90 protein-coding genes and 1 pseudogene (2 of these 91 running past the window's edge) are annotated in these 115,343 nt (G+C 67.8%); 20 read left to right on the forward strand and 71 right to left on the reverse strand.

From position 1 onward, the window contains the following. Positions 1 to 599, reverse strand: the 5' portion of a protein-coding gene (glmS, locus tag ACFTWF_RS09630; RefSeq protein WP_378461003.1) for a glutamine--fructose-6-phosphate transaminase (isomerizing). The gene continues 1,264 nt to the left of window position 1, outside the view; 599 of the gene's 1,863 nt are visible here — the first part of the coding sequence; it begins with the start codon at positions 597 to 599; its stop codon lies beyond the left edge, outside the window. Positions 600 to 696: 97 nt separating this feature from the next. Between glmS and ACFTWF_RS09635 the strand changes: the two genes are divergently transcribed. Next, positions 697 to 1,533, forward strand: coding sequence for a dienelactone hydrolase family protein (locus ACFTWF_RS09635; protein ID WP_378461004.1), 837 nt, complete (start codon positions 697 to 699; stop codon positions 1,531 to 1,533). A gap of 9 nt (positions 1,534 to 1,542) precedes the next feature. Here the strand turns inward: ACFTWF_RS09635 and ACFTWF_RS09640 are convergent, their stop codons facing one another. From ACFTWF_RS09640 to ddaH, 9 genes and pseudogenes are all read right to left on the reverse strand, one after another. Further along, the gene (locus tag ACFTWF_RS09640; protein ID WP_378461005.1) at positions 1,543 to 1,734 is read right to left on the reverse strand and encodes a hypothetical protein; all 192 of its coding nucleotides are present in this window, start codon (positions 1,732 to 1,734) and stop codon (positions 1,543 to 1,545) included. Between the two features lie 38 nt (positions 1,735 to 1,772). Further along, a complete protein-coding gene (locus ACFTWF_RS09645; RefSeq protein ID WP_378461006.1) occupies positions 1,773 to 3,944 on the reverse strand; it encodes a hypothetical protein in 2,172 nt (723 codons plus the stop codon). Next, positions 3,941 to 4,249, reverse strand: a complete 309-nt coding sequence (locus ACFTWF_RS09650; protein WP_378461007.1) for a hypothetical protein — start codon at positions 4,247 to 4,249, stop codon at positions 3,941 to 3,943. The genes ACFTWF_RS09645 and ACFTWF_RS09650 overlap by 4 nt, the downstream gene beginning before the upstream one ends. A 44-nt stretch (positions 4,250 to 4,293) precedes the next feature. After that, positions 4,294 to 5,170, reverse strand: a pseudogene (locus ACFTWF_RS09655) (IS5 family transposase). 109 nt (positions 5,171 to 5,279) lie between these two features. After that, complete coding sequence (gene glmM / locus ACFTWF_RS09660) at positions 5,280 to 6,617, reverse strand: phosphoglucosamine mutase (RefSeq protein ID WP_378461008.1); 1,338 nt, start codon at positions 6,615 to 6,617, stop codon at positions 5,280 to 5,282. A gap of 136 nt (positions 6,618 to 6,753) precedes the next feature. Next, positions 6,754 to 7,290, reverse strand: coding sequence for a 30S ribosomal protein S9 (gene rpsI / locus ACFTWF_RS09665; protein WP_005239729.1), 537 nt, complete (start codon positions 7,288 to 7,290; stop codon positions 6,754 to 6,756). Next, entirely contained in the window at positions 7,287 to 7,730 is a 444-nt protein-coding gene (rplM, locus tag ACFTWF_RS09670) for a 50S ribosomal protein L13 (protein WP_005239728.1), read from the reverse strand. The genes rpsI and rplM overlap by 4 nt, the downstream gene beginning before the upstream one ends. Before the next feature lie 169 nt (positions 7,731 to 7,899). Further along, positions 7,900 to 9,126: an ornithine--oxo-acid transaminase gene (gene rocD / locus ACFTWF_RS09675; RefSeq protein ID WP_378461009.1), complete on the reverse strand. Its 1,227-nt coding sequence runs from the start codon at positions 9,124 to 9,126 to the stop codon at positions 7,900 to 7,902. Positions 9,127 to 9,132: 6 nt separating this feature from the next. Continuing rightward, a complete protein-coding gene (ddaH, locus tag ACFTWF_RS09680) occupies positions 9,133 to 10,068 on the reverse strand; it encodes a dimethylargininase (RefSeq protein ID WP_378461172.1) in 936 nt (311 codons plus the stop codon). Positions 10,069 to 10,149: 81 nt separating this feature from the next. Between ddaH and ACFTWF_RS09685 the strand changes: the two genes are divergently transcribed. After that, positions 10,150 to 10,602, forward strand: coding sequence for an Lrp/AsnC family transcriptional regulator (locus ACFTWF_RS09685; RefSeq protein ID WP_378461010.1), 453 nt, complete (start codon positions 10,150 to 10,152; stop codon positions 10,600 to 10,602). A 94-nt stretch (positions 10,603 to 10,696) separates the two neighbouring features. On the opposite strand, the gene ACFTWF_RS09690 is transcribed toward ACFTWF_RS09685, so the two are convergent. The 4 genes from ACFTWF_RS09690 to eccCa form a co-directional block, all read right to left on the reverse strand. Next, positions 10,697 to 10,984 (reverse strand): WXG100 family type VII secretion target, encoded by a 288-nt coding sequence (locus ACFTWF_RS09690; protein ID WP_378461011.1) that lies wholly within the window; start codon positions 10,982 to 10,984, stop codon positions 10,697 to 10,699. A gap of 43 nt (positions 10,985 to 11,027) precedes the next feature. Then, a complete protein-coding gene (locus ACFTWF_RS09695) occupies positions 11,028 to 11,345 on the reverse strand; it encodes a WXG100 family type VII secretion target (protein WP_185728890.1) in 318 nt (105 codons plus the stop codon). 131 nt (positions 11,346 to 11,476) lie between these two features. Next, on the reverse strand, positions 11,477 to 12,886 hold the full coding sequence (locus ACFTWF_RS09700; protein WP_378461012.1) for a type VII secretion-associated protein: 1,410 nt from the start codon (positions 12,884 to 12,886) through the stop codon (positions 11,477 to 11,479). Beyond that, on the reverse strand, positions 12,883 to 16,884 hold the full coding sequence (gene eccCa, locus ACFTWF_RS09705) for a type VII secretion protein EccCa (protein ID WP_378461013.1): 4,002 nt from the start codon (positions 16,882 to 16,884) through the stop codon (positions 12,883 to 12,885). Before eccCa ends, ACFTWF_RS09700 begins: the two co-directional genes overlap by 4 nt. Before the next feature lie 278 nt (positions 16,885 to 17,162). On the opposite strand from eccCa, the gene eccD reads away from it, so the two are divergent. Next, positions 17,163 to 18,635: a type VII secretion integral membrane protein EccD gene (eccD, locus tag ACFTWF_RS09710; RefSeq protein WP_378461014.1), complete on the forward strand. Its 1,473-nt coding sequence runs from the start codon at positions 17,163 to 17,165 to the stop codon at positions 18,633 to 18,635. After that, positions 18,632 to 20,023 (forward strand): type VII secretion-associated serine protease mycosin, encoded by a 1,392-nt coding sequence (mycP, locus tag ACFTWF_RS09715; RefSeq protein ID WP_378461015.1) that lies wholly within the window; start codon positions 18,632 to 18,634, stop codon positions 20,021 to 20,023. The genes eccD and mycP overlap by 4 nt, the downstream gene beginning before the upstream one ends. Positions 20,024 to 20,033: 10 nt before the next feature. Here the strand turns inward: mycP and eccB are convergent, their stop codons facing one another. Further along, positions 20,034 to 21,512 (reverse strand): type VII secretion protein EccB, encoded by a 1,479-nt coding sequence (eccB, locus tag ACFTWF_RS09720; protein WP_378461016.1) that lies wholly within the window; start codon positions 21,510 to 21,512, stop codon positions 20,034 to 20,036. A 110-nt stretch (positions 21,513 to 21,622) separates the two neighbouring features. On the opposite strand from eccB, the gene eccE reads away from it, so the two are divergent. Further along, entirely contained in the window at positions 21,623 to 23,284 is a 1,662-nt protein-coding gene (eccE, locus tag ACFTWF_RS09725; RefSeq protein WP_378461017.1) for a type VII secretion protein EccE, read from the forward strand. Here the strand turns inward: eccE and ACFTWF_RS09730 are convergent. From ACFTWF_RS09730 to infA, 9 genes are all read right to left on the reverse strand, one after another. Further along, positions 23,281 to 23,847 (reverse strand): NADPH-dependent FMN reductase, encoded by a 567-nt coding sequence (locus tag ACFTWF_RS09730; RefSeq protein ID WP_378461018.1) that lies wholly within the window; start codon positions 23,845 to 23,847, stop codon positions 23,281 to 23,283. The genes eccE and ACFTWF_RS09730 overlap by 4 nt on opposite strands. A 48-nt stretch (positions 23,848 to 23,895) precedes the next feature. After that, positions 23,896 to 24,789 (reverse strand): tRNA pseudouridine(38-40) synthase TruA, encoded by an 894-nt coding sequence (truA, locus tag ACFTWF_RS09735; protein WP_378461019.1) that lies wholly within the window; start codon positions 24,787 to 24,789, stop codon positions 23,896 to 23,898. A gap of 5 nt (positions 24,790 to 24,794) precedes the next feature. Further along, complete coding sequence (rplQ, locus tag ACFTWF_RS09740) at positions 24,795 to 25,364, reverse strand: 50S ribosomal protein L17 (protein ID WP_185728881.1); 570 nt, start codon at positions 25,362 to 25,364, stop codon at positions 24,795 to 24,797. Positions 25,365 to 25,391: 27 nt separating this feature from the next. Continuing rightward, the gene (locus ACFTWF_RS09745) at positions 25,392 to 26,453 is read right to left on the reverse strand and encodes a DNA-directed RNA polymerase subunit alpha (RefSeq protein ID WP_005239684.1); all 1,062 of its coding nucleotides are present in this window, start codon (positions 26,451 to 26,453) and stop codon (positions 25,392 to 25,394) included. A 116-nt stretch (positions 26,454 to 26,569) separates the two neighbouring features. Next, the gene (rpsD, locus tag ACFTWF_RS09750) at positions 26,570 to 27,175 is read right to left on the reverse strand and encodes a 30S ribosomal protein S4 (protein ID WP_005253863.1); all 606 of its coding nucleotides are present in this window, start codon (positions 27,173 to 27,175) and stop codon (positions 26,570 to 26,572) included. A 22-nt stretch (positions 27,176 to 27,197) separates the two neighbouring features. Further along, the gene (gene rpsK / locus ACFTWF_RS09755; protein ID WP_005239680.1) at positions 27,198 to 27,611 is read right to left on the reverse strand and encodes a 30S ribosomal protein S11; all 414 of its coding nucleotides are present in this window, start codon (positions 27,609 to 27,611) and stop codon (positions 27,198 to 27,200) included. Next, positions 27,611 to 27,985, reverse strand: a complete 375-nt coding sequence (gene rpsM / locus ACFTWF_RS09760; RefSeq protein WP_005239677.1) for a 30S ribosomal protein S13 — start codon at positions 27,983 to 27,985, stop codon at positions 27,611 to 27,613. Before rpsM ends, rpsK begins: the two co-directional genes overlap by 1 nt. 219 nt (positions 27,986 to 28,204) lie before the next feature. Then, positions 28,205 to 28,318 carry a 50S ribosomal protein L36 gene (rpmJ, locus tag ACFTWF_RS09765; RefSeq protein ID WP_003938068.1) on the reverse strand — a complete coding sequence of 38 codons (114 nt, stop codon included), beginning with the start codon at positions 28,316 to 28,318 and terminating at the stop codon, positions 28,205 to 28,207. Between the two features lie 86 nt (positions 28,319 to 28,404). Next, positions 28,405 to 28,626 carry a translation initiation factor IF-1 gene (infA, locus tag ACFTWF_RS09770; RefSeq protein ID WP_003418601.1) on the reverse strand — a complete coding sequence of 74 codons (222 nt, stop codon included), beginning with the start codon at positions 28,624 to 28,626 and terminating at the stop codon, positions 28,405 to 28,407. Between the two features lie 266 nt (positions 28,627 to 28,892). On the opposite strand from infA, the gene dtd reads away from it, so the two are divergent. Next, complete coding sequence (dtd, locus tag ACFTWF_RS09775) at positions 28,893 to 29,330, forward strand: D-aminoacyl-tRNA deacylase (RefSeq protein ID WP_378461020.1); 438 nt, start codon at positions 28,893 to 28,895, stop codon at positions 29,328 to 29,330. An 8-nt stretch (positions 29,331 to 29,338) separates the two neighbouring features. On the opposite strand, the gene map is transcribed toward dtd, so the two are convergent. The 24 genes from map to rpsJ form a co-directional block, all read right to left on the reverse strand. Further along, positions 29,339 to 30,136, reverse strand: coding sequence for a type I methionyl aminopeptidase (map, locus tag ACFTWF_RS09780; RefSeq protein WP_378461021.1), 798 nt, complete (start codon positions 30,134 to 30,136; stop codon positions 29,339 to 29,341). After that, on the reverse strand, positions 30,136 to 30,681 hold the full coding sequence (locus ACFTWF_RS09785) for an adenylate kinase (protein ID WP_185728878.1): 546 nt from the start codon (positions 30,679 to 30,681) through the stop codon (positions 30,136 to 30,138). Before ACFTWF_RS09785 ends, map begins: the two co-directional genes overlap by 1 nt. Then, complete coding sequence (gene secY / locus ACFTWF_RS09790) at positions 30,678 to 31,991, reverse strand: preprotein translocase subunit SecY (RefSeq protein ID WP_378461022.1); 1,314 nt, start codon at positions 31,989 to 31,991, stop codon at positions 30,678 to 30,680. The genes ACFTWF_RS09785 and secY overlap by 4 nt, the downstream gene beginning before the upstream one ends. Positions 31,992 to 32,182: 191 nt before the next feature. Further along, on the reverse strand, positions 32,183 to 32,623 hold the full coding sequence (rplO, locus tag ACFTWF_RS09795; RefSeq protein ID WP_015889922.1) for a 50S ribosomal protein L15: 441 nt from the start codon (positions 32,621 to 32,623) through the stop codon (positions 32,183 to 32,185). A 2-nt stretch (positions 32,624 to 32,625) separates the two neighbouring features. Further along, positions 32,626 to 32,805, reverse strand: coding sequence for a 50S ribosomal protein L30 (rpmD, locus tag ACFTWF_RS09800; RefSeq protein WP_005253859.1), 180 nt, complete (start codon positions 32,803 to 32,805; stop codon positions 32,626 to 32,628). Then, on the reverse strand, positions 32,805 to 33,461 hold the full coding sequence (gene rpsE / locus ACFTWF_RS09805; RefSeq protein WP_005253858.1) for a 30S ribosomal protein S5: 657 nt from the start codon (positions 33,459 to 33,461) through the stop codon (positions 32,805 to 32,807). Before rpsE ends, rpmD begins: the two co-directional genes overlap by 1 nt. A gap of 37 nt (positions 33,462 to 33,498) precedes the next feature. Beyond that, complete coding sequence (gene rplR / locus ACFTWF_RS09810) at positions 33,499 to 33,906, reverse strand: 50S ribosomal protein L18 (protein ID WP_015889921.1); 408 nt, start codon at positions 33,904 to 33,906, stop codon at positions 33,499 to 33,501. 1 nt (position 33,907) lies between these two features. Then, positions 33,908 to 34,447 carry a 50S ribosomal protein L6 gene (gene rplF, locus ACFTWF_RS09815; RefSeq protein ID WP_185728875.1) on the reverse strand — a complete coding sequence of 180 codons (540 nt, stop codon included), beginning with the start codon at positions 34,445 to 34,447 and terminating at the stop codon, positions 33,908 to 33,910. A 14-nt stretch (positions 34,448 to 34,461) separates the two neighbouring features. After that, positions 34,462 to 34,860: a 30S ribosomal protein S8 gene (gene rpsH / locus ACFTWF_RS09820; RefSeq protein ID WP_005239657.1), complete on the reverse strand. Its 399-nt coding sequence runs from the start codon at positions 34,858 to 34,860 to the stop codon at positions 34,462 to 34,464. A gap of 150 nt (positions 34,861 to 35,010) precedes the next feature. After that, positions 35,011 to 35,196, reverse strand: coding sequence for a type Z 30S ribosomal protein S14 (locus tag ACFTWF_RS09825; RefSeq protein ID WP_005239644.1), 186 nt, complete (start codon positions 35,194 to 35,196; stop codon positions 35,011 to 35,013). A 4-nt stretch (positions 35,197 to 35,200) separates the two neighbouring features. After that, positions 35,201 to 35,767 (reverse strand): 50S ribosomal protein L5, encoded by a 567-nt coding sequence (gene rplE / locus ACFTWF_RS09830; RefSeq protein WP_005239642.1) that lies wholly within the window; start codon positions 35,765 to 35,767, stop codon positions 35,201 to 35,203. A 1-nt stretch (position 35,768) separates the two neighbouring features. Then, positions 35,769 to 36,086 (reverse strand): 50S ribosomal protein L24, encoded by a 318-nt coding sequence (rplX, locus tag ACFTWF_RS09835; protein ID WP_005239640.1) that lies wholly within the window; start codon positions 36,084 to 36,086, stop codon positions 35,769 to 35,771. Further along, positions 36,086 to 36,454, reverse strand: coding sequence for a 50S ribosomal protein L14 (gene rplN / locus ACFTWF_RS09840; RefSeq protein WP_005239639.1), 369 nt, complete (start codon positions 36,452 to 36,454; stop codon positions 36,086 to 36,088). The genes rplX and rplN overlap by 1 nt, the downstream gene beginning before the upstream one ends. 169 nt (positions 36,455 to 36,623) lie before the next feature. Further along, positions 36,624 to 36,905, reverse strand: coding sequence for a 30S ribosomal protein S17 (gene rpsQ, locus ACFTWF_RS09845; RefSeq protein ID WP_005239638.1), 282 nt, complete (start codon positions 36,903 to 36,905; stop codon positions 36,624 to 36,626). Beyond that, on the reverse strand, positions 36,902 to 37,138 hold the full coding sequence (rpmC, locus tag ACFTWF_RS09850; protein WP_005239637.1) for a 50S ribosomal protein L29: 237 nt from the start codon (positions 37,136 to 37,138) through the stop codon (positions 36,902 to 36,904). Before rpmC ends, rpsQ begins: the two co-directional genes overlap by 4 nt. Beyond that, positions 37,138 to 37,554: a 50S ribosomal protein L16 gene (gene rplP, locus ACFTWF_RS09855; protein WP_005239636.1), complete on the reverse strand. Its 417-nt coding sequence runs from the start codon at positions 37,552 to 37,554 to the stop codon at positions 37,138 to 37,140. The genes rpmC and rplP overlap by 1 nt, the downstream gene beginning before the upstream one ends. Before the next feature lie 3 nt (positions 37,555 to 37,557). After that, positions 37,558 to 38,364 carry a 30S ribosomal protein S3 gene (gene rpsC / locus ACFTWF_RS09860; RefSeq protein ID WP_005239635.1) on the reverse strand — a complete coding sequence of 269 codons (807 nt, stop codon included), beginning with the start codon at positions 38,362 to 38,364 and terminating at the stop codon, positions 37,558 to 37,560. Further along, positions 38,364 to 38,768 carry a 50S ribosomal protein L22 gene (gene rplV / locus ACFTWF_RS09865; protein ID WP_005239634.1) on the reverse strand — a complete coding sequence of 135 codons (405 nt, stop codon included), beginning with the start codon at positions 38,766 to 38,768 and terminating at the stop codon, positions 38,364 to 38,366. The genes rpsC and rplV overlap by 1 nt, the downstream gene beginning before the upstream one ends. Beyond that, a complete protein-coding gene (rpsS, locus tag ACFTWF_RS09870) occupies positions 38,765 to 39,046 on the reverse strand; it encodes a 30S ribosomal protein S19 (protein ID WP_003940820.1) in 282 nt (93 codons plus the stop codon). The genes rplV and rpsS overlap by 4 nt, the downstream gene beginning before the upstream one ends. Before the next feature lie 13 nt (positions 39,047 to 39,059). After that, complete coding sequence (gene rplB / locus ACFTWF_RS09875; RefSeq protein ID WP_378461023.1) at positions 39,060 to 39,896, reverse strand: 50S ribosomal protein L2; 837 nt, start codon at positions 39,894 to 39,896, stop codon at positions 39,060 to 39,062. A gap of 39 nt (positions 39,897 to 39,935) precedes the next feature. Continuing rightward, a complete protein-coding gene (gene rplW / locus ACFTWF_RS09880) occupies positions 39,936 to 40,241 on the reverse strand; it encodes a 50S ribosomal protein L23 (protein ID WP_005239632.1) in 306 nt (101 codons plus the stop codon). Further along, positions 40,238 to 40,927, reverse strand: a complete 690-nt coding sequence (gene rplD, locus ACFTWF_RS09885; RefSeq protein WP_185728874.1) for a 50S ribosomal protein L4 — start codon at positions 40,925 to 40,927, stop codon at positions 40,238 to 40,240. The genes rplW and rplD overlap by 4 nt, the downstream gene beginning before the upstream one ends. Beyond that, the gene (rplC, locus tag ACFTWF_RS09890) at positions 40,924 to 41,580 is read right to left on the reverse strand and encodes a 50S ribosomal protein L3 (RefSeq protein WP_009479366.1); all 657 of its coding nucleotides are present in this window, start codon (positions 41,578 to 41,580) and stop codon (positions 40,924 to 40,926) included. Before rplC ends, rplD begins: the two co-directional genes overlap by 4 nt. A gap of 20 nt (positions 41,581 to 41,600) precedes the next feature. Then, positions 41,601 to 41,906 (reverse strand): 30S ribosomal protein S10, encoded by a 306-nt coding sequence (rpsJ, locus tag ACFTWF_RS09895; protein ID WP_003938093.1) that lies wholly within the window; start codon positions 41,904 to 41,906, stop codon positions 41,601 to 41,603. A gap of 469 nt (positions 41,907 to 42,375) precedes the next feature. Between rpsJ and ACFTWF_RS09900 the strand changes: the two genes are divergently transcribed. From ACFTWF_RS09900 to ACFTWF_RS09915, 4 genes are all read left to right on the forward strand, one after another. After that, on the forward strand, positions 42,376 to 42,855 hold the full coding sequence (locus ACFTWF_RS09900; protein WP_378461024.1) for a hotdog fold domain-containing protein: 480 nt from the start codon (positions 42,376 to 42,378) through the stop codon (positions 42,853 to 42,855). A 286-nt stretch (positions 42,856 to 43,141) separates the two neighbouring features. Beyond that, positions 43,142 to 44,110, forward strand: coding sequence for an ATP-binding cassette domain-containing protein (locus ACFTWF_RS09905; RefSeq protein WP_378461025.1), 969 nt, complete (start codon positions 43,142 to 43,144; stop codon positions 44,108 to 44,110). Then, positions 44,107 to 44,922 carry an ABC transporter permease gene (locus ACFTWF_RS09910; RefSeq protein WP_378461026.1) on the forward strand — a complete coding sequence of 272 codons (816 nt, stop codon included), beginning with the start codon at positions 44,107 to 44,109 and terminating at the stop codon, positions 44,920 to 44,922. The genes ACFTWF_RS09905 and ACFTWF_RS09910 overlap by 4 nt, the downstream gene beginning before the upstream one ends. Next, positions 44,919 to 45,767: an ABC transporter permease gene (locus ACFTWF_RS09915; RefSeq protein ID WP_378461027.1), complete on the forward strand. Its 849-nt coding sequence runs from the start codon at positions 44,919 to 44,921 to the stop codon at positions 45,765 to 45,767. The genes ACFTWF_RS09910 and ACFTWF_RS09915 overlap by 4 nt, the downstream gene beginning before the upstream one ends. 11 nt (positions 45,768 to 45,778) lie before the next feature. Here ACFTWF_RS09915 and ACFTWF_RS09920 read toward each other — a convergent pair whose 3' ends face one another. The 10 genes from ACFTWF_RS09920 to ACFTWF_RS09965 form a co-directional block, all read right to left on the reverse strand. After that, positions 45,779 to 46,960, reverse strand: coding sequence for an MlaD family protein (locus ACFTWF_RS09920; RefSeq protein ID WP_378461028.1), 1,182 nt, complete (start codon positions 46,958 to 46,960; stop codon positions 45,779 to 45,781). Then, positions 46,957 to 48,006, reverse strand: coding sequence for an MCE family protein (locus ACFTWF_RS09925; protein ID WP_378461029.1), 1,050 nt, complete (start codon positions 48,004 to 48,006; stop codon positions 46,957 to 46,959). The genes ACFTWF_RS09920 and ACFTWF_RS09925 overlap by 4 nt, the downstream gene beginning before the upstream one ends. Continuing rightward, a complete protein-coding gene (locus tag ACFTWF_RS09930) occupies positions 48,003 to 49,094 on the reverse strand; it encodes an MCE family protein (protein ID WP_378461030.1) in 1,092 nt (363 codons plus the stop codon). Before ACFTWF_RS09930 ends, ACFTWF_RS09925 begins: the two co-directional genes overlap by 4 nt. Continuing rightward, positions 49,091 to 50,131 carry an MCE family protein gene (locus tag ACFTWF_RS09935; RefSeq protein ID WP_378461031.1) on the reverse strand — a complete coding sequence of 347 codons (1,041 nt, stop codon included), beginning with the start codon at positions 50,129 to 50,131 and terminating at the stop codon, positions 49,091 to 49,093. Before ACFTWF_RS09935 ends, ACFTWF_RS09930 begins: the two co-directional genes overlap by 4 nt. Further along, positions 50,128 to 51,144, reverse strand: a complete 1,017-nt coding sequence (locus ACFTWF_RS09940; protein WP_378461032.1) for an MCE family protein — start codon at positions 51,142 to 51,144, stop codon at positions 50,128 to 50,130. Before ACFTWF_RS09940 ends, ACFTWF_RS09935 begins: the two co-directional genes overlap by 4 nt. After that, positions 51,141 to 52,196 (reverse strand): MCE family protein, encoded by a 1,056-nt coding sequence (locus ACFTWF_RS09945; protein WP_378461033.1) that lies wholly within the window; start codon positions 52,194 to 52,196, stop codon positions 51,141 to 51,143. The genes ACFTWF_RS09940 and ACFTWF_RS09945 overlap by 4 nt, the downstream gene beginning before the upstream one ends. Next, positions 52,196 to 53,056, reverse strand: a complete 861-nt coding sequence (locus ACFTWF_RS09950; RefSeq protein ID WP_378461034.1) for an MlaE family ABC transporter permease — start codon at positions 53,054 to 53,056, stop codon at positions 52,196 to 52,198. Before ACFTWF_RS09950 ends, ACFTWF_RS09945 begins: the two co-directional genes overlap by 1 nt. After that, entirely contained in the window at positions 53,056 to 53,865 is an 810-nt protein-coding gene (locus ACFTWF_RS09955) for an MlaE family ABC transporter permease (protein WP_378461035.1), read from the reverse strand. The genes ACFTWF_RS09950 and ACFTWF_RS09955 overlap by 1 nt, the downstream gene beginning before the upstream one ends. A 65-nt stretch (positions 53,866 to 53,930) precedes the next feature. Continuing rightward, positions 53,931 to 55,523 (reverse strand): fatty-acid--CoA ligase FadD5, encoded by a 1,593-nt coding sequence (gene fadD5, locus ACFTWF_RS09960; protein WP_378461036.1) that lies wholly within the window; start codon positions 55,521 to 55,523, stop codon positions 53,931 to 53,933. Positions 55,524 to 55,650: 127 nt separating this feature from the next. Continuing rightward, positions 55,651 to 56,499 carry an enoyl-CoA hydratase gene (locus ACFTWF_RS09965; RefSeq protein WP_378461037.1) on the reverse strand — a complete coding sequence of 283 codons (849 nt, stop codon included), beginning with the start codon at positions 56,497 to 56,499 and terminating at the stop codon, positions 55,651 to 55,653. Between the two features lie 272 nt (positions 56,500 to 56,771). On the opposite strand from ACFTWF_RS09965, the gene ACFTWF_RS09970 reads away from it, so the two are divergent. Further along, the gene (locus ACFTWF_RS09970; protein ID WP_378461038.1) at positions 56,772 to 58,010 is read left to right on the forward strand and encodes a TetR/AcrR family transcriptional regulator; all 1,239 of its coding nucleotides are present in this window, start codon (positions 56,772 to 56,774) and stop codon (positions 58,008 to 58,010) included. Between the two features lie 63 nt (positions 58,011 to 58,073). Here ACFTWF_RS09970 and ACFTWF_RS09975 read toward each other — a convergent pair whose 3' ends face one another. Next, positions 58,074 to 59,003 carry an oxygenase MpaB family protein gene (locus ACFTWF_RS09975; RefSeq protein WP_378461039.1) on the reverse strand — a complete coding sequence of 310 codons (930 nt, stop codon included), beginning with the start codon at positions 59,001 to 59,003 and terminating at the stop codon, positions 58,074 to 58,076. 22 nt (positions 59,004 to 59,025) lie between these two features. Next, entirely contained in the window at positions 59,026 to 60,558 is a 1,533-nt protein-coding gene (locus tag ACFTWF_RS09980) for an aldehyde dehydrogenase family protein (RefSeq protein ID WP_378461040.1), read from the reverse strand. Positions 60,559 to 60,716: 158 nt separating this feature from the next. Here ACFTWF_RS09980 and ACFTWF_RS09985 point away from each other — a divergent pair, with 158 nt between their 5' ends. Both ACFTWF_RS09985 and ACFTWF_RS09990 read left to right on the forward strand, forming a co-directional pair. Further along, positions 60,717 to 61,859, forward strand: a complete 1,143-nt coding sequence (locus tag ACFTWF_RS09985) for an acyl-CoA dehydrogenase family protein (RefSeq protein ID WP_378461041.1) — start codon at positions 60,717 to 60,719, stop codon at positions 61,857 to 61,859. Between the two features lie 46 nt (positions 61,860 to 61,905). Beyond that, on the forward strand, positions 61,906 to 62,601 hold the full coding sequence (locus ACFTWF_RS09990; RefSeq protein ID WP_378461042.1) for a GntR family transcriptional regulator: 696 nt from the start codon (positions 61,906 to 61,908) through the stop codon (positions 62,599 to 62,601). A 27-nt stretch (positions 62,602 to 62,628) separates the two neighbouring features. On the opposite strand, the gene ACFTWF_RS09995 is transcribed toward ACFTWF_RS09990, so the two are convergent. After that, positions 62,629 to 63,564, reverse strand: coding sequence for an esterase/lipase family protein (locus ACFTWF_RS09995; protein ID WP_378461043.1), 936 nt, complete (start codon positions 63,562 to 63,564; stop codon positions 62,629 to 62,631). 230 nt (positions 63,565 to 63,794) lie between these two features. Between ACFTWF_RS09995 and ACFTWF_RS10000 the strand changes: the two genes are divergently transcribed. From ACFTWF_RS10000 to ACFTWF_RS10015, 4 genes are read left to right on the forward strand one after another with little or no spacing between them, the layout of a single operon-like run. After that, positions 63,795 to 64,232 carry a chorismate mutase family protein gene (locus ACFTWF_RS10000; RefSeq protein ID WP_378461044.1) on the forward strand — a complete coding sequence of 146 codons (438 nt, stop codon included), beginning with the start codon at positions 63,795 to 63,797 and terminating at the stop codon, positions 64,230 to 64,232. Next, a complete protein-coding gene (gene pabB / locus ACFTWF_RS10005) occupies positions 64,232 to 66,304 on the forward strand; it encodes an aminodeoxychorismate synthase component I (RefSeq protein ID WP_185728853.1) in 2,073 nt (690 codons plus the stop codon). The genes ACFTWF_RS10000 and pabB overlap by 1 nt, the downstream gene beginning before the upstream one ends. Beyond that, positions 66,301 to 67,233 carry a prephenate dehydrogenase dimerization domain-containing protein gene (locus ACFTWF_RS10010; RefSeq protein ID WP_378461045.1) on the forward strand — a complete coding sequence of 311 codons (933 nt, stop codon included), beginning with the start codon at positions 66,301 to 66,303 and terminating at the stop codon, positions 67,231 to 67,233. Before pabB ends, ACFTWF_RS10010 begins: the two co-directional genes overlap by 4 nt. After that, positions 67,230 to 68,189 (forward strand): diiron oxygenase, encoded by a 960-nt coding sequence (locus tag ACFTWF_RS10015; RefSeq protein WP_378461046.1) that lies wholly within the window; start codon positions 67,230 to 67,232, stop codon positions 68,187 to 68,189. The genes ACFTWF_RS10010 and ACFTWF_RS10015 overlap by 4 nt, the downstream gene beginning before the upstream one ends. Positions 68,190 to 68,238: 49 nt before the next feature. Here ACFTWF_RS10015 and ACFTWF_RS10020 read toward each other — a convergent pair whose 3' ends face one another. The 7 genes from ACFTWF_RS10020 to ACFTWF_RS10050 all read right to left on the reverse strand — a co-directional run bounded on the left by ACFTWF_RS10020 (position 68,239) and on the right by ACFTWF_RS10050 (position 111,351). Beyond that, the gene (locus tag ACFTWF_RS10020) at positions 68,239 to 101,955 is read right to left on the reverse strand and encodes a non-ribosomal peptide synthase/polyketide synthase (RefSeq protein ID WP_378461047.1); all 33,717 of its coding nucleotides are present in this window, start codon (positions 101,953 to 101,955) and stop codon (positions 68,239 to 68,241) included. A 1,316-nt stretch (positions 101,956 to 103,271) separates the two neighbouring features. Beyond that, positions 103,272 to 105,212: an acetoacetate--CoA ligase gene (locus tag ACFTWF_RS10025; protein ID WP_378461048.1), complete on the reverse strand. Its 1,941-nt coding sequence runs from the start codon at positions 105,210 to 105,212 to the stop codon at positions 103,272 to 103,274. Positions 105,213 to 105,277: 65 nt separating this feature from the next. Continuing rightward, positions 105,278 to 106,102, reverse strand: a complete 825-nt coding sequence (locus ACFTWF_RS10030) for an HpcH/HpaI aldolase/citrate lyase family protein (protein WP_378461049.1) — start codon at positions 106,100 to 106,102, stop codon at positions 105,278 to 105,280. Next, entirely contained in the window at positions 106,099 to 106,695 is a 597-nt protein-coding gene (locus ACFTWF_RS10035; RefSeq protein WP_378461173.1) for a MaoC family dehydratase, read from the reverse strand. Before ACFTWF_RS10035 ends, ACFTWF_RS10030 begins: the two co-directional genes overlap by 4 nt. Then, positions 106,581 to 107,741, reverse strand: a complete 1,161-nt coding sequence (locus tag ACFTWF_RS10040) for an acyl-CoA dehydrogenase family protein (protein WP_005253824.1) — start codon at positions 107,739 to 107,741, stop codon at positions 106,581 to 106,583. Before ACFTWF_RS10040 ends, ACFTWF_RS10035 begins: the two co-directional genes overlap by 115 nt. Next, on the reverse strand, positions 107,738 to 109,747 hold the full coding sequence (locus ACFTWF_RS10045) for an acetyl/propionyl/methylcrotonyl-CoA carboxylase subunit alpha (protein ID WP_378461050.1): 2,010 nt from the start codon (positions 109,745 to 109,747) through the stop codon (positions 107,738 to 107,740). The genes ACFTWF_RS10040 and ACFTWF_RS10045 overlap by 4 nt, the downstream gene beginning before the upstream one ends. 14 nt (positions 109,748 to 109,761) lie before the next feature. After that, positions 109,762 to 111,351, reverse strand: coding sequence for a carboxyl transferase domain-containing protein (locus ACFTWF_RS10050; RefSeq protein WP_378461051.1), 1,590 nt, complete (start codon positions 111,349 to 111,351; stop codon positions 109,762 to 109,764). A 114-nt stretch (positions 111,352 to 111,465) separates the two neighbouring features. Here ACFTWF_RS10050 and ACFTWF_RS10055 point away from each other — a divergent pair, with 114 nt between their 5' ends. Continuing rightward, positions 111,466 to 112,065 (forward strand): TetR/AcrR family transcriptional regulator, encoded by a 600-nt coding sequence (locus ACFTWF_RS10055; RefSeq protein ID WP_378461052.1) that lies wholly within the window; start codon positions 111,466 to 111,468, stop codon positions 112,063 to 112,065. A gap of 46 nt (positions 112,066 to 112,111) precedes the next feature. Here the strand turns inward: ACFTWF_RS10055 and ACFTWF_RS10060 are convergent, their stop codons facing one another. The 3 genes from ACFTWF_RS10060 to ACFTWF_RS10070 all read right to left on the reverse strand — a co-directional run bounded on the left by ACFTWF_RS10060 (position 112,112) and on the right by ACFTWF_RS10070 (position 114,355). After that, the gene (locus ACFTWF_RS10060; RefSeq protein ID WP_185728843.1) at positions 112,112 to 112,381 is read right to left on the reverse strand and encodes a GlsB/YeaQ/YmgE family stress response membrane protein; all 270 of its coding nucleotides are present in this window, start codon (positions 112,379 to 112,381) and stop codon (positions 112,112 to 112,114) included. 148 nt (positions 112,382 to 112,529) lie between these two features. Then, complete coding sequence (locus ACFTWF_RS10065) at positions 112,530 to 113,156, reverse strand: response regulator (protein ID WP_378461053.1); 627 nt, start codon at positions 113,154 to 113,156, stop codon at positions 112,530 to 112,532. Then, a complete protein-coding gene (locus ACFTWF_RS10070) occupies positions 113,153 to 114,355 on the reverse strand; it encodes a sensor histidine kinase (protein ID WP_378461054.1) in 1,203 nt (400 codons plus the stop codon). Before ACFTWF_RS10070 ends, ACFTWF_RS10065 begins: the two co-directional genes overlap by 4 nt. A gap of 163 nt (positions 114,356 to 114,518) precedes the next feature. Between ACFTWF_RS10070 and ACFTWF_RS10075 the strand changes: the two genes are divergently transcribed. Further along, a complete protein-coding gene (locus ACFTWF_RS10075) occupies positions 114,519 to 115,106 on the forward strand; it encodes a heme-binding protein (protein WP_378461055.1) in 588 nt (195 codons plus the stop codon). A gap of 75 nt (positions 115,107 to 115,181) precedes the next feature. Next, positions 115,182 to 115,343 carry the 5' portion of a hypothetical protein gene (locus ACFTWF_RS10080; protein ID WP_378461056.1) on the forward strand. 21 nt of this gene lie beyond the right edge of the window, so 162 of the gene's 183 nt are visible here — the first part of the coding sequence; it begins with the start codon at positions 115,182 to 115,184; its stop codon lies beyond the right edge, outside the window.

Genomic DNA, 115,343 nt, shown 5'->3' on the forward strand with positions numbered 1-115,343 from the left:
GAACCGAGGAACGTCTCGCCCTCGCCGACACCGATGACGAGCGGCGTCGAGCGACGCGCCGCGACGATGGTGTCCGGGTGATCCGAATGCGTGAACACCAGCGTGAACGCACCCTCGAGCCTGCGCAGCACACTCAGCGCGCTCGCGACGAAATCTCCCGCGGTCTCCCCCGACGCGTAGGCGCGGGCGACGAGATGCACCGCGACCTCGGTGTCGGTGTCGCTGGCGAAATCGACGCCGTCGTGCTCGAGTTCGGCCCGCAGCGGAGCGAAGTTCTCGATGATGCCGTTGTGGACGACGGCGACGGTGTTGCCCGCATCACGGTGCGGGTGCGCGTTGCGGTCGGTGGGACGACCGTGCGTGGCCCACCGCGTGTGCCCGATCCCGGTGCTCCCGGTGAAATGCTCGGCCCCGACCTCGTCCAATTCGGCCTCGAGATTCGCGAGACGACCCGCCTTCCGCTCCACCGCCATGCCGCCGCGCCCGTCGAGCACGGCGATCCCGGCAGAGTCGTATCCGCGGTATTCCATCCGCCGCAAAGCCTCCACCACAACAGTCAGAGCCTGCCGGTGGCCGACGTATCCCACGATTCCGCACATGGTTAATCAGGGTACTTGGACCGGGCGACGCCGCGAAGTCGGACTGCGGGCCGCATCGGCTCTCTCGCGTGCCCGCGAATCGGATAACGTTCTCTCCGTGGCGCCGAAACCGAAGACCCTGGCCCGTGAACTGTCCAAGCGAGGACCGCACCGCGTGCTGCGGGGTGACCTCGCCCTCGCCGGACAACCGGGAGTCGTATACACGCCCGAATCAGGCTTCAACCTGCCCGCTGTCGCGTTCGCACACGGGTGGATGGCGGGTGCCGACCACTACCGGAAGACCCTCGAGCACCTCGCGTCGTGGGGAATCGTCGTGGCCGCACCCAACAGCGAGCGTGGTCCCGTCCCCTCCCACCTGGGGCTCGCCACCGATCTACGCGCAACGCTCGACATCTGTGTGGGTGTGCGTCTCGGTCCCGGTCAGATCAGCGTGCAGCCCGACCGCGTGGCCTTCGCCGGCCACGGGATGGGCGCGGGAGTGGCCGTGCTCGCGGCCGCGCAGCAGGACGTGTCGGCTGTCGCCGCCCTGTTCCCCGCGCCGACAGCGCCGAAGGCCGAAAAGTATGCGTCGAAGATCACAGCGCCGGGGCTCATCGTCGCGGGCGCCGACATCGACACCATGAACAGCACTGCCAAGCCGCTGGCCGAGGCATGGGGCGGGGAATACGTCCTGCGCGCCGTCAAGGGGGCCTCCGAGTCCGGGCTCACCGAGGGGCGCAGGCTCCTGGGCGCTCTCGGCATCGGAGGTTCCGAGCGGAAAACCCAGCAGATCACGCGCGCGTTGCTCACCGGCTTCCTGCTCCATCACCTCACCGAAGACAAGAAGTACGCGGTGTTCGCGCAGGCCGATGCCGAACTCCCCCACACCACACCGGTCGATCCGCACGAGGAGCACACTCACGCCGGCTCTGAGGGCCTCCTGCCCCACATCTGACGGTCCGGATCACACCAGCCAGCTGCGGGGCCGGTAGAAGTCGTCGTCGTCCTCGACGGCTCCCCGGCGGGGAGCCGCAGGCGTCGCCGGTTCGACGGTCGGCCCCGGACCGCCGCGACTCGCGCGTCCGGCCCCCGCCGCCTCGTCCCGTACCCGACGTTCGTCCAGCCGCTCTCGGAACATCTGCAGGTCCGCTCTCATCTGCGCCCGTTGCGCACGTAACTGCGCGGCTCGATCGGTCACAGCGGACCGGCCTCGGCCAGCTCCGCACCGCTGTCGAATCCGTCGCCGGGCGTTGGTGCGAGTTCGGGTGCCGGCCGCGACTCCCGCAGCGGCCGGGGTTCGGCGGCCGGTTCGGGAGCCGCCTCCTGCTGCGCAGCGGCAAGCGGTAGCGGTTGCGGGCCTGCCGGTGTTTCGTCGCCCGGCACCGGCGGCGGCGTTTCCTCCCGCCCCGGCACCGCGTCTCCCACGCCACGATCGGCCACCGGACCGTCCTGTCCGGGTGGCCCGTCCGGCGCGTTCCCCTCCGCGGTGTCGGGTGATTCGGGAGTCGGCTCCGCGGGCGCGGCGCCGACGGAGTCTTCTCCGACGACCGGCGTTTCGCCGACGATTCGCGGCAGGCCGTCCGGACCGATCTCGACAGCGAACCTCGCCGTCCCGCCCGCACCGTCGCTCATCTCGAGGTGAAGTCCCTGACCGTCCACGTCGACGGCGAGCGTCCAGGCCTTCCCGTCCAGGTTCACTTCGACGCTGTCGGCGGGTGTCCCGTCGTGTGCCGGTTCGCCGAGGTGCTCACCGGGATTTTCGACAAGGTCGCCGAGGTCCTCGTCGTGTCGTTCCTCGTCCCGGTGAGTGAGCGCCGACAGGGTGTCCTCGATCAACGGGCGAATGATCCCGCCGAGATCTGCCAGGCCGCCCGCGAGCGTCTGCCGGACGAGATCGTCCGGGGCCGGCACGGAACCGAGTCCCGGGAGACCGCCCGGGACTGCGAGGGGTGCCGGTGTGGGGGCCGGGACCGGGAGTGCCGCGGCCGGGGCCGCCGGCACCGGAGCAGTGGGCGGCGTCACCGCAGCCGGTGCGGTCGCGAGCGGAGACGCGGTCGCCGGCGAGGCTGCGATCTTCGGTGGAGGGGCGGTCGCCGGCTGGGGTGCCGCGGCCATCGGCCCGGTGGCCGCATTCTCGGCACCTGGAGGCGTTGCGACCGGCGCCGCCGCGAGCGGTGGCGCGCTGGACGGAACAGTGCCGGGATCGGGTGCCGACGCGGCGACGGTGGCGGTCTCGGTGTTCGGTACCTCGGGCATGGTCGGGGCGGGCGCCGGATCCGGCGTGTCCTGCGGGCGAAAGCCCGGTTGCACCTCGACCGACCGCGCCTCGGCGATCACGGTGTCGTAGGCGGTGTTCACGGCCTCCGTGCAGTCCGTGCACGCGGCCGCGAATTCCTGCTGCTTCTCCTCGTACACGTGCCGGAAGTTCGCGTCGAACCAGTCCTTGGTGATCCCGGCGGCGCGACGCACCACGTCGTCGCGGTCGAGCAGGCGGAGCGCGCCGCCGCCCCCGTCCTTGTACAGACCGTTGACGTGCCGGTAGTCGTCATCGGCGAGTTCGGGGAACCAGTAGGACGCATCTTCCATGGCGTCCTTCGCGACGGAGTCGTCGCCGTCCTTGCCGTCTGCATAGATGTGGGCGAGAACGTCGATCTGCGCCGCACTGTATCCACCGACGGTCGACTGGTGCAGCGACACCACCTTGTACGCCTTGTTCGTGACCGCCGCGCTCAGCGTCAGGTTCGCCTCGAACATCACCTCCGCGAGTCCGTGGATCCGATCGACGGTGGCAGCTGCGTGAGCATTCTGCCGATCCGCTGCATCGACGGCTGCGGCGGCGGCGATTCCACGCCATCCGCCGCGCACCGCGACCGCGCACTTCTCCTGCTCGTCGAGCTCGGTTCGGGCGGCGTCGACACCGCGACCGAGAGTGTCGACGTCGCGGCCGAGGGCCTTCAGTTGCATGCCCCGTTCGGCGTCGAATCTGGCGTAGTAGTCGGCGAGTTCGCGGGTCTCGTATCCCAGCTTTCTCGCGGCGGGAAGAAACAGTTCGAAGAATTCGAGTCCCCGCGCGCCCAGGTCGAGCATGTCGTCGGGAGTGTTGAGGGAGTCGGGGCGCAGATGCTCCCCCAGCGCGATCCGGGACGCGTTCGCGGTCTGCGCGTCGCTGCCGTCCTGGAGCAGCGTGGCGTACCGCTGGTCGGCGGACGGAGTGCGATCACGCCTGTCGAGACCGTATTCGTCGAAGTAGGGCTGCCACGAGTGTGCGTCTTCCTCGCGGGAGGCGGCCCAGGCCTGGAGCAGCTGCTCCTTGTACTCACGGGTGAGATTCGGATCGTCGATCAGCGCTCTCGGGTCCGTGGTCACCACTGCACCCCGGTCAACGAGGCGGCGACGTCCGCGTCTGTTCCCGTATAGCGTGCGGCGGCGGCCTGGAACGCGTGACCGAACGACTCCGTATCGGCGGCCCACTGTTCGAAGCACACCCCGGCGACGCCGAGCGCGTCACGAAGCGCGTCTCCCTTCGCGGCGTAGTCGCGGCCGGCCTGCGCCCCGCCGAATTCCAGCCGAGCGGCCTCGGTGGCCTGCTGTCGCAGGACCTCCGCCGACCGCAGCATCCTCGCGCCCGCATCCGTCACCACGGCGACGTCCACCTCGACTGCATCGCTCATTGCCCCACCCTCTCTTCGCGACCTACCCCATTAGAGCGTGTCTGCTATTTGCGGACACGGTGATGAATAACAATCGCACCGAGGAGTACGCCACCGAGGAAGGTGGTGGCGTACTTGTCGTAGCGCGTGGCGATGCCACGCCACTGCTTGAGGCGCCCGAACCCACGCTCGACGGTGTTGCGTTCGCGGTAGAGGTCCTTGTCGAATGCCGGCGGTCGACCTCCGTCCGGTCCCTTGGCCTTGCGGCGTCGGATCTGGTCGCTGCGTTCGGGGATGGTGTGCGAGATTCTGCGTTCCCGCAGTTGCTTTCGGGTGCTCGGATGCGAGTACGCCTTGTCGGCCAGCAGACGGAACCTGTCAGTGTCATGGGCGCGGTGCGCGTCGAGCAGCGGCGCCAGGTACGGGTTGTCGCCCGCCTGACCCGGCGAGAGCAGCAACGTCAACGGGCAGCAGAACGTGTCGGTGAGGGCGTGGATCTTGGTACTCAGACCACCGCGGGAGCGGCCGAGTGCGTGGTCGGCGGGTTCGTTGGCCAGATTCTTGTCATTCGACCGAGCCCCCTGTGTGGGCACCGGTCAGGGCGCCGGCCGAATGCTGGTGGGCGCGGACAACGGTCGAATCGATCGACAGCAGACGTTCGAGCTGATCCTCTCGTTCGGGGGCCGCCGCCCGCACCGCGGCGAACATCCGCACGTAGGTGCCGTCGTCCGACCAGCGGCGATGACGCTCCCAGATCGACTGCCACGGGCCGAAGTAGTCGGGCAGGTCGCGCCACGGTGACCCGGTTCGGAACCTCCAGGCGATCCCTTCCAGCGTCAACCGATGGTCATTCCACGGCCGCCCACGCCGGCCCGCCAGAGCAGGGAGGACGGGCTCGACCACAGCCCACAGGTCATCGGAAATCTCATCGGCACGCAACACTCTTCCAGCATCACCCATCACCAGTTCCCGAACATTAAGCAGACACGCTCTAGACGCGACAGCGCACCGATCGGTTCCCTCGGCCGATCGGTGCGCGGTGCCTCGCCGTTCAGACCGAGGCGACGATGCGTGCCAATTCGTCGGCGAGCTTGCGAGCCACGTCGAGATCCGAGGCTTCGACCATGACGCGCACGAGTTGTTCGGTGCCCGACGGTCGCAGGAGCACCCGCCCCTTCTCGCCCAGACTGCGTTCCGCCGCGACGACGGCGTCCAGCACCACCGGGGACGCGGCGACGGCGCGCTTGTCGCCGACCTTCACGTTGACGAGGATCTGCGGAAGCGTCGTCATCGCCGCTGCCAGTTCGGCGATCGGCCGGCCGGTCTCCGCCATTCGGCCCATCAGCCGCAGTCCGGTCAGCACCCCGTCGCCGGTGGTGCCGAAGGCGGGCAACACGACGTGGCCGGACTGCTCGCCGCCCAGGCTGAAACCGCCGGAGCGGAGCCCTTCGAGGACGTAGCGATCACCGACAGCCGTGGTGACGAGCGAGATACCGGCCTCGCGCATCGCGATGTGCAGGCCGAGGTTGCTCATGACGGTCGCGACCAGAGTGTTGTCGACCAGTTCGCCAGCGTCGCGCATGCCGAGCGCGAGCACCGTCATGATGGCGTCGCCGTCGACGAGAGATCCGCCGGCATCGACGGCCAGGCATCGATCCGCGTCGCCGTCGTGCGCGAGCCCCAGATCTGCGCTGTGCTCGACGACCGCCTTCTGCAGGCTCTCGAGGTGCGTCGATCCGCAGTTCTCGTTGATGTTGAGCCCGTCGGGCTCGGCGTTGATCGCGACGACGGTGGCGCCGGCGGCCCGGTAGGCGGCGGGAGCGACGGTCGAGGCCGCCCCGTGCGCGCAGTCCACCACCACGGTCAGCCCGTCGAGGCTGTTCGGGAGCGCGGTGGCCAGGTGCTGCAGGTACCGTTCCGTGGCGTCCGGCACCGCGCGGACACGTCCGATGCCCGCCCCGGTCGGCGCCCGCCGCGTCGTGGTTCCGGCGGCGACCGCCTCGATCCGGTCTTCCACCTCGTCGTCGAGTTTGTGTCCACCGGCCGCGAAGATCTTGATGCCGTTGTCGGGCATCGGATTGTGCGAGGCGGAGATCATGACACCGAGAGCTGCGTCCAGCTCCGCGGTCAGGAATGCCACCGCGGGTGTCGGCAGCACCCCGACGTTCAGAACGTCGACGCCGGCAGACGTCAGTCCCGCGACGACCGCTGCCTCGAGCATTTCACCGCTGGCCCTCGGGTCACGGCCGACCACAGCCGTCTTACGTCCGCCCGAACCCGGCGACGCCAGCACCGTCGCGGCGGCGGAGGCCACCTGCAACGCCAACTCGGCGGTCAGCTCGGTATTCGCGAGACCACGAACCCCATCCGTCCCGAACAATCGACCCATAGACCAGACCCCTCGCACCTAGGAAACCCACTACATCTCGGATAAAGCACGAGAGCAGGCGTCCGGTAACGATGGACGCCTGCTCTCGGGAAGAACAGGTGCCGAAGCCGACCCGGAGGGCGGCTTCGGCGACACATCAGCGCTTCGAGTACTGAGATGCCTTGCGGGCCTTCTTCAGGCCGTACTTCTTGCGCTCGACGGCGCGGGCGTCACGGGTGAGGAAGCCGGCGCTCTTGAGAGCGGGACGGTCCTCGGGGGTGACCTCGATGAGTGCGCGGGCGATGGCGAGACGCAGAGCGCCGGCCTGTCCGGACGGTCCGCCACCGTGCAGCAGTGCCACGATGTCGAAGGACTCTGCGCGCTCGACCGTGACCAGCGGAGCCTTGATCAGCTGCTGGTGCACCTTGTTCGGGAAGTAGTCCTCGATGGTGCGGCCGTTGAGCTTGAAGTCACCCGAACCCGGGGTCAGGCGGACGCGGACAACCGCTTCCTTACGACGACCGACGGTCTGGATGGGGCGATCGATGACGATCGGGGCCTGCGGCGCAGCAGCGGCCTCGATGTCCTCCGCGACCTCGGGCTCTTCGACGGACACGTACTCGTCCGCCGCGACCTCGACAGCCTCGGTGATCTCTTCGGGGTTGGACACGTTCTGCTCCTCCGGCGCCGTCACTGGGCCACCTGCTTGATCTCGAATGGCACCGGCTGCTGCGCGGCGTGGGGGTGGTTCGGGCCCGCGTAGACCTTCAGCTTGCTGCTGATGGCGCGACCCAGCTTGTTCTTGGGGAGCATGCCGACGATGGCCTTCTCCACGAGGCGGTCGGGGTTCTTGTCGAGAACCTCACCGACGGAGCGGGACTTCAGACCACCGGGGTGTCCGGAGTGGTGGTACAGGAACTTGCCCTCACGCTTGTTGCCGCTGATGGCAACCTTCTCGGCGTTGATGATGACGACGAAGTCGCCGCCGTCAACGTGCGGTGCAAAGGTGGGCTTGTGCTTGCCGCGTAGCAAGTTGGCCGCCTGGACGGCAAGGCGGCCGAGCACCACGTCAGTGGCGTCGATGACGTGCCACGTGCGGGTCACATCTCCGGCCTTCGGGGTGTACGTAGACACAGAACTTCCTCGTCTTGTTCAATCCGCTGCTGGCCATTGCGTATCGTTCGAGCGATTCCCGGCGGCCAGTTGAGACCCGAGAACCGCCAGCCACTGCGACACGAGGACACAGCGGCGCACGGCACGCCAACCGAGAACACTACCGGTCGGGGCGCCCCAGGGTCAAAATTCACTCGGCGAGCGCGTCGGCGAGCTGTTCGACCGCCCACGTCAGCTCGTCGCGCTCGATCACCAGCGGCGGAGCGATGCGGATGGTCCCCTCGTGCGCGTCCTTCGCAAGTACCCGGCGGGCCAGGAGTCTTTCACAGATCGTGCGGGCGGACGGCATACCGTCGGCCAGCTGCACCCCTGCCCACAATCCGCGTCCACGCACCTCCGACACGCGGTCGGCGGGCAGCTGAGACAGCATGCTGTGCAGGTAAGCGCCGAGCTCTCGGCTGCGTTGCTGATATTCGCCGGTCTCGAGCAGAGCCACCACCGCGCTTCCGACGGCGCACGCGAGCGGATTTCCCCCGAACGTGCTGCCGTGCTGCCCGGGACCGATCACCGTCATCACGGACCAGTCGGCGACGACGGCGGACACCGGCATCAGCCCGCCGCCCAGCGCCTTGCCCAGGACGTACACGTCGGGTGTCACGTTCTCGTGGTCGCACGCGAACGTGTCGCCGGTCCGCCCGAGTCCGCTCTGGATCTCGTCGGCGATCATGAGGATTCCGCGACGGGTACAGATGTCCCGGACCGCCGCGAGATAGCCGGACGGGGGCACCCGTACACCGGCCTCCCCCTGGATCGGCTCGAGGAGCACGGCCACTGTGTTCTCGGTGATCGCGGCCTCGAACGCGTCCGCGTTCCCGTATTCGACGGACGCGAACCCTGCCGGGTACGGGCCGAATCCGGTGTACGCGTCCGGATCGGACGAGAACCCGACGATCGAGATGGTGCGGCCGTGGAAGTTCCCGGCGCACGTGATCACCTCGGCACGCCCCGGCGGCACACCCTTGACGTCGTATCCCCACTTGCGGGCCAGTTTCAGCGCGGTCTCGACGGCCTCGGCACCCGTGTTCATCGGCAGCACCGCATCTTTGCGGCACAGCCTGCTCAAATCCTCGCAGAAGGACGCGAAGCGGTCGTGCTGGAAGGCGCGGCTCGTCAGGGTGAGCCGGCCCAGCTGCTCTTGCGCGACCCGGACGAGGGCGGGATGCGCGTGACCGAAGTTGAGTGCCGAGTAACCCGCGAGAACGTCCAGGTAGTCGACGCCGTCGATACCCGTCACCCACGCGCCGGCGCCCGACTCGATCACAACCGGCAGCGGCGAGTAATTGTGAGCGCTGTGCGCGTCCGCCCTGCTCAGCTGCTCACGCGTGGCATCCGACACCGAAACGGCGCTGTCCGACATGACCGATCACCCCTGACTTCCCGCACTACCGGGACTTCCCGTGTCACCGCGTGCGCGGAACCCGCGGAGTTCCAAAGTGCTGCACTTGATTCCGCCACCGGATTTGAGGAACTCCGAATAGTCGACCGGCACGGGCTCGTACCCGCGACCGGACAACTGGTCCGCGAGATGCGACGCCTGCACAGGCAGCACCACATTGACACCGTCGCTCACCAGGTTGAGTCCGAGCCAATCGGTGTCGGTCTCCGCCGCGATCACCGCATCCGGGAACATCCGCGCGAGGACGGCGCGACTGTCGGGCGAGAACGCCGCGGGCAGGTAGGCGATCGACGAGTCGTCGAGCACACCCAGCGCGGTGTTGAGATGGTAGTAGCGGGGATTCACCAGGTTCAGGGTGATCACCGGCCGGCCCAGATGTGCCGCCGCCTCGGCGTGCGACCGTGGGTCGGACCGGAACCCGGTTCCGGCGAGAATCACATCGCCGACGACGAGGAAGTCGCCCTCCCCTTCGTTGACGTAGCGCGGCAGGGTGGGCCTGGTCAGCCCGTTGTCCCGGAACCACCGGAACACGTGCTCGGCCTCGGCCCGGCGCTCGGCGGACCGGTACCGGGCACCGAGAGCGACGCCGTCGACGACGAGCCCGCTGTCGGTCACGAACACCATGTCCGGGAGCCCCGCGACGGGGTCGATCGTGAGGACCTCGTGACCGAGTCGACGGTAGGTGTCCGCGAGCGCGGACCACTGCGACATCGCGCGGTCGCGATCCACGGGTTCACCGGGTCGCATCCAGTCGTTGATGGCATAGAGGACGTCGAAATAGGTGGGCGGGCACATCAGATAGGTGCGCGGGCGAGCATGGCGGGCCGCGCGAGCGACATCGCCGGACGCAACCGCCGTGGCCTCGTACGGGTTCTCGGACTCGATACCAGCAGTGGGCGCCATCTCCACTCCCCCTCGATCGGTGTCGGTGAGATCAGTATCCACCCGGCAAAATCCCTGATCAATGCGCTAGCGTTCCATCACATGGATGATTCGTTGCGTATGGACGTCCTCGATCGAAGGATCGTTGCGCGACTGGAGCGGAACGCGCGGTCCAGCTTCGCCACCATCGGCGCGGAGGTCGGGCTGTCCGCGCCCGCCGTGAAGCGACGGGTCGATCGGTTGGTCGAGTCCGGGGTGATCACCGGCTTTCATGCGGCGCTCGATCCCCGGGCCCTCGGCCAGGGCGTCGAGGTGTTCGTCGAGTTGTACTGCAGTGGACGCACCTCGGCCGTCGAGATCGCGCGGATCGTGTCCCGCCACACCGAGGTGCAGGAGGCGTACACCGTTACCGGCGACGCCAACGCCCTGCTCCGCGTCCGCACCACCGACACAGCACACCTCGAACGAACACTGGAGAATCTGCGGTCCGAGCCCGCGGTGCTGCAGACCAAGAGCAGCGTCGTCCTCAGCCGGCTGATTCCGACCGCCGACTGATTCCCCCGTCGACTGATCCACTCGCCGCACCCTGAGTGAACCCAGCGCCCCGGCAACCGTGGATTGCCGGGGCACTCGGTGTGTCACGCGATGATCAGAGCCACGCCGTGGCGTTCCGATCCTCCGCAGTCTGCATGTCGACGGCACCGTCCTGGACGACCTTCGCGATCGTCTGCAGAACCTGAAGCAGATCCTCGTGAGCACGGTCCCACTTCGCCTGCACGGCTTGGTAGTTGTCCCGCGCCCCGCTCTCCCACTGCGCCACGAGTCCGTTGACGTAGCCCTGAAGCTCGTCGTGCGTTTCGCGCAGCTTCGCTTCGTTCGACTTGATGTCGCTCGCCAGCGCCTGCAACTCGGCAAATCCATACTTCAATGAAGACATTCGGTGCTCCCCTCGAGCTTCGTGAGTGTTCTCGGCGCCGGCGCTAGATGTCGAGCGATCCCGAGGCGCCGGCCGAATGGATTGCATCCTGGTTGGCCTGCTCGGCGGCGTCGTAACCCTTACCGTTCTCGCGGATCTTCACCGCGATCTCGTCGAGCGAGTCCTGCATCCGACGAGACGCATCTCCATAGCGAGCCATCAGCTCCATGAAGGCCGTCTGCGCCCCACCCTGCCACGCCGACGACGATTCCTCGCAACGGCCCTTGAGACTGTTGATCGTGCCCTGCAGCTGGCTGTTCACCGTCTGCACATGATTGGCCGCGACCTCCATCTGGCCGACATCGGTTACCACTCCCGCCATCGTGACTCCTTCTGTTTCTCGGTGCGGCGGCCCCCACTGGACTGCCCGATTCACCCCTACACAAGATTGGACGCATCAACTGCCCAATCGGTTCCACCTCCGTGGAAGATTTTCCGGCGCCGCGGGTGGCGTCACCGAACGATCACCAGCGACCGCACGAGCTCTTCGCACGCGCTCTCGATCGACTCCCACTCCTCGGTCAGGAACTGGCAGCCGACGCTCACCTGGAGGTCTCGCTCGACGAGGACATGCCACCGCACGGCGGAGCTTTCGTCGGGAAACTCGCTGTACGAGATCCCCGGCCTGCCGCCGAACACGACGTCGCGCTCGAGTTCCCCGAACAGTCCCGGGCGGCCGCGTTGCGCAATCTTCGCCGCGAGCGTCGCCGCCACCTCGTCGTAGCCGGCACCGTCTCGAACTGCGTTCTGCGTGATGATGATTCGCCTGTCGGCTCCGCCGGAAGGCACCAGTTCCACGCGGGCTCCGGACGGAGCCGACGCGCCGGTCACCCGCTGTGTCCAGCCTCCGGGCAGTGTCACCCGGAGGCCGCCGACTTCGAGGTCCGTCCCAGCCACGGCCGTCGCCGTGGTCGTGGTCGCCCGGGGTGGCCCGTACGTCGTCGTCGGCGTGGCCGGCGCCGCCGGTACCGCACTGGCATCGAGGGCACGGACGGATTCGGTGCCGGAATCCGGCCCCCGGAGAGTGAAGACGAGAACCGCTCCGACCACGACGGCCAGCACCGCCGCCACCGCGAAGAGGGTCGGCCGCACGTGCCGCCGGTCGTCCTGTTCGGATCGCTGCAGCGCCGGCTCGAGCCAGTTCGACTGCGGCACCGCCATCACCGGCGGCTCGCCCACCGCCTCGGGCAGGCGCGACGCGAGGCCGCGCGCGATATCTTCGCCGGTAACGACCCGGATGTCGACGGCCGGTTCGACGGATGCGGCCACCGCGTCCCGCAGCGACGAGACCTCCCGCGAATCGTCGATGCCCGTCAGCAGAATTCCGTCGACGCGACGGTCACCACGAGCCCGGGCGACGAGTTCCGCGACCGCCGCTACCCATCCGTCGATTCCCTCGTCGGCGCAGACCGACGAATCGTGATCGCAGTCGGCCACCCGGTATCCGCCGACCTCACCGACCACGTAACAGGCGGTGGCGCCCACGGTCCGGCTCTCCACCACCAGCCATCGTCCGGCGGGCGCAGCGATGCTCTCGGCCGCCGCCACGGCCACGGGAACCAGCACCGTGCCGGTGGCAACGCGAGAACCCGCATCCGAGAGCACACTCCGCCGTGCCGAACCCCATTCCGAGGGATGGGACAGCACCGCCGTCGCGATCGGCGCCGACTCCCCGGCGGCGTCGATCCCGGACCGCAACACCGCCGTCAGGGCGTCGGACACCGCGAGAACACCGCCGTCGACATCGACGTACTCGTCGTCGACGAAGCAGAGCGGCGTCAGCTCGCGAATCGCCGTCGTCACACCCCGCGCGCAGGACCACATGCCGGATTCGGTGAGATGAATCGCGACCGACGACGTCACAGCGGAGGCATCCACGCGAGCTGGATCAGGCCGGTACCCGCACGGTTGACCAGCGTTCCGCGACCGGGAGGCATCGCGCTCGGCCGCACCGTCCCGATGAGGTTGCCCTCTTCCCGGTTGCCACTCATCACGAGGCCCGTCGATTGCAGATCACGCAGGCGTGCGATGACCGGCTCGTACATGGCCCGTGCCGCACCGCCGGATCGTCGCGCGATGATCAGATGGAACCCGATGTCGCGGGCGTGGGGAAGGAATTCGACGATCGCAGCGACGGGGTTGCCGCTCGAGGTCACGACGAGATCGTAATCGTCGATGACGACGAAGACTTCGGGCCCCGTCCACCAGGACCGGTCGCGCTGCTGCTGACGGTTGAAGTCGGGGCCCGGCATGCGCCCCTGCAACAGGATCGCGAGGTCCTTCATGTTCCTCGTGAGCACGTCCGCGGATGGCGCGTACGACGCCAGGTGCTCCGTTTCGACGACACCGAGCATCGTGCGCCGGTAGTCGCCGAGAATGATCTTCGCCTGTTTGCCCGTGTTCGACGCCATGATGCCTTCGCAGATGTTCCGGAGGAGCGTCGTCTTCCCACATTCGGTGTCGCCGAACACCAGGAAGTGCGGCTGTTCGGCGAAGTTCAGGAACGTCGGTGCGAGTTCGGCTTCGTCGAGACCGATAGGAATCTGCAGAGATGCCTGCGCGGGATCGAGATACGACGGCCACGATCCGGCGGCATGCAGCAGGTCCTCACGGTCGATCCGGGCAGGCAGCATTCGCACTGCCGGAGCGGGCCGGCCGTTCGTTGCGGCAGCGACGGCCGATACCGCCTGCGCCACACCTGATGCCAGGTCGGTCGGATCCGAATTGCCGTCGAACCTCGGCAAGCCGATGAGCAGGTGCAGGCTGTCGCGGGTCATGCCGCGTCCGGGCCGGCCTTCGGGAACGAGTGCCGCAGTCTTGCGCCCGAGGTCCGAATCCGAGGGGTCACCGAGGCGCAGCTCGATCCGTGTGCCGAGCTGATCCTTGAGCGCGGGCCGAACCTCGCCCCAGCGCGAGGCGGTGAGCACGACGTGCACGCCGTACGACAGCCCCTGGGATGCAAGGTTGGTGATCTGCTGCTCGAGAGCCTCGAAATCCTGGCGGATGCTGCCGAAGCCGTCGATGACCAGGAAGACGTCTCCGAACGGATCCTGCGCGACCCCGGCCGCCGCGCCACCGCTGCCGGGGTCGCTCGCGCGCAGTCGCCGGAACTCGGCCATCGACTCGACCCCGAGCTCACGGAAGCGCTCCTCGCGCTGACGCACGAGGGTGTTCATCTCGGCGATGGTGCGACGCACCCGGTCGACGTCGAGCCGGTTGGCGACCGAGCCGACGTGCGGCAGTCCCGAGAGTCCGGCGAGCGTGCCGCCACCGAAGTCGAGGCAGTAGAACTGCACCTGCTCCGCGGAATGTGTGGCGGCCAGTGACGTGATGAGCGTTCGGATCGCAGTCGACTTGCCGGACTGCGGACCACCGACCACCGACATGTTGCCGGTGGACCCCGACAGGTCTACGACGAGAAGGTCGCGTCGCTGGTCGTAGGGACGGTCGATGATCCCGATCGGCGCCCGCAGCGAGCTCAGTGCGGGAACCGGTTCGGTGAGTACCGACCTCGGCAGCATCTGGTCGAGGGTCGGCGCGGCGTCGAGCGGCGGGAGCCACACCTCGTGGGCGCTCGGTCCGCGGCCCGTGATCCGCTCCACCACGACGTCGATGGTGGTCCGGGTCTCCGTCGTCTCCTCGGTCACGTGGAGTGACCGTGGTTCGTCGAGGACGTCGACGGGATCGACCGCGACGGGTGCGGCCGTGAAGATCTTGGGACGCAGCTCGACCGCGGTCACGCCCGGCCGTTGCACGGTGTCGATGCGGCCGCCCTCGTAGGTGCCGGACACGTACGAGGCCTGGAAGCGGACGATCTCCGCGGAATCGCATTTGAGGTATGCGGCGCCCGGCGTCGCCGGCAGGTGGTAGGCGTCCGGAACGCCGAGCACGGTGCGCGATTCGTTGGCCGAGAACGTCTTGAGACCGATCCGGTAGGACAGATGGCTGTCGAGCCCACGCAGTTTGCCCTCTTCGAGCCTCTGACTCGCCAGCAGCAGGTGAATGTGCAGCGACCGGCCGAGTCGGCCGATGGCGACGAAGAGATCCGCGAACTCGGGCTGCTGACTGAGCAGTTCGGAGAACTCGTCGACGACGATGAACAACGCGGGCAACGGGTCGAGGTCCGCGCCCGCCTGGCGCGCCTTCTCGTATTCGGTGACATTCGCGAAGTTCCCGGAGGAGCGCAGGAGTTCCTGGCGGCGGTTCATCTCGCCCGCGAGCGCGTCCCGCATCCGGTCGACCATGGCCAGTTCCTCGGCCAGGTTGGTGATCACCGCCGCGACGTGCGGTGCCTCGTCGAGGCCGAGGAACGTGGCGCCACCCTTGAAGTCGACGAGGACGAGGTTGAGCGCGTCCGGCGAATGCGTCGCGATCAGACCGAGTACCAGCGTCCGCAGGAATTCCGACTTGCCCGACCCGGTCGCTCCGATGCACAGACCGTGCGGGCCCATGCCGTTCTCGGCGGACTCCTTGAGGTCGATCTCCACCGGATGACCGTCCACGCCGACACCGATCGGCACCCGCAGCCGGTCACGCCCGTGGCGGGGCAGCCACGCGTGATCCGGGTTGAGCCGGCCGACGTCACCGATCCCCAGCATCTGGCTCCACGACTGCACCGGCTGGTCGTCGTCGCCGGCATCCACCGCCGTCTGCGATGCCGTCCGGTACGGCGCGAGGCGCCGGGCCAGCGTCTCCGCCTGATGAGCGCTGACGAGGTCGGCTGTCGCGAACATCTCCACACCGGTTCCGCTGCGGGCGCCGAGCGCTCCCTCCTGCGCCACCAACTGGAGTCCGCGCGTAGTGGTCAGCCGGGGGCAGAAGCCACTGATGTCGAGAACGGTGAGCGAATCCACCCCGCCGTCCGTGATCATCCCCGACTCACCCTCGAGGATCCCACCGTCGACGACGATGACGAACTGCGGCACACCGGGGACCGCGGGGGCGTTGCGTGAGAACCGGTTTCGCATCGACAGCTGCGGACCGAGCGCCGATTCGAGTTCGAGGACGGATCCGTAGATCATGCGGGAGGAACCGACGCCGTCGGACGACTCCGGGTGTTGCGCGTGCGGCAACCACTTGGCCCAGTCCCACTCGTGCTGGGTGTCGGGCCCGCACACGACCGCGACCAGCAGATTGTCCGGACCGTGGAACGCGCACAACTGCATCAGCATCGACCGCACCAACGACCGTGCCGTGCCGCGGTTCCCCTCCACCGAGATCGCGGCGAAGCCGCGCAGCGACACCGCGGTGGGCAGATCCTGAACGACGGAATGCGCACGGACGAAGCGTCGAAGCGACACCGCGGCAACCGGTTCCAGATCCTCCACGGGGCCCGTTTCCGGTGCGATGAGGCGGGTCGCGAGGCGCTGACTTCCCCGGCCGACGCGCACATGGCAGTAGTCGGGATCGGTGATCCGGCGCTCCCACATGCGCGCGGTGCCCGCGAGGGTCCACAACAGGCCGGGCTCGGGGTGACTCCAGTCGAGCGCCTTGCGCTGCTGCTCGCCGGTCTCGGTGACGTCGCGGCGCAGTTGGTCCAGGTAACGCAGGTAGTCCTTGCGGTCCTCGTTGGCCTCGGCGGCTTTCGGGCCGCCGCGTCCACCGCCCGCCAGCATGCCGAGCATCGATACCATCATCATGACGGGAAACAGCATCGACATCGGATTGCGCGCCATGCCCGACGTGAACATCAGGGCCATCATCCCCACCATCGCGACGACCATGACCAGGGGAAGAAGTTTGGTGAGCAGGTTTCCCGGAACGAGGCGCGGAATCTCGGGCGGCGGTTGCAGGCTCACTTCGCCGCCCGGAATACGTGGTACCTCGCGTCTCCCCCTGCGCACGAACCGAATAGTGCTCACCAGCCACCCCCCATGACTACAAACGCCCCGAAAAACCATGCAGCCGATCCGACCCGGAAGTCCGGGTCGCCCCCCTGGGCTGATCCGCGAAGTCAGACACTAACCCATGACGGGCGGTCGGGCATACGGAAGGTCCGCGCCCCGCGGACACTGGAGGCGACACCCACGGATGTCGTAGGGTCGGACAGCAAAATCGGATGACGATCCGTGGCCGGTCGTCGATCGGTGTCGGAACGGCGCAGATGGGGTTGTGCGTCGCAGAGTTGGGGGAATCGCCAGTGTCCATCACCCATGACGAATCGCGGGGATCCGCCTCGCCCACCCGTCCCGGTGCCGCAGCAGATCTGTGCCGGATCACCGTGCTGTCGGCGCATTCACAGGTCGACATGGCAGTGCCGTTCGGCGTGCCGCTGGCCATCCTCGTCCCGGGGATAGTCGACACCATCCGCACCCACCGCAGCACCAACGACTTCGACGATTCGCTCGAACAGTACGAGCCCAGCGAGTGGGTTCTCGCGAAGATCGGCCATTCGCCGCTCTCGACCACGTTGACGTTGCACGAGCACGGAATCCGCGACGGTGATCTGCTCGTTCTGCAAAGCGTGCACGCCGCCGCGCCGCCGCCGTTGTTCGACGACATCATGTACAACGTCGCGATCGCCGACGCCGGCGACGACCGGGAGTGGACCCGCGGTTCCGCTCGGGTCGTGGGCTCCGTGGCCGCCGTCCTCGGCACCGGGGCCGGCTCGTTCGCGCTGCTGTGGTCCGGGACCGGGGCGGAGGGATTCCTCGGCGCCGGTTGTGCGCTGGCGACGGCAATCCTGTTCCTGATCGCCGGCGCGGTCACGGGCCGCATCTACGGCGACACGCACGGTTCCGTCGTGCTCAGCGGATGCGCAGTGCCACTCTCGTTCACCGCGGGAATGCTGTTCGTACCCGGCGAACTCGGGGCTCCCCATTTTCTTCTCGGACTGGCCCTGGCCGGAACCACCTCCGTCCTGGCATTGCGACTCGGCGGGGTGGGACTGCGCACGTTCACCGCCCTGTCGGTGACCTCTCTGTTCGGCTCGTGCGCCGCCCTCGCGGCGACGCTGTTCGGCACTCCGGTGTCCGCTGTCGGGGCCGGGGTCGTGGCAGCCGCGCTGATCGGACTCGCCTTCTCGGCCCGGGTGTCGATACTGCTGGCAAAGCTTCCGCTACCCCCCGTCCCGGCCCCGGGCACGTCGGTCGACCCGTCCGAGGACGACCCGGACGACGAGGTCACGATGCCGTCGTTCGACTCTCTCGCCCAACGAGCGGCGCGGGCCCGCAAATACCTCACGGGCCTGGTCGGCGCGATGACCGCACTCGCCGTGACCGGCTCCCTTCTCGCCGCGCAACCCGGCGTGCACGACGGAATCTTCTGGCCCGGGCTGTCTCTCGCCGTCGCGACCGCGACCGTCCTGACGTTCCGGGGACGCACGTACAGCAGCGCCGAACAGGCCGTACCGCTGATCGCGGGCGGTATCACGATCGCGGTGCTGCTGCTCACCGCGACGGCCGTTGCCGCGCCCGACTTCGCGATCGCGTCGTTCGCCGTCGCGATCCTGTTCGCCGTCGGCGCGCTGGTGCTGGGCATCATCGCCCCCCGCCAGACGTTCTCGCCCGTGATGCGACGGGTGGCGGAACTCGTCGATCTCGCGGTGATCGCGTCGATCGTGCCGCTCGTGTGCTGGGTGACCGGCCTCTACTCGCTGATGCGCGGACTGTGAGGCGCCGCGTCACCCGCGTCGTCCTGGCCACTGCGATCGTGGCAGTGTCCGCCGCCGCGGGCCAGGGCGGGGCCGCCGCGGTGGTCCCGGCCCCCATCGACGTCGGTCTTCTTCCACCCAAGGATGGCACGAAGGTCGAGAAGCGCCGGTCCTGCAAAGATGCGGTACGCGTACCGGACGGCCCCGACGTCCCGGCTGCCCAGCGTGACCTCGACTTCCAGTCGGTCTGGCCGATCAGCCGGGGCGCCGGTCAGCTCGTCGCGGTGATCGACACCGGCGTCTCGCGGCACCCCCGGCTGCCCGGACTCATGGACGGTGGCGACCTCGTCGGGACCGAGACCGGCACGGTCGATTGCGACGCGCACGGCACGCTCGTCGCCGGGCTGATCGGCGCCGCGCAGGTGCCCGGTTCCGGCTTCTCGGGTGGTGCACCGGATTCCAGAATCCTGTCCATCCGCCAGTCGAGCAGCGCGTACAGTGCCGCGGGCCAGGCCGATCAGGTCGACAACGCCGGCAACTCGGTCGGCGGATACGGCAACGTGGCGACGATGGCAACGGCGATCCGGCGCGCGGCCGACATGGGCGCGACCGTCATCAATATCTCCGAGGTCGCGTGCAAGACCGCCGCCGAGGGAATCGGCAGTGGCGACCGGTATCTGGGGTCAGCCGTGAAATACGCCGTCACGGTGCACAACGCCGTGGTCGTCGCGGCGGCGGGCAATTTCGGTTCCGCAGAATGCAAGATTCAGAATCCTGCACTCGACCCCCTCAGCCCCGGCGCCGATCCGTGGGATTCCGTCAGCACCATCGCCAGTCCCGCGTGGTACGACGACTACGTGCTGACCGTCGGATCCGTCGAGGCGAACGGGTCACCGAGCGACTTCAGCCTGGCCGGTCCGTGGGTCGACGTCGCAGCTCCGGGATCCGGTCTGACATCGCTGCACCCGACCACCGGCGACCTGACGAACACGGTGTACAGCGCACAAGGCAATGCGGAGCCGGTACAGGGAACAAGTTTCGCGGCCCCGTACGTCTCGGCGACTGTGGCGCTGGTCCGTTCGCGGTTCCCGCAACTGTCCGCGCAACAGGTGATGGCCCGGATCGAGGCCACCGCGCATGCACCGGCGGAGGGATGGAATCCGTCGGTCGGGCACGGGATCATCGATCCGCTGGCCGCGGTCACCGCCGACGTTCTCCCCGACGGTGCCACTGTCGATCGGTCGAATTCGGTGGCGATCAAGGCGCTCCCGGCCCCCGCTCCCCCGGATCCTCGCCCGCGCGACATCGCGGTGGCGGCCACCGGAACGCTGGGTGCGCTGCTCTTGCTCGGCGTCCTGGCGTCGTTCCCACTCCGCCGCCGGTTCCGATCCGCGACAGAACGGCGTTGACCGAACCGGCTCAGTTGGACCCCGACGCTACGGCGGCGGGGTCGAGGTCCGGCGCGACCCCGTCGTGTGCGACGAGTGCCGACGACTTCCCCAGCGAGGGGCCCTGTGCCAGGAGGCCGAGAATCTGCCAGGGTGCGAGGGGCTGGACACCGTCGAGTCCCAGCGCCTTGGCGGAGTCACCGTCCGGGATACCGAACCGCACTCCCGTGTCCGCGACGAAGAAGGTGCTGTCCCGTCGGGTGCCGGCGGGCTCGATGCCGGTGGACCGTACGAAACCGCTCGTGCCCGGTTGCACGTACACCGAGTCCGCGTTGTCTCCCGTGCCGTCCGCCTGGGCCAGCTCGACAGCGCGGGCGTCACCGGGAATCGGGAGCGTCCGTCCCGCCATCAGCGACAGTTCGGCCGCCGGACCGCTCGATCCGGTCTCGTCCGGTGCCCGGAGAGGCTTCCAGGTCAGGCAGCTCACGGGACTGTCGGTGGCGTCGACGATCGTGGGCGCCGACTCCGGGAAGCTGTCCACCGCAATCTGTTCGACGGAGGGGATCCGTTTGGTGGCGTCGGGCGCGATGCTCGACATCTCGGTGTCGCCGTGTGAGTCGGACAGGAAGATCAGGTTCGCGACGGCCGAACTGATCTTCTGGATTCCGTCGCGCAGTACCACGTAGTGGGTGGTCTCGGAGCCGATCAGTACCTGGAAGACGGATCCCACGACCTTGTCCTGCAGCGGATACCGGGGGCTGCTCCCGACCCCCGGGATGTCGGGCGCCGCGAGTGGCGGCACCTCGGGGACGGCGTTGACGAGGCCCTTGCTCACCGGGCGCGGCCGAGCCCCCTCGAGGCCGAGCGCCCGGGTGACCGCCGGGTCGTCGAGGTCGATCCTGGCTCGCTTACCGCCATAGATGAGGTACGACGCGTCGGACGTCGACGCGAGCAGCGCCTGATCTCCGCCGAGAGTCCCGCCACCCTCGGAGCCCTCCGTCTCGCCGACGATGACCGATGTTGTGACGGAGTGATTTCCGTCGGCTGCGATCGAGTCGCACACCGTCCACGGGGTCTTCGCCGCGGGATCTCCGGTCGGCAGCGCCGACGGCGCACCGGGGATTCCCACGAGGGCACCGCGGGGACGCGTGTCGAGTTCGGATTCCTTGACGATTACCGGATTCTCGGACTTTCCGACGATGAGCCGGGCGGACGCGAGATTCAGGACGGGACGGAGCGTGTCGCCCATGACGACGAACATCGCTCCCGAATCCTTGCCGACGACGATCGATGCGTCGCCGATCTTGTCCTGCGGGCGGAACAGGGCCAGCGCGGCACACGCGGCGAGTCCGAGCGACGCGATCACGACCCCCACCGCGAGTGCGCGCGACTGTGACCGCATCGGGTCGTGCAACATTCGGACGTCGCGGCGCACCAGAGCGTGCTCCATCCGTCTGACCAGAAAACGATACCCGTTGACCTGCCACCGAGTGGTGGGTGTTACCGCCATCGTTCCTCCCCCTGCCGCGCTGCGCTCGGGGGAGACGATACAGTTCGATCGACAGTATTCACGGTAGACGGGTACGGGTCTGCCGGGTTCAGGTATTCGGGGGAGGAACCATGGACCACTCGCGCGTAACACGGCCGTCGTCACGTCGGTTGTCGTCATTCCGGTTGTCGGCGAACGACATTGTCATTGCGCAGCTTCTGGGTGTGGCAGGCGGGGTCACGGCCTCGCTGTGCGGGCTCGTGTGGTGGGGAGCCGTCGCCGTTGCCGGCGTCCTCGCCCTCGCCGCGCTCGTCCGCGTGGCCGGTTGGTCGAGTGTGGACTGGGCCCGGACCGCGTGGCGGTACGTCACTGCGCCAGGACGGGCGCAGTCGCGGACCGTCAGCTTTCAGTCGCAGACAGGGCAGTCCGTCGGGCTGCGCTGGGACGGCGGGAGCGTGGTTGCCGTCGTCGAGGTCCTTCCGCCTGCGGGGAGCCTCACGCAGATCACCCGCGACGGTTTCCAGACGACGCACGCACTTCCCACCGAGGCGCTCGCCGCATGTCTGGTTCAGCACGACATCTCGCTGAGCGGAATCGACATCGTCAGCCACGGCTACCGTGCCGCTGCCGGCACGCCCGCCACCGACGTGTACGACAGGCTGGTGGGCCCCTTGCCGGCGACCGCGACGCGAATGGTGTGGCTCGCCCTGCGATTCGATGCCACCGGGAGCGTCGCCGCCGTTGCCCGGCGTGGTGGCGGTGAGGACGGCGCCTGCCGCGCGATCACGATCGCGGCGAGCCGGGTGGTGCGCGCACTCGCCGACTCGGGCTGCCGGGCCCGCATTCTCACCGCGCCGGAGATCGAATCCGCCGCACTGCAGATCAGTCGGGGCGTCGATCCGAATACCTTCGAGGAGACGTGGAATCACGCGCCGCTCCCCGGGGTGCGCAACACCGGCTACGGCGTCGACCCGCGGTACCTCACGAAGGATCTGCTCGCGAAACTCTGGGTACCGTCGAGCCTCGGCACCACCGTGACGATCCGTATCCGTCCCAGCGGGAACGCCGGGCACGTGAAGGTCGGTGCGTCCTGCCGGTTGACCACACGGACGATGCCCGAACCGCTCACGATTCCCGGACTCGTCTCGATGCAGGGCCGCCAACGTGAAGGACTGCTGTCCAATCTTCCGATCGCCGTCTCGGAGCTCGACAGCGCGATGCCGTTGTCCGACTTCCCCGCGGAAGAATTGGGCGCGCTCCACCTGCCCCCGGCGGGGTGCGGACAGCTCATCGGCTCCGACGACCACGGCCACGGAATCACCGCCCGGATCGCAGGTCCCGGAGTCGGCACGGTCTACGTGGCGGGCGAATTGTATCTCGCACAGCAACTGGTGTTCCGTGCCATTGCCACGGGCGCGCGCGTGCTCATCCACACCGATCGGCCCGAGGCGTGGTCCTCACTGATCGATTCCATCGCCACACCCGACCGGCTTCGCATCGCCGGTCACAATCCGCAGTCCGACAACAGGTTCAACACCGTCGTGTTCGACGGCGTCGACGCGCTACCGCCCCGCGCCGGCGTCACTGCGATCTACCTGTACCCGGAGCCCAGTCAGTGGCCCGGCGCCGAACCGGACCTCTCCATCGTCCAGCCGGACGCGATGGGCGACCGCATCCTGCTGTCGACCGGCGGCACGAGCATCGAACTGATGCTGGTCACCATCTCGTCCGAGACAGCGTTCATCGGACGACCCCGCGCTGTCGACGAGCATCAGCCCGCGCACCGGCACTAACCCGGATACGGGATGCGCGCGCGCTGGGCTCGGGTGGCGTCGGCCCACCACACCAACTCCGCGAGCATGCGGTCCGCCGAGTCGACGGCAGCGCCGTCCGAGGTCTGCCCCGCGTCGTCGAATCTCTTGCGCACCTGGTGGAAACTCACGCTCTGCCGCACCGACACCATGTGGAGTTCAGCCACCACCTGACGCAGTTGCTCGGTCGCTCGCAGGCCGCCGGACAACCCGCCGTAGGACACGAATCCGATGGGCTTCGTGCGCCATTCGTGTTTGACGCTGTCGAACGCGGTCTTGAGCGCTGCCGGGTATCCGTGGTTGTACTCGGACGTGACGATGACGAACGCGTCGGCTCGCCCCACCCGCTCCCGGAACGCGTCCGTGGCCGGGGATGCGCCGAGATCCTGTGGCAACGCGGCGTCGGCCAGATCGATGATTCCGACGTCGAGTCCCGGGTAGGCGCGGGCGCGTTCGGCGAACCAGCGGGTGACGACCGGAGCGATCCGGCCGACCCTGACCGACCCGACGACGATCTCGATCCGGACGGGCTCGACTGCGGTCATGAACAGGCTCCTTCTTCCGGGACGATGTGTGCTGTCGACGATCGGCGTTCAGTCGCCGCAGCAGCCGCCCGGCACGGTGCGGACGTCTCGGGTGATCCGATTGCGTGCGGCCAGGTCGGCGTCGTCCGGGTAGTCGACGCGCACCAGGGACAGTCCGTGCGCGGGGGCGACCAGGATCGAACTCGACCGCGACGTCTCACGGAGCAGAGCTTCGATCCAGTCGAGGTCGCGGCGCCCCTCCCCCACCGCGAGAACCGCGCCGACGAGACTGCGCACCATCGACCAGCAGAACGCGTCCGCGCTGACGAAGGCGGTGAACACGTCGCCGTCGCGCTCCCAGTCGAAACGCTGGAGGTCGCGGACCGTGGTGGCGCCTTCGCGGCGTTTGCAGAACGCCGCGAAGTCGTGCAGCCCCAGCAATGTCGCGGATGCCGCGTGCATGAGTTCGAGATCGAGAACCTTCGGATACGACACGGTGTCCCGGGCTCGCAGCGGTTCGGCACCGTAGGCCGCGGCCGTGAGACGGTACTCGTAGTGCCTGCGCATCGCGGAGAACCGCGCGTCGAAGTGCTCCGGCGCGAACGAGATCCGCTTGATGCGCACGTCCTTCGGGAGGAACCGCGCGAGGCGGCGGACCAGCCGGGACGGATCGTCCGGCAGGGCGTCGACCGGGACGTCGACGTGCGCCACCTGACCGGTGGCGTGCACCCCGGCATCCGTCCGTCCCGCGACCGTGAGCTGCAACGGTGTGCGCAGGACGGCGCCGAGTTTCTCCTCGATCTCCCCGCACACCGTGCGCAGGCCGTTCTGGCGGGCCCACCCGGAGAAATCGGTTCCGTCGTAGGAGATGTCCAGCCGGAGACGGGTGGTCTCATACGAAACGGGCCCGCCGTCCCTCTCGGGGACGACGGGCTCGTTCGATTCAGCGTGTGCCGAAACCAAGGGGACTAGTCCTTCTTGGCCTCTTCGGCCTCGGGAGCGTCGGCCGCGGTGGCGGACTCGTCCTCGATGGCCTCGACGACGGCGTCAGCGTTCTCGACCTCGGCGTCGGTAGCCTCGGCCTCGACGGCCTCGACGACGTTCTCCTCGGCGGGAGCAGCAGCCGGCGCATCCTGCGAAGCCTTCACGCGACGAGCGCGGTCGGCCTCGGACGTGACGGTCTTCTCCTTGACGAGCTCGATGATCGCCATCGGCGCGTTGTCGCCCTTGCGGGGGACCGTCTTGATGATGCGGGTGTAGCCGCCGTCACGATCGGCGTAGAACGGGCCGATCTCCGCGAACAGGGTGTGCACGACATCCTTGTTGCGGATGACCTTCAGAACCTCGCGACGGTGAGCCAGGGTTCCGGCCTTGGCGTGCGTGACGAGCTTCTCGGCGTACGGGCGCAGGGCCTTGGCCTTGGACTCCGTGGTGGTGATGCGGCCGTGCTCGAAGAGCGCGGTAGCCAGATTGGCGAAGATCGCCTTCTGGTGCGAAGCCGACCCGCCGAAGCGGGCACCCTTCTTGGGCTTGGGCATGATGATCTCCTAGTAAAGGACCGTGAGCTACAGCTGTTCGGTCTCGGCGTAGTCCTCGGTGCCCTCGGCATCACCGAAGGAACCGGCGTCCGTGTCGCTCCACGTTCCGGTGGCGGCGTCGTAGCCGGCAACGGTGGTGGGATCGAAGGACGCGGGGCTGTCCTTGAGGGCCAGGCCGAGCGAATGCAGCTTGACCTTCACCTCGTCGATGGACTTCTGTCCGAAGTTGCGGATGTCGAGCAGATCGGACTCGGTACGGCCGACAAGCTCACCGACGGTGTGAACACCTTCGCGCTTGAGGCAGTTGTAGGAACGGACCGTCAGGTCCAGGTCCTCGATGGGCAGTCCGAACGAAGCAATGTGATCGGCCTCGGCGGGCGAGGGTCCGATCTCGATGCCTTCTGCTTCGACGTTCAGCTCACGGGCCAGGCCGAAGAGCTCAACCAGGGTCTTGCCCGCCGAAGCGAGCGCGTCCCGAGCGGTGATGGAGTTCTTGGTTTCCACGTCGAGAACGAGCCGATCGAAGTCGGTGCGCTGTTCGACGCGGGTGGCCTCCACCTTGTAGGTGACCTTGAGCACCGGCGAGTAGATCGAGTCGACCGGGATACGGCCGATCTCTGCGCCGGACGCCTTGTTCTGGACGGCGGGGACGTAGCCGCGACCGCGCTCGACGACGAGCTCGATCTCCAGCTTTCCCTTGTCGTTCAGGGTGGCGATGTGCAGATCCGGGTTGTTCACGGTGACGCCGGCCGGGGGCACGATGTCGCCTGCTGTCACAGCGCCGGGGCCCTGCTTGCGGACGTACATGGTGACCGGCTCGTCCTCTTCGGAGCTCACGACGAGACCCTTGAGGTTCAGGATGATGTCGGTGACATCTTCCTTCACACCGGGAACTGTGGTGAACTCGTGCAGAACGCCGTCGATGCGGATGCTCGTGACGGCCGCGCCGGGAATCGACGAGAGCAGCGTGCGACGGAGCGAGTTGCCGAGGGTGTACCCGAAGCCTGGCTCGAGGGGCTCGATGACGAACTTCGAGCGATTGTCAGCGATGACCTCTTCGGTCAGCGTGGGTCGCTGAGAAATGAGCATTGGATTTCCTCCTGTACGGGCGTCCGCTATTTGACGCCCACGATGGGAAAGGCACTTCGTGCCCGTGCGCCTTTCCGGTAGTCGAAACAACCAGAAAGGCGCACGGGCCGACAGGCCTACTTCGAGTAGTACTCGACGATGAGCTGTTCCTGCAGAGGAACGTCGATCTGCGCACGCTCGGGAAGCTGGTGAACCAGAACCCGGAGACGTCCACCGACAACCTGCAGCCAACCCGGGATCGGGCGATCGCCCTGGGTCTCGCGCGCAACCTGGAAGGGAAGCGTGGACAGCGACTTCTCCTTGACATCGATGATGTCGTACTGGGAGACGCGGTAGCTGGGGATGTCGACCTTCTTGTTGTTCACAAGGAGGTGGCCGTGGGTGACCAGCTGACGGGCCTGGCGGCGAGTGCGAGCCAGTCCGGCGCGGTACACGACGTTGTCGAGACGCGACTCCAGGATGCGGAGCAGGTTCTCACCGGTCTTACCGGGGCGGTTGTTCGCCTCCTTGTAGTACAGGCGGAACTGCTTCTCCATGACGCCGTAGGTGAAGCGAGCTTTCTGCTTCTCCTGCAGCTGGAGCAGGTACTCGCTCTCCTTGATCCGCGCGCGGCCGTGCTGGCCCGGCGGGTAGGGACGACGCTCGAACGCCTGGTCGCCTCCAACGAGGTCGACGCGCAGACGACGCGACTTGCGGGTGATGGGTCCGGTATAACGTGCCATTTTTTTCTACCTATCCTTCCCGCTAGACCCGACGCCGCTTGGGCGGACGGCAGCCGTTGTGCGGCTGGGGGGTGACATCGGAGATGGTGCCGACCTCGAGGCCTGCGGCCTGAAGCGAGCGGATCGCGGTCTCACGGCCGGAGCCGGGGCCCTTGACGAAGACGTCGACCTTCTTGACACCGTGCTCCTGCGCCTTGCGGGCTGCGTTCTCTGCGGCCAGCTGGGCGGCGAACGGGGTCGACTTGCGCGAACCCTTGAAGCCGACGTGTCCCGAGGACGCCCAGGAAATCACGTTTCCGGCGGGGTCCGTGATGGACACGATGGTGTTGTTGAACGTGCTCTTGATGTGAGCGGCGCCGTGCGGGACGTTCTTCTTGTCCCTGCGACGCGCCTTCTGGGTCTTCTTCGGACCGGTGCTACGTGACTTGGGGGGCATTACTTCGCCTTCTTCTTGCCGGCAATGGTGCGCTTCGGACCCTTACGGGTGCGGGCGTTGGTCTTGGTGCGCTGACCACGCACGGGCAGACCACGACGGTGGCGCAGGCCCTGGTAGCAGCCGATCTCGATCTTGCGTCGGATGTCGGCCTGGACCTCGCGGCGAAGGTCACCCTCGACCTTCAGCGACTCCTCGATGTACTCGCGGAGCTTGGCCAGATCCTCGTCCGAGAGATCCTTGCTCCGCAGATCCGGGCTGACGCCGGTAGCGTCCAGGATCTCCTTGGAGCGGGTACGGCCGATGCCGTAGATGTAAGTAAGTGCGATCTCCATCCGCTTTTCACGGGGAAGATCGACACCTGCGAGACGTGCCATGTCGGCATTCCTATCGGTGTGCGGAGGTCTGCTCCCAGTCCATCCCCTGTGCCTCTTCAAACGTCGGCGGTCTCGCGACCGGCAATGCTTCAACTAACTCAGTGGGGCCCCGGCCTCCGTGCCGGGGGTGAACCAGTACCTGCTCGAAAGCCGTAGCACTGGCTGGTGCTGGGAGGTCATCTTTGCTTGTTGCCAAGCAGATCCTCGAAAAGCGGAGATCTAGCCCTGACGCTGCTTGTGGCGCAGGTTCTCGCAGATCACCATGACCCGGCCGTTACGACGGATCACCTTGCACTTCTCGCAGATCTTCTTGACGCTCGGCTGAACCTTCACGTCTTCTGATCTCCTGTTTTGTGGCAGCCCACTACGCAGATCCGCAGCGGACGTACTTCTCCCCGACCTGGTCGGGCGGGGAAGTTTTACTTGTACCGGTAAACGATGCGTCCGCGCGACAAGTCGTAGGGCGAGAGCTCTACGACAACGCGATCTTCCGGGAGGATGCGAATGTAGTGCTGACGCATCTTTCCGCTGATGTGGGCGAGAACCTTGTGGCCGTTCTCGAGCTCAATGCGGAACATCGCATTGGGCAACGGCTCGACTACTCGTCCCTCGACCTCGATGGCCCCGTCTTTCTTAGCCATATCCTCCGCGATCCATGTGGTTTGGCGTGCTTCTTGCATCTGTTTCCGTTACCGTGGCGCCCAATGGGATCTTCACCGGCCGAAACATGAACAATCCGGATCAGGTCCGGCACTGGGCACGCAGACAACCGGCACGCATAGCGCACCGTTGATCCATGTTACGGGAAATTGCTCACCAGGCCAAATGCGGTCCCTGACGGACCTGCGGACCATCCCCGGAATCCCTCGTCCGAAGCACCCCGGCCCCCTATTCGAAGGATGTGTGCGTGCGCGCCCTGGTACAGCGAGTGACGTCCGCGTCGGTTCGGGTGGACGGCACGGAGGTCGGGCGGATCTCTCCCCCGGGCGGCGGTCACGGGTTGCTCGTTCTGGTCGGGGTCACCCACACGGACGACGCGGCGAAGGCGGCGCTGCTCGCGAGGAAGGTGTGGACCATGCGCATTCTGGAGAACGAGCAGTCCGCGGCCGATCTCGACGCGCCGATCCTGGTCGCCAGCCAGTTCACCCTGATGGCGGACACTCGGCGCGGCCGGCGACCGTCCTGGTCGGCCGCCGCGCCGAGGCCCGTGGCGGAACCACTGGTGGAGGAGTTCACCGGCGCCCTGCGGGGACTGGGCGCGACGGTCGAGACGGGCGTGTTCGGCGAACACATGGAGATCAGCCTCGTCAACGACGGACCGGTGACTCTGCTGATCGACGTGTAGCCGGCGCGCTACTCCGGCCGCAGGGTGAGGATGCGCGGTCCGTCCTCGGTGACGGCGACCGTGTGCTCCCAGTGCGCGGCACGGGTGCCGTCCGTGGTGACGACGGTCCAATCGTCTTCGAGGACAACGGTGTCGGTGGTGCCGAGGGTCAACATCGGTTCGATCGCCAGCACGGAACCGACCACCAGTTGGGGGCCCTTGCCCGGAGCGCCCTCGTTGGCGAGGAACGGTTCCATGTGCATTTCCCGGCCGATGCCGTGACCGCCGTACCCGTCGACGATGCCGTACTTGCGGTCGTGCTTCGCTTCGGCGGCCCGGGTGCCCAGCTCGATGGCGTGGGACACGTCGGTCAGCCGGTTGCCGGGCAGCATCGCGGCGATCCCCGCCTCCATGGACAGCCGCGTGGCCTCGCTCAGCTGCTGGTCCGCCTCGATGATGTCTCCGACGCCGAACGTCCACGCGGAGTCGCCGTGCCAGCCGTCGAGGATGGCACCGCAGTCGATGGAGACGAGGTCTCCCTCGGCGAGAATGTCTTCCACCGAGGGGATCCCGTGCACCACACGGTCGTTGACGGACGAACAGATCGACCCGCTGAACCCGTGGTAGCCCTTGAACGACGGCACGGCGCCGGCGCCGCGGATGACCGACTCCGCCACCTCGTCGAGCTCGAGCGTGCTCACACCCGGCTTCGCCGCATCGCGAACCGCCACCAGAGCCGCGCCGACGATGGCGCCGGCGGCGGCCATCGCGTCGAGCTCACCGGCGGTCCGGAACGGAACGACCTTGCGCTTACGCCCGAAGCCCATTACTTACCCAGCGCTCCCAGTGCGCGAGCATTGACCTCGTCGACCTCACCCAGGGCGTCGACGGTCACCAGCTGCTCCTTGTAGTAGTCGAGCAGCGGCGCAGTCTCCTCGCGGTACACCCGGAGACGGTTGCGGATGACGTCTTCCTTGTCGTCGGCGCGGCCGCGGGCCAGCATCCGCTCGACCACGACGTCCTCGTCGACGACGAAGGAGAGCACGGCGTCCAGCTTGGTGTTCTGCTCGGTCAGGATCGCTTCGAGCGCCTGAGCCTGGTCGACGGTCCGGGGGAAACCGTCGAGGAGGAAGCCGTTGGCGGCGTCCGGCTCGGCGACCCGGGCCTTCACCATGTTGTTGGTGATTTCGCTGGGAACCAGGTCTCCGGCATCCAGGTACTTCTTCGCTTCGAGGCCCAGGGGCGTGGCCTGGCCGATGTTCGCGCGGAACAAGTCGCCCGTCGAGATGTGGGGGACGCCGAGCTTCTCGGACAGGATCGCGGCCTGGGTGCCCTTGCCTGCACCGGGAGGACCAAGGAGGACAAGTCTCACTTGAGGAACCCTTCGTAGTTACGTTGCATCAATTGACTTTCGATCTGCTTGACCGTGTCCAGGGCGACGCTGACGAGAATCAGCACAGCGGCACCACCGAAGATGCTGCTGGAGGTCTGGCCACCGGACAGGAAGAAGTGGGGCAGCACCGCGATCAGGCCCAGGTAGATCGAGCCGGGAACGGTGATGCGGTTGAGCACGTAATTCAGGTAGTCCGCGGTGGGGCGACCCGGGCGGATACCGGGGATGAAGCCGCCGAACTTCTTCATCTCGTCGGCGCGCTCTTCCGGATTGAACGTGATCGCGACGTAGAAGAACACGAAGAACACGATCAGTGCGAAGTAGATGGCGATGTACACCGGGTTGTTGGGATTCACCAGGTACTCGTTGATGATCCGCTGCCACCAGCTGGGATCGGCCGACGACGTGGCGCCGGTGAGCTGCGCGATGAGGTTCGGCAGGTACAGCAGCGACGACGCGAAGATGACCGGGATGATGCCGGCCTGGTTGACCTTGAGTGGCAGGTACGTGGACGAACCGCCGTACATCTTGCGGCCGACCATGCGCTTCGCGTACTGCACCGGGATGCGCCGCTGTCCCTGCTCGACGAAGACGACTCCGGCGATGATGGCGAGCGCCACGACGCAGACGATCGCGAAGATCAGTCCCCCACGGCTGTCGAGGATGGCCTTGCCCTCGGACGGCAGACGGGACGCGATACCCGAGAAGATGAGCAGCGACATGCCGTTGCCGACGCCGCGCTCGGTGATGACCTCACCGAACCACATGACCAGCGCTGCACCGGCCGTCATGACCAGCACGATGATCACGAGGCCGAAGATGCTCTTGTCGGCGATGATCTCTTCCTGGCACCCCTGCAGCAGCTGACCGCGTGACGCGAGCGCCACGATGCCGGTGGCCTGCAGGATCGCCAGCGCGACCGACAGGTACCGCGTGTACTGCGTCATCTTCGCCTGGCCGGACTGGCCTTCCTTCCGAAGTTCCTCGAACTTCGGAATGACGACCGTCAACAGCTGGACGATGATGCTGGCCGTGATGTACGGCATGATGCCGATCGCGAAGATGGACAGCTGGAGTAGCGCACCACCCGAGAACAGGTTGATCAGCGAGTAGATACCCGCGGAATCGCCACCCGACAGCTGATCGACACACGCGCGGACGTTGCCGTAGTCGACGCCCGGCGACGGAATCACGGCACCGATGCGATAGAGCGCAACGAGACCGAGCGCGATGAGGATCTTCCGCCTCAGGTCCGGGGTCCTGAGGGCCGAGACGAAGGCGGAAAGCAAAGATCCTCCTGGCACGACGGTGGGGAGACGAAGTCGAAAGCAGACTTGTCCGTGAATGAACTCTAGAACTCTAACAGTGGCAACTGAACGCACAGTTGGGAGACCTGCGGCAGTGCCGCCCGTACAGCCGCAAATGGCCGCAGTACAGCGAAAGGCTGTACTGCGGCCATCTACTGGCTAGCGGTGATAGCTCACAGCTCGGTGGCGGTACCACCGGCAGCAGCGATCTTCTCCTTGGCGGAGCCGGTGAACTTGTCGACCGTCACCTGGACGGCGACAGTCAGGTCACCGTCGCCGAGAACCTTGACGAGCTGGTTCTTGCGAACGGCACCCTTGGCAACGAGGTCCTCGACCGTGACCTGTCCACCCTCGGGGAACAGACGGGCGATGTCGCCGACGTTGACGACCTGGTACTCGGTGCGGAACGGGTTGGTGAAACCCTTGAGCTTGGGCAGACGCATGTGCAGCGGCATCTGTCCACCCTCGAAGGCGGCGGGCACGTTCTTGCGGGCCTTGGTGCCCTTCGTGCCGCGGCCTGCGGTCTTACCCTTGGAACCTTCACCACGACCGACGCGAGTCTTCTCGGTCTTGGCTCCCGGCGCGGGGCGCAGGTGATGCAGTTTGATGGTCATGGTTAGACCTCCTCAACTGTGACGAGGTGGCGCACCACGTTGATCAGACCGCGGTTCTGGGCATTGTCCTCGCGGACAACCGTCTGACGGATGCCCTTCAAGCCGAGGGTGCGCAGCGAGTTCCGCTGGTTCTGCTTGGTACCGATGGTGCTCTTGATCTGAGTGACCTTGAGTTCGGCCATTACTTCACGCTCCCAGCCTGTGCGCGCGCACGCAGCATGCCGGCAGGGGCAACGTCCTCGAGGGCGAGACCGCGGCGAGCGGCAACTTCCTCGGGGCGCTGCAGGCCCTTGAGCGCAGCGACGGTCGCATGCACAACATTGATGGCGTTGTCGCTACCGAGCGACTTCGACAGAATGTCGTGGATGCCGGCGCATTCCAGCACGGCACGCACCGCGCCACCGGCGATGACACCGGTACCGGGGCTTGCCGGACGCAGCATGACGACGCCTGCTGCGGCCTCACCCTGAACCGGGTGCGTGATGGTGCTGCCGATCATCGGAACGCGGAAGAAGCTCTTCCGAGCCTCCTCGACGCCCTTCTGGATGGCCGCAGGAACTTCCTTGGCCTTGCCGTAGCCGACGCCGACCAGTCCGTTGCCGTCGCCCACGATCACCAGAGCGGTGAAGCTGAAGCGACGACCACCCTTGACGACCTTCGACACGCGGTTGATCGTGACGACGCGCTCGATGTGGTTCGACTTCTCGGCCGACTGTCCGCCGCGACGATCGTCGCGACCGCCACCACGACGGTCGCCGCCGCCGCGGTTGTCCCCCGTGTTGGGGCCATTCTGTCCGGCGGGTCCGCTTCCGCCGTCACGCCTCTGACGTCCCGGCATCAGGCTGTCCTTCCGTTCATGTACTCGGTCTTGGTCATCAGAACTTCAACCCGCCTTCGCGAGCTGCGTCCGCAAGGGCCGCGATGCGACCGTGGTAGCCGTGTCCGCCGTGGTCGAACACGACGGTCTCGACACCGGCGGCCTTCGCGCGCTCGGCGATCAGCTGACCGACCTTCGCACTGAGGGCCTTCTTGTCGCCGTCCGCTGCACGCACGTCGGCCTCGGTGGTCGACGCCGCGGCCAGGGTGTGGCCCGCGAGGTCGTCCACCAGCTGGACGTGGATGTGGCGGGAGGACCGGTTGACGACCAGGCGGGGACGCTCGGGCGTGCCGGAGACCTTCTTGCGGAGACGGAAGTGACGACGCACCTTCGACAGGCGACGCTTCGTGGACGCATCCTTGCCGAGCGGAATCCGCTTGGCTTTCTGGTTTGCAGTCTGGCTCATATCACTTACCCGTCTTTCCGACCTTGCGGCGGATCTGCTCACCCTCGTAACGCACGCCCTTACCCTTGTACGGGTCCGGACGGCGGAGACGACGGATGTTGGCCGAGATCTGCCCGACCTTCTGCTTGTCGATGCCCGACACCGAGAACTTGGTGGGCGACTCGACCGCGAAGGTGATGCCTTCCGGAGCCTCGATCGGGACCGGGTGGCTGTAGCCGAGTGCGAACTCGAGGTCCTTGCCCTTGAGGGCAACGCGGTAACCGACGCCGTGAATCTCCATCTTGGTGGTGTAACCGTCGGTGACACCGGTGATGAGGTTCTGCACCAGGGTGCGAGACAGACCGTGCAGCGCACGGCTGCGACGCTCGTCGTCCGGACGCGTCACGCTGAGCGTGCCGTCGTCGTTCTTCGCAATGGCAATCGGCTCGGCGACCGTCAGGGCGAGCGTGCCCTTGGGTCCCTTGACCGTGACGTCCTGGCCGTCGATCGAGACGTCGACGCCGCCGGGGACGGTGACGGGAATCTTTCCAATACGCGACATTGTGGTGGCCTCCCTTACCAGACGTAGGCGAGGACTTCCCCGCCCACTCCTTGATTGGCCGCCTGGCGATCGGTGAGCAGGCCGGTGGACGTGGAAATGATCGCCACGCCGAGGCCGCCCAGAACCTTGGGCAGGTTGGTGGACTTCGCGTACACACGCAGACCGGGCTTGGAGACGCGACGCACGCCGGCAAGGCTGCGCTCACGGCTCGGGCCGTACTTCAGGTCGACGATGAGGGTCTTGCCCACCTCGGCGTCTTCGGTGCGGTAGTCGGCGATGTAACCCTCGCGCTTGAGGATCTCGGCGATGTTCGCCTTGATCTTCGAGTGGGGCAACTTCACCTCATCGTGGTACGCCGTGTTGGCGTTGCGCAGACGCGTCAAGAAGTCTGCGATGGGGTCGGTCATGGTCATGAGGTTGACCTCTACCTTTCTCACAACGGTTCCCTCTGCCGAATCCGGCGCAGGCCTATCGCGAAGTAGGTCTTACGTTTCCCGGTTCGAGGTTACGAACCGGAAGTCTGTGGGGTGACGCCGTCGCCGCGAGGCGACGGCGTCACCGGCTCACCAGGAGCTCTTGTGAACGCCGGGCAGCTCGCCGGCGTGCGCCATCTCGCGGACGCAGATTCGGCACAGGCCGAACTTGCGGAACACCGAGTGCGGACGGCCGCAGCGCTGGCAGCGGGTGTAGGCGCGCACCGCGAACTTGGGCTTCTTGTTGGCCTTGTTGACCAATGCCTTCTTAGCCATTAGCTCAGTTCTCCTTGAACGGGAAGCCGAGGTGCTTCAGCAGGGCACGGCCTTCTTCGTTGTTGGTCGCGGTGGTCACCACGGTGATGTCCATGCCGCGCGGGCGGTCGATCTTGTCCACGTCGATCTCGTGGAACATCGACTGCTCGTTCAGGCCGAACGTGTAGTTGCCGTTGCCGTCGAACTGGTTGCCCGACAGGCCGCGGAAGTCCCTGATGCGGGGAAGCGCGACGGACACGAGACGGTCCAGGAACTCCCACATGCGGTCGCCACGCAGCGTGACGCGGGCACCGATCGGCATTCCCTCGCGGAGCTTGAACTGCGCGATGGACTTGCGGGCCTTGCGGATCTCGGGCTTCTGACCGGTGATCAGAGCGAGGTCGTTGACGGCACCGTTGATCAGCTTGGCGTCGCGAGCGGCATCACCGACACCCATGTTGACGACAACCTTGACGACGCCGGGGATCTGCATCACGTTGGCGTAGTCGAACTCGGTGTTCAGCGCAGCCTTGATCTCCTCGCGGTAGCGAGTCTTCAGGCGCGGCTGGATCTTGTTCTCAGTGGAGGTCATGTCAGATGTCCTTCCCGTTCTTCCGGGAAATCCGAACGCGCTTGCCGGACTCTTCGTCGGTCCGGTAGCCCACGCGAGTGGGGTTGCCGTCCGAGTCGACGACCGCGACGTTGGAAACGTGGATCGGGGCTTCCTGCGTGACGATGCCGCCGGAGGAAGCTCCGCGCTCGTTCGCGGAAACCGCGGTGTGCTTCTTGATGCGGTTCACGCCTTCGACGAGGACCTTGTTGGTCGCGGGGTAGGCCTGAATGACCTTGCCCTTCGCGCCCTTGTCCTTGCCGGCGATGACCAGCACGGTGTCACCCTTGTGCACCTTCATCACAGCACCTCCGGGGCGAGCGAGACGATCTTCATGAACTTCTTCTCACGCAGCTCACGGCCGACGGGGCCGAAGATGCGGGTGCCACGGGGATCGTTGTCCGGCTTGATGAGGACGGCGGCGTTCTCGTCGAACTTGATGTACGAACCGTCCGGACGGCGACGTTCCTTGGTGGTACGGACGATGACGGCCTTGACGACCTCGCCCTTCTTGATGTTTCCACCCGGGATGGCGTCCTTGACGGTGGCGACGATGATGTCGCCGATCCCGGCGTAACGGCGAGACGAACCACCGAGAACGCGGATGCAGAGAATCTCCTTGGCACCCGTGTTGTCGGCGACGCGCAGCCGCGACTCCTGCTGAATCACTTACTTCTCCTTGACCTGGACTGTTGCACGGCAGATTTCCGACCCGACGTGCGCGGTCTGCACCCGTGCCCTGCGAGAGGGGCCACCCTGGTGGGCGGCACAACGGTGGGGTTGCCGTGCGTCGGCCGCAAGGCAACCCCACCATTGTACCGGATACATTATTCGGTTCTTACTTGGCCTTCTCGAGGACCTCGACGAGACGCCAGTGCTTGGTCGCGGACAGCGGACGGGTCTCCATCAGCTGCACGCGGTCACCGATGCCTGCGACGCCGTTCTCGTCGTGCGCCTTCACCTTGCTGGTGCGCCGGATGATCTTGCCGTAGAGCGGGTGCTTGACCCGGTCCTCGAGCTCGACCACGATCGTCTTCTCCATCTTGTCGGAGACGACGTATCCGGTGCGGACCTTGCGGCTGCCGCGCTCTTCAGTGCTCACTGCTTTTTCCTCACTCATGCCGCGTCACCTGCGTCCGGACCAACGGCCAGCCCGAGCTCACGCTCACGCAGAACGGTGTAGATACGCGCGATCTCGTGACGAACGGTACGAAGTCGACGGTTGTTGTCCATCTGACCCGTGGCCATCTGGAAACGAAGGTTGAACAGCTCTTCCTTCGACTCACGAAGCCGGGTGACCAGCTCTTCTTCGGTGAGCTCGCGGAGCTCTGCGGCTGGGGTTCCAGTAGCCATCAGAACTGCTCCTCCCTTGTCACGATCCGGCACTTGCAGGGGAGCTTGTGCATCGCGCGGCGCAGGGCCTCACGAGCGATCTCCTCGTTGGGGTAGCTCATCTCGAACATCACGCGACCAGGCTTGACGTTCGCGATCCACCACTCGGGCGAACCCTTACCGGAACCCATGCGGGTTTCGGCCGGCTTCTTGGTGAGGGGGCGATCCGGGAAGATGTTGATCCAGATCTTGCCGCCACGCTTGATGTGCCGGGTCATGGCGATACGAGCGGACTCGATCTGCCGGTTGGTGATGTAGGCGGGCTCGAGAGCCTGGATGCCGTAATCACCGAAGGTCACCTGGGTTCCACCCTTGGCGGCACCCGAACGGCTCGGATGGTGCTGCTTGCGGTGCTTGACCCGCCGTGGGATCAACATGCGTCAGCCCTCCTTCTGTTCAGTCGTAGCGGGTGCATCGGCGGTGGCGGTCGCTGCGCGGCCGGCCTCGGTGCTGGTCGCGGTGGTGCCGGTGGCACCGGAACGACGGGGGCGGCTCGGACGCTCACGACGCGGGCGGTCGCCTGCGGGAGCAGCCACGTTGGCGGCGAGCTCACGCTTGCCACCGACGATGTCGCCCTTGTAGATCCAGACCTTCACGCCGATGCGGCCGAAGGTGGTCTTGGCCTCGTAGAGGCCGTAGTCGATGTCCGCACGAAGCGTATGCAGCGGCACACGGCCTTCGCGGTAGAACTCCGACCGGGACATCTCGGCGCCGCCGAGACGACCGGAGCACTGAACGCGGATTCCCTTGACGTTGGGCTGACGCATGGCCGACTGGATGGCCTTGCGCATCGCGCGACGGAAGGCGACACGGTTCGAGAGCTGCTCGGCGACACCCTGTGCGACGAGCTGAGCCTCGGCCTCGGCGTTCTTGACCTCGAGGATGTTCAGCTGGACCTGCTTGCCGGTCAGCTTCTCGAGCTCGGAACGGATGCGATCGGCTTCGGCGCCGCGGCGACCGATGACGATACCCGGGCGGGCGGTGTGGATGTCCACACGCACACGGTCACGGGTGCGCTCGATCTCGACCTTCGCGATGCCCGCGCGCTCCATGCCGGTGGCCAGGAGCTTACGGATCGCGACGTCTTCCTTGACGTATTCCGCGTACTGCTTGTCTGCGTACCAGCGAGACTTCCAGTCGGTGGTGATGCCGAGGCGGAAGCCGTGCGGGTTGATTTTCTGGCCCACTACTGAGCACTTCCCTTCCGGCGATTACGGGTCGATGTTCCGGTCTTCGGCAGGCTCTCCACGATCACGGTGATGTGACTGGTGCGCTTGCGGATACGGAACGCACGTCCCTGTGCACGCGGCTGGAACCGCTTGAGGGTCGCGCCCTCGTCCACGAACGCCGTGGCGACGACAAGCGTGCTCGGGTCGAGGTCGAGGTTGTTCTCGGCGTTGGCTGCTGCGGAGGCGATCACCTTGGCGACCGGCTCGCTCGCTGCCTGCGGCGCGAACTTCAGGATGTTCAGGGCGTCTTCAACCGAACGCCCGCGGACCAGGTCCACAACGCGACGCGCCTTCATCGGCGTGACGCGCACGTGGCGCGCTACTGCCTTGGCGGTCGGGTTGGCGGTTTCGGTGTTGCTCATCGCCTCTTCGCCTTCCGATCATCCTTGATGTGACCCTTGAACGTGCGGGTCGGTGCAAACTCTCCGAGCTTGTGTCCGACCATCGAGTCGGAAACGAACACGGGGACGTGCTTGCGGCCGTCGTGAACCGCAAACGTGTGGCCGATGAAGTCCGGGATGATCGTGGAACGACGGGACCAGGTCTTGATGACCTGCTTGGTTCCCTTCTCGTTCTGCACGTCCACCTTCGCGAGGAGGTGGTCATCGACGAACGGGCCCTTCTTGAGGCTGCGTGGCATCCTTCACTCCCTCCTAGCGCTTGTTCTTGCCGGTACGGCGACGACGGACAATGAGCTTGTCGCTCGCCTTGTTCTTGCGGGTGCGGCCCTCGGGCTTGCCCCACGGGCTGACCGGGTGGCGACCACCGGAGGTCTTACCCTCACCACCACCGTGCGGGTGGTCGACCGGGTTCATCACGACACCACGGACGGTCGGGCGCTTGCCCTTCCAGCGCATACGGCCGGCCTTGCCCCAGTTGATGTTCGACTGTTCGGCGTTGCCGACCTCACCGATCGAGGCGCGGCAGCGAACGTCGACGCGACGGATTTCGCCGGACGGCATACGCAGCGTGGCGTAGGTGCCTTCCTTACCGAGCAGCTGGATGCTGGATCCGGCCGAGCGGGCCATCTTGGCGCCGCCACCCGGGCGCAGTTCCACCGCGTGGATGGTGGTACCCGTCGGGATGTTGCGCAGGGGCAGGTTGTTGCCGGGCTTGATGTCGGCGCCGGCACCGGACTCGACCGGTGCTCCCTGGAACAGGCCCTTGGGGGCGATGATGTAGCGCTTCTCGCCGTCCGCGTAGTGCAGCAGGGCGATACGCGCGGTGCGGTTGGGGTCGTACTCGATGTGAGCGACCTTGGCCGGCACGCCGTCCTTGTCGTTGCGACGGAAATCGATCAGCCGGTAGGCGCGCTTGTGTCCGCCACCCTTGTGCCGGGTGGTGATGCGACCGTGTGCGTTACGTCCACCGCGTCCGTGGAGCGGGCGAATCAGCGACTTCTCGGGGGTCGACCGAGTGATCTCGGCGAAGTCCGAGACGCTCGAGCCACGACGGCCCGGGGTTGTCGGCTTGTACTTACGGATTGCCATGAGTCTTCTCGTCCTCTATGTCTCGTCAAGTCCCGGCGCTTACGCGACCGGTCCTCCGAAGATCTCGATGGGCTTGCTGTCGGCCGAGAGGGTCACGAGCGCGCGCTTGGTGTCCTTGCGCTTGCCGTAACCGAACCGGGTCCGCTTGCGCTTGCCCTGACGGTTGGCGGTGTTGACGCTGGTCACGGTGACGCCGAAGATCTTCTCGACGGCAATCTTGATCTGCGTCTTGTTCGAGTCCGGGTGCACCAGGAAGGTGTAGGTGCCTTCCTCGATCAGTCCGTAGGACTTCTCGGAGATGACCGGGGCGAGCAGGATGTCGCGGGGATCGGCGATGGTGCTCACTTGCCCTCCTCCTTGTTCTCTTCCTGGGCGGTCTCGGCGGGCCCGTGGATGAACGCGTTCAGAGCCTCGACGCTGAACACGACGTCATCGCTGTTGAGCACGTCATAGGTGTTGAGCTGGTCGGGTGCGATGGGGTGCACGCCGTCCAGGTTCTGCACGCTCTTCCAAGCGGCGACGTCCGCGCGGCCGACGACGAGCAGGACCTTCTTGCGATCCGAGATCTCGCCGAGGAACGTGCGGGCAGACTTCGTGGACGGAGTCTGACCGGCGACCAGTTCGGTGATCACGTGGATGCGCTCGTTACGGGCCCGGTCGGAGAGGGCTCCGCGCAGGGCGGCGGCCTTCATCTTCTTGGGGGTCCGCTGCGAGTAGTCGCGCGGCTGCGGGCCGTGGACGGTGCCACCACCGGCGAACTGCGGCGCACGGGTCGAGCCCTGACGAGCGCGGCCGGTGCCCTTCTGGCGGTACGGCTTCTTGCCACCGCCGCGAACCTCGCCGCGGGTCTTGGTGGCGTGGGTGCCCTGACGTGCAGCAGCGAGCTGCGCGACGACAACCTGGTGGAGAAGCGCGATGTTGGCAGGCGCGTCGAAGATCTCCGCGGGGAGATCGACGGTGCCGTTGGTCTTGCCGCCGGCGACCTTGACGTCCAGCGTCAGCTTGGTCGTCGATGTCTCGGTGCTGGTCATGCTCGTGCACCACCCTTCACTGCACTCTTGACGATCACGAGGCCACCCTTGCGGCCGGGGATCGCACCCTTGATCAGCAGCAGGCCGTTCTCGGCGTCCACCTTGTGAACGGAGAGGTTCTGCGTCGTGATGCGGTCGCTACCCATGCGGCCGGACATGCGCATGCCCTTGAACACGCGGCCCGGAGTGGCGCAACCACCGATGGAACCGGGGCGACGGTGCACGGCCTGTGCACCGTGCGACGCACCCTGACCGGCGAAGCCGTGGCGCTTCATGGTTCCGGCGAAGCCCTTACCCTTGCTGGTTCCGGTGACGTCGACGTAGGCGCCGTCCTCGAAGACCTCGGCGGTAAGTTCCTGGCCGACCTCGTACTCCGAGGTGTCGGCAACGCGGAGCTCCACAACGTGACGGCGCGGGGTGACGCCGGCCTTGGCGAACTGGCCGGAAGTCGGCTTGTTCACCTTGCGCGGGTCGATGGCGCCGAACGCGAGCTGCACGGCGCTGTAGCCGTCACGCTCTTCGGTACGAATCTGGGTCACGACGTTCGGTCCGGCCTTCACGACGGTGACCGGAACGACCCGGTTGTTCTCGTCGAAGACCTGGGTCATGCCGAGCTTGGTGCCCAGGATTCCCTTGATCTTGGTATCAGTCATTGTTTTTGTCTCCGCCGCGCTCACTGAATGTTGACGTCGACGCTGGCCGGAAGGTCGATGCGCATGAGCGCGTCAACCGTCTTGGGCGTCGGGTCGAGGATGTCGATAAGCCGCTTGTGAGTACGCATCTCGAAGTGCTCGCGCGAGTCCTTGTACTTGTGCGGCGAGCGGATGACGCAGTACACGTTCTTTTCGGTCGGCAACGGCACGGGTCCAACGACGCGGGCCCCGGTACGGGTCACCGTCTCGACGATCTTGCGCGCTGACGCGTCGATCGCCTCATGGTCGTAGGCCTTGAGCCTGATGCGGATCTTCTGTCCCGCCACGCTTAGTGTCCTTTTCTTGCCGCGTTTCGTAGTCCCACCCGAGTCGGGCCGAACTACCTCGTCTGCACAGTCCCTTGCCTGGGCCGCAACTGTCCGAACGCTAGGCGACCGGGACACACCCGATCCGCTGCCGCTGTTCATCTGTCATGGTTCTCCGGTACACGCGGTCGGGCGTGTCGCCCTCCCACTCATTCTCCGACCCGGAACTTTTCAGCTGTTCGGGCCGGGAACGCGCACCGGATGCACTCGTTTCGAGTGCCAGTAGGTACTGCTTCCGTCTTGCATGTGGCCGCGAGCAGGTCATTTAAGACTTACTGCGCGACGTTTCACCCCACCTGTTTCGGGCCGCAAACGATCGCGTCCCAGACAAGGCAACCCGACCAGTATGCCGTACCGGGCGAAAGACTTCAAACCCGGTCGCATCACTCCCTCGCCGCCGTGTATCTTACTTCGGAGTAAGATGCACGGCATGACCCTTTCCCCGAGTCCCACGTACTCCGCGTGGCAGAAGCTCCCCGACAACGCGCTCGGACACGCCCTCTTCTCCGTCGGCATGTGCCTGCGCGTCCCGTACTTCGGCTCGGTGCTCCCCCGCGTCGTCGAGATGCGGCCGGGCCGTTGCGAAGTCCGCGCACCGAAGTGGTGGGGCGTCCGCAACCATCTGGGCACGTTCCACGCGATCGCCGCGTGCAACCTCGCCGAAGCCGCCATGGGCATGCTGTCCGAGGCGACCGTCCCCTCCACTCACCGGTGGATCCCCAAGTCGATGACGGTCGACTACCTCGCCAAGGCGAACGGGCCGCTGCGCGCCGTCGCCGCACTGACGGAACTGCCGGACTTCGGCGCGATCACCGAGGGCGCCGACGTCGTCGTGCCCGTGCGCATCTTCGACGGCCAGGGGGTCGAGGTGGTTCACGCCGACATCACGACGTGGGTCACCCGGCGGTAGGCGAGGGTCGCCGCGAGGAACTCATGTCGTAGCTCACATTCCTTCCCGGCGCCTCTCGCTGCCGGACCGAATTGCAGTGTGCCTCTTCCTAGGAACCGGAACCTCGACGTAGCTCACGAGATCCGGCGGGGCAGGGCTCTCCCCGCCGTGGTCGCCGGGGTCGAAGTGGTACAGGTGTCCGGTAATGATCGCGTCGCCGTCCGCTCCCGTTACAGAAGTTTTCCGGGGGCGCGAGGGTGTTCGCCGGTCTGCCTTGATCGCCATCCTCGCGTGACATACTCGGGACATGCCTGCACCTGACACCGCCGTTCTTGTCGAGGGAATCGAGAAATCCTTCGGTGACGTCGCTGCGTTGCGGGGCGTGAGTTTCGAGGTGCCCCGCGGCACGGTTCTAGGCATCCTGGGCCCCAACGGGGCGGGGAAGACCACGACCGTCAATGTTTTGTCCACACTGCTCCGGCCCGATGCGGGCCGGGCATTCGTCGCCGGGCACGACGTCGTCCAGGAGGCGGCCGACGTCCGTCGCAGCATCATGATGACCGGCCAGTACGCAGCACTCGACGAGTCGCTGACCGGCCGCGAGAATCTGGTGCTCTTCGGCCGGCTGATGGGTCTGCCCAAGGGTGCGGCGAAGGCGCGCGCGCAGGACCTGCTGTCCCAATTCGATCTACTCGACGCCGGCGACCGGAAGGTGTCCGGTTACTCCGGCGGTATGCGACGACGCGTCGACATCGCCTGCGGTCTGGTGATCCGCCCCGAGGTCGTATTCCTCGACGAGCCGACCACCGGGCTCGATCCCCGCAGCCGCCAAGGCGTGTGGTCGCTCGTCTCCGCGCTGAAGGAGCAGGGCATCACGATCCTGTTGACCACCCAGTACCTGGAGGAGGCCGACCTCCTGAGCGACAACATCGTCGTGATCGACAAGGGCACCGTGATAGCCGAGGGCACGGCCGACGAATTGAAGGCGCGCACCGGCGGAAGCTACTGCGAAGTGGTCCCGGTCAGCCTCGACGACCTGCCGCGCATCCGGGAGATCCTCACGAACCTGTGCCCACCCGGACGGGTCATCGAGGAAGGCCCCGACCGGTTGTCGATCCCCGCGGAACACGGCGCCCAGACCCTGGCCGAGGTGCTGCGTCGCCTCGACCTCGCGGAGGTGACGCTCGCCGACATCGCCCTGCGGCGGCCGTCGCTCGACGACGTGTTCCTCTCGCTCACCGGTCACGTCCGCGTCGACGAGAGTCTGCCGTCGTGACGGCCCCCGCCCAGCTCGGGTTCGACAGCACATTCGAGGGCAGACACCGTCGACCGCATCCGTCGAGCATCCAGCAGTGGATCGCGCTGTCGCAGCGGAACCTGCACACGATGTGGGTCTTCGGTCAGTTCTTCATCGCGGTGCTCGCCCCGCTCATCTTCACGGTCGGCTTCTATCTGCCGCTGCGCCTGGTGATGAAGTTCCAGGGCATCGATTACGCCCAGTTCGTCATGCCGATCATCATCCTGCAGGCCATGGCGTTCACCGCGATCTCGGCGGCACACCGGGCGGCCACCGAGGCGTCGAACGGCATGAACTCGCGGTTCCAGACGATGCCGATCGCGGCCGGGGTCCCGTTGGCCGCGCGCATGACCGCCTGCCTCGTGCACTCGACGATCTCGCTGATCGCCGCCATCGGCTACGGATATGCGATCGGGTTCCGGTTCTCCGGCGGAGCCGGGCTGACCGCGGCGTTCTGCGGGTTGGCGATGCTGATCGGATTCACCCTCACCACGGGGGCCGACGCCCTCGGCACACTCACGAAGAGCCCCGAGGTGACCAGTCAGGCACTGACACTCCCCCAGCTGATTCTCGGCATGTTCTCCTCCGGCTTCGTTCCGGTCACGCAGTTCCCCGAATGGGCACAGGGTTTCGTGCGAAATCAACCGATCTCGCAATTCTCCTCGTCCCTGCGTGCCATGACGGACGGGACGATCACGTTTCAGCTCCTGACCCCCACGCTGCTGTGGTGTGCGGGGTTGGCGCTCGTCTTCATCCCGTTGTCGATCTGGTCGAATGTGAGGCGCGGATGACCACCGAGTACCGATCCGACACACCGGCGACGGTGACCTTTCCCGAGGTGATCGAACCCCACCCGGAGAATTCCTTCGCCGCCCTGTTCTCGCACAGCCTGTTGCAGACCAGGCGCCTGTTGCTGCGCTGGGCACGCGACCCGTACACCATGCTCCAGGCGATCGTGTACCCGTCGCTCATGCTGCTGATGTTCTGGGCGGTGCTCGGGATCTCGATCACCAAGGCCACCGGGGTCAACAGCGTGTTCGGCACCGTTCCGATGATCACGCTCGTCGGCGCGATGTTCGGTTCCATCGCGGGCGGACTGTCACTGAAGAAGGAATGGGCGGACGGGCTCCTCAGCCGGTTCTGGGTGCTACCCGTGCACCGCGCGTCGGGCCTCCTCAGCCGGCTCATGGCGGAATCCGTGCGGATCGTGCTCACCACGGTGCTGATCATCGCCGTCGGGTTCGCCATCGGATTCCGGTTCAACCAAGGCGTTCTCGCCGGGATTGCGCTGATGCTGGTGCCCCTGCTGTTCGGGGTGAGTTTCGCGACGATGGTGACCGCCCTCGCCGTCAACGCGGCGAAGGCTCCCCTCGTCGAACTCCTCTCCCTGCTGTGCACCCTCCTGTTGTTCTTCAACTCGGGGTTCGTGCCCACCGGCGCCTACCCGACCTGGCTGCAGCCGTTCGTGGAGAACCAGCCGATGTCGTGTGCGATCGACGCGATGAAGGGACTGTCGATGGGCGGGCCCGTCGCGGAACCTCTCATCAAGGCCGTCGCATGGTCGGTGGCCGGGTTGCTGATCTTCACCTACCCCGCGGTACGTGGCTATCGGCGGGCGGCGGGCACCCCGGCGTAACGACCCGCGCCCTAACGCGGGGTGTGCCCCGTCAGCGGCGGCTCGATCACCAGCGGATCGTCCGCGGCCGGTGGACCGTAGACACCGCCGTTCCGCGTCGCGTTCTCCTGACCCAGGTCGTCGGGCCGTGGAACGTTCACCGCACCCCGCTGCTCGAGATACTGCTGCGACTGGCACGTCCAGTCCAGGGCGGGCCGACTCGGCTCCGCGTCCGTTACCAGACGGCGCGGGGCGTCGTACACGCACATCGGCCCCTGCGTTCCGACCAGCAGAAGGTCGGCGAGGCCGCCCTTTTCGATCGACGCGATCTTCGGCAGTGCGCCGGGCATGATCGTCAGGCCGTAGTCGAGGGAGGGCGTGCGGTCGCCGACGATCCGGGTGGGGAGAACAAGATTCGCCACCAGGGCGCCCAGCGAGTCCCGATTGCCCGAAAGCAACGCGTCCAGGCTCGCCATCGTCTGCGGTGAGCGCCCGAGCAGGTCGACGACGGCGGAGTCGTGGGCTCGCAATTCCTCGAGCACGCTGCGAGCGGTGCTCGCCGATTCCGGCAGCGCGGCGGTGAGGCCGTCCGCCGTATTCAGGAGCGGCATTCCCTTGTTCACTATGGTCGACAGTGCGTCGGTACGGGTTTCGAGGGTGCGGGCTATTTCGGCGGAACCGTCGAGCAGGTTCTGCAGGTCGGGTCCCGTGCCTCCGAAGGCGGTGCCGAACGTGTCCGCCAGCGAGGACAGGGCGGTGACGTCCATCGAGTCGACGAGGTCCGTGGTTTCGAGAAGGGTCGCGTCGAGCGAACGGGGGATGCCCTCCTCCGGAACGTCGACGACGTCGCCGTAGTACGGCGGGTCGGCACTGTCCGGCATGAGGTCGAGCGCCTGGATGCCGATCGCATTCTCGGTGGTGATCTTCGCGGTCGAGCCGGCAGGTACCCGGGTGCCGGGGTGCAGTTCGATCCCGAGGACGACGCCCGTCCCTTCGGGGTTCACGTCGACGGAGCTGATCGTGCCCACCCCGACGCCGCGATAGTTGACGGACGCCCCCTGCGCGAGGCCGGCGGCGTGGTCGAGCCGGGCACTCAGGTGAATGGGACGTCCGAACGTGTCCGGGCCGGTCACGTACCGCAGCCCGAACAGCATCGCGGCGATCGAGATCACGAGGAACAGCACCAGTTGTGCCACCACGTGACGTGTCATCATCGGACGCCACCCCCGAGCACCTCGGGCAGTGTGCGGGCTTCCGGCACCTCGAGCGGAGCAGATCCGGTCAACAGCTTGGCGATGACTGCGGTGACGTCGAACGTTCCGTCGAACGTGGTGTAGTCACCGGGTGTGGCGGCCGCGAATCCACCGAGAAACGTCGCCACCGAATTCAACGTCGGCGCGAGTTGCGATTCGAACCCGTCGAGTGCCGTGAGGACGGCACCCGCATCGCTGATCTCGGCGGACAACTCGGATCCGGCGCTGCCGAGGACGCGTTGCGCCTCGCGGCTGAGACGGGACGCCTCCCCCATCAGCGCGATGATCTGATCTCGTTGCGACACCAGGAGATCCACCGCCGGGGCCAGGCCTGTCATCGCCCGGTCGAGGACCGGTTGCCCGGCCGCGAGGTCCGCCGCGAAGGCATTGGACGCCACCATCGCCCGGTCGAGTTCGTCCCGATGGTCGTCGACGACCCCCAGTGTGTCGTTCAGCATGTCCACCAGTTCCCGCACCTTGTCCGAGCGGCCCGTGAAGGCGACGGTCAATTCGTTCATGATGGCGTGCATCTGGTCGATGCCGCTGCCGTTCAGCACGGTGGCCAGGGCGGCCAGCCCGCTCTCGATGTCGGGACCGCGCGACGTCCGGTCCAGGGGGATCGTGTCGCCCTCACTCATGGGTGCACCCGCCGCGTCCCCGACATCGAGCCGGACGAAGGGATTGCCGAGGGCCGTGGGTAATTCGATCCGGGCCGTCGCGTCCCGCGGTATCGGGACGTCGTCGCGGATCCGCATCTCGATCCGAGCGGTGAAGTTCCGGGTCGATACGTCCGAGACGCGGCCCACCACCTCCTGACCCACACGAACCTCGGCGCCGGGGACGACGCGATCCACTCCGTCGAACTGCGCGGAGATCTGATATGACGGCCCGTCCGGCGAACGCCCCACCGACAGATCCTGTAGGCTCAGCGAACACCCCGCGGCAGGCAACGCCACACCGACGACCAGCGCCGCCGTCAGCGACTTCGTCCTCGTCCGGATCGTCATCGTCCTCCGACCATGAGTTCGCGCAGCCCGAACGGGTCGGACATGCTGGGCGGAAACTGAATCGGGTTGGTGATTCCCGCTCCCCGGCAGAGAATCGGATCCACCACCGCGCACAGCGGGGACGTCGGCTCGGCCTGCGCGAGATTGGTGGAGATGTTCAGCCGGATGCGGGCACGCTGGTCCGGAGTGACCGCACGCGCGATGTTGTCGATCAACAGGGGCACCAGGTCCATGATCTCGGCGAGGTCGGTGTCGTGCCTCTGCAGCACCTCGCTCACTCCGGCGAGGTTGCCGATGCCGGCGCCGATGTCGCCGCCCCGTGCGGACACGAGCTGGTCGATCTGGTTCAGCAGCGCGGACAACTGGTCCACCGTGTCGCCGATCGCGAACGTCTGGCCGGCGAACTCGTCCCCGATCGCGGTGAGCGAACCGGCCAGCGAATCGACCTGCGCCTGACGCGCGGAGATCGTGTTCACGAGGACTTCGAGATTGTCGACGAGCGCGCCGACGTCCGCACTGTTGCCCGCGATCACCGAACTCGCCTGCGACAGTGTGCGGATCGCGTCGTTCATCGCGGGGCCGAGCCCGTCCGTAGACGCCGCCGCGGCCGAGATCGCGGCGCCGGCGTCGCCGCCGTCCGGGCCGAGAGTTTCGACCACGGTGTCGACGCTGTCCATCAGCTGGTCCCAGGTGATGGGCGAATGACTGCGTTCGGGTGGGATGGTCTGCCCACTCTCGAACACCGGTCCGCCGGTGTACGCGGGACCGAGTTCGACGAAGCGCTCCCCGATCGCGGACGTCACCAGCACGTACGCGTTCGCGTCCGCGGGCAGCACGACGTCCGGTGCGACGGACATCGTGACCATCACGGTCGCTCCTCTCGGCTCCACCGCCTCGACGGTGCCGACCGGAACTCCGAGAACCGAGACCTTCGTACCCGGGAACACGCCGTTGATGTAGGCGAATTCGGAGTGCACGACGATGGACGACGTGCGGAAGATCAGCAGCCAGCCGGCCACCACGATCGCCACCACGAGAGCGAGCACGCCACCGATCCCGGCGACTCTGCGCCCGACGCCCGCGGTCACGAGCACCCCGTGATCAGCCCGACGACGCAGAGCAGGTTGTCGGCGATCACGGCCGACGGTGCGGACACGTCGGCCCAGTCGCCGTTGCCGGTCGCGTTGACGAGCGCCCGCGCCGCAGGGGCACCCGTCGACAGCAGCGCGTCGAGGTTCGCGAGGTTCGCAGTGAGCCGGTCCGTCACCTGCCTCGCGTTCGCGAGCAGCGAGTCGAGTTCGACGGTGTTCTCGCCCAGGAACTGGGAGGCCTGTGCGACCAGCGCCTGCAGATCGTCGACCATCTGGCGGATGGCCGCGCGCCGGGTGGCGAGCGTGTTCATCACGACGTCCGCGTTGCCGAGCAGGGTGGTGAGCTGATCCCGTTGACCGACGAGCACGTTCGCCAGGGTCCGGGAACTGCCCAGCAACTGCGTGACCTGGTCGGCGTTCCTCGCCAGGATCGCGGACGCAGCACTCACACCCGCCAATGCCTCGCGGTTGAGGGTCGCGTCCTGCGGCACCGTGTCCGTCACGACCGTGAGCATCTTCTGCAATCCGTCGAGGTCGAGGTCGCCCGCGGTCTCGACGGCGGACGATCCGATGTCGTCGAGCGAGTACGGAACGCTGGTGCGGCTCAGCGGGATCACCCCATCGGTCTCGAGGTCGCCCGGTCCCGACGGTGACACGTCGAGATACCGCTTGCCGAGAATGGTCGCCAGCTTCACGCCCGCGGACGTCGTCGATCCGAGGTGGCGTTCACTGTCGAGACGGAAGTGCACGACCACGTGATCGCCCGCCAGATCGACCGCGGTCACCCGGCCGGCCGGGACACCCGCCACGTAGACGTAATCGGAGTCGGTGAGCCCCGCGGCGTTCGCGAGTTCCGCGGTGTATCCGTCGGTCCGCACGGCGAAGCTCACCCGTGGGATCACCAGAACCAGCGCCAGCGCCAGCGTCGCCGCGAGAATTCCGGCGATCCCGACGATCAGTGGGTTGACGGGCCGCACCCGCTGATTTCCGGCCAGCGCGTCCCAGACGTCGCGCACCTTGTCGGTGACACTCATCGGCAGTACCTCGAATGCAGGTCGGGACCGAGGGCACCTTCGCGACCGTCGACGTTGACGATGAAGGTGCACAGGTAGATGTTGAGCCACGAGCCGTACGAGCCCGAGCGGTCGACGGACGAGAAGAATTCCGGCATGGCCACCATGAGGTGGTCGAATTCCGGGTCGGCGCCCAGCATCGCCCCCGTCAGCGAGTGGAGTTGTTCCACGTTGCGGCTGAGCTCCGGGACGCGGCCGTCCACGATCTGCAGCGCCGACCGGCTGACCGCCGCACTCTGGTCCAGGGTGTCCATGAGAACCTGGTTGTTCTCGGCGAGCATTCCGGTGAATTGGGTGAGGCCGTCGACGAGGTGGGACAGTTCGGGACCCCGCGCCGCGGCCGTTCCGACCACCACCTCGAGGTTCCGGATGAGATCGCCGATGAGCTGATCGTGATTCGCCAGGTTGCCGGTGACGTCCGCGACCCTGCGCAGCAGGGTTTCCATGCTCGCCTTCCTGCCGTCGAACACGGCGACGACCTCGGTGGCGAGCGCGTTGACCTGCTTCGGGTCGATGGCGTCGAACAGTGGCTTGAATCCGTTGAAGAGACTGGTGAGATCGAGTGCGGGCGACGTGCGGTCGAGCGGGATCGTGTCGCCCTCCGCGAGCGTGCCCTCGCCCGACGGTCCGGCCGCCAGATCGAGATACCGGACCCCGAGCAGGTCGCCGTATCGGATCGCGACGGTGGTGTCGGCGGGAAGCTCCTGATCGCGTTGCACCTCGAAATCCACTAGGGCCGTGGCGCTTCCGACGGCGCCGTCGACGATGCCGATCGAATCGACACGTCCGACCCGCACACCGGCGATGGTGACGTCGCTACCGGGGGTGACACCTTGCGCGTCGGTGAACAACGCCCTGTACGTCACGGTCTTCCCTTCGACCGGCACCCGTAGGGTGTTGACCACGAGGACTGCCGACAGGATGCCGAGGACGGCGAAGACCGCCAGTTTGATTGCCGAGTTGCGGACGCTCATCCTCCGTCACCGCCTCCGCAGTTCGGTCCGCTCACGCCGGTGTACCGCGGGCAGTCGGCCGACGTGTACGGCCGCGGGTTGGACAGGTCGGCGGCGACCCGGACCGCGAACTTCCCGGTGGAGAAGACGGCGGCGCCGGCGTCGCCGAACGGGCCCGCCTCGTCGAGGGTGGCTCGCAGAAGATCCGACTTGCTGGCCATGGCGCCCAGCGTCGGCGAGATGTTCAGGGCCACCGCGATCATGTTGTCCGCGTTCTGTTCCAGTACGTCTCCGGAGTTCCTCGACACGACGAACGAGGCTGCGAGGAATCCGGTGAAGCTGTCGGCGTTCTCGACGAGAGTGTTCGACAGAGACACCGCCGCGGCGTCCATGGTGGCGAGGACGTCCGGCGCTGCCGCGGCCAGCTGCTCACCGATCCGGGCGATCTGCGGCGCCCGCTCCGCGACCGAATCGACGAGAGGCGCAGTCGATGTCGCGACCGCGTGGAGACTGTCGATCGTGTGTCCCAGCTGTTCACCGCGTCCGCGCAGCGCGTCGGCGACCGCGCTCAGCGCCGCCTGCATCTGCTCCGGCTTCACCCGCGACAGCATGTCGTAGACCTTCGAGTACAGGTCGTACATCTGGACGGTCGCGGCCGAGGTGTCGGGTTGCAGACGGGCGCCCGCCTCGAGTCGCGCGCCGCCGGTTCCGGCGGTCGACACCAACTCGACGTTCTGGTCGCCGAACAGTGTGCGGGGCACTACCCGCACCTGAACGGACGCCGGAATGTTGTGCATCTGCTCGGGGCGAAGGGTGATGTCCATGCCCGTCTCGTCCATTCCGGGGTCGACACTCGACACGGTTCCGACGGCCGCACCCTTGTAGGACACCGTGGTGTGGGATTTCACGGCACCGGCGGCGGCCGGAAGGGTCGCCGTCACCACGGGATCGGTGACAATGGCACCGGTGCCGAGACCGACCAGCGCTGCCGATCCCAGGATCAGGACCGCCACGCCGATCACCCCCCGCGCGGCGAGTGCGCCGTTACCCGGACCTCCCGGGCGGCCGCGCATCACGGCAGTCCCAGGGCAGGTGCGGACGGGACGAGACCCCACAACGTCAGGGTCAGCAGCAGATCGACGATGCCGATGGCGAGGATGCTCGTCCGCAGCGCCCGCCCGGCCGCCCGGCCGACGCCTTCCGGGCCACCGTACGCGTGGTATCCGTACGAGCAGTGCACCAGCGCGATGATCGTCGCGAACACGACGGCCTTGACGAACGAGTACACGACGTCGGTGGGGGTGAGCATGAGATGGAAGTAGTAGTCGTAGGTTCCGGCCGACTGTCCGCTCAACGTGACGATCACCAGCCGCGACGCCAGATACGACGACAGCAGCCCGACGACGTACAGCGGCACCACACAGATCAGGCACGAGACGAGTCGTGTGCTCGCGAGGAAGGGCAGCGAGGGGATCGCCATCGCGTCGAGCGCGCTGATCTCCTCCGAGATGCGCATGGCGCCGAGCTGCGCCGTGAACCCGGTCCCCACCTTCGCCGCCAGCGCGATGCTCGCGATCACCGGCGCGAGTTCGCGGGTGTTGAGGATCGCCGACAGAAGCCCGGACAGCGATCCCATGCCGAGCAGGTCGAGCCCGCGCAGTCCCTCGATGCCCACCTGTGTGGCGGCGACCGCGGACATCGCGAAGACGACACCGATTGCGCCGCCGCCGGCGAGCAGTGTGGCGCCGCCGAAACTGATGTCGCCGATCTGGCGCATGATGTGCCGCCAATACTTCACGACCGCGAGCGGGACCCCGGCGATCACGCTGCCGTAGAACGTGAACTCGCGCCCCAGACCCGTCACCACGTCCAGCGGCTGACGGGCCCGGGACCGTACCCACCGGGCGCCCGGCCATCGGGTGCTCACGACCATCAGTAACCACCTACCGGGACGACGAGAACGGAATAGAGCTGACTGAGCACGGTGTTGACGATGAAGACCAGGATGAAGGCGAGCACCACCGCCTCGTTGACGGCATCGGCGACACCGCTCGGGCCGCCCTTGGCGTGCAGCCCCTTGAAACTGGCGACGAGCGCCGACGTCACCGCGAACGCCATCGACTTGACGAGGGCGACCACGAAATCCGACAACCGCGTGTACTGCGACAGTGCCGTGAGAAAGCTTCCCGCCGAACTGTTCTGGACGACCACCTGGAACAGGAAACAGGCCGACACCCCGACTGCGGTGACCATCGCGCAGAGAGCGACGCCGACGATCACCGCCGCGAACACGCGCGGGACCACGAGCCGCTCGATCACGTTGAGTCCGAGGACCTCCATGGCCTCGACCTCCTCGCGGATCGTTCGCGAGCCGAGGTCGGCGCAGATCGCGGAGCCGCCGACTCCGGCGAGCATCAGCGCGCACACCAGCGCGGACGCCTGCCCGACGATCACGAACCCCACGACCGCCCCGGTGTACCCCTCGGCGCCGAGCTGACCGGCGAGGCTACCGATCGTGACGGCGATGAGGACGCCGATGGGGATCATCAGCAGCAGGGCGGGCGCCGACGTGACCGACGCGATCCGCCAGGCCTGGTCCAGCAGTTCCCGCCAGGCCAGCTTGCGCCGCACCAGAACTCGCACCGCGGTTACCGTCGTCGCGATCGAGAATCCGATGAGTGCGCCTACTTCGTTGGCGAAGTGACTCACAGGCCCTTTGGCGGGTGGCAACTCGAATGTCACGCGGTCCTCCCCCGGCGCCGGTCACCGCACTGCGGCGACCGGCCTCGAGTCTGCTCGATACGGGGTCAGACGACCGCGACGCCGGTTGCGCCGTGCGCCTTTCGGAGTTCGCCCTTGACGACCTTGCCGCTGGCGTTTCGGGGCAGTGCGTCGACGATCACGACGTCCTTGGGGTGCTTGTACCGGGCGAGTTTGTCGTCGAGCCATGCCGCGAGTTCGTCGACGGTGAGGTCGGATCCTTCGCCGTCGAGTACGACGACGGCGACGGGCACCTCGGTCCATTTCGGATCGGGTCGCCCGACGACGGCCGCCTCGCGGATCCGCGGATGCCCGAACAGGACGTTCTCGACCTCGGCGCAGTAGATGTTCTCGCCGGCGGAGATGATCATGTCCTTCTTCCGGTCGACGACGTAGACGAATCCTTCGTCGTCCTGGCGGACCAGATCTCCGGAGTGGAACCATCCACCGGCGAATGCGTCGGCGGTGGCGGCCGGGTTCTGCCAGTACTCGCGCATCATCGTCGGTCCGCGGTACACGATTTCGCCGACGGTCCCGGGGATGACGTCGTTCATGTCGTCGTCGACGACGCGCGTCTGGATCGTCGGGATCGGCTTGCCCACCGAGCCCAGTTTGCGGATCGCGTCGTCCCCGTCGAGGACGCACGTGATGGGCGACATCTCGGTCTGCCCGAACACAGCGACGACGAGCGCCTGCGGGAACGTGTCCGCCATGGCGCGCAGCACCGTGTCCGACGCGGGCGCCGCGCCCCAGCTGATGACGCGGAGGGCGAGGTCGCGTGTCCGCACCGTCGGGTCGGCGCAGACGGCCTGCCACTGCACCGGCACGAGGAAGACCGTCGTGATCCGCTCCTGCTCCCACACGTCGAGCATCTCGGTGGGGTTGAACGCCTTGAGCGGGTGAATCACCGTGGTACTGCCGAGCATCAGCATCGGGGCGACGGAACCGAGTGCAGCCACGTGAAAGACGGGGGACGCGAGGAACCCGACGTCGCCGCCGCCGTCATAACGCATCGCGCGGATGCAGGTGATGGATTGTCCGACCATGTTCGAGTGCGAGAGCACCGCCCCCTTGGGGGTACCCGTCGTTCCGGACGTGTAGAGGATCAGCGACGGTGTGTCCTCCGGCAGATCGACGGGCGCATGCGCCGGGCCGGCCTCCGACACGAGCTGCTCGTAGCCGAGCACGTCGCCTTCCGTGTCGGCGCCCATGTTCACGACCAGACCCAGTTCAGGAACGTCCTGCCGCACCGCGGCGACCAGTGGTGCGAGCGCGGGCTCGGTGAACACGGCATGGGCCCCCGAGTCACGGGCGATGAACGCGACCTCGGGCGGGGTGAGCCGGAAGTTGACGGGGACCGCGATGGCGCCGAGCGCATTGATCGCGAGGACCGCCTCGAAGAACTCGGTGCGGTTGAGGGTGAGCAGCAGGACACGGTCGCCGAAGTTCACGCCGCGCCGGGACAGTGCGCCGGCGAGCGCCTCCGAGCGGTCGTGCAATTCGCGCCAGGACGTGCTGTGGCCGAGAAAGCGGAACGCGGCCTGATCGGGCTTCGTCTCCGCGTGCGTCGCAACCCAGTTGTTCCAGTGGTTGCGCCGGGATTGCAGTGGCTGCTCCAGCAGCTCGCTACCTGATGACATGTGGTGGGTGGTCCCTTCGCTGTACTCGTATCCGGCGCCCGTGTGCCCGTCCGGACCTTCACCGAGCTGTGACGAGTATTACAGATCTCGACATCTATCGGAACAGTTTTGTTAACCGCAATTCGCATCAGCTTCGGAAGTTCGGGGCGCGTTTCTCCAGCATCGCGGTGACACCTTCGACGAAGTCGGGTCCCTGCAGAAGTTCCGCCTGGCCCGCCTTCTCGCGGTCGAGCGACGCGTCCAGAGCTGTCAGGGTCGCGGCGGTGAGCGCCCGCTTGGTGAGTGCGATCGCCCGCCCCGGCCCCCGGGCCAGCCGGGCCGCCACGGCCTCGACGTGCGCGGCGAGTTCGTCCGGAGGAAGGACACCCGCGATCAGGCCTTCCCGCTCCGCCTCCGAAGCGGGTAAGCGCTCCCCGAGAAGGGCCATCCGGGTGGCCCGTGCCCGGCCGATGGACGCCGCGATCAGGGCAGTGGATCCGCCGTCGGGCATCAGCCCGATGTTGACGAATGCGAGGAGCAGATACGCGTTGTCGGCGGCATACGTCAGATCGGCCGTCAGGGCGATGGACGCGCCGACCCCCGCGGCGGCTCCGTTCACCTGGGCGATGACCGGCACCGGTAACTCGACGACGGCACGAATCACCCTGTTGGCGGCGTCCATCACCACCTCGGCCGGCGCTTCCCGGCCTCCGGCCGCGGCCGCCGCCGCGAGATCGGCTCCCGTGCTGAACGCCCTGCCCGCTCCCGCGATGACCACGACACGAACCGAGGCGTCCGTGGCGGCCGCGGTGAGCACGTCGCCCAGCGCCGACATGTGCGTCAGGTCGAGGGCATTCATCCGATCGGGCCGGTCGATCGTGATCCGGAGGATGCCGGTCTCGTTGACGACGTGCAGCCCGTCGGCGGTCGACGGGGTGAACTGACGACGATCGACTCCCGCATCGGAGCGGTGTCGTGACTGCCCCCGCCAACTCATGATCCAGCTACCTCCGATTGTTCGAGATGTGACGTCCAGGAGCGCACGGTCGTCGCGATACCGCGAACGAATGCGAATTTCCGTTAACTTATTCGGTGGGTTCCATGAGTGTCAATACCCTTCTGACGCATGATCGACCAGATTCACCGGGACTTTCCACGCATGGTGCGCGATGTCCTGTCCACACTCAACCCTCAACCGATCCGACGATGCGAAAGTCTCGGTTAAGATCATCGACAGCTAAACTGGCGGATGACTGCCGATTACTGGAGGTGACCGTGGCTCGGACCAGCGCGGCGGCCGGTGCCGCCACCGAGCGGCCGATCCGCCGTCGCCCGAAGAATCGCAAGGCCCAGATCGCGAACGTCGCAGCCGAAGCCTTCAGCGAGCGCGGCTACCATGCGGTCGGCGTCGACGAGATCGCGGCGACCATCGGGATCTCCGGTCCGGCCCTCTACCGGCATTTCCCGAACAAGTACGCCCTGCTCGTGCACGCGGCCACGACGACTGCCGACGCACTGCAGGCCGCGGCGGACGGCGCGCTCGACGCCGTCGCCGAACTGGGCCCCGCAGACCGGCTCGACCATTTGATCTCCGCGCTCGTCGCCAACAGCATCGAGCACCGCAAGGTCGCCGGACTCTACCGCTGGGAGGGCCGGTACCTCGAGGCCGGCGACCGCACCCGGATCCGTTCGGTGTTCGTCCACGTCACCCAGTGCGTGGCGGCGCCGCTGCGGGAGATCCGTCCCGAACTCACCGCCGTCGACGCCACGACGCTGGGCGCGGCGACCCTGAGTGTGATGGCGAGCATCAGCGCGCACCGGACCACTCTCGCGACACGCCGGCTCGGCGCGCTCCTGAAGTCGGCGTGCGAATCGATACTCGATGCGTCGCTCCCGCCCGCCGTCGCCGACGACGGCGCGGACTCGGGCACGAGTGGCGTCCGGGGCCTGGCCGTGACGTCCAAACGCGAACTGCTGATCATCGAGGCCGTGAAGATCTTCGACCGGCACGGCTACCACGACTCGAGCATCGAGGAGATCGGCTCCGCCGCCGGCATCAACGCCTCGAGCGTGTACCGCCACTTCCCCAGCAAGGCAGACCTTCTCGCGGCCGTCTTCTACCGCGCCTCCGATCGGCTGGCCGTGGCCACCTCGGCTGCCCTGTCCACCGCCACCGACCCCGAGGACGCGCTGCGCAAGCTCGCCGAGTCCTACCTCGAACTGTCGTTCCGGAATCCGGAAGTGCTGTCGGTGTACTTCGCCGAGATCGGCAACCTCCCCAAGAACGAGCGGACCAACCTGCGCAACGTGCAGCGCCTGCACGTCGAGGAATGGGTCCATCTGGTGACGGCGGTGCGGACCGAACTGTCGGCGGCGGAGGCGCGGTTCCTGGTACACGCGGCGCTGGGGCTGGTCCTCGACATCGGCCGCCTGGTCCACTTCGACACCCGCGAGGAGTCGCGGGCACGCCTGCACACCCTGATGACGGCCGTGCTCCTGGGCCACTGAGCACCTGAGCACCTGAGTCGATCGTTCCGTGCCCCCGAACGGTTCGCCCGGGGGCACGGAGCATCAGGCTGCGCGACGACTCCCGCGATCATTGTCGTTGTCCGCTCCCAGGTCCCGGGGGCGGTAGCCCACCGGATATCCAGGGTAACTGCGGTTGTGCGGATCCCGCGCGGCCTTCGACACCCGGCGTGGCGGCAGGATGCGCACGAGCCGAGCCCGGACCCGCAGCGCGCGGCGGGACGCCCTCTGCAGCAGGTGCGGGGCGGCGGGGAAGCCGAAGGCCGCCAGCATCATCGGGTCGAGAAGCGAGTACACCCCCTGCGCGACGAACGGCCGGAGCGGCGCCGGAAACCAGGAACAGAACAACTTCAGCGTGTAGGTGCCGACCCGGTGATTGTCGTCGGTGTACTGGAAGTGCCTCTGCTCGTAGTCGGTCTTGAACCGATAGAAGTCCGCGTAGCTCTCGGGAATGTTCTTGATTCCCATCCGAATTCCCACCTGTCGATAGAAGTGGAAGCACGCGAGGCGCTCGTTCGGGGTCAGCCGCCGCCACCCGAACCGGTCGATCCAGTCGATCGGCTCGTAGATGAAGGTGGTCAGCACGTACAGCATGTCGTCGTTGTCGATGTCGTATTTGCCGTGCATGCGGTTCACGACGCGCAGCGACTCTATGCCGCGCTCGGAGTCGTAGCCGTGTTCGACGAGTTCGGCCATCAGGAGTGCGGTGTCGTCGTACCGCTTCTGGGGACGCTTCTCGAATTCACCGGTGCGTTGCAGCAGTTCGGAGATGGTGGGGACGCAGTACGTTCGGAAGAGCGCGAACTCGAGCGACCGCTGGTAGTCCCACGGAAACTCGTAGCCGGCTGTGATGCGGTGGATCTCCTGGTGATCCCGGACCGGATCGAGTTCGTCGACGCGCCGCTGCCAGCCGTGCCTGCCCCGCGGAACCCCGCCCGGCATGGCGGGGTAGGCGCGCTTCGTCTTCGTCAGCATGTGGTGCCTTCCTCCCGTGCGATCAGCGTCCGTGGCGGTTCTTCAGCATCCAGGCCGAGATCTTCATGTCCCGCGACTTGCGTTGCATGGTCAGCAGATTCAGGGGCGCCGCAAATTTCTGCCGGGCGATGGACTTGACCCGGCTGAATTCACGCAGTCCGTCCGCTCCGTGGATGCGGCCGAAACCCGAGTCGCCGACGCCACCGAACGGCAACGCCGCCACCCCGGCGAATCCGAGCACCGATCCGATCGTCACGACGCCGACGCGGAGCTTCTCGGCCACCTGCATCGCCTTGTTCGCATCCTTCGTGAAGATGGATGCGCCGAGCCCGAACGTGGTGCCGTTGGCCTTCGCCACCGCGTCGTCGAGGCTCGCGACCTTGTTGACGACGACCGTCGGGCCGAACGTCTCCTCACGGATCGCGGCGCTGTCCTCGGGAACGCCGGTGAGCACGATCGGCCCCACGTATCCGTCCCTGATGGAGTCGAGTCCGCCCACCACCGCTGATCCGCCCTTGTCGAGCGCATCCCGGACGTGGCCGCGGACGACGTCCGACTGACTGGTCATCGTCATCGGACCGTAGGAGGCGTCCCGTGGGCCCGGCCGCAGCACCCTCGCTTTCTCGGCGACCAGCCGGACGAACTCGTCGTACACCGAGTCGACGACGTAGATGCGTTCGACTCCCGCGCACGTCTGCCCGGCGTTGCCCATCGCCCCGAACACCGCGAATCCGGCCGCCTCGTCGAGGTTCGCGTCGGCGGCGACGATCATGGCGTCCTTGCCGCCGGCCTCCACGACCAGAGGTGTCAGCGTCTCGGCGCACGCCGACATGACGCGTTTGCCGGTGGCGGCGGACCCGGTGAAGGCGATCTTGTCGACGCCGGCCGCGACGAGGGCCGAACCGGTGGACCCGTCGCCGGTGACCACCTGCAGGACAGGCTGATTGGGAACGAGGGCCGCCCACTTGTCGGCGAGCCACACCGCGACGCCGGGGGTGAGTTCGCTGGGCTTGAAGACGACGGTATTACCTGCGGCCAGCGCGTAGGAGATGGAACCCATCGGCGTGTAGACGGGATAGTTCCAGGGTCCGATGACGCCGACGACACCCATCGGTTCGTAACCGACGCTACTGGCCTGGTTGGCACTGACCAGGCCTGACGGCACCTTACGACGCTTCAGCACCTTGCCCGCATTCTTCGCGGCCCAGTCGAGATGTTCGATGGCGAGCATGACCTCGAGGAGTGCGTCGTCGTACGGCTTGCCGGTCTCGGCGGCGACGAGCGCGGCGAGTTGCTCGCCGTCGCGGGCCATCGACTTCTTCCAGTCGAGGAGCCATTGCTTGCGGCCGTCGAACCCGAGCGCGTTCCACCATTTCGCGGCGGCTCGGGCGGCGTCGACCGCCGCGCGCACCTGCTTCTCCCCCTGGATCGGGTATTCGGCCAGAACGTCGCCGGTGCGCGGGTCCAGGGACGAGAACGTCGTCGGCGCAGGCTCCGTTCCGGCCGCGGGCTGATCGTCGGGTGTCGTGTCGGTCGTCTCCGCCTGCTGTGACATGTCGATATCCTCCCTCGCGATCACATCAAATATATGTGATGTGATGTAATGTAGTGGACATCACAGTATGTGGCAGACCCCACCGCGGCAAGCCCCGTCCCGTCACCATCGGCCGTCCGATTCGCCGGCCGAATCACCCCTCGAGGAGTCCCCCGGACATGAGCGTCGAATTCACCAGTGAACAGAAGGACTTCGCGGCAGCGATCGCCGATTTCTGCAAGCGTGAGAGCGGTACCCGCGAACAGCGCGACCGGCTGACGAACCACGGCGAGCACAACCACAACCAGGGCCTGTACGAGAAGATGGCCAAGCTCGGGTGGCTGGGCATCACGATCCCCGAGGAGTACGACGGCTCGGCGGCCAGCCACGTCGACATGTGCATCCTGCTGGAAGAGGCCGCCAAAGGCATGGCGCCCATCGGCGGAATCGGACCGACCCTCATCACAGGTGGGGCGTACGCCAAGTTCGGAACCGATGCCCAAAAAGACGTCGTGCTGCGCGGCATCGTCGCAGGCCGGTCACAGTCGATCTCGATGTCCGAGCCGGAAGCCGGATCCGACGTCGGCAATCTCAGCACCCGCGCGGAGAAGACAGCCGACGGCTGGGTGATCAACGGCCAGAAGACGTGGTGCTCCAACGCGCACTTCGCCGACAACATCCTGCTCGTTGCCCGCACCGGGCGCGGCGACGGCAAGCACGAAGGCCTGACGATGTTCCACGTCCCCGCGGACACCGCCGGGCTGAAGATCAGCGGCATCGACACCATGGGCGGCAAGGAGGTCAACGACCTCTACTTCACCGATTGTGCGCTCCCCGAGGACGCCGTGGTCGGCGAGGTCGGCAACGGGTGGCGGCAGCTGATGACGGGCCTGAACTTCGAGCGTCTCATCCTCGCGGCCATGATGCTCGGCACGGCGCAACGCGCGTTCGCCGACACCCTCGACTTCGTCACCCAGCGCAAGCAGTTCGGGCGGCCCGTCGGATCGTTCCAGGCGCTACGGCACCGGATCGCCGATCTCGCGACGGAAATCGAGTGCTGCAAGCTCCTCGTCTACAGCGTCGCTAAGGACGTCGATGCGAACCCGGGCAAGATGCTGGCCCGCGAGGCGTCGATGGCCAAACTGAAGGTCACGGAGACGGCGAAGAAGGTTGCGCTCGAGGGCATGCAGATGATGGGCGGGTACGGCTACGCCACCGAGTTCGACATGGAGAAGCATGTGCGCTCCACCATAGTGTCCAGCATCTACGGTGGTACCAACGAGATTCAGCGCGACATCATCGGCAAGACCTACGGCTTGTAAGCACCCCCGGCGGTTTATGCTGTGTGCCGCATCGAAGGAGTTCTCCATGGCATCGCCCTCCGTGTCACGATCCTCAGCGGGCCGCACCCTGCGCCGCCGGCCCCAGTTGTCGGACGACGTCGCCGTGCACGTCCGGAACCTGATCATGTCCGGGGGCGTCCGCCCGGGTGACTTCATCCGTCTCGACGAGACCGCGGCCGAGTTGGGCGTCAGCGTCACACCGGTACGTGAGGCCCTCCTGACTCTGCGCGGCGAGGGGCTCGTCGAACTGGTCCCCCACCGCGGGTACGTGGTCGCCCCGCTCAGCCGCGAGGACATCCACGATCTGTTCTGGTTGCAGGGCCAGATCGCGGAGGAGCTCGCCGTCCGGGCGACGCGGTCCGCCACCCCGGAGGCCGTCGACGAACTGACTGCGATCAACGGCAAGCTGCGGCGCGCCGTCGAGGACGGCGACGCCGATCGCATCGAGGATCTCGAGTTCACGTTCCACCGGGTCATCAACCGCCTGGCCGATGCGAGCAAGCTGTCGTGGTTCCTGCTCAGCGCCACCCGGTACACCCCGGTGCAGTTCTATTCGTCCGATCCGGCCTGGGGCGAATCGGCGGTCGAGAGCCATCGCCGTCTCATCGCGGCCCTGGCCGACGGCAAGGCCGACGTCGTGGGCGCCGAGAACAAGGCGCACTTCATCGACGGCGCGCAGCGACTGGTCAAGCATCTCGACGACGTCGGCATCTGGGACTGACCGGCCTCGCCGATCACCCGCACCGGGTCAGCACGGCGCGGGGTTGCGGACTCCGTAGGTGGGGTCCAGCGCCTGCTGGATGATGTACACGGCCCGGGGGTCGGTGGTGAGCTGGTTGTGTTCCGCCGCGTTCGCGGCGCATCCGTCCTGCAGCCAGACGTTGTGCACGACGGCCCCCGGACCGGGCGTCAGAAACGTGTTCTCGGGCGGAGTCGACACGGTGTCGGCGCGGCTCGCGACAACCGTGTAGACGATGCCCGGGTCGGTGTCGCCCCCCGCGTTGAGCACCTGCAGGAAGGGCGACCCCACCATCTGCTGGATATAAGACGGTCCGACCGTGACACCGGCGAGCGTCGTGACAGGCACGCCCAGCGCCTGCGCGATCGCGCCGAGCGTCTGGACGTCCCCGAAGCTGGTTCCGTGGTTGGTGGCGCCGAGTGTGACGAGCGAGTGCACCTTGTTCAGCGCGGGGTTGGTCCGGTCGGCGCCGCCGTCGAACCGCAGGTACTGGCGGGACACGGTGCCACCGAGTGAGTGCCCGATCATGTCGACCTGCTGGGCGCCGGTGGCGGTGCGGACCTGGTCGACGAACCCGGCGAGCTGCTGAGCGGACTCCGCGATGTCGGCGCCGCCGAACATGCGCATCATGTTGCCCTCGGTCAGGCCCGCAGCTTGTCCATAGTTGAGAGCGAACACACAATACCCCTGCGCGGTGAGTGCCGGGGCGAGGTCCTTCCACGTTCCCAGCATGCCGGTCCAGGTGCCGTGCACCAGCACGACGGGGCGAGGATGCGCCACGGATGGCTTACAGCTCCAGTCGTTCGCCCCGGGCAGCACGGACGGATCGACCGCGGGCGCGGGTTCCGCGTCCACGGGGTCCGCTGCCGCCGGCGCCGCACTGCAGAACGCAACGATGCCTGCCAGCACGAACAACAGAGCCCTACTGGCCGACGATATACGCATATTCCTCGTATCCTGAGTTGGCGGAAATAGACTTCAGGTTACGTTAGCCAACCGTCCATCAAAGTCTCAACTCGAGATCGAGACTCTGGGGGTGATAACCCACCTGGTTCGTGCGCCACCGGTCCGGACAGCACCTGTCGGCCATCCGGAAGACCCGTGGAAACGAACCACCAATGACACACGATAGTCGGGATGAGAAGGCTACTGCCGATCGAGTGAGTGGGGCGACTATGTATTTCTCGGTAGAACAGCGGAACGGCGACGATTCCGGAGAGCATCCTGACGCCTCGGCGCAGCAGGCACTCGAGGGTCTGCGCACGGAACTCGACGCCGTCGACGCGACCCTGCTCGAAGCGGTGCGCCAGCGCCTCGAGGTATGCCTGCGCATCGGAGAGTTGAAGCGGCGCGAGCACATCGAGATGATGCAGCCGGGCCGGGTTCATCTCGTCCACGAGCGGGCGCGGCAGTACGCCGACAGCCATTCTCTGTCGCCGGAGTTCTTCGATTCGCTCTACGACCTTCTCATCGCCGAGACCTGCAGGCTCGAGGACCTCGTGATCAACGCCACACCTGCGGACGAGCGCACCCGGCACAACGGCAACCACAGCCACGGTGACAACCACCACGTTCGTCCCAGTTCCGTGCCGTCTGCGAATGTCGAGTCGTGATGAGTACCCGGACGCTGCTGGTCGACAATTACGACTCCTTCACCTACAACCTGTTCACGTTGCTGGCCGAGGTGAACGGTGAGCCGCCCACGGTCGTGCACAACGACGTGGAGTGGGATTCGATCCCCTGGTCCGACTTCGACAACATCGTCATCTCCCCGGGCCCCGGACGCCCGGAACGGCAACGCGATTTCGGCATCAGTGCGCGCATCCTCGCGGAAACCGAACTCCCCGTGCTCGGTGTGTGCCTCGGCCATCAGGGGTTGTGTCAGCTGTTCGGCGGCAGCGTCGTTCTCGCACCCGAACCGATGCACGGCCGCGTGTCGCTCGTCGAGCACAACGATTCGGAACTGTTCGCCGGCATCCCCTCGCCGTTCCCGACGGTCCGCTACCACTCGCTGATCGTCGAGGACCTCCCCGACGACCTCGAGGCCACCGCCTGGACCGCGGACGGTCTGCTGATGGGCGTCCGCCATCGCAGCCGCCCCCTGTGGGGGGTCCAGTTCCACCCCGAATCCATCAGCACCGCCTTCGGGCACGAACTGCTCGCGAACTTCCGCGACCTCACGCAGACGCATTCGGGGTCACCCACCCACGGCTCGATGCTCAGAATCCCGATCCCCCACGCGCCGTACGTGGTTCAGCAGGTGCGGGTCGACCACGAGGTCGATCCCCGCACCACGTTCGAGGATCTGTTCGCCTCCGGGCCCAACGCGTTCTGGCTCGACGGGACCTCGGCATCGGAACCGAATTCGCGATTCACGATCATGGGCAACTGCTCCGGCCCCCGCGCCGAGTACATCACGTACGACGTCAGCGAATCGATCGTCCGGATCACCCGCGAGGGGCTGCCGGTCGAACAGGTGCACGCGCCGTTCTTCGACTATCTCGAGCGTCAACTGCAGGCCCGGTCGGTACCCGGCCTCCCGGGTGTGCCGTTCGGCCTCGGCTACGTGGGGTACCTCGGCTACGAGTTGAAAGCCGAGACGGGTGGCGCGGCGGCGCACAAGTCGCCCACTCCCGATGCCGCTCTGGTGTTCGCCGATCGCGCGGTCGTCATCGATCATTCGGGCGAACGCACGTACGCCCTGTGCCTGAGCGATCACCCGGACGATCCGGAACTGCGCCGCTGGCTCGACGAGATGGAGGCGGCGCTGCACCGGCTGGCCGAACCGGATCACCCGGCGACTGCGGTGTCGCCGATCCGGAAGCCGGAGACGGCCGAGCTCGCGCTGCGCCACGAGCACGACAAGTACCTCGAACACATCGCGACGTCGCTCGGCGAGATCCGGACCGGTGAGTCCTACGAGGTGTGCCTGACCAACATGGCGACGGTCGACCAGTCGATCGATCCCCTGCACACGTTCGAACTGCTCCGTTCCATCAGCCCCACCCCGTACAGCGCGTACCTCCAGTTCGCCGGTCTGTCCGTTCTCAGCGCCTCCCCCGAGCGGTTCCTCAGGATCGGCGCCGACCGGGTAGTCGAGTCCAAACCCATCAAGGGGACGCGTCCGCGCGGCGCCACCCCGGCCAAGGACGCGGCGCTGCGGCAGGACCTGCTCGACAGCGAGAAGGATCGCGCCGAGAACCTGATGATCGTCGATCTGACCCGCAACGATCTGGCCCGGGTCTGCGTTCCCGGTTCGGTGCACGTCCCCAAGCTCTTCGACATCGAGACGTATGCGGCCGTGCATCAACTGGTGTCGACCGTGCGCGGAACCCTCAGCGCCGACGCATCCGTCGTCGAGTGCGTGCGCGCCGCCTTCCCCGGCGGATCGATGACCGGCGCCCCGAAGATCCGGACGATGGAGATCATCGACCGGCTCGAGTCCGGCCCGCGGGGTGTGTATTCGGGGTCGATCGGCTACTTCTCCCTGACAGGGACGGCCGATCTATCGATCGTCATCCGCACGATCGTCGCCACCGACACCGAGGTGACGTTCGGCATCGGTGGTGCGATCACGGCGCTGTCCGACCCGGAGGAAGAATTCGACGAGGCGATGGTGAAGGCGGCCACCATGTTGCGCGCACTGTCCGTGACGGCGGACAGGCCGAACGAGATAGGGCAGTGAACGCCCCGGCCGCATCGGCCCGGACCGTCGCTCTGATCGGCGGTTCCGGCGATGTCGGCCGGATGCTGGCGACTCGGCTGCGCGGCGACGGAAACACGGTGCGCACCATCGACGTCCGGTTCACCGACCGATCCGATCCGGATCAGCTGAAGGGAGACGTCACCGACCCGTCGCCCGAGGTTCGGGCGGTGGTGCGTTCCTCGGATGCGGTGATCCTGGCAATCCCCGAAGGCGCCGCGCTGGACGCGATCCCGTTCGTCGTCGCAGAGTTGTCCGCGCATGCCCTCCTGGTCGACACACTGTCCGTGAAATCGCGATTCGACGCCGCTCTGCGTGACAGCGCGCTGCGCAACAGCGCGGTGGGCATCAACCCGATGTTCGCGCCATCCCTCGCACCGGAGGGCCGGCCGATCGCGGCGGTCACCTATCGGGACGACGGCGACGTCGACTGGTTCCTGTCGTCGCTGTCCGGTTGGGGGTCGTCGGTGGTCCGTCTGGACGCCGAGAACCACGACCGGCTCACCGCAGCCACTCAGGCGCTCACCCACGCCGGGATCCTCGCGTTCGGCCTCGCCCTCGCCGAACTCGGTGTCGACGGCGCCGCGCTCACGGCGATGGGAACACCGCCGCATCTCGTGTCGCTCGCGCTCCTCGCCCGGGTCGGCGGCGGCGTCCCCGAGGTGTACCGGGACATTCAGGCGGGCAATCCGTTCGCCGGCGACGCCAGGCGCGCGCTCGCCGCGGCGCTCGCCACCCTGACGGAGACCGTCGAACAGGGTACGGAGGACGACTTCGCGTCGCTCATGTCGCGGTCGACGTCGACCCTAGGCGACCGGAGCGAACCCCTCGCCCGGCTCTGCGCCGACCTCTTCACCGATCTCGTTCACAGACAGCCGCGGTCGTGGGACAGGAACGGAGACGTGTCATGACTTTCCAGAAGACTCCCTCACTCCCGGAGTACGACCCGGCGGATCCGGTCGAGAGCGCCGTCGTGTCCCGGCTCGCCCGGAACTGGGGACAACGGGCCACGGTCAAGAAACCGGAACCCGACCTCGACGCCCTGTTCGACGTCGACAAGCAGGACTACCCGAACGCGTTGCTGCCCTTCGCCGATCATGATCGGTTCCACGCCATAAGCGAGGAGCAGCGGAACCAACTCCGGGCGTGGGCGTGGATTGCGTTCAACAAGAACGTCATGGACATCGAGCAGTACGTGGTCAATCCCGGATTCGATCTCGTCGCACACGACGCCCTGGACACCGGACTGGGAGACACCTTCGCCGTGGCCGTCCACCAGGCGATGGTGGACGAGCAATATCACACCCTCATGCACCTGAACGCGAGCGCGGTCACGCGCAGACAGCGCGGATGGGCGATGCCGAACAACGCCCTTCCCGACGTCCTGACGTTGCGCCGCCAGCGCGCGGCGACGGCCGAGGCCGCCGACCCGAGAAAGCGGGCGGTCACGACGTTCGCCTTCATGACGGTGGCCGAGATCTCGATCAGCTCCTATCTGGATCTGATCACCGAGGACGACGTCATCCAGCCGGTCAACCGGGCGACGGTCCGGCTGCACAATCGAGACGAGTACTGCCACGCCTCGATCGCCGACGACATCGCCGCCGTCGTCTACGACACCCTCGGTCCCGGCGACCGCCGCCACTTCCTGGACGGACTGGTCGACGCGATGACCGCATTCAGCAGCAACGACTACTCCACCTGGCACACGATCGTCGACATCCTGGACCTCGACGGCGGCCGGGCGATGATCGACGACGCCGAACACGACACGAGCCGCTCCGCGCTGGTTCAGGACTTCGGGGGCATCCACAAGCTGTGCAAGCACCTCGGCGTCGCGGGCGAGATGTCCTTCGACTGGGCCTGACGCCCCGTGGTGGGTCGGCCGAGAACCTTCCCACCACGGGCCACGTCGGTCAGCGTTCCGACCGCTCCCCTGCCTGAGCCACAAGCGCGGAGAGCGCCGCCACCCAGAACTGTCCGAACCGGTCCACCTCCGGCGTCGACAGGATGCCGGGCGGGAACGACATGAAGGCCGACAGCTGCAGGCCCTCCTCGGTTTCCGAGATCACCGACTGGATGTCGAGCACCGCCTGCGCGGGCATCGCGCTCTTCTCGAATCCACCCGACACGGGCGACTCGAAGTCGGGCAGCCAGTCCAGGCCACGCACGGCCTCGGGAACCTCGGCCGCGCTGACGCGTCCGATGTAGTTGAACACGATCTGCGGTTCCGGCCACTGCCTCATGACCGCCGACGTGTCGGGGTTGAGGTAGCGCAGCAGACCGTAGCCGATTCCCCGGTCCGGGATCGCACTCAGCTGATCGCGCACCGCGCGCACCGCATCCGCCGCGCCCGCGCCGCCGTCCATGGCATCCGCGATGTCCACTCCACCGAGATCGAGACGGGCCGGGTACATCGTGGTGAACCAGCCGACCGTCCGCGACAGATCCGCACCCGGAACCGCGGACTCCTCACGGCCGTGTCCCTCGAGGGTCACCACCGTCGACGACGCCTCGACCCCTCGGTCACGACGCCATGCGGCCACCGCCAGCGCGAGGGCGGTCGCGAGGACGTCGCCGATCTCACCGTCCAGCGCGCCCGGCGTGCCACCCAGCAAGGCCTCGGTGACCGCTGCGGGCACGTCCACTCGGGCCCGTTCCAGCGTGTTGACCAGGTCGGTGCGCAGGTCCAGCTCACGCGATCCGAGCAGCGGATCCGGACCGGTCAGCATGTGCTCCCACACGCCGAGTTCGGCCACCCGCTCGGGCTCGGCTGCCGCCTCCAGCAGACCGTCGGTCCAACGCCGCAGCGACGTTCCGACCGGTTCCAGCGACGGTGACGCCCCGGCCGCGACCTGTGCGCCTGCGGTCGCGAAGTCCGGCACCAGGATTCGCCACGACACGGAGTCGATGACGAGGTGGTGCGGCAGCACGAGCAGCCGGCCGCGTCGATCTGTCTCCGCCGGGTCGAACCAGACGAACTGCAGCATCGATCCCGCTCGCGGATCGAGACGACCCAGCGCCGCGTCGAACGCCGCACTCGCCACCGCGTCGAACTCCGGGGTGCCGGGCCGGTCGCAGGCCGCGAGCTCCACGCGCTGCACCGTCCCGTCGATGTCGACGCTGCCGACGGGTGCGATCTCGAGCGCGTCCTCCGACCCGTCCGTGACGAGAGTCGACCGAAGCACGTCGTGCTTGTCGACGACCGCGGTGATCGTCTCGATCACCTGTGCACGGTCGATCCCGGCGGGCAGTGTCAGCAGCAACGGCATGACGAACCGGTCGAAGTCGCCGCCGCGCTCGACCATCTTGCGGGCGACCGGGGTGAGCGGCACCGTTCCGACGCCGCCACTCTCGTACTCCTGCAGAACCGCCGCTGCGGAGGCACCCGAATCGGCCACCGCCGCAAGCTCGGCGACGGTTCGCCGCTCGAAGACGTCGCGCGCCGTGATGTGGATACCGGCCGAACGTGCCCGGGCCACCAGCTGGATCGACACGATGCTGTCGCCGCCGAGCTCGAAGAACGAGTCGTCGATGCCGACGCCGTCTCGACCGAGCAGCTCTGCGAACACGGCCGCCAGGTCCCGCTCGGTGTCGGTGCGCGGCGCCCGGAATTCGGCCGCCGACGCGAAGTCCGGCACCGGCAGAGCGCGCCGGTCGAGCTTGCCGCTGGTACCCAGCGGCAGTGCGCCGAGCACCATCACCGAATCCGGAAGCATGTAGTCGGGCAACGATTCCGCGACGAACCCGGTGAGCGCCGCCGTGTCGAGCGCCGCATCCGGCCTCGGCACGACGTAGGCGACGAGCCGCGCCCCCACCTCGCTGTCGTGGACGATCACCGCGGCCTGGGCCACGTCGACGTGCCGGACGAAGGCCTCCTCGACCTCGCCGAGCTCGATGCGCAGACCGCGAACCTTCACCTGGAAGTCGGTGCGGCCCACGAACTCGAGGACGCCGTGCTCGTTCCACCGGACGAGGTCACCGGTGCGGTACATCCGCACTCCGGAACCACCGAACGGGTTGGCGACGAACCGGTCCGCGCTCAGCGCCGCACTGTTGACGTATCCGCGGGCCAACTGCGCGCCGTCGAGGTACAGCTCACCGGGAACTCCGACCGGTGCCGGGTTCAGATGCGCGTCGAGCACGTAGGCCCGGGTGTTCCAGGCCGGCGCACCGATCGGCGCGATCGTCCCCAGTCCCGACCGCTCCACCACGTGGGCCGTCGAGTTGATGGTCACCTCGGTCGGACCGTACAGGTTCACCAGCTCCGCGGAACCGAGTCCGGCGACCCGCTCCGCAGCCGACTGCGGCAGCGGCTCACCGCCCGCGAACACGAGCCGCAGCGAACCGCACCCGTCGGGGGTCGCGGCGTCGAGGAACATGGTGAGCACGGACGGGACGAACTGGATCACCGTCACCGATTCCGTGCCGACCGTCGCCGCCATGTACTCGGGATCGCGGTGACCGTCCGGCGTGGCGATCACGAGGGTGCCGCCGACCACCAACGGCAGGAACAGCTCCCACACGGAGGCGTCGAACGTGAAGGGCGTCTTCTGCAGCACCACGTCCTGTGCGCCGATGCCGTAGACGTCCCGCATCCAGGCCAGCTGGTTGGCCAGCGCCGAATGCGGAATCGCCACGCCCTTCGGACGTCCCGTCGACCCCGACGTGTACAGCGCGTACGCGAGGTTGTCCGGGTGCAGGTCCCCGAGCCGCTCGGCGTCCTCGACCGGGCCGTCGGCGTACTCGGACAGGTCGAAGTCCTCGACCAGGTACACGGGCACGTCCACGTCGAGGTTCGCGATGTCGTCGGCCGAACTCAGCACGCACGTCGGTGCGGCGCTGTCCACGACGTACGACGTCCGGTCGGCCGGGTGTTCCGGGTCGATCGGGACGTACGCGCCGCCCGCCGCGTGAACGGCGTAGAGGCTGGTCACCATGTCGAGCGAGCGCCGCATCGCGATGCCCACCACGGAGTCCGGACCGACGCCCAGTGCGATCAGGTGCCGCGCCAGGCGGTTCACCCGCGCGTCGAACTCGGCGTAGGTGAGGCGCACGTGGTCCGCCACCACCGCGGTGCCGTGCGGTGTGCGTGCGACCTGGGCGCCGAACATCGACACCACGGATTCGTCCGTCACGTCGTGCCCGGAATCGTTCCACCGGGACAGCACGAGGATGCGTTCGTCCGCGGTGAGCAGGTCCAGAGCGCCCACCAGAGTGGAACTTCCGGCCGCGATGGTCTGCAGGATCCGGGTCAGCCGCGAGCCGAACCGTTCGACGGTGTCGGCGCCGAACACGTCCGGAAGGTACTTCAGGACCAGTTGCAGTTCGCTGTCCGACTGGGCCAGGAGGCTCAGCGGGTAGTGCGAGGCGTCGCTGATCTGCACTCCTGCGACCCGGAGACCGTCGATGTCGCTGTCCTCGGTGAGTCCGGCCCGGTCCACGGGGTAGGACTCGAACACCGTCAACGTGTCGAACAGTCCGCCGATTCCGGCGATCTGCTGGATCTCGGGGAGACCGATGTGGTGGTGGTCGAACAGCGCCGACTGCTCCGCCTGCAACCGCTCGAGCAGGCCGAGGAGCGTCTCGCGGGGATCGATGCGCACCCGGATCGGGATGGTGTTGATGAACAGACCCACCATCGACTCGATACCGGCGACCTCCGGCGGGCGACCCGACACGGTGGCACCGAAGACGACGTCGCCGGACGCCGTCATCCGGGCCAGCAGCAGACCCCACGCCGCCTGGACGATCGTGTTCATCGTCAGGCCGCGGTCCCGGGCGATCCGCGCGAGGTTCTCGCTCACCACCTCGCCGAGGTGCACTGCGAATTCGGCAGGCTCGGGACGGTCCTCGCTGCTCGGCGCCGGCGCGAGAACGGTCGGGCCGTCGAGTCCCGCCAGTGCGTGCGCCCAGGCGCTGCGTGAGGCGTCGGTGTCGCGTTCGGACAGCCAGGCGAGGAAGTCGCGGTAGCCACGCACGCGCGGCAGCACCGAAGCGTCGCCGCGGGTCGCGTACAGCACCAGCAGGTCCTTCATCAGCAGCGGCATCGACCATCCGTCGAGCAGGATGTGGTGGTTGCTGATGGAGAACCGGTAGCTGCTCTCCCCCGTGCGGATCAGGAGGAACCGCATCAGGGGCGGGCGGCCCATGTCGAATCGCGCCGAACGGTGTTCGCTCAGAACGGAACTGATCCGCGCCTCGCGTCCGGCCTCGGACAGCCCGGACAGGTCGAGTTCGTTCCACGGCAGTGCGACGTGGTCGACGACCACCTGGACCGCCGTCCCCGAATCGTCGGGGACGAACGCGGTGCGCAGGTTCGCGTGGCGCGCGATCAGCGCCTCCGCGGCGCCGCGGAGGCGGCCGGTGTCGACGACACCCTGGAAGTCGAGCACGACCTGAGCCGTGTAGACGTCCACCGCGTCCTCGGCGAGAACGGAATGGAAGAACATTCCGGACTGCAGCGGAGCGAGCGGCCACACGTCGGTGGCGCCTCGGTAGCGCCGCTCGAGCGCCTCGAGGTCGTCCTGCGTCACGGTCACGAGGGGAACGTCGGACGGCGTGAGCCCGCCGCTCTTCGGCCCGGTCGCGTGCTCGGCGAGCGCGGTCGCCGCGGCGTGCCACAACTCCGCGAACTCCCACACGTCCGCCTCGTCGAGGATCTCGGTGGCGAACGCGATCTTGGCCTCGATCTGGGGGCCGGACGCGGTCTCCGACGTCACTGCGTTGATACTGAGCACCGCCGGCGCCACCATCTCGTCGTCCATGGCGCCGCCGAACTCACCCGAGTCGCTGTCCGGAATCCAGCCGAGATCCCGGATCTCGGCGGGCAGATCCACCGAACCCGCCCGACCGAGGTAGTTGAACCCGATCTGCGGAGTCGGCAGCGACACCAGAGCCGGAGCCGTCTCGTCGTTGAGGTAGCGCAGCAGCCCGTAGCCGATGCCCTTGTCGGGCACGGCCAGCAACTGTTCCTTGACGGCCTTCAGCGCGGCTCCCGCCGAGGTGCCGCCGTCGAACGCGTCGGCGAGATCGGCCCGCGAGACGTCCAGCCGCACCGGGTAGAGGCTGGTGAACCAGCCCACCGTGCGGGAGAGGTCGGCGCCGGGAACGGTCGACTCCTCCCGGCCGTGTCCCTCGAGGTTGATCAGCACCGAGCGATCCGCGGTCCCGCCGCGCAATTCACGCCAGCGCGACACCGCGAGAGCGAGGGCCGCGAGCAGACCGTCGTTGACGCCGCCGTTCACGGACTGCGGGATCGTGGTCAGCAGCGCCTGCGTCACCTGCGTCGAGAACGTCATGCTCAGGCGGTCGGTCCGGCCGATCACGTCGCGTTCCGGATCGAACGCACGCCGACCGATCAGCGGATCGGTGCCGGCGATCATTCCACGCCAGAAGTCGAGTTCCGCCACGCGGTGCGGAGACTTCGCCTCCTCCACGAGACCGTGAGCCCAGGCCCGGACGGAGGAACCGACCGGCTCGAGCTGCGCCGGCTGCCCCGCCATGATCTGTGACCCCGCGGTCGCGAAGTCCGGCAGCAGCACTCGCCAGGACACCCCGTCGACGACGAGGTGGTGCGCCAGCACCAGCAGGCGTCCGCTCTGACCCGGCAACGACTCCGCGGGCGCAAACCACACGAACTGCGTCATCCGGCCCGACGCCGGATCGAGGCGGTCTGCGGCACGACTGAGAGCCGCGCGGGCCAGCCGCTCGAACTCGTCGGTGCCCGGCTTGTCGGTGAATTCGATCTGCTCGATCAGCTCGTCCGCGTCGAACGCGCGTCGAACGGACAGCGATTCGAACGACCAGTCGTCGCCGTCCCGGGTGAGCCGGGAGCGGAGGATGTCGTGGCGCGCCAGGATCGCATCCACCGTGTCCGCCATCTGATCTCGCGTCACGGCGGGTGGGGTGGTCAGCAGAACGGCCTGCGAGAACCTGTCGAAGGTTCCTGCCGTCTCCACCAGCCAGTGCGCGATCGGGGTGAGCGGTATCGTACCGACACCGCCGCCCGGCAATTCCTCGAGCTTCACCGAGTCGACCTCGGCGGCCCACGCGGCCACGTCGGCCAGCGCGGCGACGGTCTTGCGTTCGAAGACGTCTCGCGCCGTGAACAGCACCCCGGCGTTCTTGGCCCGGGTCGTCAGCTGGATGGACACGATGCTGTCGCCGCCGAGGGCGAAGAACGAGTCGTCGACGCTGACGCGGTCGACACCGAGGACCTGTGCGAAGACGTCCGCGATCGCCTTCTCCATCGGCGTGGACGGCGCGGTGTACTCGCCGGCGGCCGACACGAACTGCGGCTCGGGAAGGGCCTTGCGGTCGAGCTTTCCGGCGGGTGTCAGCGGCACGGAGTCGATGGCCATGATCGACGACGGCACCATGTAGCCGGGCAGGGTCTCGGACACGAACGCCGACAACTCGGCGACGTCGATCGACGCGCCCGCTGCGGGCATCACGTACGACACCAGGACGGTTTGCCCGGTCTGCTCACGGTGATGGCCGAGCGTGACCGCGAAGTCGACGCTCGGGTGCCTGCCGAGTTCGGCGTCGATCTCGCCGAGTTCGATGCGGAACCCGCGGACCTTCACCTGGAAGTCGCTGCGGCCGACGTAGTCGAGGACGAGTTCCCCCGTCTCGCCCTCGTGCACCCAGCGCACCACGTCGCCGGTGCGGTAGAGCCGCTCACCGGGACCGCCGAACGGATTGGCGACGAATCGCTCCGCCGTCAGGGCGAACCGGTTGTGGTAGCCGCGTGCCACGCTCGGTCCCGCCACGTACAGCTCCCCCGCGACCCCTACCGGGACGGGCGTGAGCCGGGAGTCGAGCACGACCACGTCGACACCCCGGGTGGGGCCGCCGATGGTGACGGGCCGATCCGCCTCCATCGGGTTGCTCGACGTGCTCCAGATCGTGGCCTCGGACGGGCCGTACAGGTTGAACATGCGCCGGCCCGGCGCCCACTTCTGCATGAGCTCCGGCGGGCAGGCCTCGCCCGCCACCGACAGCACCTCGATGCCTTCCAACCCGGCCGGGTCCACCGTGGTGAGCGCGGCGGGGGTGATGAAGGCGTGCGTGACCTTCTGCTTCTTCAGCAACCGCGCCAGTTCGTCTCCGCCGTACACGACACCGGACGCGATGACCATCGTCGACGCGGCGGCGACTGCGTGCAGCAACTCGAAGACCGACGCGTCGAAGCTGGGCGACGCGAAGTGCAGCACCCGCGACTGCGGGGTGAGCCGGAGCCGCTCGACCTGCTCGGTCGTGACGTTCGCCAGGCCCGTGTGGGTGACGACGACGCCCTTGGGCAGGCCCGTCGACCCCGACGTGTAGATGACGTACGCCGCGTCGTCGACCCGGGTCGGACGGACGCGGTCCGCGTCGGTGACGGCGTCGTTCGACACGGACGCGCACGCGTCGTCCATCTCGTCCGCACCGAGCACCAGCCAGCGCACGGTGTCCGGGAGTTCGGCGACGTGGGCGTCGGTGGTGAGACCGATTTCCACGCGGGAGTCCGTGACCATGTGCATGATCCGGTCGAACGGGTAGCTCGGATCCACCGGGACGAACGCCGCCCCGGTCTTCGCGACCGCCCAGATCGACAGGATCGATTCGACCGAACGGGTCAGCGCGAGGGCCACGAAATCGTCGGCCCCGATGCCTCTGCCGATGAGAACGCGAGCGAGCCGGTTCGAGCGCTCGTCGAGGTCCCGGTAGGTGACCCGCTCGTCGCCGCACACGACGGCGACGGCGTCGGGGTTCACCGCCGCGGCAGCGCCGAGGATGCCCGACAGCATCTCGGGTGCGGCGGTGTCCGCGCCGCGCACCGGTGCGAGCACGGCGTGCTCGTTCTCGCTGAGGACGTCGATGTCGCCGATCAGTACGGACGCGTCGGTGGTGATCGCCTCGAGGATGCGCTGGAAGCGGAACGCGAACGCCGCGATGGTGCGCTCGTCGAACAGATCCGTGGCGTAGGTGAACACGCCACGCATCGGCGTATCCCCGTCAGCGTCTGCCGCGTCGGCGAGCGTGAGCTGCAGATCGAACTTTGCGGCGTTGATCCCACCGTCGAGTCCCTCGACCGTCAGTCCGGGCAGTTCGAGATGCGCCTGCTCGGTGTTCTGGAACGCGAGAGCCACCTGGAACAGCGGCGAGAACGCGGTCGAGCGTTCCGGCTGCAGGATCTCGACCAGCCGCTCGAACGGCACGTCGGTGTGTGTGAACGCGCCGAGGTCGTGCTGACGCACCTGTGCGAGGAGGTCGGCGAACGGGGCGTCGACGTCGACCTGCGCTCGCAACACCAGCGTGTTGACGAACATGCCGACCAGGTCGTCGAGTGCGGCCTCGCCGCGGCCCTCGATCGCGGTGCCCACCGCGATGTCATCCGTGGCGCTGAGCCGCGCGAGCAGCACCGACAGCGCCGCGTGCGCGACCATGAACAGCGACGCGTTGTGTTCGCGGGCCAGCGCCCCGAGCCGGCCGCGGAGTTCCGCGTCGATCTCGAAGTCGAAGTTCGCGCCGCGCATCGACTGTGCGGGCGGTCTCGGCCGGTCCGTCGGCAGCGGCAGCACGTCCGGCAGACCGCTCAGCGTGGTCCGCCAGTAGTCGATCTGCCTGGTGGCCAGCGAATCCGGGGCGTTCTCGTCACCCAGCAATTCGTGCTGCCAGAGCGAGAAGTCCGCGTACTGGACGTCGAGCGGAGCCCAGGCGGGTTCCGAGCCGGCCGCGCGGGCGCTGTAGGCGATCACGACGTCGCGTGCCAGCGGTGCCGTCGAGGCGCCGTCGGACGAGATGTGGTGGACGACGATGACCAGCACGTGCTGGTCGTCGTCGATGCGCAGGAGGCGGGCGCGGACCGGAACGGTCTGCGCGACGTCGAATCCGGCGGTGACGAGGGAGATCACGCGTTCGCGCAACGCATTCTCGTCGGCCACGTCCTCGACGTCCAGTGCGGTGAAGCTCCGGGCGGGCAGCACGACCTGGCCCGGTCCGTCACCGGTGTCGGGGTACGTCGTGCGGAGCGTCTCGTGCCGCTCGACGACGTCGCCGAGCGCCTGCTTCAGCGCCGCGACGTCGAGACGGCCGGTCAACCTGATCGCCAGCGGAATGTTGTATGCCGCCGACGTGGTGTCGAACTGGTTGATGAACCACATGCGGGACTGTGCCGGGGACAGCGGAATCCGGGCGGGACGCGGGTGCGCCACCAACGCCGGCCGGTTCGTGCCCGCCGAATCGGACTGCTCGGCACGCGCCGACAAGGCGATCACCGTCGGAGCCTCGAACAGCTCGCGCACTCCGATCGACGTGTCGAGGGCGGCGTTGATCCGCGCGACCACTCGGGTCGCCACCAGCGAGTTGCCGCCGAGATCGAAGAAGCTGGTGTCGACGCTGACGCGCTCGTGACCGAGGACGTCCGCGAAGACTCCCGCGACGATCTCCTCGACGGGGGTCCGGGGAGCCTTGTAATGGTCTGCGGCGCCGCCGAACTCGGGCTCGGGCAGAGCCTTGCGATCGAGCTTGCCGTTGATGTTCAGCGGCAGCGCGTCCAGGGCGATCAGCGCGGACGGCACCATGTACCCCGGAACCGACCGGCCCGCGAACGTGAGGACGTCGGTGTCGTCGACCGAGTGCCCCGGCTCCGGTACGACATAGCCGACGAGCCGGTCGCCGGTGTGCCGGTCGTGATGCACCACGACGACGGCCTGTGCCACCGACGGGTGCGTGACGAGGGCACGCTCGATCTCACCGAGTTCGATGCGGAAGCCGCGGACCTTGACCTGGAAGTCGCTGCGCCCGACGTAGTCGAGGTTGCCGTCGCGGTTCCACCGCACCAGGTCGCCGGTGCGGTACATCCGGGCCCCGGCCTCGCCGAACGGATTCGCGACGAACCGCTCCGCCGTGAGGTCGTGGCGCCCGAAGTATCCGCGCGCCAACTGCTCGCCCGCGAGATAGAGCTCACCTGTGACACCGGCGGGAACTGGGTGCAGACGCGAGTCGAGAACGTACGTCTGCGTGTTCCATTCGGGCCTGCCGATCGGGACCGAACCGTCGCGCTCGTCGCCGCATCGGTAGTGCGTGACGCTGACGGCGGCCTCGGTGGGGCCGTACAGGTTGAAGATCTCGGCGTCGCAGACGTCGCGGAACCGGAGCACCGCGTCGGCCGGCAGTGCCTCACCGATGCACAGCACACGCCGCAGCGACACCAGCTGCGTCGGCTCCGCCACCGCGACGAACGCGGACAGCAGTGACGGCACGAAGTGCACCGTCGAGACCTGCTGCTCCGCAACGAGTCCGGCGAGGTACGACGGATCGCGATGGCCGTCCGGGGTGGCGACGACCAGCCGCGCACCCGCGGTCAGTGCCCACCAGAACTCCCAGACCGACAGGTCGAACGTCGCCGCCGTCTTGAGCAGCACCGCGTCATCCGCGGCGAGCGGGTACTCCGACTGCTTCCACCGCAACTGGTTCACGATCGCACCGTGCGCGATCGCCACGCCCTTCGGCCTGCCGGTGGAACCCGACGTGTAGATCACGTACGCGGCATTGTCCATCCGCAGCGGAGCGGTGCGCTCCGCGTCGGTCACCGGAGTCGCGTCGAGTCCGCCGAGGTCCAGTTCGTCGAGTAGAAGGTAGTCGACGCCGCCGGGCAGCGCCTCGACGACCGCACGGGCCGTCAGCACGCAGACGGGTTGCGCACTTTCCAGCACGTACGCGGTGCGATCCGCCGGATGGTCCGGGTCGATCGGCAGGTACGCGCCGCCGGCCGCGGCGATCGCGTACATTCCGACCAGCAGTTCCACCGAACGCGGAATCGCCAGGCCGACCACCGTTTCCGGGCCGACACCGCGATCGATGAGGTGCCGGGCCAGCCGGTTCACCCTCGTCGCGAACTCGGTGTACGTGAGCGACTCGCCGTCGAACACGAGCGCGGTGACGTCCGGATTCGCCGCGGCGGCGGTCGCGAACATGTCGGCGAGCGTCGTCTCCGGCAGGGACTGCTCGGTGTCGTTCCATCCGGACAGCACCAGCGCGCGCTCGTCGGCCCCGACGAGCGGCAGGTCGCCGACCGCGGTCCGCGGCGAGTCCACCGCGGCGGCCAGCACCCGCCGGAACATGTCCGCGAAGCGCTGGACGGTGGCGGGGTCGAACAGGTCGGTGGCGAACGTGAACACGCCCGACATCTGCTCGCCCTCGGGGCTGTCCCCCAGGATGAGGTGCAGGTCGAACTGTGCGGTGTCGCCCTCGACCTCGAGCGGCGTGACGGTGAGGTCGGGCAGTTCCAGCTCGGCCTTCGTGGTGTTCTGGAACGAGTAGCCCACCTGGAAGATCGGGTGATGGGCCATCGAGCGTGCCGGGTTCAGGACCTCGACCAGGCGCTCGAACGGAACGTCGGCGTGCGAGAACGCCTCGAGGTCGGCCTCCCGGGCGCGATCGAGGATCTCGTCGAACGTCTGCTGCCCGTCGACCTGCACGCGGAGTGCGAGGGTGTTGACGAACATGCCGACGACGTCGTCGAGTTCGCGTTCGCCGCGGCCCGCGATCGGGGTGCCCACCGCGATGTCCTCGGTGCCGGACAGCCGGCTGAGCAGCACCGCGAACGCGGCGTGCACGGCCATGAACACGCTGGCGTTGTGCCTGCGGGCCAGCGCCGCCAGACCGCGGTGCACCTCGGCGTCGATCGTGAAGTCGATCCGCGACCCACGGAGCGACTGCACGGGGGGCCGCGGCCGGTCGACCGGCAGCTCGAGGAGGTCGGGCACCCCCGCGAGGGTCTTCGTCCAGAAGCCCAACTGGGCGGCGATCAGGCTGTCCGGGTCGTCCTCGCTGCCGAGGAGTTCACGCTGCCAGATCGCGTAATCGGCGTACTGCACCGGCAGCGGTGCGAAGCCGGGTTCGTGCCCGGCGGCCCGGGACGCGTACGCCACCATGACGTCGCGTACGAACGGCGCCGTGGATTCGCCGTCGGTGGACACGTGGTGCACGACGAGCGCCAGCACGTAGTCCTGTGGTCCGACCTCGAACAGTCGCGTCCGGATCGGCGGGACGTCGGCAGTGACGTCGAATCCGCTGGTGACCATGTCGACCAGTTGCTCGCGCAGTTCGTCGTCCGTCACCGCGGCAGGCGTCAGGTCCAGCCGCACCTGGTCGGCGGGAAGGATCACCTGGTGCGGGCCGTCCGCCGAATCCGGGTAGATCGTGCGTAGCGACTCGTGCCGCTCCAGCACGTCGAGCACCGCGGACTGCAGTGCGCCGACGTCCAGGGCGCCGGTCAACCGGACCGCGAGGGGGATGTTGTAGGCGGGCGAGTCCGGGTCGAAGCGGTTGATGAACCACATCCGGGACTGTGCCAGCGACAGCGGGACGAAGGCAGACTTCTCCCGCGGTGCGAGGATCGGCCGCGGCCGGACGTTCTCGTCCGGGGCGGCGACGCGAGCGGCCAGGCCCGCGACGGTCGGCGCCTCGAACAGTTCGCGCACTCCGATCCGGAGACCGAACACCTGCCCGGCCCGGGACACGACCCGGGTGGCGCTCAGCGAGTTTCCGCCGAGGTCGAAGAAGCTGTCGTCGACGCTGACCTGCTCGAGCCCGAGCACCTCGGCGAAGATGACGGCGATCGACTCCTCGGCCGGGGTCGTCGGGGCACGGAATTCCGCACCCGCGGTGACGAACTCGGGCTCGGGCAGCCGCGCACGATCCAACTTGCCGATGCCGGTCAGCGGGATCTCGTCGAGGACGATCACCACCGACGGCACCATGTACGGCGGAAGCGTCTCGCCGACAACCGACTTCAGCGTCTCCGGCTCGACGATCGCACCGTCGGCCGGCAGGACGTACGACACGAGGGTCGTGAGCCCGGCGGGGTTCGCGCGCCCCACCGTCACCGCGAACTCGATGTCCGGCTGTGCGGCGAGGGCGGCGTCGATCTCACCGAGTTCGACACGGAATCCGCGGACCTTCACCTGGAAGTCGGACCGGCCGACGTACTCCACCCGATGCCCGTCCGCCCACCGGACGACGTCACCGGTGCGGTACATGCGCGCGCCGGGTTCACCGAACGGGTTGGCCACGAACCGTTCCGCCGTGACCGACGGCCGGTTGTGGTAGCCACGGGTCACCGACGGACCGCAGATGTAGAGCTCGCCGGGAACTCCCTCCGGGACCGGCCGCAACCGCGAATCGAGGATGAGGGACTCCACGCCGCGCAGCGGCGAACCGATCGTCACCCGCTCACCGGGGACCATCGGCTCGGTGATGGTGACGATGACGGTGGTCTCGGTGGGACCGTAGGCGTTGCGCATCTCGCGGCCGGGCGCCCACCGTGCCACCAGTTCCGGGGTACAGGTGTCGCCACCGACGACGACGGACTTCACGCAGTCCAGTCCGTCGGGGTCGACGGTCATCAGCGCGGTCGGGGTCATGACCACGTTGTCGACCCGTTCGCGGCGGATGAGGTCGGCCAGTTCGTCGCCGCCGTAGACGTCCGCGGGCGAGACCACCAGGGTGGCGCCGGCGCTGAACGCGGCGAGCATCTCCCCGACCGACGTGTCGAAGCTCGGCGACGCCACGTGCAGGAACCGGGAGTCCGGCGTCACGACGTAGTGCTCGCGCACCTCGCGGGTGAGGTTCGCCAGTCCGCGGTGGGTGACGACGACGCCCTTCGGCTTACCCGTCGAACCCGACGTGTAGATGAGGTACGCCGGGTGATCGACCGTCAGGCCGCGGCGCAGATCCGCGTCCTCCACCGCGGCCGTGCTGCGGGCAGCGATCTCCTCGATGGCCACGGTCTCGTCGAGGACGATCCACGGCACCGTGGCGGGAAGGTAGTCGTGGTGGAGGGCGACCGTCAGTCCGAGCACCGCGCCCGAATCGGCCAGCATCTCGCCGATCCGCTCGAACGGAAGTTTCGGATCGACGGGCAGGTAGGCGCCGCCGGACTTGGCGATCGCCCAGATCCCGAGGATGGACTCGACGGAACGTGTGATCGCCAGTGCGACATAGTTCTCCGGCCCCACACCGCGTTCGACGAGAACCCGGGCCAGCCGGTTCGACTGCTCGTCGAGTTCGCGGTAGGTCAGCTCGCGGCCCTCGAACGACACGGCCACCGACTCCGGCGAGATCTCGACACCCGAGCGCAGCAGTTCGGGCAGCGTGCGCGGCTCGACCGACTGCGGTCCCCGGACCGGTGCGATCGCGGCCTTCTCCGCGGCATCGAGGATCTCGATGTCGCCGAGGACCACGTCGCGGTCGGACGACACGGCGGCGAGGATCCGGTGGAACCGGTCCGCGAAGCTCAGGACGGTCCGCTCGTCGAAGATGTCGGTCGAATAGTTGAACGTCGCGGCGATGCCCGCGGCGGCCCCGTCGACGTAGCGCTCACCGACACTCAGCTGGAGGTCGAACTTGGCGACCTCGAGCGGGGCGTCGAGCGCGGAGATCTCGAGACCCGGGAATTCCATCCGGACCGACTCGTTGTTGTCGAACGACAACGCCACCTGGAACAGCGGCTGATGCGCCGTCGACCGCGGTACGTCCAGCACCTCGACGAGACGCTCGAACGGAACGTCGCTGTGGCTGAACGCATTCAGATCGGTGGCACGGACCTGTGCGAGCAGGTCGGCAAAGGTGTCGTCGGGGCGCACCGACGCGCGGAGCACGAGGGTGTTGACGAACATGCCGACGAGCCTGTCGAGTTCCTGCTCGCCGCGACCGGCGACCGGCGTGCCGATCGCGACGTCCGTCTGCGACGACAGCCGCTCGAGCAGCACGGCGAGCGCGGCGTGCACGACCATGAACAGGGTCGAGTTCGTTTCCTGGGCGATCGCGAGCAGACCGCGGTGGGTCTGCGCGTCGATCGTGAACCGTGCCGACGCGCCGCGCAGCGACTGCACGGGCGGTCGCGGCCGGTCGGTCGGCAGTTCGAGCACCTCGGGGAGCCCGCCGAGCGCCTGCTGCCAGTAGCCCAGCTGCCGGGCGGCCAGCGATTCGGGGTCGGACTCGTCGCCGAGCGACTCACGCTGCCACAGCGCGTAATCGGCGTACTGGACGGGCAGCGGTTCCCAGCCGGGAGCACTGCCTGCGGCACGCGCCGCGTAGGCGGTCATGACGTCGGTGAACAGCGGCGCCAGCGAAGCACCGTCGGCCGAGATGTGGTGCACGACCATCATCAGGATGTGGTCGGCGGGGTTCACCTCGAAGCAGGCGACCCGCACCGGGACCGTCTCGGTGACGTCGAATCCGGTGGCACCGAGGTCGCGCATCCGCGCGAACAGGTCCTGCTCGTCCGCGACCGGGATCGGGGTCAGGTCGGACACCACGTCGGCTACGGGCAGGACGACCTGGTGCGCGTCCTCGTCGCCGACCGGGAAGACCGTCCGCAGCGACTCGTGCCGCTCCACGACGTCCGCCCACGCCGAATTCAGCGCCGCCGGGTCGATCGAGCCGGTCAACCGCACCGCCAGCGGCAGGTTGTAGGCCGGGGAGGAGGGATCGAACTGGTTGACGAACCACATCCGCTGCTGAGCCAGCGACAGCGGGATGCGTCCGGGCCGCGGCCGGGCGACGAGCGCGGGACGGTGTTCGGCGGTTCCCGCGGTCGCTTCGAGCAGCTCTGCGAGTTCCGCGACGGTCGGGTGCTCGAAGCAGTCCCGAACCGACAGCTGCGCGCCAAGCGCGGCGGTCAGCCTGGCGGTGAGCCTTGTTGCGCTAATGGAGTTTCCGCCGAGGTCGAAGAACGAGTCGGCGGCACCGACGCGTTCGACGCCGAGCACCGCACCGAACACCCCTGCGACGATCTCCTCGACCGGAGTGCGGGGTGCGACGTATTCGGCCTCGGACGTGACGAAGTCGGGTTCGGGAAGTGCACCACGGTCCAACTTGCCGGTGGCACCGAGCGGGAAGCTGTCCAGGACGAGGATCCGAGCAGGCACCATGTACGCGGGCAGCGTCTCCACTGCCGCGTCCAGCACAGACGCGGTGTCGATCGTTCCACCGGATACCGGGATCACGTAGCCCACCAGGTTCTCGCCGGTGGTCTCGCTGCGGTGCACGACGACCACGGCCTGAGCCACCGACGGATGGGCGAGAAGCGCGGATTCGACCTCGCCGAGCTCGAGCCGCTGTCCCCGCAGCTTGACCTGGAAGTCGCGGCGCCCCATGTACTCGACGATGCCGTCGGCGCGCTTGCGGACGATGTCACCGGTGCGGTACATCCGCTGCCCGGCCGAGCCGAACGGGTTCGCCACGAACCGGTCCGACGTCAGGTCGCTGCGGCCGACATAGCCGCGGGCCAGCTGAATTCCGGCGAGGTACAGCTCGCCGTGCACGCCCGCGGGGACCGGACGCAGCCGCGAGTCGAGGACATACAGCTGGGTGTTCCACACCGGCGCGCCGATCGGCACCGTCGTGCGATCCGCTTCGGTGCACTCCCAATAGGTGACGTCGACCGCGGCCTCCGTCGGGCCGTACAGATTGTGCAGCGCTGCCGAGGAGAAGTCCCGGAAGGCGTCGGCGGAGGCCGGCGGAAGGGCTTCACCACTACAGAACACCTGACGCAACGAACCGCACAGCGCGGCGTCCGCGCCTGCGGTGAACACCGCCAGCATGGACGGCACGAAGTGCATCGTGGTCACGCCGTGCTCGGCGATGACCTTGGACAGGTACGCCGGGTCGCGGTGCCCGTCCGGGACCGCGACGACGAGCCGGGCCCCCACCTCGAGCGGCCAGAACAGTTCCCACACAGACACATCGAACGTAACGGGCGTCTTCTGCAGGACGACGTCAGTGGAATCCATCGGGTACGTGTCCTGCATCCACAGCAACCGGTTGACGATCGCCCGGTGACTGACCGCGACGCCCTTCGGCTTACCGGTCGATCCGGACGTATAGATCACATAGGCGGCCGAATCCGGACGGACCGGTGCCCCGCGTTCGTTGTCGGTGATCGGACCGTCGGGGTGACCGGAGAGGTCGACAGTGTCCACCTCGATCCGCGGCACGTCCGTCTCGGCACCCCGATCGGCCGACGAGCTCAGCACGCAGACCGGGGAGGCGCTGTCGATCACATACGCCGTGCGCGCCGCCGGATGATCCGGGTCGAGCGGCACGTACGCGGCGCCCGTCTTCTCGATCGCGTAGATCGCGATCATCATCTCGAGGGAACGGCGCAGGGCGACCGCGACCCGGGACTCCGGGCCGACACCCCGTACGAGCAGTTCCCTTGCCAGGCGATTGGTCCGGGCATCGAACTCGGCATACGTCAGCGCGTCGTCGCCGAACACCAGAGCCACCGCGTCCGGCGTCCGCGCCACCTGCTCGTCGAACAGATCGACGAGGGTCCGCTCCTCTGCCGCAGTCGCGGCAGTCGCCGATGTCGCGTCCGCGATCACGCCGGCGAGGACACCGGTGAACGTGTCGGCGAAACCTTCGCCCGACGAACCGTCGAGCAGTCCGGGCAGCAGGGTGGACAGTGCCACCGTGACCGCGGCCTCCGGGCCCACGCCCACCCCGGCGAGTGTGCGCGCCAGTTCCGCGGACTTGTCCCGAAGCTGCGCGTACGTGACATCGGTCCCGTTGTGCGACAGCGCGATTCCGTCCGGGTTGATCGACGCAGCACCGTCGAGGAGTTCGGGCAGCGACTGGGTGGCCGCCAACTCCTCCGAGATGGAGTGCGACATGAGCGACTGCGCCCCGTCGCCAGGAACGGCCAGACCGGCCTTCTCGTCCTCGGTCAGGATGTCGATGTCACCGACCACGGCGTCCGCATCGGCCGTCACGGCCTCGAGCACGCGCACGAAGCGATCGGCGAAGGCGCGGACCGTCGACTCGTCGAAGAGGTCGGTCGCGTAGGAGAACCATCCCCGCATGCCGTTCTCGGCGGAGTCCTCGCCGAGACGTTCCTCGACGGCGACACCGAGATCCGTCTTGCTCGTGGTGAGTCCGCTCTCGAGGACCTCCACCGTGAGCCCGGCGAGTTCGAGTGTGGGCCGTTCGAGGTTCTGGAAACTCAGCATCACCTGCGCGAGCGGCGCGAACGCAGCCGACCGCGACGGACGGAGCACCTCGACGACCTGCTCGAACGGCACGTCGGCGTTGCCGAATGCATTCAGATCGACCTCACGAGCCTGCGTGAGCAGCGTGCTGAAACGGGCGTTCGGATCGACGTCGGTACGCAGCACGAGGGTGTTGACGAACATCCCGACAAGGTCGTCGAGCGCACGGTCACCGCGGCCCGCGACGGGGGTGCTGACGGAGATGTCGGTGGTGTTGCTCAGTCGTCCCAGCAGCACCGCGAGTGCGGTGTGCACCACCATGAACAGCGACGCCTGGTGGGTCTGCGCGAGTTCGTTCAGCGACCGGTGCACGTCCTGCCCGATCTCGAACTCGATCAGGCCACCCTGCGGGTTCCGGACGGCCGGGCGTGGACGGTCGGCCGGAAGGTCGAGGACCTCCGGGGCGTCGCCCAGCGCGTGCGTCCAGTACGCGATCTGCTTGCCCGCGAGCGATTCCGGGTCGTCCTCGTTACCGAGGACGTTCCGCTGCCACAGGGCGAAGTCGGGGTACTGCACCGGCAGCGGCGAGAAGCTGGGCTCCTCCCCTTGCACACGAGCGCCGTAGGCGCCGAACAGGTCCCGTGCGAGCGGCGCCATCGACGAACCGTCCGCGGAGATGTGGTGGACCACGACGACGAGGACGTGGTCGCGCTCCCCGAGTGTGAACAGGGCGGCGCGGACCGGGACGTCGGCGGTGACGTCGAACCCGGCCGACGCCAGCGCGACGACCCGTTCCCGCAGATCCTGTTCGTCCGACACCTCGACGACGTCGAGTTCGGACTTCGTGCCGGACAGAACGACCTGGTAGGGGCCGTCGACGGAGTCGGGGTACACCGTGCGCAGCGATTCGTGCCGGGACACGACGTCGGCGATCGCCGACCGCAGCGCCTCGACATCCAGTTCGCCGGTGAGTCGCAGCGCCAACGGGATGTTGTATTCGGCCGACTCGGGATCGAAGCGGTTGACGTACCACATGCGCTGCTGCGCCAGCGACAGCGGAACACGATCCGGCCGCGGTCCGGCGGTGACGGGCGGGCGACCGCCCGCGTCGACACCCAGGGCTTCCAGTCTGCGGGCCAGCTGTGCCACGGTGGGGGCCTCGAAGATCTCGCGGACCGGGGCGTCGATGCCGACGGCCTCGTTGATCCGCGCCATCACCCGGGTGGCGGCGAGCGAGTTGCCGCCGAGCGTGAAGAAGGAGTCGTCGGCACCGACCACGTCGACACCGAGCACCTCCGCGAACACCGCGGCGACCCGCTGTTCCAGAGCCGTACCCGCGGCACGGAACTCACGGTCCTCGGCCAGGAATTCCGGTTCGGGCAGGGCCCGGCGGTCGAGCTTGCCCACCGGCGTGAGCGGGATGGCGTCGAGCGTCACGATCGTCGACGGCACCATGTACCTGGGAACGAATTCGCCCACGAAGTCGAGCATCCCAGCGACGTCCACGTCGGCGCCAGGCACCGGCAGCACGTACGACACGAGGACCGAATCCCCGGACGGTCCGGGCAGGACCGTCGTGGTGGCGAAGTCGACGGCGGGGTGCTTGGCGAGCACCGCGTCGATCTCGCCGAGTTCGATGCGGAATCCGCGAACCTTCACCTGCTGGTCCGAGCGGCCGACGTACTCGACGCTCAGCAGCCCGTCCGCGTCCTTCGTCCAGCGCACGACGTCTCCGGTGCGGTACATCCGGTCGCCCTGCTCACCGTACGGGTTCGCGACGAAGCGTCCCGCGGTCAGCGGCGTCCGCCGGTGGTAACCGCGGGCGAGTCCGAGGCCCGACAGATAGAGATCACCAGCGATACCGACCGGGACGGGCCGGAGGCGATCGTCGAGTACCAGCGCGCTGGTGCCGCGGATCGGACCGCCGATCGTGACCGGGCCGTCGGCGTCCATCGGGTCGCTGATGTTGGTCATGATCGTGGTCTCGGTGGGACCGTAGCCGTTGAACAGCGAGCGTCCGGGTGCCCAGCGGGCCGCGAGTTCGGCAGGAACGGCCTCGCCACCGGCGACGACGAACTGGAAGTCGTCCAGCCCGGACGGATCCACGGACGCCAGCGCCGACGGCGTGACGAAGCCGTGCGTGACGCGCTGCTCGCGCAGGAACGTCGCGAACTCGGGTCCGCCGTACACATCGGTGGGAGCGATCACCATGGTGGCGCCGGCGCCGACCGCGAGCAGCAGTTCGAGAACGGACGCGTCGAAGCTCGGCGATGCGAAGTGCAGCGTCCGCGAGTGCGTCGTCACCTGGTAGCGCTCACGCTGTTCGGCGGCGAAGTTCGCGAGACCCCGGTGCGTGACGACGACGCCCTTGGGTTGCCCGGTGGTACCGGACGTGTAGATCACGTAGGCACTGTTGGCCGGTGTCACCGCCGTCCGGCGCTCCGCGTCCGCGACGGGGGCCGACGAGTACGCCGCGGCAGCCGCCTCGAATTCCGCGCTGTCGAGGACGAGCCAGTCGACGTCCGCCGGGAGCCGGTCGACCTCGGCGCTCACGGAGAGACCCAGCGCCACACCGGAATCGGTGACCATGTGCGCGATGCGCTCGTCCGGGTATCGAGGGTCGATCGGGACGTATGCGCCGCCGCTCTTGGCGACGGCCCAGATGCCGACGATGGACGCGATCGAGCGGGTGATGCCGAGCCCGACGAACGTCTCCGCGCCGACTCCGCGCTCGATCAGGATGCGCGCCACCCGGTTCGAGCGCTCGTCGAGTTCGCGGTAGGTGATGCTCTCGCCGCCCGCGACGACCGCGTCTCCGTCGGGGTTCGCCGCGACGGCGGCGGACAGCAGTTCCACGAGAGGGGTGGGCGAGACGCCCTCGGTACCGCGGACCGGTGTCAGTTCCGCGGTCTCCTCCGCGTCGAGGATGGGGATGTCCCCCACCGCGACGTCGGTGCCGCCGCCCGCGACGGCGGCGAGGATCCGCACGAAGCGATCCGCGAAGCCCTGCACCGTGTCCGCGTCGAAGATCTCGGTGGCGAATCCGAGGACACCGGTGATCCCGGTGGGCGCACCCTCGTCCGACCACAGTTCACGCAGGTCGACGGTGAGGTCGAACTTGCTGAACTCGACGTCCACGGCGCCGGGTGTCGCCTCGAGTCCGGCGAACTCGAGCGACGGGATGCCGTTGACCTGGTGCGTGAGCACCACCTGGAACAACGGCGAGTACGCCGTGGACCGGGTCGGGTTCAGGGCGTCCACCAACTGCTCGAACGGGACGTCCTGATTGCTGAACGCGGCGAGGTCCTGGGTGCGGACCTGTTCGAGCAGAGCGGCGAAGGACGTTCCGGGCTCGACCTCGGTGCGGAGCACCAGCGTGTTGACGAACATGCCGACGAGGTTCTCGAGTGCCTCGTCGCCGCGACCGGCGACGGCCGTGCCGATGGCGATGTCGGTGCTCGAACTGAGTCGTGCCAGCAGCACGGCCAGCGACGCGTGCAGCACCATGAACAGCGACACGTTGTGCGCCCGCGCGACCTCGCCGAGGCGGCGGTGGATGTCCTCGTCGACGGAGAATCCGACGGAACTGCCTGCCATCGACCGCACCGTGGGCCGGGGGCGGTCGGTGGGGAGGGCGAGGACGTCGGGCACACCCGCGAGGGTTTTCGACCAGAAGTCGATCTGGGCGGAGGCCAGGGAATCGGGATCGTCCTCGGAGCCGAGCACCTCCCGCTGCCACAGTGCGTAGTCCGCGTACTGGACGGGCAGAACCGGCCAGGCAGGCTGCGTCCCGTACTGCTGCGCGGCGTAGGCCGTCATCACGTCGCGGGCCAACGGCAGCGTGGATGCGCCGTCGGATGCGATGTGGTGCATGACGAGAACCAGGACGTGGTCGTCCGCGCCGAGCCGGAACAGGCGGGACCGGACCGGGATCGTGTCGGTGACGTCGAATCCGGTGGAACCGAACTCGAACATGCGGTCCCGCAGGTCCTCCTCGCGGACATCGACCGGTTCGAGAGCGAGGTCGACGTCGGCGGCAGGCAGGATCACCTGGTGCGCACCGGAATCGGAGTCCGGGAACACCGTCCGCAGGACCTCGTGCCGCGCGACGACGCCGGACAACGCCGTGGCCAGCGCGGCGACGTCCAGCTCGCCGCGCAGCCGCACGGTGAGCGGCACGTTGTAGGCCGGCGACGACGGGTCGAAACGGTTGAGGAACCACATCCGCTGCTGCGCTAGCGACAGCGGCAGCTCCCGGGGGCGCGCGCCCGCGACGAGAGCCGGACGGGTGGAGCCGTGGTGCGCCCGGTCCTCGACGAGCGTCGCGAGGGTGGCGACCGTCGGAGCCTCGAACAGATCGCGGATCCCGACCTCGGTGCCGGTCGCGGACGTGACGCGCGCAGCGACACGGGTGGCGCTGAGCGAGTTGCCGCCGAGGTCGAAGAACGAGTCGTCGACGCTGACCCGCGGCGCGGAGATCACGTCACCGAAGATGCCGGCGACGACCTCCTCGAGCGGGGTGCGCGGTGCGACGAATTCGGCGGTGCCGGTGGCGAAGACGGGTTCCGGGAGAGCCTTGCGGTCAACCTTCAGGTTCGCATTGAGCGGCATCTCGTCGAGCACCATCACGGCGTCCGGGATCATGTGCGACGGCAGCACCTGGCGCAGTGCGTCCACCGATGCGTCGACGTCGAGTTCGGCGCCTGCGGTCGCGGTGACGTACGCGACGAGCCGGGGACCCTGCTCGCTCTCGTGCACCACCACCACCGACTTCTGCACCGCGCTCTGCGCGGTGAGTGCCGATTCGATTTCGCCCGGCTCGATGCGCAGACCGCGGATTTTCACCTGGAAGTCACTGCGGCCCACGAACACGAGCTGACCGTTGTCGCGCTCACGCACGCGGTCGCCGGTCCGATACATGCGGGCGCCGGGTCCCTCGAACGGGTTCGCGACGAACCGGGATGCCGTGGTGCCGAACATGTTGCCGTACCCGCGGGCCAGGACCTGCCCGCCGATGTAGAGGTCACCGGTCACTCCCGGCGGCACGGGGCGCATCCGTCCGTCGAGCACGTGGTACCGGACGCCGCGGAACGCGGCGCCGAACGGAACCGGCCACGGCTCGGCGTCCTCGGTGGACAGGTCCAGTTCGTACGACGAGCAGGTCACCGACGCCTCGGTCGGACCGTAGTTGTTGAGCAGGCGTGAATCCGTGCCGATCAGGGCCGTGCAGGCGGCCGGCCGCAGCATTTCGCCGCCGAGGAGGACCACCTTCAGGTTGGGCAGGACGCCGTCGGTGTCCAATTCCGTGAGGACCTCGAACGCACTGGGCGCCAGGTTGGTGATCTGGACGTCGCCCGTGCCGATCATACGAAGAATCGGTCCCGGATCGAAGCCGTCGTCGGCGAGGTGGAGCACGCCGCCGTACGCCAGCCCCACCCAGATGTTCTTCTGCGTCTGGTCGAACAGCGGAGAGTTCGCGATCAGCAGTCCGGTGCCGTCCTTCACGCGAAGGTCACCCTGGTACGACTGATAGTTGTTGGACAGACCCAGCATCGGCACCATCGTGGGCTTCGGCCGTCCGGTCGAACCGGACGTCGAGATGACGTGCGCGAGGCGGTTGCCTGCGTGCTCGTCCGACCACGGGTCGTGCGGGAAGTCGGTGTCGTCGAGCGATGCGAGGTGGCGCACCGTAGCGGGATCGTCGAGCACGATCGGCTCGTCGAGGGCCGCGTTCCCGGTGGGCGCGTCGCTGAGCCCGCTCCAGGACCGGGTGGCCACCACGGCCCGCGTGCCGCTGTCTTCGACGAGACCGGTGATCCGGTCGATCGCCCACTTCTGGTCGAATGGGGAGTACGCCGCGCCGACCTTCCAGGCGGCGATCATCCCGACCACCCAGTCGAGCGAACGGGGAACGAGGAGCGCGACGACGTCGTCGGGGCCGACACCGCGGGACAGCAGTTCGCGGGCGAGTTGGTTGGCCCGGCGGTTGAGTTCACCACGGGTCGTCGACACACCGCCGGCGACGACGGCGAGAGCCTCCGGATCGCGCTCGACCCATTCCTGCCAGCGCGTGACAAAGAGTTCGAGCGGCCAGCCCGGCGTCTCCGCGGACTCCGCCACGGGTACCGCGACGACCTCCGATGCGGGCGCGACGATCTCGATGTCACCGACCAGGGCGTGCGCGTCGGCGATGACCTGGTCGAGGATCGTGCCGAAGCCGTCCTTCCCGTCTTCCGACGGCGGGGCCATCATGATGGTGGGAACCAGCCCGGACAGCACCACGGACACGATCGCGTCGGGGCCCATGCCCCGTTCGGACAGCGGCGCCGACATCAAGCGCAGGCGCTCGTCGAACTCGCGGTACGTCACCTGCATGCCGTCGTGGGCGACGGCCACGGCGTCGGGGGCGACGTCGACAGCAGCAGCGAGAAGCTGCGGCAGCTCGCGAACCGTCATCGTGCGGGCAGGTCGCGCTTGGCTCAACTTTGCTCTCTCGTGTTCGGTGAGAATATCGATGTCGCCCACAGCGACACCAGGATCGGTGACGACGGCCTCGAGGATCCTGACGAACCGTTCCGCGATCCGTTCGGCGGTGCTCCGCTCGAACAGATCGGTGGCGAACGTGAACCGCCCGCCCAGACCCGCAGGCCGACCCGACTCGTCGGCCTTCTCGGTGATCGTCAACGTGAGGTCGTACTTGGCGCCCTGCGCCATGTCCTCGATCACGCGTACGGTCAGCCCCGGCAGTTCGAGCGCGTCCATCGGGTTGTTCTGGAACGACAGCATCACCTGGAACAGCGGCGAGTAGGCAGCCGAGCGCCGGATCCGCAGGGCTTCCACGATCTTCTCGAACGGGACGTCGGAGTTGCCGAACGCCGCGAGGTCGCCTTCGCGGACCCGCTCGACGAGGGCGGCGAACGAATCGCCCGGGCGCACCTGGGTGCGCAGGACGAGGGTGTTGACGAACATGCCGACGAGGTCGTCGAGTGCCTGATCGCTGCGTGCCGCGAGCGGGGTGCCGACGGTGATGTCGTCGCTGCTGCTCAGCCGCGACAGCAACGTGGTCAGTGCCGCGTGCGTCACCATGAAGAGCGAGGCGCCGTGTTCCTTCCCGACCGCCTCGAGTCCTTGCCGCAGTTCGGGGGTGATCGCGAAGTCGATCGAACCACCCTGCATCGATTGCCGGGCGGGGCGGATGTGGTCGAGCGGGAGGTCGATCAGCTCGGGCGCCCCCGCGAGGGTGTCGGCCCAGTAGGCGATCTGCCTGCCTGCCAGCGACCGGGTGTCGGCGGGGTCACCGAGAACCTCACGCTGCCACAACGCGAAGTCGGGGTACTGCACCGGCAACGGCTGCCACAGCGGAGCGGCGCCCGCCGTGCGCGCACTGTAGGCGACCATGACGTCCCGAGCGAGCGGCGCCATCGAGGCTCCGTCCGCGCAGATGTGGTGCACGACGAGGACGAGCAGGAACTCACTCTCGCTCGTGGCGAACAGCCGGATGCGCAACGGGGGTGCGGCCGTGACGTCGAATCCTTCGGTGGCGAATTCGGTCAGGGCCGTGTGGAGTTCGGCGTCGGGCACCGGGATCGGCGTCAGGTCGAACGGAACCTGTCCGGCGTCGACGACCTGCTGGTACGGGCCGTCGGCGGAGTCGGGAAACACCGTCCGCAGCGACTCGTGCCGCGCCAGGACATCCGACACTGCCGACGACATCGCCTCGATGTCGAGCGCACCGGACAGTCGGACGGCCAGCGGGATGTTGTATGCCGAGGACGCGGTGTCGAACCGGTTCATCAGCCACATGCTCTGCTGAGCCATCGACAGCGGAACCCGGTCGGGGCGCGGTCCGGCGGCGAGGACCGGCCGGCCCGAGGCCGTGCCGGCCTGCTGCGCCACCGTCACGGCGAGCCGTTCCACGGTCGGCGCCTCGAACAACTCGCGCACACCCAGACGGGTGCCCGCGGCGGCGTTGAGCCGGGCAACGGCCTTCGTGGCCAGAAGCGAGTTGCCACCGAGATCGAAGAACGACTCGGCGACACTGACCTTCGCAAGCCCGAGGACGTCGGCGAGCACACCCGCGACCAGTTCCTCGGTGGGCGTGCGCGGTTCGACCATCTCCCCCTGCAGGGCGTCGAAGTCGGGCTCGGGCAGTGCCTTCCGGTCGAGCTTGCCCGCGGTGGTGAGCGGGATCTCGTCGAGGACGACGATCGCGCTCGGCACCATGTGCGCCGGGAGCGTGTCACCGACGAAGTGCGTCACCTCGGCGACGTCGACGACGCTGCCGGACGCCGGCAGCACGTACGAGACGAGTGCCGTCGCGCCGGACGGCAGCGCGGTGCCGAGCGTGGCCGCGAATTCGAGGTCCGGATGGCGGACGAGTGCGGCGTCGATCTCGCCGAGTTCGATGCGGAAACCGCGCACCTTCACCTGGAAGTCGCTGCGGCCCACATATTCCACGCCGTATCCCGCGCGGTGCGCGTGATCGGCGACGAACCGGACGATGTCACCCGTGCGGTACATCCGGCTTCCGTTCTCGCCGAACGGATTCGCGACGAACCGCTCAGCGGTGAGGCCGTGACGGTCGTGGTAGCCCCGCGCGAGACCGGGGCCTGCGATGTACAGCTCCCCCGCCACGCCGACGGGGACCGGGCGCAGAAGCTCGTCGAGAACGTAGACGGTGACACCGCAGACGGGTCCGCCGATCTCGATCCGCCTACCCGCGACGAGCTGGTTGCTGACGTTGCTCATCACGGTGGCCTCGGTGGGACCGTAGCCGTTGTACATCCGACGGCCCGGCGCCCAGCGTTCCACCAGTTCCGGCGGGCATGCCTCGCCGCCGACGACGACGACCTCGAGCCGGTCGAGTCCGGCCGGCTCCACCGACGCGAGCGCGGCGGGCGTGACGAACGCGTGCGTGACCTCGTGGTCGGTGAGGAACTTCCGCAGTTCCTCACCGCCGTACAGGTCGGCGGGGGCGACGACCATCGTCGCGCCGCAGCCGAAGGCGAGCAGCAGTTCGAGAACGGACGCGTCGAAGCTCGGGGACGCGAAGTGCAGGGTCCGCGCGGAGGGGCTCACGTCGTAGTGGGTGCGCTGTTCGGCGGAGAAGTTGGCCAGACCGGTGTGGGTGACCGCCACACCCTTGGGCAGACCGGTGGTGCCGGAGGTGTAGATCATGTACGCCGGGTGCGCGAGCTGCACCGACGCGGTCCGTTCGGAGTCCGTGACCGGCGCCGGCGATTTCGGGGCGCACAGCGCATCGCACTCGGCCGAGTCCAGGGCAAGCCATTCGATGCCCGACGGCAGAGTGTCCTGCTGGGCAGCCACGGTCAGACCGAGGATCGCGCCGGAGTCGGAGACCATGTGCGCGATGCGCTCGGCCGGGTAGCGGGGGTCCACGGGCACGAACGTGCCACCGGCCTTGGCCACCGCCCACGTTCCGATCACCGAGTGCAGCGAGCGCGTCATCCCCAGCGCGACAGACGTTTCCGGCCCGACACCGCGGTCGATGAGCACCCGGGCGAGCCGGCTCGATCGCGCGTCGAGTTCCGCGTAGGTCATCGATTCGCCATCGGCGACGAGGGCGGTGCGCTCACGGTTCTCCGCTGCGGTCGCCGCGAGGATCTCCGGCAGCGACAGCGGTGCGACGGCGTCGGTGCCGTGCGCTGCGAGCAGGGACGCCCGTTCGTCGGGCGCGAGGATGTCGATGTCGGCGACGGGGACGTCGACGTCCCCGGACAGCGCACCGAGCACCCGGACGACCCGCGCCATGATCTCCTCGACCTCGGCGGCATCGAAGAGCTCGGGGAGGAACTTGGCGGTCAGGTGCAGCCGCGGGTCGGTCATCGCGACGATCGCCAGCGGGTAGTGGGTCGCGTCGTTGGACGTCACGTCGAGAACGCGGAGGCCCTCGATGTCGCTGTTCTTCGTGAGGGCTTCGCGGTCGAGCGGGTAGGACTCGTAGACCATCAGGGTGTCGAACAGCGGACCCAGACCGAGGCCCTGCTGGATGTCGGTGAGCCCGACGTGATGGTGGTCGAGCAACTCGGTCTGCTCGTGCTGGATACGGTCCAGCAGTGTGCGGACGACATCGCCTGCCCGGACGCGGACGCGGACGGGCAGCGTGTTGATGAAGAGCCCGAGCATCGACTCGATGCCGGGAACCTGCGGCGGACGTCCAGAGACGGTGGTGCCGAACACCACGTCGTCCCGGCCGGTCAGCCTGCCCAGCACGATTCCCCACGCGGCCTGGACGAGGGTGTTCATGGTGACGCCGAGTTCGCGCGAGCGCACGGTCATGTCGGCGAGCAGTTCGTCCGGCAGATCGATCACGAGCTCACCAGGGGTGAGCGCCGGGTCCGTCTCCGTGTGCGCCGGCGCGAGGAGAGTCGGCTCCTCGAGGCCGCCCAGGGCCTTCGCCCACGCGTCCACCGACACCTGAGGGTCCTGCGCGGACAGCCACTCGAGGTAGCTGCGGTACGGACGCGGCTGCGGCAGTGCCAACGCGTCGCCGTTGACCGCGTACAGGGTCAGGAGGTCCTGGATGAGGATCGGCAGCGACCAGCCGTCGAGGAGGATGTGGTGGTTGGTGACGGCGAACCGGTAGCGGTCCTCGCCCGTCTCGACCAGGAGGAACCGCACCAGCGGCGGTGCGGTCATGTCGAACCGGTCCGTCCGGTTCGCGAGCATCAGCGCATCGAGCTGCGACTTCCGGTCGTGTTCGGACGCCGACGAGAGGTCGACCTGCGTCCACGGCACGTCCACCCGGTCGACGACCACCTGCATGCCGGTGCCGTCATCGGCCGACACGAAAGCGGTGCGCAGGTTGGGGTGCCGGGCCACGAGCGACTCGGCGGCGCGGCGAAGCCGGCCGGTGTCGACGGATCCGCCCAGGTCCATGACCAGTTGCGTGGTGTACACGTCGGTGGCGGTGCCTGCCAGCGACGCGTGGAACAGCAGGCCCACCTGCAGCGGGGCCAGCGACCAGACGTCGGCGAGGGCGGGGTAGTCGCTCTCGAGGGTGTCGATCCGGCTCTGGCTCAGCGACACGAGGTCGAGGTCCGACGGGGTTCGTCCTCCCGCCCCGGGGCGCTTCGTGTACTCGACCAGCCCCTCCAGCGCACGCGTCCACAGCGCCGTGAGTTCGGTCACCTCGGGCTCGGTGAGGACACCGCGTGGGAAGTCGACGGTGGCCGAAAGTCGCTGCTCGCCTTCGACGTCCACGATCATCGCGTTGATGTCGAGGGCGAAGTGGACCGGCATCTCGCTGTTGCGGCTGCCGGTGAGCTCCATCGTGTCGGTGTCCGGTACCCAGCCCGCGGCGCGGAACGCGTCGGGGATCTCTCCCACCGACACGCGACCGAGGTAGTTGAAGCTGATCTGGGGGCTCGGCAGGGCCGCGAGAATCGCGCGCGTCTCGGCGTTGAGGAATCGCAGCATCCCGTAGCCGATGCCGTGCTCGGGCACCTGCGCGAGCTGCTCCTTCACCGACTTCACGGCACGTCCCGCGGCGGCGCCGCCGGCGAGCGCATCCTGCACGTCGACGCCGGACGCGGACAGGCGCACCGGGAACATGCTGGTGAACCAGCCCACCGTCCGGGAGAGGTCGGCGCCGGGCAGCACCGTCTCCTCCCGGCCGTGGCCTTCGAGGTGCACGAGAGTCGAGGACTCACCGACTCCCCGTTCCGTCCGCCAGGCCGCGACGGCCAGAGCGAGGGCGGTGAGGAGACCGTCGTTGACACCGCCGTGGAACGCGCGCGGCACACCGGTCAGCAGACCGTCTGTGACGTCCGTCGGCACCTCGAGCCGGACGCGGCCGGTGGTCGAGACCGTGTCGCGGCCGTCGAGGACGCGCGAACCGATCAACGGGTCCGCACCGTCGAGCGTGGTGCGCCAATAGTCGAGTTCGGCCAGGCGCCGGGCGGTCTTGGCGCTGTCGGCGAGGCCGTGCGCCCAGCGGCGAACCGACGTGCCGACCGCCGGGAGCAGCGGGTCGGCGCCGGCGGCGATCTGCGCCCAGGCGGATGCGAAGTCGGGGACCAGCACTCGCCAGGACACACCGTCGACCGCGAGGTGGTGGATCACGACGAGCAGTCGTCCCGACTGCGGGGTGCGCTCGACCTCGTCGGCGTCCTCGTCCTCGCCGCGGCCCGGAGCGAGGTCTCCGGAATCCTCGGCGGGTGCGAACCAGACGAAGCGCACGACGCTGCCGGTCGCCGGGTCCAAGGTGTCGACGGTGCGCTCGAGCGCGTGCGCGGCCAGGGCCTCGAACGTGTCGGTGCCCGGCCCCTCCGTGAACTCGACCCGGTCGACGAGCCGGTCGACGTCGACGGATCCGATCGGTGCGACCTCGAGCGACCAGCCCGCCGGAGAGTCGTTGCGGCGCAACGACGAACGCAGAGCGTCGTGGCGGTCGACGACGGCCGACAGGGTCCGCACCAGCCGATCGCGCTCGACCTTCGGCGGCAGGGTCAGGAGAATCGACTGGGAGAAGCGGTGGAAGTCGCCACCCAGTTCCGTCATCCAGTGCACCACCGGAGTCAGCGGCATCGTGCCGATGCCTGCGCCCGGCAGCTCCTCGAGGACGTGCACAGTCGCGGAGTCGGACGCGGACTTCGCGACCTCGGCGAGCGATGCCACGGTCTTGCGCTCGAAGACGTCTCGGGCCGTGAACAGAACTCCGGCTTCCTTCGCGCGGGACACCAGCTGGATCGAGACGATGCTGTCGCCACCGAGCGCGAAGAACGAGTCGCCGACGCTGACCCGCGGCACACCCAGGACCTCAGCGAACAGTCCGGCGATCGACTCCTCCATGGTGCTGCGCGGAGCCACGTATTCACTGGCCTCGGCCGCGAACGTGGGTTCGGGCAGCGCCTTCCGGTCGAGCTTGCCGCTCGCGCCGACCGGCATCTCCGCGATCACCATGACGGCGTCGGGGACCATGTACGAAGGCACCGCCCTGGCGACGTGAGCCGTCAGATCCTCGACCTCGAGCGCCGAGCCGGGTTCGGGAACGACGTACCCGACCAGCCGCTGCCCGAGCGAGCTGTCGTGCACCACCGCAACCGACTGCGCCACATGGGGATACGAGGACATCGCGGCCTCGATCTCGCCCAGCTCGATCCGCAGGCCGCGCACCTTGACCTGAAAGTCGGTGCGGCCCAGGTACTCGATGCTGCCGTCGACGCGCCACTTGACGAGGTCTCCGGTGCGGTACAGGCGTGTGCCGACGACACCGAAGGGGTTGGCCACGAAGCGATCCGCCGTGAGGTCCGGCCTGCCTTCGTAGCCGCGGGCCACCTGCGAGCCTGCGAGATAGAGCTCTCCCGCGGAACCGATGGGAGCGGGACGGAGATGACCGTCGAGCACGTACGCCTCGGTGTTCCACACCGGCGTTCCGATGGGAATCGTGTGGAGGGAGTCGCGATCCACCTCACCTGCGGTGGCGTGCACGGTGAATTCGGTGGGGCCGTACAGGTTGTGCAGCGCGGCGTCCGACTTCGCGCGGAACGCGCTCGCCACGGCAGGCGGAAACGCCTCTCCCGCAACGAGAACGACGCGGAGACTGTCCAATTGTTCGCGGTCCGCCTCGGTGACGAACACCGACAGCATCGACGGGACGAACGACGTCGCCGTCACCTTCTCGCGCGCGATCACGTCGGCGAGGTAGGCGGGATCGCGATGCCCCTCGGGAGCGGCCACGACGAGACGCGATCCGGAGGCGAGCGCGGCGAACAGTTCCCACACCGACACGTCGAACGTCGTCGGCGTCTTCTGCAGCACCACGTCGCTCGAATCGAGTCCGTATCGTGCCGCGATCCACGTGACCTGGTTCAGCACCGACGCGTGGCTCACCGCCACGCCCTTCGGACGGCCCGTGGACCCGGAGGTGTAGATGACGTATGCCGTGTTGGCCGGCCTCAGATCGGCCGTACGTTCGTGGTCACCGATCGGCCCGGCCGGTACGCCCGTCGGATCCAGGGTGTCGATCTCCACGACGTCGTGAGCGGCGGGGAACGTGAGACCGTCCCGCGAGACAGTGAGGATGCACAGGGGGCGGGCACTGTCGAGCACGTACGCCGTGCGCTCGGCCGGGTGGTCGGGGTCGAGGGGAACATACGCGCCGCCTGCTTTGACGACGGCGTACATCGCGACCATGGAGTCCAGCGACCGGCGGATCGCGAGCGCGACCTTCGTCTCCGGTCCCACTCCCCGCCCGATCAGCGTCCGGGCGAGCCGGTTGACCCTCGCGTCGAACTCGGCGTACGTGAGCTCCTCACCCTCGAAGACGAGAGCCGTCGCATCGGGGGTGCGTGCGACCTGGGCGTCGAAGAGGTCCGCGACCGTCCCGGGCGGCGGAGATACGACTTCGCCGTTCCACCCGGTCACGACCTGTTCGCGTTCCTCGTCGCTCATCGCAGCCAGATCCGACACCGACGCGTCGTCGCCTGCCGCGAGAAAGCGCTCGAAGAATCCGAAGAACCGGCTGTGGTGACGGTCCAGCTCGTCCGCGGAGTACAGGTTCGGGTTGGCCTCGAAGTCGATGTGGATCTTGCTGCCGGCGACACCTTGGTAGATGTTCAGCGACAGATCCTCGACGGGACCGGTGGTGAGCACGTTCTGGTGGCCGGTGACCGTGCCCAGTTTGATCTCGCTGTGGAACATCATGATGTTGATCGAGGGACCGAAGAATCCGCGCTGCCCCTGGGGCGCCCCGGCGTCGCGGCGGATGTCCTCGTGGCGGTAGCGCTGGCGGCGCAGGGCACCGGTCAGCTCGATCTGCACGCTCTTGACCAGTTCGGGGACGGTCATCTCCGGGGTGATCTGGAGTCGCAGCGGCACGATGTTGGACACCATTCCGCCGGAGCGGCGCAGCGTGGCCGTGGTGCGGGCCGAGACCGGGAGGCTGAGGACGACGTCGGTCCGGTCCGTCATGTGGGCCAGGTATGCCGCGAAGGCGGCCACCACGACGGGAGCGGAACTGGCGTTGCTGCCGTCCAGCGCCTCGTCGAGAAGGACGGCGGTGGACTCGGGGAGGGCTTCGGAGGAGAGCCTCGCGAACTTGCCCACCATGGCCGAGCGTCCGGCCAGGCTCGGAGCCTCCGGCAGGTGTGCCGTGCGTTCGGCCCAGTACTCGCGATCCTTCGCGAACCGCTCGGAATTGCGGTAGCGCTGCTCGTCCTCGACGATCCGTACCAGGTCCTCGGCGCGGCAGGCCGGTGGCTCGGCGCCCTCGACCAGTGCCGTGTAGATCTCGGCGATGCGTGCGATCAGCGCCATCGCGCCGAAGCCGTCGAGCGCGATGTGATGGATGCGGCAGAACCAGAAGTAGTGGTTTTCTCCGACGTGCAGCAGGTAGACCACGACGAGACGGTCTTCGAGGAGGTCGACGGGGGCGCTGTAATTGGCGCGCATCCACTTCTCGGCCGTATCGACGGAGTCGTCATCTTCTCGGAAATCGACATACGTGATGGCGTCGTCGAGTGCCTTGTCCACGTACTGGTGGGGCACACCCTCGAGCTCGACGAGGCGCAGGAAGCCGGAGCCGAATTCCCGGCCTGTCCGTTTGCTGGCCTCGGTCAGGAGGTCGAGGTCGATATCGCCGCGAAGCTCGATGTACTGGGCGATGGTGAGGGGAACGTCGCCCATTGCGTGCTGCGCGAACCAGATGCCTCGCTGTGCAGCTGACAGCGGAAACGCCCCTTCCGGAGCACCGTTACTACCCGCTGCATGTCCCGACCCCAAGGGTTACTCCGTTCTCGAACGCGTGGCGACTGCCGCCTGTGTCTTTGTTGATTCGTAGCTCTCGGTCCCACGGACTGCATCGTGGGCCGGTCTTCCGATGAACGCCATCACATGAACGGGCCTTGCCGCCGGTTCGAAGCTGCTCGCGGAACGGGAACACGCCGGACGTGGACGTCCTGCGCTGATCGAAGAGTTCCACCACACTCGGAGTCGATGTCAGACGATCGTCCGAAACCCGATTGCCTGCGACGCTGAACACTCCAAGGCCCTTACTTCCCGAACTACATGCGGTGAGCGGGTTCATCCGTGGCTCCGTTCTCTCATCGATCCAACAAGCGGCCACCCAATCGGTGCTCGTCATCCCCCGCATCGAGAGCCGAGTCTACGGCGCTGGTCGAGGAGCGAAGCATCGTCGCGTTCACTGCCCCGGCCTCCTCTCGTTCGGTGGTGACGACTTCGGTTCGTACGGCTCCTCGGCGACGCCGGGAATTACATCGGTGTCACATCCGGTGCCGTTACCGGACCGGGTGTGACGTGCCCAACCCTCGATACTTCCAGAACCAGGCCCGAATTCGATCTTCGACGCGCTCATATTCAACAGGCAGAACCACATTCCGGGCGTTGCGTACAACCGCAAGCTGGATACCGTACCGAGAGTCGGAATTTGGCAAGGCGTACAACTGTCGTATCCAGTTTCACGCGCCGCCTCCTGATTGTTCTCCGTGTACGGTGCAGCCGATCTGGTGACCGACCGCGGCATTGAACAATCACCACCCCCGTGACCGCAGTTTTTGCCAACCACCGTGTCTACCAAAGGCCCGCGCAGGTCTCAAAACGGCACAGATCCCGCGCGGCCCGCCGGGAATAATCGGCCCCTGCATTCGCAACGGACGACGGCCCGCGAACTGGACGGACGCCCGGCGGAGAACACCAGGTCAATCGGCCGTAGATCGCGGGCTGACCTGCCCGGAGAGGGCCGGGCCACCGGCATTCCCCCTGGATCGGCCCGACCGGTCGGCACCGCCGTCCCAGCATCTGGGACAGCTCACGCGGCCCGGCACTCCGGTGTGCCCGATTCGTCACGATCGCGAACATCCGCCCACCTGCACCGGGCGGGAGATTTCTCACATTCTCCGCACCCCCGAGGCGACCGAGTCGGGGAAATATGAAGGTAAGGATAACCTAATTAGTGCGTAACAGGATCGGGGCCGCTCCGCAGGCTACCGTTCGCGGCTCGCGAACCAGTCGATCAGGCCGGGGTCGTCCACGGCACTGCGGTCCACCGTGCGTCCGGCATCCGCGCCCTGAAAAATCCGCTTGAGCGGAACCTCCAGTTTCTTGCCGGTCCGGGTATGGGGGATGCCGGGTGCCTCAATGATGTCGTCGGGCACGTGACGGGGGGAGGCCTGCTCGCGAATCGCGCCGCGGATGCGCTGCTTCAACGCATCGTCGAGCTCCACCCCGTCCGCCAGCACCACGAACAGCGGCATCCAGTATCCACCGTCCGGCAGATCGACGCCGACGACGAGCGCCTCCGCGATCTCCGGCAGGTTCTCCACCACCTGATAGATGTCAGCGCTTCCCATCCGAATTCCGTTGCGGTTCAACGTGGAATCCGACCGGCCGTGCATCAGGAATGTCCCGCGATCGGTGATCGTGATCCAGTCGCCGTGCCGCCACACACCGGGGAAGACCTCGAAATAGGCTTCCCGGTAACGTTTTCCCTCAGGATCGTTCCAGAACGACACCGGCATCGACGGCATCGGTGCGGTCACGACCAGCTCGCCCACCTCGCCGCGCACCGGCTGCCCCGACTCGTCGAACGCGTCGACGGCGACACCCAGGCACGGGACCGACAACTCCCCCGGCCAGACCGGAACGGTGCGTGCTCCCCCGACGAACGCCGACACCACGTCCGTCCCGCCGGTGATCGACACGACGGGTACGGCGCGACCGACGTTCTCGGACAACCACAACGACGAAGCCGCCGGCAGCGTGGACCCCGTGACCCCCACGGCGCGGAGCGCGCTCAGGTCGTGCTCTCGTACAGGGACCACTCCCGCCTTGTCGCACGCGAGAACATAGCCGGGACTGGTGCCGGCCACCGTCACACCCAGACGGGAGACCAAGGCCCACAGTGTATCCGGCGTCGGATAGGACGGGCTACCGTCGTAGCAGACGATCGTCGCTCCCACCAGCAGACCCGCCGTCTGGAAGTTCCACATCATCCAACTGGGACTGGTGTACCAGAAGAGGACGTCCTCACGGTCGATGTCGAGCTGGAGCGCGAGCGACTTCACGTGCTCGAGGAGGACACCACCGTGTCCGTGCACGATGCCCTTGGGCAGGCCCGTCGTGCCCGAGGAGAACACCACCCACAGCGGGTGGTCGAACGGAACGGCGACCGGCTCTAGGTCGTCGTCCCGCCCGACGGCGTCTGCCCAGGCGACCGCGCCGTCGACGGTCGCGGCCGGGTCGAGGTGGGGCACGACCACCGTGAGGACCAGCGACGGCATTCCGCCGCGAAGCTGGGCGGCCGCCCCGAGCCGATCGTGTGCCTTGCCCGCGAAGCGGTAGCCGTCCGCGGTGATCAGCGCCTTCGGTTCCAGCTGGCCCAGTCGGTCGAGCGCGGCCGGCGCCGAATAGTCCTGTCCGCAGGCCGCCCACACGGCGCCGAGGGACGCCGTCGCGAGGAACGCGACGACGGCCTCCGGAATGTTGGGGAGGTACCCGACCACGCGGTCGCCGACCCCGACACCGTGGTCGCGCAGTGTGGCCGCGAGCGATGCCACGCGGGACCGCAATTCGTCCCATCCGACAGCGGCGTCGGGCACACCCTCGCCGGCGTACCGGATCGCCGTGCCGGGACGCGCGTTCCGGAAGACGTGGTCGACGTAATTGACGGTCGCCCCGGGGAACCAGACGGCACCCGGCATCGCGGCGTCGGCGAGGGCCGGTCCGGGGTCCGTGGCGGAGCGGAACTCGAAGTAGTCCCACACGTCCTGCCAGAAATCCGCCGGTTCGGCCACCGACCAGCGCCACAGCGACCGATAGTCGTCGACCGTGACGCTGTGGCGCCGCGCGACGTACGCGGCGAAATCGGTGATCACCGCGTCGCGCACGTCGGCTTCGGTGGGCACCCACTGCGGATCGGCTGTCATGGGCACCATCTTCCCCGAGAGCGCGGCCGTTCTCCGCTCTTTCGCGCCCGCGCCGGGGACCCCGGCTATTTCCCCTTCGACTCGACCTGTGCGCGGCGCAGGATCGCCTCGGCGTGACGCAGCACCGGCGCGTCCACCATCTTTCCCTCGAATGCGAAGACCCCGCGCTCGTCGGCGACCGCGGCGAGAACCCGCGTCGCCCAGTCGACGTCCTCGGCGGACGGCGCATACGCCTCCCGGATCACCGCGACCTGCGTCGGGTGGATGCCGACCTTGATGTCGAATCCGACGGCAACGGCGTCGAGCGCCTCGGCCCGCAGCCCGTCCAGGTCCTTGATGTCGAGGTACACCGAGTCCAGCGCGAGCCGGTGATACCCCTTGGCCGCCAGCAGCGTCGACGAGCGCACCTGGGTGGCGACGTCGCGGTAGCTCCCGTCGTCGCGGCGGCTCGAGTTGCCGCCCATCGCGGCCACGAGGTCCTCGGCTCCCCACATCACGCCGATGGTGCTGGCCGCCAACGCGATCTCGCTCACCGCGAGCGCACCGAGCGGCGACTCGACGAGGGCGATCACCTCGCGCGGCGCCAGCGACAGCACCTGGTCTGCGGACTCGCACTTGGCGAGCATGAGCCGGGTGTAGCGGGTGCCGTCGAGTGCCAGCAGGTCGCGCTCGTGGTCTTCGGTGCCGACCGGATTGACCCGCACCACGGTGCGATCGGGGTCCAGCGGGGTGTCGATCAGGGCGATCCGGGCGGCTTCCTTGTCCGCCGGCGCGACCCCGTCCTCGAGGTCGAGGATCACGACGTCGGCTGCCGCAGCCGCTTTCGCGTACCGCTCGGGCCGGTCGGCGGGGCAGAACAGCCAGGCGGGCCCGGGCAGTTCCCAGCTCATGACGGCCTCTTCTGGACGAGGGTCTTGCGCACCGCGATCGCGACCACGTCGCCGTTCTGGTTGCGCCCGGTGTGTTCGAGCGTGACGATGCCCTCGCCGGGACGGCTCTTCGATTCCCGCTTGTCGGCGATCCTCGTCTCCGCGTACAGCGTGTCGCCGTGGAAGAGCGGCTTCGGGAAGCTGATCTCCGAGAATCCCAGGTTCGCGACGATGGTCCCCTGCGTGAGCTGCGCCACCGACAGTCCGACCAGCGTCGACAGGGTGAACATCGAGTTGACGAGACGCTCACCGAACTGGGTGCCTTCGCTGTACGCGGCGTCGAGGTGCAGGGCCTGCGTGTTCATCGTCTGGGTGGTGAACAGCACGTTGTCGGCCTCGGTGACGGTCCGCCCGGGGCGGTGCTCGTACACCGCGCCGAGTTCGAACTCCTCGAACCACAGGCCGCGCTGGACGATCCGTGTCGCGTTGTCGGATTCGGTCACAGTCCGGCCTCCCGCGCGATGAGCATCAACTGCACCTCGGTCGTGCCCTCGCCGATCTCCAGGATCTTGCTGTCGCGGTAGTGCCGCGCCACGGTGTACTCGTTCATGAATCCGTAGCCGCCGTGGATTTGGGTGGCGTCCCGGGCGTTGTCCATCGCGGCCTCGGAGGCGACGAGTTTGGCGATGGCGGCCTGCTTCTTGAACGGTTTGCCCGACAGCATCCGGGCGGCGGCGTCATAGTACGCCGTGCGCGCGGTGTGGGCTCGCGCCTCCATGCGGGCGATCTTGAACGCGATGGCCTGGTTGTGTCCGATGGGGCGTCCGAACGCCTCACGTTCCTTCGCGTACTTGACCGACTCGTCGACGCATCCCTGCGCCGCGCCGACGCTGAGCGCGGCGATGGCGATGCGGCCCTCGTCGAGGATACGCAGGAAGTTCGCGTACCCGCGACCCCGCTCGCCGAGCAGGTTCTCCTCGGGAACACGCACGTCCGAGAAGGTCAGCGGATGCGTGTCGGACGCGTTCCAGCCGACCTTGTTGTACGCCGGCTCCGCGGTGAAGCCCGGTGTCGAGGTCGGCACCAGGATGGTGGAGATCTCCTTCTTGCCGTCCTTCGTGCCGGTCACCGCGGTGACCGTGACGAGCTTGGTGATGTCGGTCCCGGAGTTGGTGATGAACTGCTTGTTACCGTTGATGATCCATTCACCGCTGTCGAACTTGGCGGTGGTCTTCGTCCCGCCGGCGTCGCTTCCGGCGCCCGGCTCGGTGAGCCCGAACGCGGCCAGGCTCTTGCCGCTCGTCAGCTGCGGCAGCCACTCCTGCTTCTGCTCCTCGTTGCCGAACCGGTAGATCGGCATCGCGCCCAGCGACACGCCGGCCTCCAGGGTGATGGCGACACTCTGATCGACCTTACCGAGCTCTTCGAGTGCCAGGCAGAGCGCGAAGTAGTCGCCGCCCATTCCGCCGTACTCCTCCGGGAACGGCAGGCCGAACAGGCCCATGTCGGCCATCCCCGACACCACCTCGTACGGGAACGTGTGGTTGGCGTCGTGTTCCGCCGCGACCGGTGCCACCACGTTCTTGGCGAAGTCGGCGACGGTCTTCGCCAACTGCTGGTATTCGTCGGGAAGCTGTCCGGTGGCAAGGAATTCGGTCATGACGCGTCTTCTTTCGTGTCAGTGGTGTCGGTGTGCGGAGTGACCCGGGCGAGCAGTTGGTCGACCATCACCTGGTCACCGGGTGCGACGAGGATGTCGACGACGCCGTCGACGGGCGCGGTGAGCGAGTGCTCCATCTTCATCGCCTCGACGACGACGAGAGTCTGCCCGGCGGTGACGTGTGCGCCCGCGTCGGCGCCCACGGCGATGACGGATCCGGGCATGGGGCTGGTGATCTCGGCCTCGCCGGCGTGGACGTCGCCGGTGCGGACACTGAGTTCACGGACCTCGCGCAGCATGGTGGTGCCGTCGGACCCGGCGAGCCAGATGTGGCCGTCGGTCTGGGCCACCCGGTACGTTTCGCGCCGGCCGTCGATCACCACGGACAGTGTGGTTCCGTCGAGTGACGCCGTCAGCGACAGGGTGTCGCCGTCCTCGACCTGGGCCGTGGCGTCGGTCGGGCTGCCCGTGATCCGGACGTGGTCGGTGCGGGTGGCCGACGACAACCGGATGCTGGTGGGCGCGGGAACCCCGACCCGCCAGCCGCTCGGGACGTCCCACGGGTCGGACTGCGCGCGGTCGGGCCAGCGCTGCACCCAGCGGAACGCGGCCGCGGCGATGAGGGCGGCATCGGTGGCCTCCGCGGCGGCGAAGTCCTCGAGCCGCCGGTCGAGCAGACCGGTGTCGAGGTTGCCCGCCACCACGTCGGGGTCGGCAAGCAGGAAGCGCGCGAACTCGATGTTGGTGATCACTCCCAGCACCCCGGTCCCGGCCAGTGCCCGGTCCAGTTTCCGTAGAGCGCCTGCGCGGTCGTCGGCGTGAGCGATGACCTTCGCCAGCATCGGGTCGTAGTCGCTGCCGACCACCGTGCCGGGCCGTAGCCCGGAATCGACGCGGACTCCCGGGCCGCCCGGTTCGACCACATCGGCCACGAGACCGCCGGTGGGGAGGAATCCGCGACTCGGATCCTCCGCGTAGACACGGGCCTCGATGGCGTGACCGGTGAGGGTGATGTCGTCCTGGGTGAAGCCGAGCGGTTCGCCGGTCGCGACCCGCACCTGCCACTCGACGAGGTCGAGTCCGGTGACGAGTTCGGTGACGGGGTGCTCGACCTGCAACCGGGTGTTCATCTCCATGAAGAAGAACTCGTCGGGCTTGTCGGCGGAGACGATGAATTCGACCGTTCCCGCTCCGGAGTAGTCGACGGAGCGCGCTGTGTTGCACGCGGCCTCGCCGATCCGGGCGCGGGTCGCCGCGTCCAGCAGCGGCGACGGCGCCTCCTCGATGACCTTCTGGTGGCGGCGCTGCAGGCTGCACTCACGCTCACCGAGGTGCACGACGTTCCCGTGGCCGTCCGCGAGGATCTGCACCTCGATGTGCCGTGGCCGCAACACGAATCGCTCCAGGAACAGGGTGTCGTCGCCGAACGCCGACGCCGCCTCGCGCCGCGCGCTGCGCAGCGCCTCGGCGAGTGCGCCCGGCTCCTCCACCAGACGCATGCCCTTGCCGCCGCCGCCTGCCGACGGCTTGACGAGAACCGGGTAGCCGATGTCGCCTGCAGCCGCGATCAGTTCGTCGTCGGACAGGCCGGGGCGGGCGATGCCGGGGACGACGGGCACGTCGAACTTCGCCACCGCGTTCTTGGCGGTGATCTTGTCGCCCATCACCTCGATGGCGTGCGAGGACGGGCCGAGGAACGCGATGCCTGCGTCCGCGCAGGCACCGGCGAACTTGGAGTTCTCCGACAGGAACCCGTAACCGGGGTGGATCGCCTGCGCGCCGGTTGCCTGCGCCGCCGCGATCACCTTCTCGATGACGAGGTAGCTCTCCCGCGCCGCGGCCGGTCCGAGCAGGACCGCGGTGTCGGCCTCGCGGACGTGCCGCGCGTCCCGATCGGCTTCGCTGAAGACGGCGACGGAACGGATGCCCATGGCGCGCAGCGTGCGGATCACGCGCACCGCGATCTCGCCACGGTTGGCCACCAGGACGGTATCAATCCGAGTCATTTCAGTCATTCCACTCACATCCGGAAAACGCCGTAGGAGACCGGTTCGACCGGTGCGTTCGCACACACCGAGAGCGCCAGTCCGAGAACAGTTCTGGTATCGGCGGGGTCGATGATGCCGTCGTCCCACAGCCGGGCCGTCGAGTAGTACGGGTTACCCTGCGCCTCGTACTGCTCGCGGATCGGCGTCTTGAACGCCTCCTCGTCCTCCGCCGACCACGGGTTGCCCGCGCTGTCGAGTTGCTCGCTGCGGACGGTCGACAGCACCGACGCCGCCTGCTCCCCGCCCATGACGGAGATCCGGGCGTTCGGCCACATCCACAGGAACCGCGGCGAGTACGCCCGCCCGCACATCGAGTAGTTGCCCGCCCCGTAGGAGCCGCCGATCACGACCGTCAGCTTCGGGACCCGGGCGCAGGCGACGGCGGTGACCATCTTGGCGCCGTGCTTGGCGATGCCGCCCGCCTCGTAGTCGCGGCCGACCATGAATCCGGCGATGTTCTGCAGGAACAGCAGCGGAATCCTGCGCTTGTCGCACAGCTCGATGAAGTGTGCGCCCTTCATCGCGGACTCGGCAAACAGCACACCGTTGTTCGCGATGATCCCGACCGGGTGGCCCTCGATGTGCGCGAAACCGGTGACCAGGGTCTTGCCGTATTCGGCCTTGAACTCCTGGAAGGTGCCACCGTCGACGATGCGTCCGATGACCTCGTGGACGTCGTACGGGGTGCGCGGGTCGGTGGGGACCACATCGTAGAGGTCGGTCTGCGGCGCCGACGCGGGGACGGTGGAGATGACGTCCCACGGACGCTCGGCACGCGGGCCGAGGGTGGCAACGATGTTCCGCACGATCCGCAGCGCGTCCTGATCGTCCTCCGCGAGGTGATCGGTGACACCGGAGACCTTCGAGTGCAGGTCGCCGCCGCCGAGTTCCTCCGCGGTCACGACCTCGCCGGTGGCCGCCTTCACCAGCGGCGGGCCACCCAGGAAGATGGTGCCCTGGTTGCGGACGATGACGGCCTCGTCGCTCATGGCGGGCACGTACGCGCCGCCGGCGGTGCAGGAGCCGAGGACCGCCGCGATCTGCGGGATACCTGCCGCGCTCATGGTGGCCTGGTTGTAGAAGATGCGGCCGAAGTGCTCGCGGTCGGGGAACACCTCGTCCTGCCTCGGCAGGAACGCGCCGCCGGAGTCGACGAGGTAGATGCACGGCAGCTGGTTCTGCAGCGCGATCTCCTGCGCCCGCAGGTGCTTCTTCACCGTCATCGGATAGTAGGTGCCGCCCTTGACGGTCGCGTCGTTGGCGACGATCACACATTCGCGCCCGGACACCCGGCCGATGCCGGCGATGACGCCCGCACCAGGGCATTCGTCGTCGTAGAGGCCGTTCGCCGCGAGCGGCGAAATCTCGAGGAAGGGACTGCCGGGATCGAGCAGTGTGTCGACCCGGTCGCGGGGCAGGAGCTTGCCTCGGCTGACGTGCCGCTCGCGCGACTTCTCACTGCCGCCGAGAGCCGCGACCGCCAGCCTCGACTTCAGCTCGTCCACCAATTTCGTGTGCTCTGCCCGGTAGCCCTCCCGTGCAGTCGTTCCGCCCAGTGCCATCCTGCCGCCTTCTCATATTGACGCCCGTGCCGAGTGAGTTAATACTCGATAACTGAAACTAAGATAACTGTGATTAACTGAGTTGTCCAGACCACACCGGAAAAGAGCAACGCGATGACCACAGACGTCGACGGGGCGCCCATCACGCGCAGGGAGCAGATGAAGGCGGACCGACGCCGCCAACTGCTCGACGCCGCAGCCCGCCTGATCGCCGAACGAGGATTCGTCGGCGTCCGCCTCGAGGATCTCGGTTCCGCGGTGGGAATCAGCGGCCCCGCTGTGTACCGGCACTTCCCCAACAAGGACGCCGTCCTCGTGGAACTGCTCGTCGGAATCAGCACGCGACTGTTCGAGGGCGGGTCGCTGGTGGTCGCCGAAGCCACCTCTCCGGCGCACGCCCTCGAGGGTCTCGTCGACTTCCACCTGGACTTCGCGCTCGGCGAACCCGACCTCATTCGCATCCAGGATCGAGACCTGGAGAGCCTGCCTGCCGACGCCCGCCGGGAGGTCCGGCAGACGCAGCGGCGCTACGTGGAGATCTGGGTGAAGGTGCTTCTGCAGGTGGACACTTCACTGGACGAGACGGATGCCCGCACCAAGGCACACGCTACGTTCGGGCTGATCAACTCGACCCCGCACAGCGCCGATCCGACGACACCCGCGCGCACCCGGAAAGTGCTGCGCGACATGACGCTTCTGTGCCTGCGCCCGTGAGTACTTGTTAACCGCGGGCGGTTGACAAGTACTCACGGACGAAGCATCACACTCGCTTCTTGCTCGTCATCGCGGTGTACCCGAGCGTCAGCACGGCCGCGGCGGCGATGCTGATGATCCACCGGATCCAGTCGATCCCGCCGGTGTTGCCCTTGCCGAGGAGTCCCTCCCACACCCAGTACCCGATCAGCGCACCGATGATGCCGAGGACGACGGTGATGACCCACCCCATCGCCTGCTTGCCCGGAATCACGAGACGCGCCAGGACGCCGATGACCGCACCGAAGATGATGGTGCCGATGATGTTGCCGACCATGGCCCTTGTCCTCTCAACACGCAATTCATGGTGCGAGCGGAAGGTCACCGCTCCTTTCGAACATAACCACCTGGACACCCGCTCGACAGGGCTTCGGCAAATCGTTGCCAAAAGGTTCATGCGGACGTACCGCTGAGAACCCCTGCGGTCAGCGGATGCCCTGCCTCCGCAGGGCCACGGACACGGCGGCGGCCCGGGTGTCGACACCGAGTTTCGCGTAGATGTGCGCGAGGTGCGTCTTGACCGTCGCCTCGCTGATGAACAGGGCCCGGCCGAGTTCCTTGTTGGTCATCCCCTTGGCCAGCAGGGTCAGCAACTCGGCTTCCCGTGGGGTCAGGGCCTCCTCGGGGCGCTGCATCTGCTGCAGGAGTCGCGACGCGACGGGCGGCGACAACACACTCTGCCCAGCCGACGCGCTGCGGACCGCGGCGAAGATCTCCTGAGGTGTCGAGTCCTTCAGGAGATATCCGATGGCGCCGGCGTCGACGGCGCGCACCACGTCGGCGTCGGTGTCGTACGTCGTGAACACCAGCACCGGCAGATCCGGATCTACCTGCCGGATGCGCCGGATGGCCTCCACCCCGTCGATGCCGGACCCGAGGGCCAGATCCATCGTCACGAGCCGCGGCCGGGACGCCGTCACCGCGTCGACCGCCTCCTCGCCGGTGCCTGCCTCGGCGATCACCTCGATGTCCGGCTGCGAATCGAGAAGGGCGCGCAGCCCGGCCCGGACGACGGCATGGTCGTCGACCAGCAACACGGTGACGGTCGTCATTCCACGGTTCCCCGCGCGCACGGTATCTGGGCGGCCACCACGGTGCCGTCGCCCGGGGCACTCTCGACGGTGAACGTTCCGCCCAGTTGCTCGACGCGCCTGCGCATCGCACGGAGACCGTATCCACCGCGGGCCGTCGGCAGCCTCGCCGGGGCAGGGTCGAATCCGGTGCCGTCGTCGAAGATGTCCAGCGCCACCGCATCCGGCAGATACGTCAGTGTCACACCGACCGTCTCGGCGTGGGCGTGCCGGGCGATGTTGGAGACCGCGCTCTGGGTGATCCTCAGTAGCGCGTGCGCCACCTCCGCCGGAATCGCGATCGGAGTGCCGACGACCCGGAGTTCCGCCCGCGGATGATGAGTCCGGGCCGCGGCGAGCAGCGCCACGTCGATCGGCTGGGTTTCGAGGTTGGGCGCGGCGAGATGGTGTACGAGACTGCGCGTTTCGGCCAGGTTCTCCCGCAACGTTCCGGTCGCCACCCGAACGTCCTCGCGTGCCCGCGACTCGGTCCGCGGATCTGCCTGCGCCCAGATCTGCTCGGCCGCCTCGAGCCGGAGCAGGCTGCTCGTCAGCCCCTGTGTCACGGTGTCGTGGATCTCGCGGGCGAGCCGTTCGCGTTCGGCGAGCGCGCCTGCCGCCCGCTCGGTCTCGGCGAGCCGCGATCGGGTGTCCGCGACCTGGCGGAGCAGACGCACCCGTTCCCGGCTGTCCCGCTCGATCTGGCTGTACGCCATGACGATCAGCGCTCCCGTGCACAGCGGTCCCACCAGCACCGCCCACTCGGTGCGCCCGGAGAAGGTGAAGAATGCCAGTGACGTGAGGACGGCGAGCACGCCGACGACCGGGTACGCGATCCGGCTCGGGTAGGCACGCGTGCACAGGAAGAACATGGGAAAGGCACACCAGGCGAAACTGGGAGCCAACCAGACGAGTACCGCCCACGTCGTGAGGACTGGCACGACCCAGGGTTCCCACGCCCCGTCTCGTCGCGCCACGACGGCGGTGAGTGTGTACAACGCGGCGAGTGCGGCGATCAACGCGGTCACGACGACGAATCGCCCACTCACACCGTGGTACGTCAGATACCGCGCCGTCGACGTCGCGAGGAGGACGTAGAAGGAGATGTGGATTGCGGTGGCGAGCGGGCCGCGCAGGCCCGCGCCGGCCGACCTGTCCACTCCGTCCGCGGGTGTCGTCACGCCGATGAATCCTACGGACCTCCGCCGGGTCGCGGATCCACCGTTCGGATGATCTGCCGGCGCCGCACGGATGAGCCCGGGAGCGCCGTCGGCCCGATGTGGTCGCCGGTACCGCCGGGGCAGGCTGGTCACGTCAGCCCGTCACTGCCCGAAAGGCCTTCCGATGCGCACCTCCCACCGCCTGCCTCGCATTCTGGCGATCACCATCCCGCTGGCCGCGATCGTCGTCACCTCGGCGTGCGGCACATCCTCGACCGACGAGGCTGCGGCGACGTCCACTCCGGTCGCGGCCGCCGCCGCACCCGCCCCGATCGACGACACCGCGAACGGTGTCGTGACCCAGAACCGGCTCGGCATCGCCGCCGCGCAGACAGCCGCGCAGGCGGCCCTCGCGAGGTGCCAGGCCGACGGACTCGGCGCCGTCTCCGTCTCGGTGGTCGATCGCGCCGGAAACGTGCAGGCCCTGCTGCGCGGGGACAATGCCGCCCAGCACACCGTCGAGGCAGCCCGGCAGAAGGCGTACACCGCGGCCGCGTTCGGAGCGAACACCAGCGACCTGAGCGATCGAGCCAAGGGCGACGGCGCGACGGTCGCCGATCTGCCCGGCACGTTGTTCCTCGCAGGCGGGGTGAGCGTGAAGTCCGCGGCCGCGTCGATCGCGGGCATCGGCGTCGGCGGTGCTCCCGACGGGATGAAGGATCAGGCTTGCGCAGCCGCCGGTCTCGACGCGATCGCCGGCGCCCTGGGTTGAAGAGCCGCCCCCGCGTCGACGCCCGAACTCGAGCACGCACTGTTCGACGCCGTCGCCCGTGACGACGCGTCGGCGGTGCGCGCGCTGCTCGACGCCGGAGCCGACGTGAACGCGAAGAACGCCCGCGAGGACTCGGCGTTCCTGTACGCAGGTGCGGAGGGGCTGAACGAGATCCTCGCGCTCACCCTGGACCACGGCGCCGACGTCACCGACACCAACCGGTTCGGCGGAACCGCG

This window comes from Rhodococcus sp. NPDC056960, assembly GCF_042674125.1.
GTDB lineage: Bacteria > Actinomycetota > Actinomycetes > Mycobacteriales > Mycobacteriaceae > Rhodococcus_F.

Excerpts from the sequence above, each read along its gene's own strand:
- ACFTWF_RS09640 (WP_378461005.1), bottom strand. The coding sequence starts at position 1,734 with ATGAGAGCGGACCTGCAGATGTTCCGAGAGCGGCTGGACGAACGTCGG.
- ACFTWF_RS09650 (WP_378461007.1), bottom strand. The coding sequence starts at position 4,249 with ATGAGCGATGCAGTCGAGGTGGACGTCGCCGTGGTGACGGATGCGGGC.
- glmM (WP_378461008.1), bottom strand. The coding sequence starts at position 6,617 with ATGGGTCGATTGTTCGGGACGGATGGGGTTCGTGGTCTCGCGAATACC.
- rocD (WP_378461009.1), bottom strand. The coding sequence starts at position 9,126 with ATGTCGGACAGCGCCGTTTCGGTGTCGGATGCCACGCGTGAGCAGCTG.
- ddaH (WP_378461172.1), bottom strand. The coding sequence starts at position 10,068 with ATGGCGCCCACTGCTGGTATCGAGTCCGAGAACCCGTACGAGGCCACG.
- ACFTWF_RS09685 (WP_378461010.1), top strand. The coding sequence starts at position 10,150 with ATGGATGATTCGTTGCGTATGGACGTCCTCGATCGAAGGATCGTTGCG.
- ACFTWF_RS09690 (WP_378461011.1), bottom strand. The coding sequence starts at position 10,984 with ATGTCTTCATTGAAGTATGGATTTGCCGAGTTGCAGGCGCTGGCGAGC.
- ACFTWF_RS09695 (WP_185728890.1), bottom strand. The coding sequence starts at position 11,345 with ATGGCGGGAGTGGTAACCGATGTCGGCCAGATGGAGGTCGCGGCCAAT.
- eccB (WP_378461016.1), bottom strand. The coding sequence starts at position 21,512 with ATGGCGGTAACACCCACCACTCGGTGGCAGGTCAACGGGTATCGTTTT.
- eccE (WP_378461017.1), top strand. The coding sequence starts at position 21,623 with ATGGACCACTCGCGCGTAACACGGCCGTCGTCACGTCGGTTGTCGTCA.
- ACFTWF_RS09730 (WP_378461018.1), bottom strand. The coding sequence starts at position 23,847 with ATGACCGCAGTCGAGCCCGTCCGGATCGAGATCGTCGTCGGGTCGGTC.
- rplQ (WP_185728881.1), bottom strand. The coding sequence starts at position 25,364 with ATGCCCAAGCCCAAGAAGGGTGCCCGCTTCGGCGGGTCGGCTTCGCAC.
- ACFTWF_RS09745 (WP_005239684.1), bottom strand. The coding sequence starts at position 26,453 with ATGCTCATTTCTCAGCGACCCACGCTGACCGAAGAGGTCATCGCTGAC.
- rpsD (WP_005253863.1), bottom strand. The coding sequence starts at position 27,175 with ATGGCACGTTATACCGGACCCATCACCCGCAAGTCGCGTCGTCTGCGC.
- rpsK (WP_005239680.1), bottom strand. The coding sequence starts at position 27,611 with ATGCCCCCCAAGTCACGTAGCACCGGTCCGAAGAAGACCCAGAAGGCG.
- rpsM (WP_005239677.1), bottom strand. The coding sequence starts at position 27,985 with ATGGCACGTCTCGCAGGTGTCGATCTTCCCCGTGAAAAGCGGATGGAG.
- infA (WP_003418601.1), bottom strand. The coding sequence starts at position 28,626 with ATGGCTAAGAAAGACGGGGCCATCGAGGTCGAGGGACGAGTAGTCGAG.
- map (WP_378461021.1), bottom strand. The coding sequence starts at position 30,136 with ATGGGCTTCGGGCGTAAGCGCAAGGTCGTTCCGTTCCGGACCGCCGGT.
- rplO (WP_015889922.1), bottom strand. The coding sequence starts at position 32,623 with ATGACCATCAAACTGCATCACCTGCGCCCCGCGCCGGGAGCCAAGACC.
- rpmD (WP_005253859.1), bottom strand. The coding sequence starts at position 32,805 with ATGGCCGAACTCAAGGTCACTCAGATCAAGAGCACCATCGGTACCAAG.
- rpsE (WP_005253858.1), bottom strand. The coding sequence starts at position 33,461 with ATGCCGGGACGTCAGAGGCGTGACGGCGGAAGCGGACCCGCCGGACAG.
- rplR (WP_015889921.1), bottom strand. The coding sequence starts at position 33,906 with ATGAGCCAGACTGCAAACCAGAAAGCCAAGCGGATTCCGCTCGGCAAG.
- rplF (WP_185728875.1), bottom strand. The coding sequence starts at position 34,447 with ATGTCGCGTATTGGAAAGATTCCCGTCACCGTCCCCGGCGGCGTCGAC.
- rpsH (WP_005239657.1), bottom strand. The coding sequence starts at position 34,860 with ATGACCATGACCGACCCCATCGCAGACTTCTTGACGCGTCTGCGCAAC.
- ACFTWF_RS09825 (WP_005239644.1), bottom strand. The coding sequence starts at position 35,196 with ATGGCTAAGAAGGCATTGGTCAACAAGGCCAACAAGAAGCCCAAGTTC.
- rplE (WP_005239642.1), bottom strand. The coding sequence starts at position 35,767 with ATGACCTCCACTGAGAACAAGATCCAGCCGCGCCTGAAGACTCGCTAC.
- rplX (WP_005239640.1), bottom strand. The coding sequence starts at position 36,086 with ATGAAGGTGCACAAGGGTGACACCGTGCTGGTCATCGCCGGCAAGGAC.
- rpsQ (WP_005239638.1), bottom strand. The coding sequence starts at position 36,905 with ATGAGTGAGGAAAAAGCAGTGAGCACTGAAGAGCGCGGCAGCCGCAAG.
- rpmC (WP_005239637.1), bottom strand. The coding sequence starts at position 37,138 with ATGGCTACTGGAACCCCAGCCGCAGAGCTCCGCGAGCTCACCGAAGAA.
- rplP (WP_005239636.1), bottom strand. The coding sequence starts at position 37,554 with ATGTTGATCCCACGGCGGGTCAAGCACCGCAAGCAGCACCATCCGAGC.
- rplV (WP_005239634.1), bottom strand. The coding sequence starts at position 38,768 with ATGAGCAACACCGAAACCGCCAACCCGACCGCCAAGGCAGTAGCGCGC.
- rpsS (WP_003940820.1), bottom strand. The coding sequence starts at position 39,046 with ATGCCACGCAGCCTCAAGAAGGGCCCGTTCGTCGATGACCACCTCCTC.
- rplB (WP_378461023.1), bottom strand. The coding sequence starts at position 39,896 with ATGGCAATCCGTAAGTACAAGCCGACAACCCCGGGCCGTCGTGGCTCG.
- rplD (WP_185728874.1), bottom strand. The coding sequence starts at position 40,927 with ATGACCAGCACCGAGACATCGACGACCAAGCTGACGCTGGACGTCAAG.
- rplC (WP_009479366.1), bottom strand. The coding sequence starts at position 41,580 with ATGACTGATACCAAGATCAAGGGAATCCTGGGCACCAAGCTCGGCATG.
- ACFTWF_RS09900 (WP_378461024.1), top strand. The coding sequence starts at position 42,376 with ATGACCCTTTCCCCGAGTCCCACGTACTCCGCGTGGCAGAAGCTCCCC.
- ACFTWF_RS09905 (WP_378461025.1), top strand. The coding sequence starts at position 43,142 with ATGCCTGCACCTGACACCGCCGTTCTTGTCGAGGGAATCGAGAAATCC.
- ACFTWF_RS09915 (WP_378461027.1), top strand. The coding sequence starts at position 44,919 with ATGACCACCGAGTACCGATCCGACACACCGGCGACGGTGACCTTTCCC.
- ACFTWF_RS09920 (WP_378461028.1), bottom strand. The coding sequence starts at position 46,960 with ATGATGACACGTCACGTGGTGGCACAACTGGTGCTGTTCCTCGTGATC.
- ACFTWF_RS09925 (WP_378461029.1), bottom strand. The coding sequence starts at position 48,006 with ATGACGATCCGGACGAGGACGAAGTCGCTGACGGCGGCGCTGGTCGTC.
- ACFTWF_RS09935 (WP_378461031.1), bottom strand. The coding sequence starts at position 50,131 with ATGAGTGTCACCGACAAGGTGCGCGACGTCTGGGACGCGCTGGCCGGA.
- ACFTWF_RS09940 (WP_378461032.1), bottom strand. The coding sequence starts at position 51,144 with ATGAGCGTCCGCAACTCGGCAATCAAACTGGCGGTCTTCGCCGTCCTC.
- ACFTWF_RS09945 (WP_378461033.1), bottom strand. The coding sequence starts at position 52,196 with ATGCGCGGCCGCCCGGGAGGTCCGGGTAACGGCGCACTCGCCGCGCGG.
- ACFTWF_RS09950 (WP_378461034.1), bottom strand. The coding sequence starts at position 53,056 with ATGGTCGTGAGCACCCGATGGCCGGGCGCCCGGTGGGTACGGTCCCGG.
- fadD5 (WP_378461036.1), bottom strand. The coding sequence starts at position 55,523 with ATGTCATCAGGTAGCGAGCTGCTGGAGCAGCCACTGCAATCCCGGCGC.
- ACFTWF_RS09965 (WP_378461037.1), bottom strand. The coding sequence starts at position 56,499 with ATGAGTTGGCGGGGGCAGTCACGACACCGCTCCGATGCGGGAGTCGAT.
- ACFTWF_RS09975 (WP_378461039.1), bottom strand. The coding sequence starts at position 59,003 with ATGCTGACGAAGACGAAGCGCGCCTACCCCGCCATGCCGGGCGGGGTT.
- ACFTWF_RS09980 (WP_378461040.1), bottom strand. The coding sequence starts at position 60,558 with ATGTCACAGCAGGCGGAGACGACCGACACGACACCCGACGATCAGCCC.
- ACFTWF_RS09985 (WP_378461041.1), top strand. The coding sequence starts at position 60,717 with ATGAGCGTCGAATTCACCAGTGAACAGAAGGACTTCGCGGCAGCGATC.
- ACFTWF_RS09990 (WP_378461042.1), top strand. The coding sequence starts at position 61,906 with ATGGCATCGCCCTCCGTGTCACGATCCTCAGCGGGCCGCACCCTGCGC.
- ACFTWF_RS09995 (WP_378461043.1), bottom strand. The coding sequence starts at position 63,564 with ATGCGTATATCGTCGGCCAGTAGGGCTCTGTTGTTCGTGCTGGCAGGC.
- ACFTWF_RS10000 (WP_378461044.1), top strand. The coding sequence starts at position 63,795 with ATGTATTTCTCGGTAGAACAGCGGAACGGCGACGATTCCGGAGAGCAT.
- pabB (WP_185728853.1), top strand. The coding sequence starts at position 64,232 with ATGAGTACCCGGACGCTGCTGGTCGACAATTACGACTCCTTCACCTAC.
- ACFTWF_RS10015 (WP_378461046.1), top strand. The coding sequence starts at position 67,230 with ATGACTTTCCAGAAGACTCCCTCACTCCCGGAGTACGACCCGGCGGAT.
- ACFTWF_RS10020 (WP_378461047.1), bottom strand. The coding sequence starts at position 101,955 with ATGGGCGACGTTCCCCTCACCATCGCCCAGTACATCGAGCTTCGCGGC.
- ACFTWF_RS10025 (WP_378461048.1), bottom strand. The coding sequence starts at position 105,212 with ATGACAGCCGATCCGCAGTGGGTGCCCACCGAAGCCGACGTGCGCGAC.
- ACFTWF_RS10030 (WP_378461049.1), bottom strand. The coding sequence starts at position 106,102 with ATGAGCTGGGAACTGCCCGGGCCCGCCTGGCTGTTCTGCCCCGCCGAC.
- ACFTWF_RS10040 (WP_005253824.1), bottom strand. The coding sequence starts at position 107,741 with ATGACCGAATTCCTTGCCACCGGACAGCTTCCCGACGAATACCAGCAG.
- ACFTWF_RS10045 (WP_378461050.1), bottom strand. The coding sequence starts at position 109,747 with ATGACTCGGATTGATACCGTCCTGGTGGCCAACCGTGGCGAGATCGCG.
- ACFTWF_RS10050 (WP_378461051.1), bottom strand. The coding sequence starts at position 111,351 with ATGGCACTGGGCGGAACGACTGCACGGGAGGGCTACCGGGCAGAGCAC.
- ACFTWF_RS10055 (WP_378461052.1), top strand. The coding sequence starts at position 111,466 with ATGACCACAGACGTCGACGGGGCGCCCATCACGCGCAGGGAGCAGATG.
- ACFTWF_RS10060 (WP_185728843.1), bottom strand. The coding sequence starts at position 112,381 with ATGGTCGGCAACATCATCGGCACCATCATCTTCGGTGCGGTCATCGGC.
- ACFTWF_RS10065 (WP_378461053.1), bottom strand. The coding sequence starts at position 113,156 with ATGACGACCGTCACCGTGTTGCTGGTCGACGACCATGCCGTCGTCCGG.
- ACFTWF_RS10075 (WP_378461055.1), top strand. The coding sequence starts at position 114,519 with ATGCGCACCTCCCACCGCCTGCCTCGCATTCTGGCGATCACCATCCCG.